This is a genomic window from Paludisphaera rhizosphaerae (assembly GCF_011065895.1).
Lineage (GTDB): Bacteria > Planctomycetota > Planctomycetia > Isosphaerales > Isosphaeraceae > Paludisphaera > Paludisphaera rhizosphaerae.
In genome coordinates, this window is the sequence record NZ_JAALCR010000013.1 from 57,672 (window position 1) to 173,014 (window position 115,343).

84 protein-coding genes and 1 pseudogene (2 of these 85 cut by a window edge) are annotated in these 115,343 nt (G+C 65.4%); 42 read left to right on the forward strand and 43 right to left on the reverse strand.

Features of this window, described 5'->3' with window-relative positions; translation table 11 throughout:
• The 5 genes from G5C50_RS17765 to G5C50_RS17785 form a co-directional block, all read left to right on the forward strand.
• Nucleotides 1-1,121, forward strand: partial view of an APC family permease gene (locus tag G5C50_RS17765; protein ID WP_165071530.1) — the 3' portion only. Its footprint begins 259 nt before the window's first position; 1,121 of the gene's 1,380 nt are visible here — the last part of the coding sequence; its start codon lies beyond the left edge, outside the window; its stop codon occupies nucleotides 1,119-1,121.
• A 20-nt stretch (nucleotides 1,122-1,141) separates the two neighbouring features.
• Nucleotides 1,142-3,067: a chloride channel protein gene (locus tag G5C50_RS17770; RefSeq protein WP_240907139.1), complete on the forward strand. Its 1,926-nt coding sequence runs from the start codon at nucleotides 1,142-1,144 to the stop codon at nucleotides 3,065-3,067.
• 91 nt (nucleotides 3,068-3,158) lie between these two features.
• On the forward strand, nucleotides 3,159-3,356 hold the full coding sequence (locus tag G5C50_RS17775) for a small basic protein (protein ID WP_165071531.1): 198 nt from the start codon (nucleotides 3,159-3,161) through the stop codon (nucleotides 3,354-3,356).
• A gap of 104 nt (nucleotides 3,357-3,460) precedes the next feature.
• Nucleotides 3,461-4,318: a ZIP family metal transporter gene (locus G5C50_RS17780; protein WP_240907140.1), complete on the forward strand. Its 858-nt coding sequence runs from the start codon at nucleotides 3,461-3,463 to the stop codon at nucleotides 4,316-4,318.
• Nucleotides 4,319-4,484: 166 nt separating this feature from the next.
• Nucleotides 4,485-6,404 (forward strand): redoxin domain-containing protein, encoded by a 1,920-nt coding sequence (locus G5C50_RS17785; RefSeq protein ID WP_165071533.1) that lies wholly within the window; start codon nucleotides 4,485-4,487, stop codon nucleotides 6,402-6,404.
• 54 nt (nucleotides 6,405-6,458) lie between these two features.
• On the opposite strand, the gene G5C50_RS17790 is transcribed toward G5C50_RS17785, so the two are convergent.
• Nucleotides 6,459-7,409 carry a 6-phosphogluconolactonase gene (locus G5C50_RS17790; protein ID WP_165071534.1) on the reverse strand — a complete coding sequence of 317 codons (951 nt, stop codon included), beginning with the start codon at nucleotides 7,407-7,409 and terminating at the stop codon, nucleotides 6,459-6,461.
• A 52-nt stretch (nucleotides 7,410-7,461) separates the two neighbouring features.
• Nucleotides 7,462-8,457 carry an NADPH:quinone reductase gene (locus tag G5C50_RS17795; RefSeq protein WP_165071535.1) on the reverse strand — a complete coding sequence of 332 codons (996 nt, stop codon included), beginning with the start codon at nucleotides 8,455-8,457 and terminating at the stop codon, nucleotides 7,462-7,464.
• Nucleotides 8,458-8,641: 184 nt separating this feature from the next.
• Here G5C50_RS17795 and G5C50_RS17800 point away from each other — a divergent pair, with 184 nt between their 5' ends.
• The 4 genes from G5C50_RS17800 to G5C50_RS17815 all read left to right on the forward strand — a co-directional run bounded on the left by G5C50_RS17800 (nucleotide 8,642) and on the right by G5C50_RS17815 (nucleotide 11,111).
• The gene (locus G5C50_RS17800) at nucleotides 8,642-9,466 is read left to right on the forward strand and encodes a hypothetical protein (protein ID WP_165071537.1); all 825 of its coding nucleotides are present in this window, start codon (nucleotides 8,642-8,644) and stop codon (nucleotides 9,464-9,466) included.
• 26 nt (nucleotides 9,467-9,492) lie between these two features.
• A complete protein-coding gene (locus G5C50_RS17805) occupies nucleotides 9,493-10,083 on the forward strand; it encodes an LOG family protein (protein WP_165071538.1) in 591 nt (196 codons plus the stop codon).
• An 84-nt stretch (nucleotides 10,084-10,167) separates the two neighbouring features.
• The gene (locus tag G5C50_RS17810) at nucleotides 10,168-10,452 is read left to right on the forward strand and encodes an autorepressor SdpR family transcription factor (RefSeq protein ID WP_165071539.1); all 285 of its coding nucleotides are present in this window, start codon (nucleotides 10,168-10,170) and stop codon (nucleotides 10,450-10,452) included.
• A complete protein-coding gene (locus G5C50_RS17815) occupies nucleotides 10,449-11,111 on the forward strand; it encodes an SdpI family protein (protein WP_165071541.1) in 663 nt (220 codons plus the stop codon). The genes G5C50_RS17810 and G5C50_RS17815 overlap by 4 nt, the downstream gene beginning before the upstream one ends.
• Nucleotides 11,112-11,118: 7 nt before the next feature.
• On the opposite strand, the gene G5C50_RS17820 is transcribed toward G5C50_RS17815, so the two are convergent.
• From G5C50_RS17820 to G5C50_RS17840, 5 genes are all read right to left on the reverse strand, one after another.
• Entirely contained in the window at nucleotides 11,119-13,275 is a 2,157-nt protein-coding gene (locus G5C50_RS17820) for an alpha/beta hydrolase (protein WP_240907141.1), read from the reverse strand.
• 342 nt (nucleotides 13,276-13,617) lie between these two features.
• Nucleotides 13,618-15,750, reverse strand: coding sequence for a prenyltransferase/squalene oxidase repeat-containing protein (locus G5C50_RS17825; protein WP_165071544.1), 2,133 nt, complete (start codon nucleotides 15,748-15,750; stop codon nucleotides 13,618-13,620).
• Nucleotides 15,747-17,120 carry an arylsulfatase gene (locus G5C50_RS17830; RefSeq protein ID WP_165071689.1) on the reverse strand — a complete coding sequence of 458 codons (1,374 nt, stop codon included), beginning with the start codon at nucleotides 17,118-17,120 and terminating at the stop codon, nucleotides 15,747-15,749. Before G5C50_RS17830 ends, G5C50_RS17825 begins: the two co-directional genes overlap by 4 nt.
• Before the next feature lie 99 nt (nucleotides 17,121-17,219).
• Nucleotides 17,220-18,086 (reverse strand): metallophosphoesterase family protein, encoded by an 867-nt coding sequence (locus G5C50_RS17835; RefSeq protein WP_165071545.1) that lies wholly within the window; start codon nucleotides 18,084-18,086, stop codon nucleotides 17,220-17,222.
• Nucleotides 18,087-18,158: 72 nt separating this feature from the next.
• On the reverse strand, nucleotides 18,159-20,084 hold the full coding sequence (locus G5C50_RS17840; protein WP_165071547.1) for an ABC-F family ATP-binding cassette domain-containing protein: 1,926 nt from the start codon (nucleotides 20,082-20,084) through the stop codon (nucleotides 18,159-18,161).
• Between the two features lie 782 nt (nucleotides 20,085-20,866).
• On the opposite strand from G5C50_RS17840, the pseudogene nuoB reads away from it, so the two are divergent.
• The 4 genes and pseudogenes from nuoB to G5C50_RS17855 all read left to right on the forward strand — a co-directional run.
• Nucleotides 20,867-22,096 (forward strand): annotated as a pseudogene (gene nuoB, locus G5C50_RS33265) (NADH-quinone oxidoreductase subunit NuoB); the annotation flags it as partial.
• 234 nt (nucleotides 22,097-22,330) lie between these two features.
• Nucleotides 22,331-23,422 (forward strand): NADH-quinone oxidoreductase subunit D, encoded by a 1,092-nt coding sequence (locus G5C50_RS33270; protein WP_407673561.1) that lies wholly within the window; start codon nucleotides 22,331-22,333, stop codon nucleotides 23,420-23,422.
• A 203-nt stretch (nucleotides 23,423-23,625) separates the two neighbouring features.
• Nucleotides 23,626-24,333, forward strand: coding sequence for a 4Fe-4S binding protein (locus tag G5C50_RS17850; RefSeq protein ID WP_165071550.1), 708 nt, complete (start codon nucleotides 23,626-23,628; stop codon nucleotides 24,331-24,333).
• Nucleotides 24,334-24,399: 66 nt separating this feature from the next.
• Nucleotides 24,400-26,562: a carbon starvation CstA family protein gene (locus tag G5C50_RS17855; protein WP_165071551.1), complete on the forward strand. Its 2,163-nt coding sequence runs from the start codon at nucleotides 24,400-24,402 to the stop codon at nucleotides 26,560-26,562.
• 51 nt (nucleotides 26,563-26,613) lie between these two features.
• Here G5C50_RS17855 and G5C50_RS17860 read toward each other — a convergent pair whose 3' ends face one another.
• Both G5C50_RS17860 and G5C50_RS17865 read right to left on the reverse strand, forming a co-directional pair.
• Complete coding sequence (locus G5C50_RS17860; RefSeq protein ID WP_165071552.1) at nucleotides 26,614-28,200, reverse strand: amino acid permease; 1,587 nt, start codon at nucleotides 28,198-28,200, stop codon at nucleotides 26,614-26,616.
• Nucleotides 28,201-28,372: 172 nt separating this feature from the next.
• Nucleotides 28,373-28,999, reverse strand: coding sequence for a 3-keto-disaccharide hydrolase (locus G5C50_RS17865; protein WP_165071554.1), 627 nt, complete (start codon nucleotides 28,997-28,999; stop codon nucleotides 28,373-28,375).
• 130 nt (nucleotides 29,000-29,129) lie between these two features.
• On the opposite strand from G5C50_RS17865, the gene G5C50_RS17870 reads away from it, so the two are divergent.
• Nucleotides 29,130-29,798, forward strand: coding sequence for a nitroreductase family protein (locus tag G5C50_RS17870; protein ID WP_165071555.1), 669 nt, complete (start codon nucleotides 29,130-29,132; stop codon nucleotides 29,796-29,798).
• 97 nt (nucleotides 29,799-29,895) lie between these two features.
• A complete protein-coding gene (locus G5C50_RS17875) occupies nucleotides 29,896-30,627 on the forward strand; it encodes a platelet-activating factor acetylhydrolase IB subunit (protein ID WP_165071556.1) in 732 nt (243 codons plus the stop codon).
• A 60-nt stretch (nucleotides 30,628-30,687) separates the two neighbouring features.
• Here the strand turns inward: G5C50_RS17875 and ispD are convergent, their stop codons facing one another.
• Nucleotides 30,688-31,479, reverse strand: a complete 792-nt coding sequence (gene ispD, locus G5C50_RS17880) for a 2-C-methyl-D-erythritol 4-phosphate cytidylyltransferase (RefSeq protein ID WP_165071558.1) — start codon at nucleotides 31,477-31,479, stop codon at nucleotides 30,688-30,690.
• A 241-nt stretch (nucleotides 31,480-31,720) separates the two neighbouring features.
• Between ispD and G5C50_RS17885 the strand changes: the two genes are divergently transcribed.
• The 9 genes from G5C50_RS17885 to G5C50_RS17925 all read left to right on the forward strand — a co-directional run bounded on the left by G5C50_RS17885 (nucleotide 31,721) and on the right by G5C50_RS17925 (nucleotide 45,416).
• The gene (locus tag G5C50_RS17885; protein WP_165071559.1) at nucleotides 31,721-32,542 is read left to right on the forward strand and encodes a restriction endonuclease; all 822 of its coding nucleotides are present in this window, start codon (nucleotides 31,721-31,723) and stop codon (nucleotides 32,540-32,542) included.
• A 260-nt stretch (nucleotides 32,543-32,802) separates the two neighbouring features.
• Complete coding sequence (locus G5C50_RS17890) at nucleotides 32,803-33,042, forward strand: hypothetical protein (RefSeq protein ID WP_165071561.1); 240 nt, start codon at nucleotides 32,803-32,805, stop codon at nucleotides 33,040-33,042.
• Between the two features lie 33 nt (nucleotides 33,043-33,075).
• Nucleotides 33,076-33,714, forward strand: a complete 639-nt coding sequence (locus G5C50_RS17895; protein WP_165071563.1) for a flavoprotein — start codon at nucleotides 33,076-33,078, stop codon at nucleotides 33,712-33,714.
• Nucleotides 33,715-33,918: 204 nt separating this feature from the next.
• Entirely contained in the window at nucleotides 33,919-34,872 is a 954-nt protein-coding gene (locus G5C50_RS17900) for a LysR family transcriptional regulator (protein WP_165071564.1), read from the forward strand.
• A gap of 242 nt (nucleotides 34,873-35,114) precedes the next feature.
• A complete protein-coding gene (gene gltB, locus G5C50_RS17905) occupies nucleotides 35,115-39,686 on the forward strand; it encodes a glutamate synthase large subunit (protein WP_165071566.1) in 4,572 nt (1,523 codons plus the stop codon).
• Nucleotides 39,679-41,151, forward strand: a complete 1,473-nt coding sequence (locus G5C50_RS17910) for a glutamate synthase subunit beta (RefSeq protein ID WP_165071568.1) — start codon at nucleotides 39,679-39,681, stop codon at nucleotides 41,149-41,151. The genes gltB and G5C50_RS17910 overlap by 8 nt, the downstream gene beginning before the upstream one ends.
• Nucleotides 41,152-41,439: 288 nt before the next feature.
• Nucleotides 41,440-43,116: an outer membrane beta-barrel protein gene (locus G5C50_RS17915; protein ID WP_240907142.1), complete on the forward strand. Its 1,677-nt coding sequence runs from the start codon at nucleotides 41,440-41,442 to the stop codon at nucleotides 43,114-43,116.
• 269 nt (nucleotides 43,117-43,385) lie between these two features.
• Nucleotides 43,386-44,783: an ammonium transporter gene (locus G5C50_RS17920; RefSeq protein WP_165071570.1), complete on the forward strand. Its 1,398-nt coding sequence runs from the start codon at nucleotides 43,386-43,388 to the stop codon at nucleotides 44,781-44,783.
• A gap of 93 nt (nucleotides 44,784-44,876) precedes the next feature.
• Nucleotides 44,877-45,416, forward strand: coding sequence for an Imm50 family immunity protein (locus G5C50_RS17925; RefSeq protein WP_165071571.1), 540 nt, complete (start codon nucleotides 44,877-44,879; stop codon nucleotides 45,414-45,416).
• Here the strand turns inward: G5C50_RS17925 and G5C50_RS17930 are convergent.
• The 3 genes from G5C50_RS17930 to G5C50_RS17940 all read right to left on the reverse strand — a co-directional run bounded on the left by G5C50_RS17930 (nucleotide 45,409) and on the right by G5C50_RS17940 (nucleotide 49,844).
• Complete coding sequence (locus tag G5C50_RS17930; protein WP_165071573.1) at nucleotides 45,409-47,595, reverse strand: glutamine synthetase III family protein; 2,187 nt, start codon at nucleotides 47,593-47,595, stop codon at nucleotides 45,409-45,411. The two genes, G5C50_RS17925 and G5C50_RS17930, sit on opposite strands and share 8 nt — an antisense overlap.
• A 619-nt stretch (nucleotides 47,596-48,214) precedes the next feature.
• Nucleotides 48,215-48,658 (reverse strand): hypothetical protein, encoded by a 444-nt coding sequence (locus tag G5C50_RS17935; protein WP_165071575.1) that lies wholly within the window; start codon nucleotides 48,656-48,658, stop codon nucleotides 48,215-48,217.
• Between the two features lie 136 nt (nucleotides 48,659-48,794).
• On the reverse strand, nucleotides 48,795-49,844 hold the full coding sequence (locus tag G5C50_RS17940; protein ID WP_165071576.1) for a 3'-5' exoribonuclease YhaM family protein: 1,050 nt from the start codon (nucleotides 49,842-49,844) through the stop codon (nucleotides 48,795-48,797).
• Between the two features lie 269 nt (nucleotides 49,845-50,113).
• Here G5C50_RS17940 and G5C50_RS17945 point away from each other — a divergent pair, with 269 nt between their 5' ends.
• Nucleotides 50,114-51,712: a phytoene desaturase family protein gene (locus G5C50_RS17945; RefSeq protein ID WP_165071578.1), complete on the forward strand. Its 1,599-nt coding sequence runs from the start codon at nucleotides 50,114-50,116 to the stop codon at nucleotides 51,710-51,712.
• Between the two features lie 17 nt (nucleotides 51,713-51,729).
• Here the strand turns inward: G5C50_RS17945 and G5C50_RS17950 are convergent, their stop codons facing one another.
• From G5C50_RS17950 to thrC, 5 genes are read right to left on the reverse strand one after another with little or no spacing between them, the layout of a single operon-like run.
• Complete coding sequence (locus G5C50_RS17950) at nucleotides 51,730-52,662, reverse strand: UDP-glucuronic acid decarboxylase family protein (protein ID WP_165071580.1); 933 nt, start codon at nucleotides 52,660-52,662, stop codon at nucleotides 51,730-51,732.
• Nucleotides 52,659-53,345 carry a cyclic-phosphate processing receiver domain-containing protein gene (locus G5C50_RS17955; RefSeq protein ID WP_165071581.1) on the reverse strand — a complete coding sequence of 229 codons (687 nt, stop codon included), beginning with the start codon at nucleotides 53,343-53,345 and terminating at the stop codon, nucleotides 52,659-52,661. The genes G5C50_RS17950 and G5C50_RS17955 overlap by 4 nt, the downstream gene beginning before the upstream one ends.
• Before the next feature lie 33 nt (nucleotides 53,346-53,378).
• Entirely contained in the window at nucleotides 53,379-53,756 is a 378-nt protein-coding gene (locus tag G5C50_RS17960) for a hypothetical protein (protein WP_165071583.1), read from the reverse strand.
• A 28-nt stretch (nucleotides 53,757-53,784) separates the two neighbouring features.
• Nucleotides 53,785-54,588: a 4-hydroxy-tetrahydrodipicolinate reductase gene (gene dapB, locus G5C50_RS17965; protein ID WP_165071585.1), complete on the reverse strand. Its 804-nt coding sequence runs from the start codon at nucleotides 54,586-54,588 to the stop codon at nucleotides 53,785-53,787.
• A 41-nt stretch (nucleotides 54,589-54,629) separates the two neighbouring features.
• Nucleotides 54,630-56,066, reverse strand: a complete 1,437-nt coding sequence (gene thrC / locus G5C50_RS17970) for a threonine synthase (protein WP_165071586.1) — start codon at nucleotides 56,064-56,066, stop codon at nucleotides 54,630-54,632.
• Nucleotides 56,067-56,371: 305 nt separating this feature from the next.
• Between thrC and G5C50_RS17975 the strand changes: the two genes are divergently transcribed.
• The gene (locus G5C50_RS17975) at nucleotides 56,372-56,719 is read left to right on the forward strand and encodes an ArsR/SmtB family transcription factor (RefSeq protein WP_165071588.1); all 348 of its coding nucleotides are present in this window, start codon (nucleotides 56,372-56,374) and stop codon (nucleotides 56,717-56,719) included.
• 54 nt (nucleotides 56,720-56,773) lie between these two features.
• On the opposite strand, the gene G5C50_RS17980 is transcribed toward G5C50_RS17975, so the two are convergent.
• Together G5C50_RS17980 and G5C50_RS17985 are read right to left on the reverse strand one after the other, a co-directional pair.
• Nucleotides 56,774-57,646 (reverse strand): sugar phosphate isomerase/epimerase family protein, encoded by an 873-nt coding sequence (locus tag G5C50_RS17980; protein WP_240907143.1) that lies wholly within the window; start codon nucleotides 57,644-57,646, stop codon nucleotides 56,774-56,776.
• 105 nt (nucleotides 57,647-57,751) lie between these two features.
• Nucleotides 57,752-58,720, reverse strand: coding sequence for a diguanylate cyclase (locus tag G5C50_RS17985; RefSeq protein WP_165071590.1), 969 nt, complete (start codon nucleotides 58,718-58,720; stop codon nucleotides 57,752-57,754).
• Between the two features lie 235 nt (nucleotides 58,721-58,955).
• On the opposite strand from G5C50_RS17985, the gene G5C50_RS17990 reads away from it, so the two are divergent.
• Together G5C50_RS17990 and G5C50_RS17995 are read left to right on the forward strand one after the other, a co-directional pair.
• Nucleotides 58,956-60,080 (forward strand): site-2 protease family protein, encoded by a 1,125-nt coding sequence (locus G5C50_RS17990; RefSeq protein ID WP_165071592.1) that lies wholly within the window; start codon nucleotides 58,956-58,958, stop codon nucleotides 60,078-60,080.
• A gap of 21 nt (nucleotides 60,081-60,101) precedes the next feature.
• Complete coding sequence (locus G5C50_RS17995) at nucleotides 60,102-60,482, forward strand: HNH endonuclease (protein WP_165071594.1); 381 nt, start codon at nucleotides 60,102-60,104, stop codon at nucleotides 60,480-60,482.
• Between the two features lie 18 nt (nucleotides 60,483-60,500).
• Here G5C50_RS17995 and G5C50_RS18000 read toward each other — a convergent pair whose 3' ends face one another.
• A complete protein-coding gene (locus G5C50_RS18000; RefSeq protein WP_165071596.1) occupies nucleotides 60,501-62,588 on the reverse strand; it encodes a S46 family peptidase in 2,088 nt (695 codons plus the stop codon).
• A gap of 941 nt (nucleotides 62,589-63,529) precedes the next feature.
• Between G5C50_RS18000 and G5C50_RS18005 the strand changes: the two genes are divergently transcribed.
• The 5 genes from G5C50_RS18005 (at nucleotide 63,530) to G5C50_RS18025 (ending at nucleotide 69,761) form a co-directional block, all read left to right on the forward strand.
• Complete coding sequence (locus tag G5C50_RS18005) at nucleotides 63,530-63,895, forward strand: cupin domain-containing protein (protein ID WP_165071598.1); 366 nt, start codon at nucleotides 63,530-63,532, stop codon at nucleotides 63,893-63,895.
• A 12-nt stretch (nucleotides 63,896-63,907) separates the two neighbouring features.
• A complete protein-coding gene (locus G5C50_RS18010; protein ID WP_240907144.1) occupies nucleotides 63,908-64,786 on the forward strand; it encodes an SDR family oxidoreductase in 879 nt (292 codons plus the stop codon).
• 130 nt (nucleotides 64,787-64,916) lie between these two features.
• Nucleotides 64,917-66,128, forward strand: a complete 1,212-nt coding sequence (locus G5C50_RS18015) for a lactate racemase domain-containing protein (protein ID WP_165071599.1) — start codon at nucleotides 64,917-64,919, stop codon at nucleotides 66,126-66,128.
• 96 nt (nucleotides 66,129-66,224) lie between these two features.
• On the forward strand, nucleotides 66,225-67,226 hold the full coding sequence (gene ygfZ, locus G5C50_RS18020; protein WP_165071601.1) for a CAF17-like 4Fe-4S cluster assembly/insertion protein YgfZ: 1,002 nt from the start codon (nucleotides 66,225-66,227) through the stop codon (nucleotides 67,224-67,226).
• A 105-nt stretch (nucleotides 67,227-67,331) separates the two neighbouring features.
• A complete protein-coding gene (locus tag G5C50_RS18025) occupies nucleotides 67,332-69,761 on the forward strand; it encodes a DUF3536 domain-containing protein (protein ID WP_165071602.1) in 2,430 nt (809 codons plus the stop codon).
• Nucleotides 69,762-69,854: 93 nt separating this feature from the next.
• Here G5C50_RS18025 and G5C50_RS18030 read toward each other — a convergent pair whose 3' ends face one another.
• Nucleotides 69,855-70,145 carry a hypothetical protein gene (locus G5C50_RS18030; RefSeq protein WP_165071603.1) on the reverse strand — a complete coding sequence of 97 codons (291 nt, stop codon included), beginning with the start codon at nucleotides 70,143-70,145 and terminating at the stop codon, nucleotides 69,855-69,857.
• A gap of 327 nt (nucleotides 70,146-70,472) precedes the next feature.
• Here G5C50_RS18030 and G5C50_RS18035 point away from each other — a divergent pair, with 327 nt between their 5' ends.
• Nucleotides 70,473-72,047 (forward strand): NAD(P)/FAD-dependent oxidoreductase, encoded by a 1,575-nt coding sequence (locus G5C50_RS18035; protein WP_407673562.1) that lies wholly within the window; start codon nucleotides 70,473-70,475, stop codon nucleotides 72,045-72,047.
• A 127-nt stretch (nucleotides 72,048-72,174) separates the two neighbouring features.
• Nucleotides 72,175-72,831, forward strand: a complete 657-nt coding sequence (locus G5C50_RS18040) for a 3-keto-disaccharide hydrolase (protein WP_165071605.1) — start codon at nucleotides 72,175-72,177, stop codon at nucleotides 72,829-72,831.
• On the opposite strand, the gene G5C50_RS18045 is transcribed toward G5C50_RS18040, so the two are convergent.
• From G5C50_RS18045 to miaB, 4 genes are read right to left on the reverse strand one after another with little or no spacing between them, the layout of a single operon-like run.
• On the reverse strand, nucleotides 72,832-73,650 hold the full coding sequence (locus G5C50_RS18045; RefSeq protein ID WP_165071606.1) for a hypothetical protein: 819 nt from the start codon (nucleotides 73,648-73,650) through the stop codon (nucleotides 72,832-72,834).
• Nucleotides 73,651-73,681: 31 nt separating this feature from the next.
• Nucleotides 73,682-76,822, reverse strand: a complete 3,141-nt coding sequence (gene glnE / locus G5C50_RS18050) for a bifunctional [glutamate--ammonia ligase]-adenylyl-L-tyrosine phosphorylase/[glutamate--ammonia-ligase] adenylyltransferase (RefSeq protein ID WP_165071607.1) — start codon at nucleotides 76,820-76,822, stop codon at nucleotides 73,682-73,684.
• Nucleotides 76,823-76,850: 28 nt separating this feature from the next.
• A complete protein-coding gene (locus G5C50_RS18055; protein ID WP_165071608.1) occupies nucleotides 76,851-77,576 on the reverse strand; it encodes an SMI1/KNR4 family protein in 726 nt (241 codons plus the stop codon).
• 11 nt (nucleotides 77,577-77,587) lie between these two features.
• Nucleotides 77,588-79,021: a tRNA (N6-isopentenyl adenosine(37)-C2)-methylthiotransferase MiaB gene (miaB, locus tag G5C50_RS18060; protein WP_165071609.1), complete on the reverse strand. Its 1,434-nt coding sequence runs from the start codon at nucleotides 79,019-79,021 to the stop codon at nucleotides 77,588-77,590.
• Nucleotides 79,022-79,294: 273 nt separating this feature from the next.
• On the opposite strand from miaB, the gene hpnR reads away from it, so the two are divergent.
• Complete coding sequence (hpnR, locus tag G5C50_RS18065; RefSeq protein ID WP_165071610.1) at nucleotides 79,295-80,845, forward strand: hopanoid C-3 methylase HpnR; 1,551 nt, start codon at nucleotides 79,295-79,297, stop codon at nucleotides 80,843-80,845.
• A gap of 13 nt (nucleotides 80,846-80,858) precedes the next feature.
• On the opposite strand, the gene G5C50_RS18070 is transcribed toward hpnR, so the two are convergent.
• The 10 genes from G5C50_RS18070 to G5C50_RS18115 all read right to left on the reverse strand — a co-directional run bounded on the left by G5C50_RS18070 (nucleotide 80,859) and on the right by G5C50_RS18115 (nucleotide 92,456).
• The gene (locus G5C50_RS18070) at nucleotides 80,859-81,524 is read right to left on the reverse strand and encodes a metallophosphoesterase family protein (RefSeq protein WP_165071611.1); all 666 of its coding nucleotides are present in this window, start codon (nucleotides 81,522-81,524) and stop codon (nucleotides 80,859-80,861) included.
• Between the two features lie 23 nt (nucleotides 81,525-81,547).
• Complete coding sequence (fmt, locus tag G5C50_RS18075; protein WP_165071612.1) at nucleotides 81,548-82,510, reverse strand: methionyl-tRNA formyltransferase; 963 nt, start codon at nucleotides 82,508-82,510, stop codon at nucleotides 81,548-81,550.
• 53 nt (nucleotides 82,511-82,563) lie between these two features.
• Nucleotides 82,564-83,196 carry a peptide deformylase gene (def, locus tag G5C50_RS18080; protein ID WP_165071614.1) on the reverse strand — a complete coding sequence of 211 codons (633 nt, stop codon included), beginning with the start codon at nucleotides 83,194-83,196 and terminating at the stop codon, nucleotides 82,564-82,566.
• A gap of 690 nt (nucleotides 83,197-83,886) precedes the next feature.
• Complete coding sequence (locus G5C50_RS18085) at nucleotides 83,887-86,190, reverse strand: DUF4340 domain-containing protein (protein ID WP_165071615.1); 2,304 nt, start codon at nucleotides 86,188-86,190, stop codon at nucleotides 83,887-83,889.
• Nucleotides 86,191-86,205: 15 nt separating this feature from the next.
• Nucleotides 86,206-88,038, reverse strand: coding sequence for a GldG family protein (locus tag G5C50_RS18090; RefSeq protein ID WP_165071616.1), 1,833 nt, complete (start codon nucleotides 88,036-88,038; stop codon nucleotides 86,206-86,208).
• A 28-nt stretch (nucleotides 88,039-88,066) separates the two neighbouring features.
• Nucleotides 88,067-88,834 carry an ABC transporter permease gene (locus tag G5C50_RS18095; RefSeq protein WP_165071618.1) on the reverse strand — a complete coding sequence of 256 codons (768 nt, stop codon included), beginning with the start codon at nucleotides 88,832-88,834 and terminating at the stop codon, nucleotides 88,067-88,069.
• A 5-nt stretch (nucleotides 88,835-88,839) separates the two neighbouring features.
• Nucleotides 88,840-89,790: an ABC transporter ATP-binding protein gene (locus tag G5C50_RS18100; RefSeq protein WP_165071619.1), complete on the reverse strand. Its 951-nt coding sequence runs from the start codon at nucleotides 89,788-89,790 to the stop codon at nucleotides 88,840-88,842.
• 20 nt (nucleotides 89,791-89,810) lie between these two features.
• Nucleotides 89,811-90,563 (reverse strand): polyprenol monophosphomannose synthase, encoded by a 753-nt coding sequence (locus G5C50_RS18105; RefSeq protein WP_165071620.1) that lies wholly within the window; start codon nucleotides 90,561-90,563, stop codon nucleotides 89,811-89,813.
• 187 nt (nucleotides 90,564-90,750) lie between these two features.
• Entirely contained in the window at nucleotides 90,751-91,773 is a 1,023-nt protein-coding gene (locus G5C50_RS18110; RefSeq protein WP_165071621.1) for an anti-sigma factor family protein, read from the reverse strand.
• A gap of 59 nt (nucleotides 91,774-91,832) precedes the next feature.
• Nucleotides 91,833-92,456, reverse strand: coding sequence for an RNA polymerase sigma factor (locus tag G5C50_RS18115; RefSeq protein WP_165071622.1), 624 nt, complete (start codon nucleotides 92,454-92,456; stop codon nucleotides 91,833-91,835).
• 575 nt (nucleotides 92,457-93,031) lie between these two features.
• Here G5C50_RS18115 and G5C50_RS18120 point away from each other — a divergent pair.
• Entirely contained in the window at nucleotides 93,032-98,056 is a 5,025-nt protein-coding gene (locus G5C50_RS18120) for an NPCBM/NEW2 domain-containing protein (protein ID WP_165071623.1), read from the forward strand.
• A gap of 70 nt (nucleotides 98,057-98,126) precedes the next feature.
• On the opposite strand, the gene G5C50_RS18125 is transcribed toward G5C50_RS18120, so the two are convergent.
• Complete coding sequence (locus G5C50_RS18125; RefSeq protein ID WP_165071624.1) at nucleotides 98,127-98,495, reverse strand: hypothetical protein; 369 nt, start codon at nucleotides 98,493-98,495, stop codon at nucleotides 98,127-98,129.
• A gap of 191 nt (nucleotides 98,496-98,686) precedes the next feature.
• Between G5C50_RS18125 and G5C50_RS18130 the strand changes: the two genes are divergently transcribed.
• The 4 genes from G5C50_RS18130 to G5C50_RS18145 all read left to right on the forward strand — a co-directional run bounded on the left by G5C50_RS18130 (nucleotide 98,687) and on the right by G5C50_RS18145 (nucleotide 105,870).
• The gene (locus tag G5C50_RS18130; protein ID WP_165071625.1) at nucleotides 98,687-101,776 is read left to right on the forward strand and encodes a HEAT repeat domain-containing protein; all 3,090 of its coding nucleotides are present in this window, start codon (nucleotides 98,687-98,689) and stop codon (nucleotides 101,774-101,776) included.
• Between the two features lie 169 nt (nucleotides 101,777-101,945).
• Nucleotides 101,946-102,860 carry a DMT family transporter gene (locus tag G5C50_RS18135; protein WP_255487505.1) on the forward strand — a complete coding sequence of 305 codons (915 nt, stop codon included), beginning with the start codon at nucleotides 101,946-101,948 and terminating at the stop codon, nucleotides 102,858-102,860.
• A gap of 40 nt (nucleotides 102,861-102,900) precedes the next feature.
• The gene (locus tag G5C50_RS18140) at nucleotides 102,901-103,731 is read left to right on the forward strand and encodes a SirB1 family protein (RefSeq protein ID WP_165071627.1); all 831 of its coding nucleotides are present in this window, start codon (nucleotides 102,901-102,903) and stop codon (nucleotides 103,729-103,731) included.
• A gap of 483 nt (nucleotides 103,732-104,214) precedes the next feature.
• Nucleotides 104,215-105,870, forward strand: a complete 1,656-nt coding sequence (locus G5C50_RS18145) for a redoxin family protein (RefSeq protein WP_165071628.1) — start codon at nucleotides 104,215-104,217, stop codon at nucleotides 105,868-105,870.
• 10 nt (nucleotides 105,871-105,880) lie between these two features.
• On the opposite strand, the gene G5C50_RS18150 is transcribed toward G5C50_RS18145, so the two are convergent.
• The 6 genes from G5C50_RS18150 to G5C50_RS18175 form a co-directional block, all read right to left on the reverse strand.
• Nucleotides 105,881-107,527 carry a formate--tetrahydrofolate ligase gene (locus G5C50_RS18150; protein WP_165071629.1) on the reverse strand — a complete coding sequence of 549 codons (1,647 nt, stop codon included), beginning with the start codon at nucleotides 107,525-107,527 and terminating at the stop codon, nucleotides 105,881-105,883.
• A gap of 96 nt (nucleotides 107,528-107,623) precedes the next feature.
• Nucleotides 107,624-108,835 (reverse strand): hypothetical protein, encoded by a 1,212-nt coding sequence (locus G5C50_RS18155; RefSeq protein WP_165071630.1) that lies wholly within the window; start codon nucleotides 108,833-108,835, stop codon nucleotides 107,624-107,626.
• Nucleotides 108,832-109,611, reverse strand: coding sequence for an ABC transporter ATP-binding protein (locus G5C50_RS18160; RefSeq protein ID WP_165071631.1), 780 nt, complete (start codon nucleotides 109,609-109,611; stop codon nucleotides 108,832-108,834). Before G5C50_RS18160 ends, G5C50_RS18155 begins: the two co-directional genes overlap by 4 nt.
• Before the next feature lie 68 nt (nucleotides 109,612-109,679).
• A complete protein-coding gene (locus G5C50_RS18165) occupies nucleotides 109,680-111,710 on the reverse strand; it encodes a S9 family peptidase (RefSeq protein ID WP_240907157.1) in 2,031 nt (676 codons plus the stop codon).
• Between the two features lie 28 nt (nucleotides 111,711-111,738).
• Nucleotides 111,739-113,322 carry a peptide MFS transporter gene (locus tag G5C50_RS18170; RefSeq protein WP_165071632.1) on the reverse strand — a complete coding sequence of 528 codons (1,584 nt, stop codon included), beginning with the start codon at nucleotides 113,320-113,322 and terminating at the stop codon, nucleotides 111,739-111,741.
• A gap of 121 nt (nucleotides 113,323-113,443) precedes the next feature.
• Entirely contained in the window at nucleotides 113,444-114,769 is a 1,326-nt protein-coding gene (locus tag G5C50_RS18175; RefSeq protein WP_165071633.1) for an esterase/lipase family protein, read from the reverse strand.
• Between the two features lie 166 nt (nucleotides 114,770-114,935).
• Between G5C50_RS18175 and G5C50_RS18180 the strand changes: the two genes are divergently transcribed.
• A protein-coding gene (locus G5C50_RS18180; RefSeq protein WP_165071634.1) for a hypothetical protein crosses the window boundary here: on the forward strand, nucleotides 114,936-115,343 show its 5' portion. 1,566 nt of this gene lie beyond the right edge of the window; only the first 408 of its 1,974 coding nucleotides appear in the window; it begins with the start codon at nucleotides 114,936-114,938; its stop codon lies beyond the right edge, outside the window.

A 115,343-nucleotide genomic window follows, 5' to 3' on the forward strand; every position in this document is an offset into this window, starting at 1 on the left:
CGTTGAAGTTCCTCTTCGTCTGGCAGTTCCTCTTCAGCGCCCCGCTGGAGGTCGCCAGTGGGGCTCTCGGCCTGGCGCAGTACGCCGCTTTCTTCTTTCCGTCGCTCCATGAGCCGGCCTGGAACTGGGGGGCGATCGTGCCGGGCGTGGACTCCGCCGTCCCCTGGTTCAACCTCCTTGGCGTGGCCGTGATGGGCCTGGTGACGTTCCTGGCGTATCGCAGGATCGAGGTCGCCGGTCGGCTCCTGGTCGTGCTCTGGATTGGGATGCTGATCACGGTCGGCTGGGTGATCGCGGTCGGGCTCTCGCACTTCGACGCCGGTTTGGCCTTCTCGTTCCCTGAACGCGCCTTCGACCTGACTCAGGCCAACGCCCTGGGCCTGGGCGCGGCTCTGGCCATCGCGATGTACGACTTCCTGGGCTACTACCAGATCTGCTACATGGGCGACGAGGTGGAGGAGCCGTCGCGGACCATCCCCCGCGCGATCCTGATCTCGGTGCTGGCGATCGCCGCGATCTACCTGACGATGAACATCAGCATTCTGGGCGTGCTCCCCTGGCAGGAGGCCATGGAATCGAAGCACGTCGCCAGCGACATGATGCAGCGGGTTTTGGGGTCGAAAGCGGCCGGCTTGCTGACGCTGATGATCATCTGGACGGCTTTGGCGTCGACGTTCGCCGCGACCCTGGGTTACAGTCGAGTACCGTACGCCTCCGCGAAGGCCGGGCATTTCCCCCGGTTCTTCGCCGCGACCCACCCGAAGGGGGATTTCCCCCATCGCTCGCTGATACTGCTGGGCGTCCTCGGGATGCTCGCCTGCCTGGCGGATCTCACGACCGTCATCACGGCGTTGTTGACCTCGCGGATCTTGATCCAGTTCGTCGGCCAGATCGTCACGGTTTTCTGGATTCGCAGCCGGCCTGAAATCATGGCTCGGCTGAGATTTCGGATGCCGCTGTTTCCGATCCCCGCCGCCGTGGCGTTCGTGGGCTGGATGTACGTCTTCGCAACCGCCGCGCCGGTCGTGAAGGCCTACGGGTTGTGGACCCTGGCGCTGGGGATCCTCGTCTTCCAGGCGTGGGATCGATTTCATCCCACCGAGTCCGAAGCAACGTCCTGAGCACAGGAGAAGGAACCCGCATGACGGAGCCCGCAGCAGCAGCAAGCCGTCCCTCCGCTTCCTCGACGTTGACCGCCGCGATGCGGAGGCTCGCAGCTCTCTGGGCGACTCCCGGCGTCGGAAGGGCGGGGATTTGCAGCCCGCTGGTCGGGGTGGTTGCGGGGCTGGGGGCGGTCGTCTTTCTGCTGTCGCTCCAGTTCATGTATCAGCACGTCCTGCTCGGCCTGATGCACTTCGCGCTTCCCCCGACGTTGGAAGGGGAGAAGCACGCCGTCGCCTATCCCTGGCCCTGGTGGATGGTGGTTCTGATCCCGACGCTCGGCGGCCTCTTCTCGGGGTGGCTGGTCTTCACGTTCGCCCCGGAGGCCGAAGGGCATGGGACCGACGCGATGATCCGTTCCTTCCACAAGGGAGGCGGGTGGATCCGGACCCGAGTCCCTTTCATCAAGACGGTCGCCTCGATCGTCACCATCGGAACGGGCGGCTCCGCCGGACAGGAAGGTCCGATCGCACAGATCGGTGCGGGATTCGGGTCGTACCTGGCCCGAGTGCTTCGGCTCCCGGCCTCGGAACGGCGAATCCTGATGCTCGCCGGGGCGGCCGGCGGCGTTGGGGCGATCTTTCGGGCGCCGCTGGGCGGGGCCCTCTTCGCTGGAGAGGTCCTGTACTCGTCGACGGCCTTTGAATCGGCGGCGTTGCTGCCGTGCCTGGCGAGCGCCATCGTGGCCTATTCCACGTTCGCCCTGTTCGTCACGCCGCACCCGGTCTTCGCCATGCCGGCTCTGACCTTCCAGGGGCTGACCGACTTGCCCCTGTACGTGGGGCTGACGTTCCTCTGCACGGCCGTGGGCTGGCTCTACACCCGGACTTTTTACGGAGCCCGCGACCACTTCTTCCACAAGCTGCCGATCCCGCGCAAGCTCAAGCCGGCCCTCGGCGGGGCCATGCTCGGGTTCCTGGCGCTGGCGTTTCCGCAGGTCATGGCCGGCGGCTACGGCTGGGTGCAATGGGGCGCGATCGGCGAACCGTCCGATCTCCTGTCCTCGGGCGAGTCCGCCTTCGTCCCCAACATGTCGGCGTGGCTGTTGCTGGCGGTGGCCCTGGCGAAAATCGTGGCCACAAGCTTCACGATTAGTTCGGGGGGAAGCGGCGGCGTGTTCGGGCCGTCGATGCTGATCGGCGGCATGCTCGGAGGCGCCTACGGTCAGGCGCTCCACGGGTTGGGTTTCGGCGAGGCGATTCCCCCCTCAGCCTTCGTGCTGGTTGGGATGGGCGGGTTCTTCGCGGGGGTTTCCAAGACGCCCCTCACTTCAATCGTCATGGTCAGCGAAATGACCGGCTCTTATAGCCTTTTGGTCCCGTTGATGCTGGCCTGCGGCCTGAACGTGGCCCTTTCGCGGCGCTGGACGATGTACGAGGAACAGGTCGCCACGCCGATCGACAGCCCGGCGCACCAGGGAGACTTCGTCGTCGACGTCCTCTCCAGCTTGAAGGTCGGAGCAGCCGGCGTGCGGACGGTGGGGATCGTACCCATCCCCGCGGCGCTCCCATTCGAACAACTCGTGCACAAGGTCGCCCGGTCGTCCGAGGGGCTCTTCCCCGTCGTCGACGCCAAGGGACGCCTGATCGGGGTCTTCACCCTTCGCGACCTTCGCCTGGCCCTCCTGGGGTCCGAATCCTGGGGGCCGCTCGTGATCGCCGACGACCTGGCCACACGGCCGGTGACGACCGTGACGGTCCACGACGACCTCCACACGGCGCTCCGGAGAATGACCGAGTTGAATACGGATGAGATCCCCGTCGTCGAACCGGACGATCCGACGAAGCTCGTGGGCTTGCTCTCCCGGCGCTCCCTGACGTCGTCCTACACGACGCTCATCGAGTCGCTCCGGGCCGGGTCGGCCCATTCCGGAGCGCCGACCGCCGACGGCCACCCTGCGGCTTGACTTGCAAGAATCTGGTGAAGCCGATAGAATCATTGGTTCAAAATCCCGGAAGCGATAGAACGGGACGGCAAACGCAGTTGGAGTCGATCGAATGTCTCTGGACAAGAGTCTCAAGAAGGCGAGCGGGCTGTCCCGTCAGCGAAACGTGTTGACCCGCCCTGAGCGTCTGGCGCTGCTGCAGGAAGACGATAAGTGGTCGCCCACCTACGGCGTCTACAACCTGCCCAAGACGAAGTCGCGGCGGCTGGCGCCCGGCCAGTCCGGGCCGAAGCGTCCCGGGACCAAGTGAGCGGAAGCTTCTTCCCGCTTTCATCGGTATCCTCGACGATCCCCGGCCTTCTGGTCGGGGATTTCGCTTGAATCGACGCCCTCTCCCCGAGGTTCCCGCCCGCGATGACTATGTTCGTCATCATCTCGCTCTACTGCGCGCTGGTGGTGGGCGTCAGCTTGCTCGGGGGAATGGCGCCTCTGGCCCTCGTGCTGACGCACACCCGGCTTCAGATCTATCTGAGCTTCTCAGCCGGCAGCATGCTGGGAGCGGCCTTCTTCCACATGCTTCCCGAGTCGGTCGAGATGGGCGGCGCGGGGACGGTCCGCTGGGCTTCGCTCGGGCTGCTCGTGCTCTTCCTGCTGGAGCGATTCTTCTCGTTTCACCAGCATGAGCCCGCGGAGCCGATCCCGCACGCTCAGCACGATCACGATCACGAGCACGTCCACGATCACAAGCACGATCATGGTCATCACAGCGACCCTGAACCGCTCGTCGCTCCGACCCTCTCCTGGGGTACGGCGACTTTCGGTCTGGCGGTTCATTCGCTGGTCGGCGGCGTGGCACTGGCGAGCGCCGTCGCGGCCGACTACAAGGAACAAGGGCGGATCGGCGGCATGGCCTGGGGGGTCTTTCTGGCCACGGTCCTTCACAAACCGGCCGATGCGATGACGGTCGTCTCCCTGATGATTCGCGCCGGCGTACCGGCTCGGTTGGCCCACCTGGTGAATCTCGGCTTCGCTCTGATGATCCCGATGGGCGCCGCTCTTTTCTTCCTGGGCGTCGACCGTTTGGACCCCGGCCACGCCGAGGCGCTGACCGCAGTCGCGCTCTCGTTTTCCGCCGGGACGTTCCTCTGCATTTCGCTCAGCGACCTGCTTCCCGAGCTTCAATTCCACTCTCATGACCGTCTGAAGCTCTCGATCGCGTTGCTCGCAGGCTTCTTTCTGATGGCGGGGACCTCGGGCTTCGAGGCTCCCTGACACTCCACCACGCGAGCGCGTTGATCACCCTGCGCGACTCCCTGCGCTTCGGATCACGGGCCGAAACGATCCATTTCGGTTTCGTCCTTGTCAGATTGGAGCCGTCGTCCGTACCCTGAAGTGGGGGAGTCGACGACGACCGCTGGCATACCAAGGAGTACCACCCGTGGACGCTCGATGGACACCGAGGCGAGGTCTCTTTCTGGCCTTTGCGCTCTCCGCGGTCACAGCTCTCGCGAGCGCGGCGGATGAACCTGTTCCTCCCGATGTTACGGCGAAACTGGGTCGGCTTCAGGGCCTCGACGGATCGTCCCTGGACCCAACGCCCGCTCCGTCGGGTGCGACCGTGCTGGTTTTCTATTCGACCGAATGCCCGATCGCCAATGCCGTATGGCCCACGCTCAACAAGCTTTGCGAAGACTACCCCACGCCCCGCGTGAAGTGGTTCGCCGTCTGCGTCGACCCGGACACGAGCCTGGACGAGTTGGCGACCCACGCCAAGGAATTCGGCCTAAAGGGTACTGTCGCCGTCGACCGAACCGGTCGCCAGGCCCGCCGACTCGGGGCGACCGTCACTCCCGAGGCGTTCGTCGTCGACGGCCGCGGCCGACTCCGCTACCAGGGGCGGATCGACGACCAGTTCGCCGCGCGTGGGATCCGCAATGCCTCTCCGGGCGAAGGGAATTTGCGACCCGCCTTGACCGCCGTCCTTTCCGGCGCCGAGGTTAAAACGCCGTCCAGCAAACCCGTGGGCTGCCCACTCCCCGAGGTCGCCACGCCGACCTACACGAAAGACGTCGCCGCGATCCTCCAGAACAACTGCCGGGAATGCCATCGCAAGGACCAACTCGGCCCGTTCGCCCTCGATACCTACGAGCAGGCCCGCAAGCGGGCCGATGATCTGGCCGACGTGGTCGCCGATCGCAGGATGCCCCCCTGGAAGGCTGCGCCAGGCGTTGGGCCGAAGTTCCAGCACGATCGCTCGCTGTCGCCCATCGAGGTCGAGACCATCGCCGCCTGGGCCGAGGCCGACGCTCCCGAAGGCGACCCGAAGGACCTCCCCGCCCCTCGAATCTTCCCGGAGGATTGGGCCATCGAAGGCGGTCCCGACCTCGTCCTCGATATCGGGACCGACTTCCCGATTCCGGCTTCGGGGCCGGACGTCTATCGCTGCTTCGTCATCAAGACGAACCTGCCGCAGGACGTCTACGTCAACGGCATCGAGTACAAGGCTGGCAACCCCCGCGTCGTCCATCACGTTTTGGGCTATGTGGACGTCTCCGGCGAGGCCCGCAAACTCGACGAGAAAGAGGAGGGGCCCGGTTACACCAATTTCTCAGGGCCGGGAGTCGAGGTGAACGGCGACCTCGGCGGCTGGGCCCCAGGCGCATTCCCGAGCATTCTGGCCGACGGCGTCGGCCGGTCCTTGCCGAAAGGGGCCGACGTCATCCTCCAGGTGCACTATCACCCAGACGGCAAGCCCGAGACCGACCGCACCCGCATCGCCCTCAAGTTCGCCCGCAAGCCCGTCCACCAGACGCTCCACTGGAACGGGGCCTTCGGTTGGAACCTGGATCTGCCCCCGGGAGAGTCCAACATCGAGGTTCGTGGCAAGTGGACGGTCCCTGTCGACGTCGAGGCCCGCGCCGTCGCACCGCACATGCACCTGCTGGGGAAGAACATGCACATGTTCGCCACATTCCCGGACGGTCGCACTCAGGATCTCATCCGGATCGACGATTGGGATTTCAACTGGCAGACCCAGTACTTCTTCGAGGAGCCGGTCGATCTTCCGAAGGGCTCGATCGTTCAGGTCGTCGCCCATTTCGACAACTCGTCGTCGAACCCCCGCAATCCCAACGCCGCCAAGCCCCAGCGCGTGAAGTGGGGCGAGGCGACCACCGACGAAATGTGCATCGGCTTCATCGCCGTCACGAAGAAGGGGCAGGACCTGACAAAGGCTGGCGAGAAGGACGACCTCACGGAGATCTTCAACAACCAGCGCAAGGAGCGCGAGGCCAAGATCCGTGAAGCCCGAGAGAAGGCCGCCGGCGAGAAGCGAAACCGCCCGAACGACGGTCAGTGAGATCGCCAACCAGGAACGAGCCGCGCAGACGCCCCGCGCGGCTCGTTCGCGTTCTCAGTTCATCTCGGGTTGGAGGGGCCCGGCGAGTTCCTCGTGGTAGAACAACCGGCCGGGAAGGGTCGGCATGAACGTGCTGGGGATCCAGGGATCGGGACCGTAGCGGAGCGTCATCCAGAGGCTCGCCCCCTGCCACTGCATGCCGCGGCCGAACACCCCCTCGGCGCCACCGATGATCCGGTCGGCCTGCAAGAAGAGGCCGGGGCCGATCGTGTTGGCGAAGGCCGGCACCAGGGTCGTCCGGCTCTTGAAGCTGGTGATGGCGTTTTGCTCGATCGTCAGGGGGTGCAGGCGGGCGCCGAGACGGTGTGTGGCCGCCTTCCACTCCTCGACCGAGCTGTATTCGCCGGCGAAGTGAGGCTCCCAAAAGGCGATGTGGCAGACGCGGCCGATCCCGAAGACGACGGTCAGCTCGGCCCCCTTCGCCTTCAGCTCGCCAATCCGATCAGCGTAGTGCGGCAGGCTGTCCGGGGTGGCGAACCAGCGTTGGTTGGTCGGCACGGTTTGGGCGCCGAGGGGTCCGTAGAAGGCCCCCTCCATGGCGTTCTGAAACGCCCCCGGGTCGTTCGAGGCGAGCGTCCTGCCGTCCTTGTCGCTCCACTCGTCCATGTTGAAGCCGAAAACGTGGTCGCAGGAGACCTTCCACTCCTTGAGGAAGTAGACGGCCCAGCGATACATCCCCATCGGCCCGACGGGAAGAATGAACGCGGCCGGCTTGCCACGGTCGCGCGAGTCGCGGATCGTGGCGGCGATCTCATGGCCCATCATCACGTCGAAGTCGGCCACGTCGCGGCAGGGGATCGGCTCGAATTTCGGGTTCCACCAGGGCTGGCGTTCGGTGATCGCCTTGGCGGGATGGGAGCAGCAGGCGTCGATCTTCGCCAGATCCCAGCCGGCGGGGAGGAAGCCCTCCATCATCGAGCCGGCGAACGTGGTGAGCAGATTCATGGGTGAACGGCCTCCGAGTGGGGGGGATCGGCGACGTCGCCGGGTGGGGGGATTAGTCGACCAGAATGACGACCTTGCCGGCGAGCGTCCCGGCCTTGCCTATCGTGTTCTGCTCCAGCAGACGCTCGGCGTCGGCCGCGGCTTCGAGCGGGAAGGCCCGACCGACGAGCGGCTTGAGCAGGCCTTCCTCGATCCAGCGAATCATGTCCGCCGTACATCGGCGCTGGACTTCGGCCGAGGAGTTGAAGACCGCGAACCCGAGCAGCGAGCAGTCCCGAGGATAGAACGAGCCCAGCGGGAGCGTCGGGGCGGCCGTTCGCCCGGCCATCAAGACCAGCCGACCACGCTTCCTCAGCAGCGGGATCGAGGTCGTCAGATCGGGCTCGCGCTGGGTTTCGAACCAGACGTCGATACCTTCTGGGGCGAAGGCGAGGAGGTTGGACGGTAGGTCGTCTGTCTTGTAGTTCATCACGAGGTCCGCGCCCAGGTTCTTGCAGACCTCAACCCGTTCCGGGCTGCCGGCGGACGTCGCCACGCGGGCTCCGGCGGCCTTGGCCATCTGGACGACCATCGAGCCCACGCCCCCCGCGCCGCCGGGGACGTAGACGGTCTCGCCTTCCTTCAATTCGGCCCGATGGAAAAGGCCGAGGTGAGCCGTGATACCGACCATCGCCATGGCGCAGGCGTCGGAGTCGGGGAGCAGGGCGGGGGTGGGGTTGAGCCACTCCTCGTCGATCGCGGCGAACTCCGAGGCGACGCCCTGACGCCCCAGGATGCCCTGATTCGACCCCCACACACGATCGCCGACGCGGAAGCAAGTCGCCCCCGGCCCGAGCCTCTCGACGACGCCCGCGAAATCGCAGGCGATCACGTAGGGAAAGCTCATCGGCATCGAGACCAGGCCCGAACGCAGGTAGAGGTCGAACGGGTTGAGTGCGACGGCCCGAATCCTCACCAGAGCTTGACCGGGGCCCGGCTCAGGGATCGGCAAGTCGCCGATCTTGATGACGTCGGGCGGTCCCGTCTCTTCAATGAAAGCAGCGCGCATGAGCCGTCGTCCTCGATCTCGAAGCAGCCCGCCGAGTGCGGGAGTCACCATGATACAGGCCGTCCTCCCCTGGGTGAATCCTGCGGCCCCGGCGGCTCCACTTGCGGCCGCCGGGGCCTCCGTTGGATGATGGCGGATCAATCCATCGAACCTCTCCGTCTCCCCGCGCGTCGAGGTCTGCGTGATGAGCGACACCACTGAAAAGCCCGAGTCGAACCCTGTTCCCGCTCCATTGCCGCCGGCCGTCGACGCCAAGCTCCGCGAACACGCTGAGGGGCTGGGCAACGAAGCGCTCGTCGAGGAAGCCGTCGACCGCCGTCTCGCTGAGATCGAGATGATCGGCGAGGAAGCCGCGGTCGGCTGGAAGCCCGAGGAGCACGAACCGCTCGCTCCCGAAGTCCGCTTCCTCCACGTTTCGCGGACGATTCACCAACTCGTCACCGACCGCAATCGATCGGTGGGTATCTTCCTGGCAGTCGCCTCGATCCTGGTCGCGGCCGCCACGGGCCTCCTGAACGTCAAGGCTGAGGTCGCGCCGATCGTCCCGCTGAGGGTCATCCAGTACTGGTGCCTGCCGGTCACCTTCGGCACGCTCGCCGTCCTGGCCGTCTTCATCAGCTTTCTACTCATCCGCGCCCGGATCGGCCTGATCTACGAGGTCGCCAAGCTGAATACCCTGCTGGGCCTGCCGGCGAAGCGGGTGGAACGCGTGAATCCGCTCTCGATCTTCTACATCATGCACCTGCTCGTCGTGGTCCTCGGTGGAGCCTCGGCGGGGCTGACCGCGGCGATGCTGGCTTACGGGGCGCTCACGGGCGACCCCGCGCCGGTACTTCCGCCGGGATCGCCCGAAGCGCTGAACCCCGGGGAAGGGGGCCCCGAGGTCGCCGTGCCGCTCGGAGTCGGGTTCGGGATCGCGATTCTCTACATCGCCGGGCTGCTGACCCTCTACTACACGACAATCCTTCGCAACACGACCGACGCCAAGATGAGCGCGGCCCGGTCGTAACCTGGAATCAAGGACACACCGAAATCATGCAGGACCGTCCCCGCATCTGCGTTTTCTGCGGCTCTTCCTATGGCAATTCCCCAGCTTTCCGCGAGGCCGCGCTGCAGGTGGCCGACTCGCTTGCCCGGCGCAAGCTGGGGCTCGTCTACGGGGGCGGCCGGGTCGGCCTGATGGGCGTCGTCGCCGACGCCGCGATGGCCGCCGGGACGGAGGTCGTCGGCGTCATCCCACTGGCGCTGGCGACTCATGAAATCGCCCACCACGGATTGACCGAGCTGCACGTCGTCCCCGGAATGCACGAGCGCAAGGCCTTGATGTCCGAGAAATCCGACGCCTTCCTCACACTGCCAGGCGGCATCGGCACCTATGAGGAGTTCTTCGAAATCCTCAGTTGGGCCGGTCTGGGCATCCACGCCAAGCCCATCGGCCTGCTCAACATCGAAGGCTACTTCGACCCGCTCCTCGCCCTGCTTGAGTTCGGCGCCGACGCAGGCTTCGTCCGTCGCCACTTCCTCGATTTCCTCCTGGTCTCCACTGATCCCGATACCCTCGTCTCCGACCTGCTCTCGTTCCAGCCGCCTTCCCTGCCGCGGAAGGTCACCCTCGAAGAGGCCTGAAACCACCCGCCGCCTCCCTCTTGATATTTAGACGGCGATCGAAATAATCGCCCGTAGGCGGCGAAGATACGGGCGGAGGGGCCGATGAACGAGGTCTTCAAGGCGTTGGCTGATCCGTCGCGAAGGCGGATCCTTCAACTTCTCTCGCGAGGGGAGATGACCGCGGGGGAGTTGGCGACGCACTTCGACGTGTCGAAGCCGTCGATGTCGCATCACTTCGCCGTTCTGAAGGACGCCGACCTGGTGACGACTCGTCGAGACGGCCAGCAGATCTACTACGCCTTGAACACAACGGTCGTCCAGGACGTGATGGCGCGGATCTGGGACCTGTTCGGCGGCGAACAGCCCGAAAAGGGGGAAGAGCTATGAATCGGGCCTACTGGATTATCGCGGCCGGACTGACCGCTTTCGCGTGGGGGCTCTCTGCCTGGTATTACCCGGGCCTGCCGGACTCGATCCCGACGCACTGGAATATCCACGGCCAGGTCGACGGCCACGGCACGAAGGCGACGGTCTTCCTGATGCCGGTGATCGCCACCGTGATGCTCGTCCTCTTTGCTTTTCTGCCGGCTCTCTCGCCCAAGTCGTTCGAGGTCGACTCGTTCCGTTCGACCTATCTCTACTTGTTGGCGGTGATCGTCGCGCTCTTCGTCTACCTCCAGGTCGTCATCCTGATGGCGACGTTCCAGGAGATCGGCGGCGGCCCACGGCGGATCGACCTTGGACGGGCCTTGATGGGAGGTCTCTTCGTCTTCTTCGGCCTGATGGGGAACGTGATGGGGAAGATTCGCAAGAACTTCTACATCGGAATCCGCGTCCCCTGGACGTTGGCTAGCGACCGCGTCTGGAACGATACGCATCGGCTGGCGGCCTGGCTGATGGTTGCGGGCGCGGTGGTCGGACTACTCCTCGTGGTCACAGGAGCGCCGATCGCCGCTGCGTTCGTGGTGCTTCTCGGCTCGACGCTCTTCCCGGTCGTCTATTCGTTCTTCCACTACAAGGCGTTGGAACGTCGCGGGGCGTTGTGAGCGAGGATCACTCTCCGGAATCGATCCAGCGAGCGAGATCGGCCGCCGAGGGAGCCTCTTCGTCGAAGCGGAGGGCCTGGGGAACGCCGGCCAGTCCGTAGGCCGAGGCCGGCCAGTCGCGGGCGAACGATCGACCTGGCCGGGCGATCCGCAAGGGCGAAGGCGCCGCCAACGCCGCGGCGGCGCGAAGGCCGCCGAATTGCTGGATGCCGGGCAGGTCGATCGCGGCCGGGAGCGGGCCGCGTTCATCGGCGTCGTCGCCGCCGTCGAGGTCGACGTATGTCCGCGAGACGCCGGGGAGCAGCGACCGCGCCAGCAATGCCTGCCGTCCCGAAAGGCCGGTCGCGATCAAGGCCAACTCGCGAACGTCCGGCTGCGATCCGGCCCAGGCCGCGACGGTCGCCAGATCCTGCATCTGGTCGGCCGCGACGGACGGGTTGTAAGTCGGGCCGTGGACGACCTCGGGACGATGAGAGATCGGCTTCGCGGGATCTATCGCTTCTCCAACGAACAAGGGGTCGAAGCCGACGACCGACCAGCCGCGATCCAGGAGGGCGCGAACGGTGGGCGAAAGCTCACCCGAGGCCGAAACGAGCCCCGCTTTCCCCTCATCGCTGGAGATCACGGCGAGCCGTCCGTTCGATCGCAGGGGAGTGATCCTGACGACGGGGACGGCGTCCCCCTTTCCGCGTCGGGAGAGTTGATGGTGGACGATCGCCATCCCTTCCCGGTTGACGCGGCGCACAACCTTGTCGGCGATGGCCTCGGGCGCGGGCGATTCCAGGCCGACTCGGGTTTTCAGAGCCGTCGCGAGGAACGGCTTCCCCGCCTGCCAGACGGCCGCTCCCCGTGTGGGTGCCAGCAATTCCAGGTCCTCACCGATCGTTTTGACCAGATAGTCTTCCAACTCGGCGGGGGTCTTGCGGGCGGGGGCCGGATGATCGGCGTCGAAAGTCTGGAGAGTTTCGGCCGTCTCGACGGTCTGCTCGCCTTCGCGGGTGTCGATCGATGGATCGAGGCCGAGGAGCCAGCGTCCCATGAAGGCGTAGACCGCGTTGCGGCTGGTCTGGTTGTAATTGTGGGGGAAGTCGAAGACCGTGGCTTCCAGTCGCTCAGGGCGGCCGATGAGCGAGTAGACGCCCTGGATGGCCGGAAAAGCGTGGGTCATCGTCTTGGCCGTCCAGTCGCCCGACGCGCCGACGAGGATCATCGGCCGGGGGGCGAAGAGAGCCCCGAACTCGACGTTGTCCGTACCGATCCGCAGCCCGGCGGCGTTCTCGCAGACGCAGCCTCCCTGGAACCAGTCGGAGATCATCACGACCGGCGCGGCGACCTTGATGCGTTCGTCGAGGGCCGACAGGATGAACGTCTGGGTGCCGCCTCCCGATTCGCCCGTGCAGCCGATCCGGGCCGGATCGACGTCCGGCAGCGTCGTGATCCAGTCGAGTGCCCGCGTGCTGTTCCACGTCTGGAGCGTGAACAGACTCAGGCCCCATCGCCGGAGGTGATCGTTCAGGAATTCATGCGGGAAGGGTTTCGAGTCGTTGTAGCCGACCATGTCGTACATGAAGACGACCGCGCCGAGCTTCGCCCAGCGAATGCAGCGCTGCTGGACGTCGGGCTGCATCCGGCCGACTTCCCAGTGGCCGTGCGGGCAGAGGATCGCGGGGAGTTTCGCGGTCGACGGCGACGTGGGCCGATAAAGGTTGCCGCTGAGGGTGAAGCCCGGCAGCGTCTCCAGAACGACCTTTTCGATGGTGTATCCGTCACGCTCGATCCGGCCGTAAACCTGAGGATTCAGCGGCGTCTTCGGCGGGGCCGGCCAGAGGCCGAGATTCACCTTCATCTTGTCGCGAAGGTGCGTCGCGCGGTCGCGCCAGGCGTCGGCGGTGGCCGGCGCGTGAAACTCGGCCCCTTCTTTGTTGGTTCGCGACTCGCCCCGGCGACGATCGAGTGAAGGGCCCGTCGAGTCGGTGGCTCCGCGCGCGACATCCAGTAAACGGTTAGGATCGCCGTTCGGGTCGGGATCGAGGACCAGGAGTGGAGGGGACGGCGGAGGCGGGGGCGTCTCGCCTTTTTTGAGTTTCGGCGTCTCGGCTAATTCACCGCTGATCACGATCTCAAGCGGGCCGGAGGCTTCGCCCAAGTTCGTCCAACGAGGCATCGAGTCTCCGGGGACGGGGACAGCGCTCAAGGTGACCGTATGGCCATTGAAAATGGCCATCCAGGATTGGTTAGCCGGAGACCAGATCCACAGCGTGCGTTTCTCTCGTCCTTCGTATTTCGCGGCAACGCCGGCCGGGTAGATCATGGCAGAACCTTCCGGCGGTGGGCTGGCGGCCCGAGCAACCGGGATCGAGCCGAGGACGGCCAACGCGAGGGCGAGACGCTTCATGGGGACGACTCCGCGCCGGGGATCACGGACCGCCGATCGGCGGCCAGGAGAGCCCCATGGTAGCCGACCCAACGGCGGACTCAAGCCGCCGGGGCGTTTCCGACGATCTGCTCAACGAGCAGGGACGTCGAACGTGATCGAGGAATCCACCAACTCTCCGGATCCGATCACGCGAGCCCGGGCCTCGGCCTTGTGGCGTCCGGGGGCGATGTCGGGCATGGAGAAGTAGTAAAATTGATCCAGCGGCCCCGCGCCGTTCGGAGGCTTTGGCAGCGATTCGGCCGGCTCGACGTCGCGGCCGTCGATGCGCAGGCGGTCCAGCACGGCGAGCGGCGTTCGCGGGCGGCCCTGGGTCGAGTTCGTCCAGGCGGTGCGAACGCGGACGACGACCCCTCGCTCGGGCTGCGGCGTCTCGAACGGATCGCCGGGGAAGACGGCGACGAGCGAGAGCATCGGGCGTCGGATCGACGGGTTCTCCCACCACCGCCAATCGGATTCATGGGCTCGGACGAATTCCAGCACGGCGGACGAGCCGGCCTGGATCCACGTCTGACCGCCGCTCGCCTCGTCGCGGCGGACGGCGGCGACGCGGTTCAGCCGCAGGGCTTCCAGCCAGGCCGCCCAGGTCGGCTCGCTGGCGAGGAAGAGGGTCCGGAATCCCGTCGTCATGTCGGCGAAGTACCAGGGCTGCGGGCCATGCGCGTCTTGAAGCGCCACGAAGGGCAGCCGGCCTCGGTAACGCTCCAGGAAGGGCTCGCTGTTGGTGAAGTCGGGATTGCCGAAGTGAAACGTGCTGATCGCCGCGTACCCGCCGCGTTCCAGCGAGTCATCCAGCACGAGCCGCACGAGCTCCTCGTTCTCGCCGAACTGCCAGACCAGCCGACCACCGGCCTTTTGCAGCGGCTCAAGTCGGCGCTCTCGGAAGGCGGCCCAGTCGGGCGACTCGCCCGAGGCGATCGGCGGCCCGAAGTCGACGCCCGCCGGGGCGATCACGTCGCTCATGTGGCTGTAGACGCCCAGGCCGGGCATCCGCAGCCAGGAGCCATACTCCTCGTTGGCGACGAAAAACCGCGTGGCCACTTTCCGACCATCAGCAATCGACTGCGCCCGCTCGACCCATCCCTTCGCGGCGTTCTTGGCTCCCCACAGATGGATTTTCAGAGACTCCGCCAGCGTCACCGCGTCGGCCGGGCTCCCCTGGCCATGCGCCTCGATCTGGATCGAGTAGACGTTCAAACCGCCGGGCAGATCGGACGATCGAGTACCAGGCGAACGGCGAGCGGTCGTCACCGCAGGCCGGCCCACCGCCTCCAGCGCATCCAACGCATAAAACGTCGCCTCGGGCCGGCTCGCCCAACCAGGGCGATCGCCCGCGCCGCCGTCTTCGTTGAACAGCGAGGCGATCCAGCGCACGCAGCCATCTCGGTCGGCCGGCTGAGAGCCAAGCAGAGTGAGCCCCCGCACGGCGGCCCAGGTGTAGGCCGCGTCGTCGACTCCGGCGAGAGTCGCGTTTGGAGCGTGCGTGAACCCACCGTTCGGGAGCTGGCACAACCGGAGCCACGCGATCGTCTCGGCGGCCCCTTCACCGCGAGCCTGGCCGAGAGCGTCGAGCGTCCGCAGCGCCCACCAGGTGTTCAGGACGTGCGCCGGACCGCCGTCGGAGGCAGGCGTGTTGTTGTAGCCGCCTTCCGGACGCCGACGAGCACGCAGGTATTCCAGAAAGACGGGCGCAACGTCATCCAGTGGCATTCCCAGCAGTCGTCGGCCCTCAAGCGCCACGGTTTCGTGGCGGAGGATCGGGTTGCTCGACCGCTCGTACTGCGGCAGATACCTCGACGGCGGTTTCCAACCGTCGACCACCTGGCGGAAATCGGCCGGGGCCTCGCCGAGCCAGATCAGGGCCTGGATCTGCTGGCCCTCAAATTCGTGGTGCTCCTGCTCCAGCTTCTTGAGCCGGTGCGGGTGGTGGTCGCGGACGTATCGGGCGAGGGTCGAGCGATCGGTCGGCAGGCGTTTCAGGAGGTGGAGACAACCAATCGCGGCGAAGGTCGGCGTCAGGTGCGACCGAGGCGCGAGGAGCGACGCCGCGTAGCCGCCGTCGGGACGGCGGAGCGTCTCCAGATACGCGGCGATCCGGTCGCCAACGGCATCATACGCTTCCTCGGCCCGGGCCTGGCCAAGCCATCCGGCGGTGAGCCCGGCCCCGGCGGTGCGGAAGAGGTCTCGGCGGCTGGGAAGGCTCATGGGGTCGCGGCCTTCTTCGCGGCGGCCTTCTTCTGGGCCGCCTGGCCGGGGACGCGGTCTCGGATCGGCCAGATTTCGGAGTCGGTCCGCGCTGTGGCCAGATAGTCCTCGAACTTGCGGACCACGTCCGGATGGGCGGCGGCGACGTCGGTTTTCTCTGAGGAATCGACCGACAGGTCGTACAACTCGATCGGCCCCTTCGAGCCGTGGCGGACGGCCTTCCAGTCGCCGATGCGGGCGCACTGGTCGAATCCCCGCTCGTGGAACTCGAAGTAGAGAGGAGGATGCTCGATCTTCCGGCCTTCGACGAAGGCCGGCAGAACCGAGACGCCGTCGAGGCCGCTCGGCGCGGGGACGCCGATCAGATCGGCGAAGGTCGGCAAAAGGTCCCAGAAGGTCCAGACCTGCTCGCTCACCGCGCCGGCTTTCACGTGCCCCGGCCACCGCAGGATCGCCGGCGTGCGGACGCCCCCCTCGTACATGTCTCGCTTGCGACCGCGCAACGCGCCGGAGTGCTGGAACAGTTGATCGTTATACGCCGCCCCGTTGTCGCTGACGAAGAAGACTAGGGTCCGATCGGCGATCTTCAGCTCGTCCAGCAAGACCATCAGGCGGCCGACGTCGGAGTCCATCCGGGTGATCATCGCAGCCAGACGCTTAAGGTCGTCCGGCCACGATTCGTTCGCGTAAGGGCCCAGGTCGGGGACCTGGAGCTTGGCGTGGGGGATCGTCAGAGAGAGGTCGAGGAAGAACGGCCTGTCGCGGTTGCGCCTGACGAAATCGAGGGCCTCGGCAGCCATCAGGTCATGGGAGTAGGCCTTGCCGTTGAGCATCACCTTCTGGTCGTTCTTCCAGAGGTATTCCGGGTAATACTCGTGAGCCTTGGCCTGGCAGTTGTAGCCGTAGAAGTCGTCAAACCCCATCTTGTCCGGCGTGCTGACCGAGCCCGGATAGCCCAGGCCCCACTTGCCGATCAGGCCGGTCGTGTAGCCGGCCCTCTTGAAGAGGTGGGCCATCGTGAACGTGTCGGCCGGCATGGGGACCTGGCCCTCGGGCTTGACCTCCTGATTGCCCCGAATCGGGGCGTGGCCAGTGTGCTTGCCGGTCATCAGGGCCGATCGCGACGGGGCGCAGACCGTCGAGCCGGCGTAGGCCTGAAGATACCTGGTCCCCTGCGCGGCGAGGGCGTCGATATTCGGCGTCTTGATCAGCTTCTGACCGTAGCAGCCGAGATCGCCGTAGCCGAGGTCGTCGGCCATGATGTAGAGCACGTTCGGCTTCGGGTCTTCGGCGAGGACCGACGGCGCCGGAACGCCCAGCAGGAACAGGACGAGGACGCTGCTCAGCCAGCAGAAAACGACGCGCGGCATGTTCACGACGGGGACCCTCGAAGCGCGGGGAGACGCTTGATCACACGAGGGGGAGCCTAGCACCCGCCACGGACGTTCTCAAGCGCGAACCCGCAGCCATCAGGACGAGGGGGCCTCCATCCCGAGGACCTTCACGGACGCGACGATCTCTTCGATGGTGATCGGCTTCCGCGCGGGGAAGAGGCAGTAGGTGGGGTAGGGGTCGGTGCCGTCGACGATCAAGGTGCGGCGGTTGGACTGGCGGAAGCCTTCATCGCAGGCCTGATGGCCGACGACGAAGAGGTCGGCGTCGACCATCTCGGCGAAGCGGTCGGCCGTCTCGTCGGACGTGTCGCGTCCCCAGGTCAGCGAGTAGACGGTCCCCCGGCGTTTGGTTGCTTCGGGAGGCCAGGAGTCGGCGTCGAGGATCGAGAGATCCAGGCCGTCCAGCCAGTCGCCGTCGGGGACGGTGTGGCAGATGAAGACGCGATTCGGCGTACGGACGGCGAGTGGCAGGTCGGCGAACAACTTCAGGTAGGTCTCGTAGACCTCCTCGGCCGCGTCGCCAAAGGAGAGTTGGATCCCCGCGCGAAACCGCTCATTGAGAGTCCGCCCGTCCTTGCCGATCGTCCGACCGGTCAGCTCCGAGAGTTCGTGGTTGCCCAGGATCAGATGCACGCGGTCGGGATACTGGCACTTGAGGGCGCAAACAAGATCCACCAGCCGGTGCGACAGGTCGGGCCGATCATCGTTGTGTTTGTTGATCTCGTGGACGAGCTCCTGAAGGACCAGATGCCGGCCCGGATGCTTGTCGAGCGCGGCCTCGCCCAGGAGCCATTTGAACGCCCGGAGGTTGCCGTGAAGGTCGCCAACGACCATCACCTCCTCCGCGAACGCGCGCACCACCGACCCGGCGCGGCCGGGCGTGCGCCTCATGAGGTCGGCGGCCTTGCGAACGGTGGCGATGACTTTTTTGGGGTCGGCCATGGGATCAAACGGTGATGGTCTACAGCCTCGTTCGGTTTCGCCAGCCTACCGGGCTGGCAGCTTGGGATCGACTCACCACTCGGATTCGACGGCGAACTCCCAGTGATGGAAGAGATCTTCCAGCTTCTGTTTTAACTCTAGGTGCCGATCCTGGACGCGTGCGGCGTTCGTCGGATCGCGCCAGGTGGCAGGTTGGCCTAGCTGGTCTTCAACCTCGGCGACCTCGGCTTCGAGCTGGGCGATTTCTTGCTCCAGCTCGGCGGCCGGGCGGTACTTGAACTTCTTCTTATTGACCTTGGCGGCGGTGGGCTGGGCCTTGGGAGCGACGGACTGGGGGGGAGGAGGCGGGGCCGCGGCGCGGGCCTTGGCTTTTTCGGCGGCCTCTTTTTCCTTCTGGGTGATCGCCTGGTAGGTCTCGTAATCGCCCTCGATAACCTTCACCCTGCCGCCGCCGGCCACGACGAGGATCCGGTCGGCCACGGCGTTGAGGAAGTAACGGTCGTGGCTGACGACCAGGACCGTCCCCTCGAACTCGCGGATCGAGCGCTCCAGCGCCTCGCACGACCAGATGTCCAGGTGGTTGGTGGGCTCGTCCATCACGAGCAGGTTCGCGCCGGTGGCGCAGAGGCGGGCTAGAGCGGCCTTGGCCTTCTCGCCGCCGGAGAGCATGCCAACCTTCCGGAACGCCTGGTCGCCGGTCAGGCCGAACCGGGCCAGCAGCGAGCGGACCTCGCCCTCGGCCCAGTCGGTGTCGTCCTCGGGCCACACGGCCCGGACGACGGTCGTCTCCTGGTTGAGCGACTGCAAGCCCTGGTCGTGGTAGCCGATCTGGACCTTGTGCCCCAGTTTGACCTCTCCGGAATCGGCCTTCTCATAGCCGATCAAGGTCTTCAGAAGCGTGGTCTTCCCCGCACCATTAGGGCCCAGGACCCCGATGCACTCGCCGCGATCGACGACCATGTTCAGATTCTCGAACAGCGGTTTGTCGAACGCTTTCGAGAGCTTGCGGGCCTCGATGACGATGTCGCCGGAGCGGTCGACCTCCTCGAAGCCCATCACCGGGCCGACGATGTCGCGCATCGTCTCGACCTTCTCGGCCTGGAGCTTCTCCAACTTCCGTTCGCGGTCGTGGGCCTGTTTGGCTCGCTGCCCCGCGCCGTATTTGCGGATGTAGGCGGCGAGCTTCTCGGCCTGCTCCTCGAAACGCTCGGCCTGACGGTCGAGGACCTTGGCCCGCTCCTCGCGCAGCCGCCAGTACTGGGAGTAATTGCCGGGGTAGACCTCCAGCGAACCGTCGTGCAGCTCCCAGATCTTGTTGACCGTCTTGTCCAGGAAGTAGCGGTCGTGGCTGACGATGATCATCGCCGTCGGCTGGCGGGAGAGGTAGTTCTCCAGCCACTCGGTCGTCTCGATGTCGAGGTGGTTGGACGGCTCGTCCAGCAGCATCAGGTCGGGGCTTTCCAGCAGCAGCTTCGCAAGCATCAGCCGCGACTGCTGGCCGCCGGAGAACGTTGAGGCCGGGCGCTGGTAGTCGGCCTCGGCAAAGCCCAAACCGGAGAGGATCTCCTCGACCCGATAGTCGACGTCGTAGGCGTCCTGGTGCAGGATCTGCTCATGGATCTGGTCGTAACGACGCCCGGCGCGTTCGCGGTCGTCCTCGTCGTCGGCCTCGGCCATCTCCTTCGCGGCCTCTTCCAACTCGGCCTGCAGGTCCAGCAGCGAGGCCAGCCCGGAGCGGGCGACGTCCATTAGCGTCTGGTCGGGGGCGAAGTTGGGCTGCTGGCGGAGCAGGCTGACGCGAACGCCCTGGCGGACGTAGACCGAGCCGTATTCGGGCTGCTCGGTGCGGTCGAGCAGCTTCATCAGCGTGGTTTTGCCCGCGCCGTTGGGTCCGACCAGCCCGATACGGTCGCCGGCGCGGACCTCGAAGGCGAGGTCGGTGAAGATCGGGTCGCCGGCGTACTGTCGGCCCAAACCCTGGGCGGAGATCAGGATCATGGCTTCGCGTGCGTGGGGAGATCGGGGGGCGGCGGGAACGGCCGGCTCCGGTCGGTCGCCGCCGAAACGATTCGGACCCGCGACACAACCCATCATACTGTACGCCGCTCCAACCCGGCCAGCCGGAACACGAGCCGTCGGACCAGCCCAGGATGCTCGCGCAGTCATGACCGATCTGGTCGTAAGGTATCCATCAGAGGACCCGTGTGAGACTCGGCTGACCTGCCGGGAGTTAGCGAGCTGTGATCGCACAAAATGGGCCGAACGAACCCACCCGAAAACCCGAGATTCGACGCTCAACCAACCAGCATACCTGGGTTTGCGTCGAACGGCTCCGGTCGTGCGCGGGTTCAATCGAAGCCGATTTCTCGCGAGCGACCGACCGAAGCCCGAACGGCTGCCGACGCCTGGTGGAGACCGGCGAGGCAGCCCCCGGGAAGTTGGGGGCGAGCCTCCGACGAAAATTGCCGAACAAACCCACTTGCGAGGCCCGTCTCAAACTCACAAAAATCGACCAGATCAGCCCTTGCGCCGAATTGGCTCCGTTGACGCTTCGAGCGATCGAACCCGAATTCGCCCCCCTGCGAAGCAGCCAACGAGAAGTCGGCCCCGGGAGGGGACAATCGAACGCCCCCTGGCGACCCGGCCGTTTTGGGTTTACGATGACGGTCGATCCGCGAGGCGCCTCCGTCCGGCCCGAATCGTTGGGATCGGTTACCCGTCGGCAATTGGTCGCGAACCTGCGAGGGCGACCCGCCCGGCCGCCTCGCCAAGATTCTGTCATGACGCACCCGCCCACCGCCCGCCCTGAGTGGTCGATTCCCCTCGATCCGGTCCTCCAGAAAGAGCTGGAGCAGTACGTCCTGGTCACGAACTGGGAAAAGCTGCTGGGGATGGTCGACGTCGTCTACAACTGGGGGAGGCGCTCCAGCCTCTGGCCCCTGGGCTTCGGTCTGGCCTGCTGCGCGATCGAGATGATCTGCACGGCCTCCAGCCGGTTCGACCTGGCCCGGTTCGGCGCCGAGGTCTTCCGGGGATCTCCGCGCCAGGCGGACCTGATGATCGTCTCCGGCACCGTCACCAAGACGATGATGCCCCAGATCGTCCGCCTCTACGACCAGATGCCCGAGCCCAAGTACGTCATCGCGATGGGGGCGTGCGCCTCGGGCGGGGGACCGTTCAAGGAGGGGTACAACGTCGTCTCCGGCGTGGACAAGTTCCTCCCCGTCGACGTCTACATTCCCGGCTGCCCGCCCACTCCTCAGGCCCTCATCAACGGGATCATCACGCTCCAGAAGAAGATCGACGGCGAGAAGATCGTCGAGGCCCCCTGGTATCGCGGCGACGTCGAGCGCGAGGTCCCCGTCCCGGCCCTCGGCCCCGACCTGATCGACCTGCGGACCGTCGAGATCGCCGCCGAACGGACTGCCCAGGGACTCATGGAGCGGCACGAGGAGGGCCTGCCCAAGCCCCTCAAGATCCCCGCGCCCAGGGCCGGCGATGAGCCGGCCGCCCCCGCCGCAGCCCCCGGCGGCAAGCCGGCGAAGAAGATCAAGCGAGCCCTCGTCCGGCCGAGCGCCGTCTGGCTGGGCGATGCTGGGCTCGCCGCGCTGGCCGACCGGATCAATGCGGCCGTCGGGCAGGGGCGCGTCGAAATCGTTCGGGCCGGGCTGTTGATCCCCGCCGATCGTCTGGTCGAGGTCGCCCGCTATCTCCGCGATCGGGATGCGATTCGGTTCGACTACCTGACCAGCCTTCAGAGCGTCCACTACGAGGACTGCATCGAGGTCAACTACCACCTGGAGAGCACGTCCCGCCCCGGTTCGATGGTCTTGCTCCGCGTCCGGACCTCCGAGATCGAAGGTGAAGGCGAGGTTCCTTCCCTCTACCACGTCTACCGTGGCGCTGACCTCCAGGAGCGCGAGGTCTTCGACATGATGGGCGTCCGCTTCTCGGGCCACCCTGAGTTGAAGCGGATCCTGATGTGGGAGGGTTTCGCCTACTACCCGCTCCGGAAGGACTACCTGGAGCCTTACTACGAGGGTCCCACGAAGGTCTTCCCCAGCCGGATCGAGGAAGGGCAGGGGCTCCACATTCGGTCCGAGGAGATCAATCCCTTCGGGACGAACCTCAAGATCCCCAGGGGCTTCAAGGACTGGGGCAGCCTCTCGGGAATGGACGATCCCAAGGGAATCGAGCCGCCGCAGGACGGAGTGGCCGTCGAGGCGCTCGATTCTGACCGGTTCATGGTCAGCATGGGGCCGCAGCACCCCAGCACCCACGGCGTCTTCCGGATGAACGTCCGCGTCGACGGCGAGACGATCGTCGGCCTGAAACCCGTGATGGGCTACCTGCACCGGAATCATGAGAAGATCGGCGAGCGCAACACGTTCCTCATGAACATGCCGTTCACCGATCGGCTCGATTACCTGACCAGCATGGGGAACAACTTCGGCTACGCCCTGGCCGTCGAGCAACTCATGGGCGACGAGGCGAAGCCCCCTGAGCGGGCCGAGTACATCCGGGTGATCATGGCCGAGCTGACGCGGATCGCCAGCCACATGTGGTCGATCGGCTTCCTGCTCAACGACCTGGGCGCGTTCTTCACCCCCGCCCTCTACGCCATCGAGGAGCGCGAGTTGATCCTCGACCTCTTCGAGTGGGCGTCGGGGAGTCGGATGATGTGCAACTACTTCCGCTTCGGAGGCGTCGCCGCCGACCTGCCGCCGGGCTGGCTCGACCGCTGCCGGGCGATCGTCGAGAATCGACTCGACAAGAAGATCGACGAGCTGGACGAATATCTCTCGGGCAACGAGATCCTCCTGGACCGCGCCCGGGGCGTGGGGGTTCTCTCAACCGAAGACGCCATCAACTTCTCGACGTCCGGGCCGGTGCTGCGGGGCTCGAACGTCCCCTACGACCTGCGCCGGGCCGCCCCGTACGGTATCTACGATCGGTTCGAGTTCGCCGTGGCGGTCGGCAACCACGGCGATGTCTACGACCGGTACTACGTCCGGCTGATGGAGATGCGCGAGAGCGTCCGAATCCTGAAGCAGGCCGTGCGCGGCATCCCCGAAGGGCCGATCCTGGCGGGCAAGAAAACCTATCAGATCAAGGTCCCGGCGGGCGAGGCTTACGGGCGGGTCGAGAACCCCAAGGGAGAACTCGGCTACTACCTCGTGTCGGACGGATCGGCGGCGGCTTATCGGTATCACGTCCGGAGCCCGAGCTTCATCAACCTGACGGCCCTGGAACGCATGTGCCTGGGTCGGACGATCGCGGACGTGGTCGGGATCCTGGGGAGCCTCGACATCGTGTTGGGCGAGGTCGACCGCTGAAAGCTGACAGGTGAGTTTTCGACGTCTTCCCCCCTGGAGGGGGAAGACAGACCGCGAAGCGGTCAGATGAGGGGGACGACCGGCGCGGGATGACTCCCGCGATCGCACCGAACGCGAGGTCGGTCATCCCCCTCATCCGGCCCTTCGGGCCACCTTCCCCCTCCAGGGGGGAAGGCTGATTCAGAGGGAAGGGGATGGGTTTCATGGCCATCGGGTCGGGCGTCATCCGCGGTCACTGGATCACGCTCAGGCGGTTCCTGCTCACGTTCGCGCGGGACGTCCGCGACGGCTTCGCGCTGAGGCGTCGCGGAGGCGGCCCGCAGCCGCTCGACTTCTTCAAGACCCCAACGCGGGGTGAAGAGCGCGTGGTCGTCCAGGACGCCACAATCGACGGCCTGTTCACCGTCGAATACCCGGACGAACGCCTCCCGGTCTTCGAGCGGTTCCGGATGCTCCCGGTCCTGATCTACGACGATGAGGACGGCAACGTCCGCTGCACGTCGTGCAACATCTGTGCGAAGGTCTGCCCGCCCCAGTGCATCTGGATGGTCCAGGCGAAGAGCCCCAAGGGAACGGTCGTCCCGCTCCCGGAGGACTTCTTCATCGATATGGACGTCTGCATGAACTGCGGCCTGTGCGCCGAGTACTGCCCGTTCGACGCCATCAAGATGGACCAGAACTTCGAGCTGGCCAACTCGGAGCGGCACCGAACGCACATTTACAGCCTGCAGGACTTGCTCGTCTCTAGCGCTTACTACGCCCAGACTCACCCCGAAGCCTGGTCCAGCCCCGAGGAAACCGCTGAGCGAGCGAAGGTGGCCAAGAAGAAGGGCCAGCGACTCCAGAAGGCTCTGGGTGCCGGAAGAGGCGTGGGGACTGAAAGTGCGCCGAAGACCTCAGCTCTGATATGATCGCATGGCTCAGCCGTGCGAGGCCTTGAGACGACAGCGATCGTGGCAGCCAGGGGAGACGGGTTCATGACGATGCACGCGATGCCGGTGATGATCGGTGTGCTGGCGATCCTTGCGATCGCGCTGCGGTTCTACAGCAAGTTCCTGGCGGTGAAGGTCGCGGCGCTGGACGACTCGCGGACGACTCCAGCGCATCGGTTCGAGGACGGCCAGAACTTCGAGCCGACGAATCGCTGGGTGCTCTTCGGCCACCACTTCGCGGCGATCTCCGGGGCCGGGCCGCTGATCGGGCCGGTGCTGGCGATCCAGTTCGGCTACCTGCCGGGGCTGATCTGGATCGTCGTCGGCGTCTGCCTGGCCGGGGCCGTGCAGGACATGATGGTGCTGGCCCTCTCAACCCAACGCGGGGGGCGCAGCCTGGCGAGCCTGGCCCGGACCGAGATCGGTCGTCCGGCGGGCGTCGCGGCGTCGATCGCCATCCTCTACATCATCATCATCGCCCTGGCCGGACTGGGGGTCGTCGTCGTGAAGGCCCTCGGCGGCGAGGAAGTCGCGATGAAGGCCGGAACCACGCTGGTCTATCCCGAGCGTGCGCGGGTCACCTCGAAGATGGAGGTGAACAGCCCCAGGGTCTACGACGTGCCGCCCGGTTCGACCTACCGCTTCGGCGCGGGTGAAGACCAGACGATGCTGTTCCAGGAGTCGTTCAAGCTCGCCGTGCCGAGCGACCAGTCCCTGAAAGCAGCCCCTGACGGCAAGGGCTTCCTCCTCCCCGAGAAGGCCGTGCGGCTGGTCCCGGGAAGCTCCTGGGGGACGTTCACTATCGCGATGACGATCCCCATCGCTCTGTTCGTCGGTTGGTACATGTACAAGCTGCGGCCGGGGAAGGTGGTCGAGGCCTCCCTCATCGGCGCGGTACTCGTCCTGCTGGTCACTGGTCTGGGAAGCCTGGTGCCGAACTCGCCGCTGGAGCCTTACTTCGCGCTCTCGCGGTTCTGGACGGTCGTCGCGGTGGCCGTCTATGGGTTCGTCGCGGCCGTGCTGCCGGTCTGGCTGCTGCTCTGCCCGCGCGACTATCTCTCCAGCTTCCTGAAGATCGGCACCATCTTCCTGCTGGTCGCCGGCGTGGTGGTCGCCAACCCCAAGCTCCACGCCCCGGCCGTCAGCCCGTTCTTCGCGAGCGGCGGCGGGCCTTACTTCAACGGTCCGATCTTCCCCTATCTCTTCATCTGCATCATGTGCGGAGCCGTGTCGGGATTCCACGCGCTGGTCGCCTCGGGCACGACCCCCAAGATGGTGAACCGCGAGGGGGACGTTCGGATGATCGGCTACGGGGCGATGTTGATGGAGGGCCTCGTCGGCGTGGTCGCCCTGATCGCCGCCGCGGCGCTGCCGAGCTCGATGTACTACGACATCAACATCGATCTGGGCAAACGCCCTGACTTCCTCACCGCCAATCCCGACTTCGCCCGCTTCTTGAAGGCCGGCGAGTTCGACATGGACGGCGGTCACGCGCCCGAGAGCGAGTTGGTGGCGATGGAACGCGACACGAAGGAGTCGCTCCACGGCCGAACGGGCGGAGCGGTGACGCTGGCGGTCGGCATGGCCCGGATCTTCACCGAAGCGATGCCCGGCCTCGGCTCGTTCAAGGCGTTCTGGTATCACTTCGCCATCATGTTCGAGGCGCTCTTCATCCTGACCACGATCGACGCCGGGACGCGCATCGCTCGGTTCCTCGTGCAGGAGATCCTCGGCCGGATCTGGAAGCCGCTGGGAGACCTGGAGTGGGTGCCGGCCTCGATGTTCGCCACCGGCCTGGTCGTCTTCTCGTGGGGCTACTTCATCGCGACGGGGTCGGTCGAGAGCATCTGGCCGATGTTCGGCCTCGCCAATCAACTGCTGGCGGTCATCGCGCTGGCCGTCGTGACGACGGGCCTGTTCAACGCCGGCCGGGGCCGCTACGCCTGGGCGACCATCGCCCCGATGGCGTTCGTCGTCTGCACGACGGCGACCGCCGCGTACTACGAAATCTCCGGCAAATTCTGGGGGATGATCAAGGCGGGGCAGGTCGCGAAGGGATGGCTCAACATCGGCCTCACGGCCATGATGATCGCCTGCGTGGCGGTCATCCTGGCGTCGGCGATTACTCGTTGGCTGTCGCCTCGCCCGGCCGCCCTTGAGGGCGAGGCCGGGGCCGAGGCAGCGGTCCTGCAAGCGGTTGAAGCTTGAGGCCCGGACGACCCCGCCGGCCGGAGAACGACCGGCGGGGATCGAGGAGACTCAGCCGACTTCGCCGGCGCCGACCAGTTCCTTAGGCTTCGCGTTGCCGAGGACGCTGTGGCTCTTGCCGTAGGCGAAGTAGATCACCAGGCCGATGACCATCCAGACGACCAGACGAATCCAGGTGTCCTTGGGCAGCGGGATCATCAGGCCCAAGGCCGTCAGGACGCCCATCGGGGCCGTGAACCAGATGGCCGGGGCCTTGAAGGGCCGCTCGACGTCCGGCTGGGTGATCCGAAGATAGAGCGTTCCCGCGGAGACGATGGCGAAGGCGAACAGGGTGCCGATGGACGTCAGTTCGCCGGCGACGCTGAGCGGAAGAACGGCCGCGGCGATCATGACCACGATTCCCGTGATGATCGTCGTGACGTAGGGGGTGTGGAAGCGAGGATGAACCTTGGCGACGATCGGCGGCAGCAGGCCGTCCTTCGACATGGCGTAGAAGATTCGAGGCTGGCTCATGAGCATGACCAGGATGACCGAGCTGAGGCCGGCGATGGCGCCGATCTTCACGTAGAACGAGAGCCACGGCATCTTCATAGCGTCGGTCGCCACGGCCACCGGGTCGGGAACGTGGAGCTGCTTGAAGTTGACGACGCCCGTGAGAACGATCGACCCGAGCACGTAGAGGGCCGTGCAGAGAATCAGCGAGCCGATGATGCCGATGGGCATGTCGCGCTGGGGGTTCTTGGCTTCCTGAGCCGTGGTCGAAACCGCGTCGAATCCGATGAAGGCGAAGAAGACGAGCCCCGCGGCCCGAATGATGCCGCCCCAACCGTAGCGGAAATCGGTCCAATCGCCCTCGGCCGGACGGATGAACGGGCCGTCCCAGTTGGCGCTGTTGACGAGGGGCAGTCCCAGGATGATGAGCAGGATCAGGATCGAGACCTTGATGAAGACGATGACGTTGTTGACGCGAGCCGATTCCTGGACGCCGACCACCAGCAGGGCCGTCACCAGGGCGACGATCAGCATGGCCGGGGCGTTGAAGAGGGCGGTGACCTGCGGGAAACCGCTGTAGTCGACCCCAGCCGTGACGAGGGCTTCCTTGACCGACTCGAGCATCGACCAGCCGTGGCGGAGGTGGAGTTGGGCCGCGATCGCGTCGGGTACCTCGATCATCGCCGTGCCGGGCGAGGAGAGAAAACGCGGAGAGATGTCGATTCCGCGGTCATGGAGAAAGCTGGCGACGTATCCCGACCAGTTGATGGCGACGGTCGTCGCGCCAACCATGTACTCAAGGATCAGGTCCCAGCCGATCAGCCAGGCGATGAACTCGCCCATTGTGGCGTAAGCGTAGGTGTAGGCCGAGCCGGCGACCGGGACGGTCGAGGCCATCTCGGCGTAGCAGAGACCGGCGAAAGTGCAGACCACGGCCCCGAAGACGAACGAAAGCGGGATGGCGGGGCCCGCGTACTTGGCGGACGCCTCACCGGTGAGGCCGAAGAAGCCCGCGCCGATGATGGCGCCGATGCCTAGCATGATCAGATTGACGCCCGAGAGGGTACGTTTCAGACCGCCCTCTTCACTCGCGGCCGCCTCGGCCTTCAGCGCCGAGATTGATTTACGGACCCACATATTCGCCATCGTATCCTCTCGCTCGTCCAGTGTGTTGCAGGGGGCAGTCGAAAGCGCCGCCGAAGGATCGGCGGGCGAGACGCGGTCCGTTGAGAAGGGAGGCCGGCCGGCGAGGAGAGAGGAGCCCGGGGCCCGTTGGACCGCGTCCCGCGAAGATCATACAAAAATCAAGGAGCCGTCGTCACGGCAGTTCCTGGACCTCGATCTTGCGGATCGAGACCTTGCTCCCCGGATCGTGCTGCTGGAAGGCGAAGTAGCCGCCGTCCTTCCAGGTGTTGGCGAAGTCCATGAACTGGTACAGCTCCTCGCCGTTCACCCTGATCGTGATGAACGCGCCGGGCTTGCCGCGCCAGACCTTGTCGACGCACTCGATCTCGTAGGTGAACCACGTGTCGGGCGGCACGAGCTTCTTGTAGACGTGGACGAAGCCGTAGAGCGAGCCGGTGCGGATCGGGTCGGTATGGGTGCTGTCGATCTGGGCCTCATAGCCGTCGACGAAGTTCCCCTTGTTCGTCGGCGAGCGGAAGTACAGCCCGGAGTTGCCGTGGTCGTTGATCTTGACCTCGGCGCGGTACTTGAAGTTCTTGTAGGTCTTCGGGCTGTAGAGCATCGACGCCTTGCCCGAGCCGCGGATCTCCCCGTCGACGACCTCCCACTTCGTCTCCGAGCCTCCGCCGCCGACCGTCCATCCGCTCAGCGTCTTGCCGTCGAAAAGGGAGACCCACTCCTGCGCCTGGGCAGCCGAGGCCGCTCCCATCGAGATCGCGAGAGCGGCGAGCGTTCCGAGAGGCCATCTACGCGAGTTCATCGTTGCGATTCTCCTGGTTGTCGACCCCACGCCTCGCGGCTACTGAAAACCTTCCACGGGGCCGAGTTGCAAGTCTATAACGGTGGAAAGAGGCGTGCCAGGGGCCGCCCCGCCATTGGAGCCCTCGAACATGCCCGAAGTCCTCGGACCGACTCCGCCGCGTCCCCTCACCGTCGAGGAGGCTGCGACTCGACGCCGCGCCACGCCGACGTTCGACTCGTCTCGAGGGCTTGACTCCGACCTGCTTGAGAAGATCCTGCGTCTGGCCACTCTTGCGCCGTCGTCGACGAACCTCCAGCCCTGGCGATTCCTCGTCGTCCGCGACCCGGCGAACCGCCGCCGGCTGCAAAGCTGCGCTCGGAATCAACCCAAAGTGGGGCAGGCGTCCGTCGTCGTGATCGTCCTGGGCTACCACCACCCCGATCGGACTCACCTGGAGCCAATGCTGGCACTGCAGGTCGAATCGGGAGCCTGCACCCCAGAACGAGCCGCCGAGATCCGAGGTCGAGCCGCATCGGGATTCCGCGACCTCACGGATCGAGCGCTCTGGGCGACGCGGTCGACGATGCTCGCCGCCGCCACGATGATGCTCGCGGCCGAATCTCTGGGCGTCGCGTCCGCTCCAATGGAAGGGTTCGACGAGGAAGCCGTCAAACGAGAGTTCGGCGTTCCCGAGGATCACTCCGTCTGCTGCCTGGTGGCGTTGGGGTACGCCGCCGTCGAGAAGCCCTTCCCGGGCCGTTTCGATCTCGACGAGGTTTGCTACGCGGAGCACTTCGGCCGACCCTGGACCGGTTGAGTCTGGATCGCGCTCATCGCGCGACTTAGGATGCTCTCGACACGCCCACGGCGCTCGATCGCGCCGTCTTCTCCTCCAACCCCGAGGTCCCTCCGATATGCTCCGGAAATCGTTCGGCTCCCTGCCGCTCGCCGCCGCCCTGGCAGTCTCCTCGCTGATCTTTTCGGCCGGCGAGGCGACCGCGCAGGCCATCCCCGCCGTCACCCCCGCCCCTCGCGACGAAAAGTGGATGAAGACGCACGAGGCGCTCCTGGAAAAGTCGAAGCAGGCCCGCGAGGAGAACGGCGCGACGCTCGTGTTCCTTGGCGATTCGATCACGGCGGGGTGGCGTCAGAACGAGGCCTGGCAGAAGTTCTACGCCCCGCGGAAGGCCCTTAACCTGGGCATCGGCGGCGATCGCACTCAGCACGTCCTGTGGCGGCTGGAAAACGGCGAGGTCGAAGGCCTGAAGCCCAAGGCCGTCGTGCTGATGATCGGCACGAACAACTCGGGCTCCGACCCGGTCGACGCCATCGCGGCTGGCGTGAAGGCGATCGTCGCCGATCTTCGCAGCCGTCTGCCGGAAACCGACGTGCTGCTGCTGGCGGTCTTCCCGCGCGGCGAGAAGCCCGAACTCCCCGTTCGTGACAAGCTGAAGCAGGTCAACGCCGAGATCGCCAAGCTCGACGGCGGCAAGGTCCACTACCTGGATATCGGCGAGACCTTCCTGGAGAAGGACGGCACGCTCTCCAAGGAGATCATGCCCGATTTCCTCCACCTCACGCCCAAGGGTTATGAGCGTTGGGCGGAAGCCATCGAGCCTTCCCTCAAGAAGATCCTGGGCGAGTGAACGGTCGGTCGACGAGGCGGGCTGTCAGCCGCGAACCTCGCGGCGCGGCCCGCCGTCGATTCAGAAGTTGAACAGGTCCGAGGCACGAAGCTTGGGCAAGTCTTCCCACCGACCTTCCTCGTCGGCGAAGGGATGCCCGCCTCGGCATGATCGAGCCTCGTCCTCCTGTTCGAGGACGGTCAAGATCGCGTCGGCCAGCCTGAGATCGTCTTTGGTCGTGATTTTGAGGTTGAACGGCGAGCCCGCGACGATCGCGACGGAACGTCCGATCGCCTCGACGAGCAGGGAATCATCGGTCGCGGCGACGGCCGGGTCGCGCTTTTCATAGGCCTCCGCCAGCCAATCCCGGCGAAAGACCTGCGGAGTCTGTGCAAGGTACAGCCGGTCGCGCGGGACCGTCCCGACGATGACGCCCTCCTCGACCCGCTTGATCGTCTCCGCGACAGGCGTCGCCAGCATCGCCGCTCCCGTCTTCAAGGCGACCTCGAAGACGGCGGAGACCTGGGCCGGCGTGATGCACGGGCGGGCCGCGTCGTGAATCGCGACGAAGTCGCACGACCCCTTCACGCGGTCGAGAGCGGCGGCCACGGTGTCGGCCCGCTCGGCTCCCCCGACGAGCACGTCGAGACCGAGGAAGGCCACGTTGTCCCGATAGCGGCGGTCGAACATCTCGCGGTCTTCTTCGGCGATCGCGACGATGACTTGCCCGACCTCGTCGTTGTTCAGGAACGGTTGCAGCGCGCGAAGCCAGACCGAACGCCCTCTCAATTCGGCGTAGATCTTCTTGGTCTTCGGGTCGCCGAACCGGGTTGAACGACCGGCGGCTGGTAGAATGACGGCGAAGCGTCCCATGGCTTCCTCCTCGACCCTCGCAACATGCGAAGACCGCGCCAACTGCGTCGTCGCAACATCGCGACGACGCCTGTGCTGAAGTTTCCCGCGTGTATCGAGACCCTCAACGGCCCTGATTCTGGCGGCGCGAGGGTTCTGCGTCAACGAGCCAGGCGCCCCGCGTCACTGGCGTTGGGGCGGCGATGTCGGACAAAATGTCACAATCGGATCGTTCGTCGCCGCTTTGAGGAGGCCGCCCATCATGGAGTGCTTTGGACCGGAGTGCGCCGCAAGACTGCTGGGATGGCTTCGCGCCCGGGCCGAGGAAGGCGTTCTCACCGTTCCTTCAGGCGCCGGAGCCGTGCAACAGGGGCTTCTGTGGAAGGCCGCCCCTTACCAGGAAGACGCTCCCGCGATCACCTCGGCCGCCGAGATGGCCGGGGCCGTCGAGCATCTTCAATACGCGGTCTTCCGCCGCTACCAGAACCAACTCACCCGAGCGGAACGTGGGCGGCTGGACAATTCGATCGAGAACGCCTTATTCAAGATCGACCGATACCTGACGCGCGTCGACGCGGCCGAGCGTGCGATTCATGAGGCGGAGGTCGCCAGGCTTCGCGAAGAGGTCCGCGACCACAAGGAGCGAGTCGAACGGCTTCGCCTTCAGGCGAGGCGAGCGGAGTTGAAGCTGGCCCAGCTCACGAACCTGTCGCCGGAGACCTTCGAGGAGTTCGTCGGCGAGTTGTTCGAGGCGATGGGGTTCGAGGTCTCCCAGGTCGGCGGCAGCGGCGACGAGGGAATCGACTTGCACATTCGTCGCGGCGAACTGATCGCGATCGTCCAGTGCAAGTATCACAAGCGGGGCGTCGTCGGCTCGCCTGAGCTTCAGAAATTTCTTGGCTCGGTGCATCACGCCCACGCACACAAGGGTTACTTCGTCACCACGAGCACGTTCTCTCTCGCTGCTGAGAAGTTCGCCGCAGAGAACCCAATCGAGCTGGTCGACGGGCCGCGAATCGTGGAGTTGGTCACTCAGGCACTGGGTCCGGGCGCGCGGAAAGAGCCGGAGCCGACGTGGTTCTGAAGCAACGACGTCGAGACGTCCGGTGTTTTCGATGGAAACGCTCGCCGAGTCGTCCTATGATTCGTCGTGGCGGTCGTACGTCGTGCCATGAGGAAAACGACTCTGGATATGTCGGTCTCGACCAAGCTCCGAATTCGTCGCGCTTCGGTCGAGAAGACCGCCGCCTGTCTGCTTGACCGAGGGTGAATCGCCGGGGTAGTGTCTGCATCAAGGACGTCTTGGACGACAACCCGGCCTCCCCGGCCAAGGAGGGTTCAACAATGACTCCGCGCACCCAGATCCCCAAACTGCGATCCCTGGAACTCCCCGCCGAGTTCGAGGATCTGACGGGCCACATCAATGGGGACGTTAAGGTGATCGTCTCAATCCTCGCCGAACGAGCCTCCGAGCGGCTGATGCTCTCAAAGCGTCAGACGCAGCAGTTGCAGAGTTCGCTCTGGAACCGCCTGGTCGAGGCCGTAAACAGCGAAATCAAACCCCTCTCCGCCGACCATCGCTGAGCATCGCAGGGTCGCATCGAGATCGAAACGTCTATGCCTCGCATTATCATCGGCGCCACGGGTTCGGTCGCCTCGGTGCGCGTCCCCGCGCTCTGTTCTGCGCTCGTTGAGCAGGGGCATGAAGTACGAGTCGTCGCCACGGAGCCGGCGCTCTACTTCTTTGGAGCCGACGAACTCCCCAGCGGCGTGAAACTCCACCGCGACGCCGACGAGTGGCCGGGCGACCAATATCGCCGCGGGGATGAGGTCCTTCACATCGAATTGCGTCGCTGGGCCGATCTCCTCGTGGTCGCTCCGCTCGACGCCAACACCCTCGGCAAGTTCGCGCTGGGGCTCTGCGACAACCTCCTCACCTGCTTGTTCCGGGCGTGGGACTTCGGTCGCCCCGTCGTTCTGGCCCCTGCCATGAACACGATGATGTGGGACAAGCCGGCCACCTCCCGGCACCTGGCGCAGCTCTGGTCCGACCAGACAGGACGCGACGCCCCGGCGGGATGGTCGCTCGAATCGGCCGAACTCCACTTCGCTCGGGAAGCACCAGCGCTGATCCTCGTCCCTCCTCAGTCCAAACGTCTCGCCTGCGGCGACATCGGCCTGGGAGCGATGGCCGAGGCTGGGCGGATCGCCGAGGTCGTCCGCGATTGGGCCGAACGTTCGACTCCGACCGATTGACTCGGAGATCCGCGTGGCAGGCTGATCCGCAACGCTTGCGCAAAGCGTAGCGACTTTTCCAGACTGATACGTACAAACAGCCCGGGCGTTGGCGCTTTTTCGTGAAAACCCCTTGACGCGGCCGCGCGCCGGAGCGTTAACTATTACGAATTCCGATATGGGTCGGCGCGCACTATCGAGAAAAATGCGGGCGGGCGAAGTCGCATGCAGTTCGAATCGCTCCAGATCTTCTGCGACGTCGTGCGTTGTGCGAGCTTTTCGCGAGGTGCGTCGGAGAACAAGATCTCGCAGTCGTCGGCGAGCCAGGCCGTTCACCAGCTGGAGACTCGGCTGGGAGTGCGCCTGATCGACCGATCGAAACGGCCTCTTGTTCTGACCGAAGAAGGGAAGATCTACTACGAGGGCTGCAAGGATCTCGTGGCGCGTTATCTCGACCTTGAGGATCGCGTCCGGACGTTGAACGACGATCGAAAAGCGACCGGCACCGTGGGGGTGGCGGCGATCTACTCGGTGGGCCTGCTTCACATGAGCCGCTACGTCAAGACCTTCGAGGAGCGCCATCCCGAAGCGAGCGTCCGGCTGGAGTACCTCCACCCGACTCAGGTTGTGGAGCGGGTGAGAGAAGGCGACGTCGAGCTGGGTTTGATCTCTTTTCCGCGGAAGTGGTCCGAGCTGGTGGTGATCCCCTGGCGCGAGGAGCCAATGGTCCTGGTGACCTCTCCCTCGCATCGGTTCGCCCACCGGGGGACGATCTCCGTCGGCGACCTGGATGGCGAGACGTTCGTCGGCTTCGATTCTGAGCTCTCGATCCGGAAAGCGATCGACCGCTTCCTCAGGCGTCACGACGTCGAGGTGGAGGTCGCGCTTGAGTTCGACAACATTGAGAACATCAAGCGGGCTGTTGAGATCTCTGCGGGCGTGGCCATCCTGCCCGAACCTTCGGTCGAAGAGGAAGTCCGAGCGGGCACGCTGGCGAGTCTTAGGATCGAAGGTCAGGACCCAAAGCACCGCTTGACACGTCCACTGGCGATCATCCACCGTCGCCATGACAAACTGGACGTCACGACGACCCGATTCCTGGAATTGCTCACGGGTTGCGAGCTGGAGGCGGTGGGCCCGCCGGCGACTCGTCGAGTTCCAGCCGCATCCTCCTCCTGACGGCTTTTGCGGCTCGTTCAGGTTTAGAACAGGCCGGAGCCCTCGCCTTCCTCCCGGCGCGGTCTCCCAGCGGCTCCGGCCCGAATCGCCTCGACGCCCCGAGAGGGGCTCTCGGACCCCCGACGGCGGCTCCGAGTCCAAGAAACACCCGGTCCCCGCCGACCCGATACGCCGGTCGGCCGACGCGACCGCCTCCCGATCGACCTTGTCCGATGAAAGCCAGTCCTGGAAGGACCAACGCGATGCGACACGGAATCCCCCCTCGTCAGGGTCTCTATGACCCGGCGAACGAACACGACGGCTGCGGCGTGGGCTTCCTCGTCGATATCAAAGGCCGTAAGTCCCACGCTATCGTCCGCGACGGCCTCAAGGCCCTGGTCAACCTGGACCACCGCGGCGCCTGCGGCTGCGAGAACAACACCGGCGACGGCGCCGGGATCCTGATCCAGATCCCCCACGAGTTCCTCAAGGCTCGTTGCGCCCCGCTCGGCATCGAACTGGGCGAGCCCGAGACCTACGGCGTCGGCGCCTTCTTCACCTCGCCCGACCCGGAACAGCAGGAATTCGGCCGCAAGCTGTTCGAGGAACTCGTCGCCGACGAAGGTCAGGTGTTCCTCGGCTGGCGACAACTCAAGACGGACAACTCGCCGCTCGGCGACGGCGCGAAGTCCGTCGAGCCCGCCGTCTTCCACGCGATGATCGGCCGCGGGCCGAACGTCAAGGACGCCGACGCCTTCGATCGCAAGCTCTACGTGATCCGCAACCGATTCGAATCGGGGATCATGGAGTCGGGCCTCAACGATCACAAGTTCTTCTACTTCCCCAGCCTGTCCTGCCGGACGGTCGTCTATAAGGGGATGCTCACGCCGGCGCAGGTGGAAGAGTACTACGCCGACGATCTCCGCGATCCGTTGCTCGTCAGCGCGATCTGCATGTTCCACTCTCGCTTCAGCACCAACACGTTCCCGAGCTGGGAGTTGGCTCACCCGTATCGGTTGATCTCGCACAACGGCGAAATCAACACGCTCCGCGGCAACATCAATTGGATGCGAGCCCGCGAGTCCCTCTTCGAGTCGAGCCTCTACGAGCCCGGCGATCTGGACCAGATCAAGCCGATCATCCGCGAGGGGCTCAGCGACACCGCGTGCCTCGATCACGCCCTGGAGTTGCTCGTCCGCTCCGGTTACGACCTGGCCCACGCGATGATGATGCTCATCCCGGAGGCCTGGGAAAATCACGAGTCGATGTCCCAGGTGAAGAAGGACTTCTACGCCTATCACTCCTGCCTGATGGAGCCCTGGGACGGGCCCGCGTCGGTCGTCTTCACCGATGGCAAGTGCGTCGGCGCCACGCTCGACCGTAACGGCCTGCGGCCCAGCCGATACGTCGTCACGACCGATGGCCGCGTCATCATGGCCTCCGAGGTCGGCGCCCTGGAGGTTCCCCCCGAGCAGGTCGAGTCGAAGGGCCGGCTGGAGCCGGGCCGGATGTTCCTCATCGACCTGGAGCAGGGGCGGATCGTCGGCGACGAGGAGTTGAAGAACAAGATCGCCTCCGCCAAGCCCTACGGCGAATGGCTCAAGGAGTACATGGTCCCGCTGGCCGACCTGCCGGCGGCCCCCATGGTCCCCGGCCCCGACCGGCGGACCCTCTCGCAGCGCCAGCAGGCGTTCGGCTACACCCTTGAAGACCTTAAGTACATCGTTGGGCCTATGGGCGAGAAGGGCGAAGAGGCGATCGGCTCGATGGGCAACGACGCCCCGCTGGCCGTCCTCTCCGACCGCGCCCAGCCTCTCTACAGCTACTTCAAGCAGCTCTTCGCCCAGGTGACCAACCCGCCGCTGGACGCGATCCGCGAGGAGTTGGTGACTTCGGTCTTCACCGGCGCCGGCGGCGAGAAGAACTTGCTGGAGCCGTCTCCCGATTCCTGCCGCCAGATCGCGCTCGATATGCCGATCGTCGACAACGACGAGATGGCCCGTCTGAAGCAGCTCGACGGCTGGCGCGGCTTCACCTCGGTCACGCTGCCGATGCTCTTCCGGGCGTCCGAAGGCGTCGCCGGCATGAAAGCGGCCCTCGAACAGCTTTTCGAGCAGGCCTGCGAGGCGATTCGAGGCGGCGCGAGCCTGATCATCCTGTCGGATAGGGGCGTCAATGAAGAGATGGCTCCGATTCCGTCGCTGCTGGCCTGCTCGGGGCTGCACCATCACCTCGTCCGCCAGGGCCTGCGATCCCGCGCCGGGCTCTTGATCGAATGCGGCGACGCCCGCGAGGTCCACCACTTCGCCCTGCTGCTGGGCTACGGCGCCGGCACGATCAACCCGTACGTCGCCTTCGAGACCCTCTATGACCTGATCCGCCAGAAGGTCCTCAAGGGGCTCGATTACGAGGAAGCGATCCACCGCTACCAGAAGGCGATCAAGAAGGGGGTCGTGAAGGTGATGTCCAAGATGGGCATCAGCACGATCCAGAGCTATCGCGGTGCGCAGATCTTCGAGGCGATCGGCCTCAATCAGGAGTTCGTCCGCGAATACTTCGACAAGACCGCATCGCGGATCGGCGGCGTGGGCCTGGAGGAGATCTCCCGCGAGACGCTGGAGCACCACACCCGCGCGTTCTCGCCGCGGGAGTTGTCCGCCGGAACCCTCGAAGAGGGCGGTCAGTACCAGTGGCGCCGCGACGGCGAGTTCCACCTGTTCAATCCCGAGACCGTCTTCCGGCTCCAGCACGCGACGCAGGCCGGCCGGTTCGACATCTTCCGTCAGTACACGAAGCTGATCGACGAGCAGAGCGAGCGGCTCAATACGCTTCGCGGCCTGTTCACCTTCCGACTCGATGATTGCACGCCGATCCCCATCGAGGAGGTCGAGCCCATCGAGTCGATCGTCAAGCGGTTCGCCACCGGCGCCATGAGCTACGGCTCGATCTCGGCCGAAGCGCATGAAACCCTGGCCATCGCCATGAACCGGCTCGGCGGCAAGTCGAACACCGGCGAAGGGGGCGAGGATCCCGAGCGGTTCAAGCCGCTCCCCAACGGCGACAGCAAGCGAAGCGCCATCAAGCAGGTGGCCTCCGGCCGATTCGGCGTGACGAGCGAGTATCTCGTCAACTCGGACGAGATCCAGATCAAGATGGCTCAGGGGGCCAAGCCCGGCGAAGGCGGCCAGCTTCCCGGCCACAAGGTCTGGCCGTGGATCGCCAAGGTTCGCTACTCCACGCCCGGTGTGGGCCTCATCAGCCCACCGCCGCACCACGACATCTACTCGATCGAAGACCTCGCCCAGCTGATCTACGACCTCAAGAACAGCAACCCGCGGGCGCGGATCAACGTCAAGCTGGTGGCGGAGGTGGGCGTGGGGACCGTCGCCGCGGGTGTGGCGAAGGCTCACAGCGACGTCGTCCTCATCAGCGGCCACGACGGCGGCACCGGCGCGAGCCCGCTGACCTCGATCAAGCACGCCGGCGCCCCCTGGGAACTGGGCCTGGCCGAGACGCAGCAGACTCTCGTCCTGAACAAGCTCCGCGACCGCATCGTCGTCCAGACCGACGGCCAGCTCAAGACCGGCCGCGACGTGGTGATCGCCGCGTTGCTCGGGGCCGAAGAGTATGGCTTCGCCACCGCCCCCCTCGTCGTGATGGGTTGCATCATGATGCGGGTCTGCCATCTCGACACCTGCCCGGTCGGCATCGCCACCCAGAACCCCAAGCTTCGCGAGAAGTTCCGGGGCAAGGCCGAGCACGTCGTCAACTTCTTCAAGTACATCGCCGAGGAAGTCCGCGAGCTGATGGCCCAGCTCGGCTTCCGGACCATCGACGAGATGATCGGCCGCAGCGACCTGCTTGACATGAAGCGGGCCCTCGACCACTACAAGGCCAAGGGGCTCGACTTCTCGAAGATCTTCTACCGCCCCGAAGTCGGCCCTGAGGTGCAGGTCCGCCGCACGAAAGAGCAGGATCACGGCATCCAAAGCTCGCTCGACGTCACCACGCTCGTGCCGGCCTGTGCACCGGCCCTGGAACGCGGCGAGCCTGTCTCGCTGGAGTTCCCGGTCATCAACGTCAACCGGACGGTCGGCACCATCCTCGGCAGCGAGGTCAGCCGAAAGTACGGCGGCGCCGGGCTCCCGGACGACACGATCAAGATCAAGTTCAACGGCTCCGCCGGCCAGAGCTTCGGCGCCTTCGTCCCCAAGGGCATGACCCTGACGATCGAGGGCGATTCCAACGACTACGTCGGCAAGGGGCTCTCCGGCGGCAAGATCATCGTCTATCCGCCCAAGACGGCGAAGTACGTCGCTGAGGAGAACGTGCTGATCGGCAACGTGGCCCTTTACGGGGCGACAGCGGGCCGAGCCTTCTTCCGAGGCCGCGCCGGCGAGCGGTTCTGCGTCCGCAACAGCGGTGCGCAGACGGTCGTCGAAGGGACCGGAGACCACGGCTGCGAATACATGACCGGCGGCGTCGTCCTCGTCATCGGTCGAACCGGGCGGAACTTCGCGGCGGGCATGAGCGGCGGCGTCGCCTTCCTCCTCGACGAGGCTGGCGACTTCGAGTCGCGCTGCAACCTCACGATGGTCGCCCTTGAGAAACCCGACTCGGAGGACGCGGAGCTGATCCGCGACCTCCTCATCCAGCACGCCGGCTACACCGGGAGCGCAGTCGCCGCCCGACTGCTCTCCGACTGGGAGCGGTCCGTCGAGATGTTCGTGAAGGTGATGCCGCTGGACTACCGCCGCGTGCTCGAAGAACGAAAGAAGGCCGCCGCCGAGCAGGTTGGAGAGGCCGAAGCCCAGATGGAGGTGACGCATGGGTAAGCCGAGCGGCTTTCTTGAAATCGCCCGCGAGACTCCCTCGCGACGCCCGGTCCAGGAACGTCTTGGCGACTACCTGGAGGTTTATCACCCTTTTCCGGATGACAAGCTCAAGGCGCAAGGGGCCCGCTGCATGGACTGCGGCATCCCCTTCTGCCACCAGGGCTGTCCGCTGGGGAACCTGATCCCGGACTGGAACGACCTGGTCTACCACGACCAGTGGCGAGCGGCGATCGATCGCCTGCACCAGACCAACAACTTCCCCGAGTTCACCGGACGGCTCTGCCCGGCCCCCTGTGAGGCCTCGTGCGTCCTGGGGATCAACAGCGACCCCGTGACGATCAAGCAGATCGAAGTCGGGATCATCGATCGCGCCTGGGACGAGGGCTGGGTCCAGCCGCAGCCTGCGAAGGTCAAGACGGGCAAGACGGTGGCGGTCGTCGGCTCCGGGCCGGCGGGGCTAGCCGCGGCTCAGCAACTCGCGCGGGCCGGTCATGACGTCACGGTCTTCGAGCGGGCCGACCGCATCGGCGGACTGCTTCGCTACGGGATCCCTGACTTCAAGATGGAGAAGCGGCACCTTGACCGCCGTCTTGAGCAGATGGAGGCCGAGGGCGTCGTCTTCAAGCCGAACGTAAACGTCGGCGCGGACGTCACGGGCGACTCCCTGCTGGCGGACTTCGACGCGATCTGCCTGTGCGGCGGAGCGACACAGCCGCGCGACCTGCCGATCGAGGGCCGTGAGCTCGACGGCGTCCTCTTCGCGATGGACTTCCTGACCCCTCAGAACAAGCGCGGGGCGGGCGACGAGATCGAGGAGAATCCATCGCTCACCGCGGCCGACAAGCACGTCATCATCATCGGCGGCGGCGACACCGGCGCGGACTGCCTCGGCACCTCGCATCGGCATGGTTGCAAGTCCGTCCACCAGTTCGAGATCGTTCCTCGTCCTCCCGAGGGTCGGGCGCCCGCCAACCCCTGGCCGCAGTGGTCGAACATCTTCCGCGTCTCTTCCGCCCACGAGGAGGGAGGGGTTCGGGAGTATCAGATCAGCACCAAGCGGTTCCACGGCGAAAACGGCCGGGTCACGGCTCTGGAGACCGTCCGGGTCGAGATGGTCGTCGAGAACGGCCGTCCGAAGTTCGTCGAGGTCCCCGGGAGCGAGATGACCTACCCGGCCGACCTCGTCCTGCTCGCCATGGGCTTCGTCGGCCCTGAACGAGGCAGCCTGCTGGAACAGCTCGGCGTCGAGCTCGACCGGATGGGGAACGTCAAGAGCGACGAATTCCGTCGGACGAACGTGTCCAAGGTCTTCGCGGCCGGCGACATGACCCGCGGACAGAGCCTGATCGTCTGGGCCATCGCTGAAGGCCGGCACGCCGCGGCGACCATCGACGAATTCCTTATGGGAGCCACGGAGCTGCCTCGCCCGCTGGAGCACGGCAACGTGATGCGTCCGTTCGCCTGACTCTCCCGATTTTGATTCAAGAATCGATGACCCCGGGTCGACGGCAGCTCGCCGTCGGCCCGGGGTCGCTTTATTAACCGCTCACGAAGAGCGTTTGGAACGACTGATCCTGGCGCATCGGATGTGAGGATAACGCTCTGAGGAAGCTTTAATCCAAAGGAATCAGTAATCCATTGATTCGATTGGACCGATGTTTTCTGCGAGACGACATGAACGACTCGTTCGTTCCAGGGTCAAGGACGACCCCTGATCGCGATGAATATCCAGGCAAGACAGGATGTCGATCCCATGATAATACGTTTTCCGCGAAACGTTCGGGGCTGGGCGTGCGGCCTGGCTGCTTTCGTCATACTTCAGCCGGTCGGGGCCCTGGCGCAGGAAGAAGCAGGGGTTGTTCCTGCGGATGCCGCCAAGACCAGCCGGGTGCGTCGATTCTTCGACCCATCCTCGTGGGGACGGAATAACGCCCCGACCGCCGGCCGCTATCTTAGGGCCCAGGACGCGCCGGTCTCCGCCTCGGCTGAGGGCGTACGTCCCAGTCCGAGCGATCCCTATCTCCAGCGCGTGATGCAGGAATCGACGCCTCCGATCGGCGTCCCGAGTGTTCCCTCTCCTGCGCCTCCGGTCGGCGATCCGTTTGGGGCGGGCACCTCGCCCGGGACGCCGGATCTCGCGGTTCCGGCTGCCGACCGTAACATCGGCGGCGGAGCACCGACCGAAGAGACCGCCGCCGTCGACGCCGCCGAGGATGAGGCCGACAAGGCCGATGAGCCGAAGCACCTGCAGGACTTGCTGGGCTTCGAGGAATCGCCCATCAAGATCTACGGCTGGCTCCAGAACAGCTACACCGGCAACACGAACGGCCGGGGGACGCTGGGCGAGAACTTTGGCGTGAATCCCAACCACAAGGCCAACTGGTGGATGGGAAACCAATATTACATCGTGGTCGAAAAGGTCGTGGAGCAGGATGACACGATCAACTTCGGCTTCCGCATGGACAACATGTTCGGCCACGACTGGCAGTTCAACTACGAGCAAGGTTTCCTGAACGGCTCGTTCCCGTTGAACCACATGGGGTACGACATTCCCCAGCTCTATGGCGAGGTTCACCTCCCGTTCCTGACCGAGGGGGGCATCGACGTCAAGGCCGGCAAGTGGTACACGATCGCCGGTTACGAACAGGTGCCCGCGATCGCCCGCCCGCTGCTCTCTGTGCCTTACATGTTCAACTACGGCCAACCGTTCACCCATGTCGGCGCCCTGACCACCTGGCACGTCACCGACAAGTTCAATCTCTATAACGGCGCCATCAACGGTTGGGACCGGTTCGTCAACGAGCGTTATGCGTGGGGCTACATTGGCGGCTTCTCCTGGACGAGCCAGGACGACAAGACGACCTTGGCCTTTACTGCCGTCTGGGGGCCCAACCAGTACCCATCTTTCCTGCCCAACGGTCAGCAGATCTACCCCACTGGGTATGTCAACATCCCGACCCTCACCGGACTACGCAATCCGGGCTACTGGCGGAACGACCGAACCCTGTTCACGACCGTCGGCACGCACAAGTGGTCTGACAAGCTCACCCAGGTCATGGAAACCGACCAGGGCTGGGAGCGGGCCATCCCCGGTCTTGGCTCCGGCGGCGCCAACGGGGCGCCTCGCGACGGCACCTGGTTCAGCTTCGGCAACTGGTTCCTGTACGAGTTCCATCAGAAGCTGACCGGCGTGTGGCGGTCGGAAGTCTTCTGGGATCCCCAGGGCGCTCGCACGCAGCAGATCGTCGACGGCCAGTACGTCGGCGACCGCTTCTATGAGATGACCCTCGGCATGATCTACAAGCCGGTCCCGAACCTCTGGATCCGGCCCGAGGCCCGCTACGACTGGTCTCAGTATCACGCAGCCTTTACGGACGGGACCCGCAAGAGCCAGCTGACCCTGGCCGTCGACGCCATCATCCTGTGGTGATCGTGGTCCAATCCGCGCCTCTCCCTTCCACGCCGAGGCTCTCCCCCTCGGCGTGAATTTTTGCGCTGGCACATCGGTTGCTCTACGGCCTCTTCGACTCCCGCGTCGTGCATGAAAAACCCCGTCGAAAAGCTCGCACCCTTATGTGCCTAAATCTCGACGGCGCCGTAGCTTCCGACGATGCGGAACGCGACGACTCGGCGACGTGCATCCTCGACCCGCCATCGATGAGTCCTCACTCTCTGCCTCCCTTGTAGAAGGACCTGCCCATGAAACGTGCAGTGGCACCGTTTGCGTTACTCGTAGCCCTCGCGGCTCTTGCCCTGGTGCCGTTCGACACTGGCGTTGATCTGCCGGCCGGTGACGAGGTGAACGCCGGCAATGTCGCCTGGATGCTGACCGCCTCGGCTCTCGTCCTCCTCATGACGCCGGGTCTCTCGTTCTTCTACGGTGGAATGGTCTGTAGCAAGAACGTCGTGTCGACGATGCTCCAGAGCGTGATCGCTCTGGGCGTAATCAGCCTGCTGTGGGTGTTCGTCGGCTTCAGCCTGGCCTTCGGCAACGACCTTGGCGGGTTCGGGATCATCGGCGATCCGCGGACGTTCTTCATGTTCGACCACAACGTCGCCAGCTCGGTCACGCTGGGCGAGGGGGCGGACGTGATGAAGATGGGGATCCCGCTCCTCCTCTTCTCGATGTTCCAGTTGAAGTTCGCGATCATCACGCCCGCGCTCATCACCGGCTCGTTCGCTGAGCGGGTGCGGTTCTCGGCCTACCTGCTGTTCATCGTGCTTTTCAGCCTGGTGATCTACTCGCCGCTGGCCCACATGACCTGGCACCCCCAGGGCCTCTTCTTCAAGTGGGGCGTCAAGGACTTCGCCGGCGGCACGGTCGTCCACATGTCGGCGGGCTTCGCGGCCCTGGCCGGAGCGATGATCCTCGGTCGTCGTCACAGCCACCGGAACAACATCCCGCATGAGCCGGCCAACATCCCCTACGTGATGCTCGGCACCGGCATGCTGTGGTTCGGCTGGTTCGGCTTCAACGCGGGCTCGGCGCTCGCCGCCGACGGCATCGCCACCCTCGCCTTCGCGACGACCAACACGGCCTCGGCCATGGCGATGCTGGGCTGGATGTTCTTTGATTGGGCCCGCGGCAAGAAGCCCTCGGCGATGGGGGCGTGCATCGGCGCCGTCGTCGGCCTGGTCGCCATCACGCCGGCCGCCGGCTTCGTCTCGGTTCGTCACAGCCTGGTGATCGGTCTGGTCGCCGGCATCGTCTCGAACCTGGCCGTCTCCATGAAGACCCGCTCGACGCTCGACGACACCCTAGACGTCTTCCCCTGCCACGGCGTCGGCGGCATCGTGGGCATGATCCTGACGGGCGTCTTCGCCAAGGACGTCGGACTGTGGTTCGGTCAGACCCAGACGTTCATGTACCACATGATCGCCCTGGTGATCGTGGCCGTCTTCGCCTTCGTCGGTTCGTTGATCCTCTACAAGATCACCGACCTGATCATCCCGCTCCGCGTTCCCGACGACCAGGAGCACGAAGGTCTGGACACCAGCCAGCACGGCGAAGCCGCCTGGCGGCTCAACGGCCTGCTCAGCGGCCACGGCCACGGGGCCGTGTCGGTCGACGAGGTCCTCGTCACCACCACCGACTGACCTCCAGCCCACGACTGCTCCGATAGAATCGACGGGGCCTCGCCAGCTTGATGCTGCGAGGCCCCGTCTCCGTTTCGAAGGCCGAGGAATCCGATGGACGCCCACTCGCAAATCGTCAACGCCTCAGCCGTCACCGAGGTATACGGACGCTGGCCCAGCTTTCACGACGCCGAGGTGCATTGGATGAGGCTGGAGCGGGTGGGAGCGACTGCGGACGATCCAGGTCCGACTCTTGAAGCCCTGGTCCACGCCTTCGAGATGACTACGGAGGTTGGGCCGGACGGTCGTTACGTGCTCCGCAACCACATCCTCGTGCATTTCCGTTTCCAGGAGGTCGTGGATCTGGAACTGTCCGACTGGGGCATCCAGAACGTCCTATTCGGCCTCGCGATCAGGGACATCGCCGACCGTCAGCTGGAACGATCTCGGTTTGAGGTCGAGTTCACAAGTTCCTTTGGCGTTTGTGCACTGTTCCTGTGCCGACGCGTCGAGGTGATGTCGGCCACTCCTTGTTCCGCGGAGGGCGTTCGACGGAGCGGCGACTGGGAAAAACAAAGGGGCCCCGACCAGCTTGGAGTTGGTTGGGGCCCCTTTGAAAACAACGATCAATCGCTAGCCGTCGTGATCACTTGATGAACAGCATTTCCTGGTAGGTCGGCAGCGGCCAGAGGTCGCTGGAGACCATGGTTTCCAGCTTGTCGCCGGCGGCGCGGACGGCGTTCATGGCAGGGATGACGATCTCGCGCGAGTGCTTGGCGTGCGCCAGCGTGTCGCCTTCGACGTGGTCTTCCATGATGCCGGAGAGTTTGTCGGAGGCGCCCTGGAGTTCGTCGATCGTCTTGACGAGCTCGTCGAGCAGCGCCGTCTGGTTCTTGGGGACCGAGACGCCGGCGGCCTTGAGCTTGGCGATCGAGTCGGCGATTTCGCCCTGATAGCGAAGGGCGGCCGGCAGGATCATCCGCTCGGCGATCTGGAGCGTCAACTGCGACTCGATGGTGATCGTCTTGCGGTAGTTTTCGAGGAAGATCTCGAACCGCGAGTGCAGCTCACGCTCGGAGAAGACGCTGTACTTGCCGAACAGCTCGACGGACTTCTTCGAGACGAAGTCGGGGAGGCTGTCGACGGTCGAGCGGCGGTTGGGCAGACCCCGCTTTTCGGCCTCGGCGTGCCAGGCGTCGCTGTAGTTGTCGCCGTTGAAGATGATGTGGCGCGATTCCTTGATCACCTTCTGGAGCAAGGTCTGGATCTCCGTGTTGAGATCCTTGCCCGACGCGACGGCCTGCTCAAGCTCCGTGGCCAGGTAGTCCAGGCTCTCGGCGACGATCGTGTTGAGGACGACGATCGGGCCGGCGATCGACTGGGCCGAGCCAGCGGCGCGGAACTCGAACTTGTTGCCGGTGAAGGCGAACGGGCTGGTCCGGTTGCGGTCGCCCGGATCGCGGGGAAGGACCGGAAGGACGGAGACGCCGACCTTCAGTTCGCCGCCGGCCTTCGCCGTCTTCGCGCCACCCTTTTCAATCTGGTCGACGATGTCCTCGAGCATGTCGCCGAGGAAGATCGAGATGATCGCCGGAGGAGCCTCGTTGGCGCCGAGCCGATGGTCGTTGCCGGCGTGAGCAACGGCTACGCGGAGCAGGTCGCCGTGCTTGGAGACGGCGCGGATGACGCCTCCCAGGAAGACCAGGAACTGGGCGTTTGCGTAAGGCGTGGCGCCGGGGCTCAGCAGGTTGTTCCCCTGGTCGTCCGACATGGACCAGTTGACGTGCTTGCCCGAGCCGTTGACGCCGGCGAACGGCTTCTCATGCAGCAGGGCCTGGAGGCCGTAGCGATCGGCGACTCGCTTGAGCGTCTCCATGACCAGCATGTTGTGGTCGGTGGCGACGTTGGCGCTCTCGAAGATCGGCGCGATCTCGTACTGGGCCGGCGAGACCTCGTTGTGGCGGGTCTTGACCGGGACGCCGAGCTTGTACAGCTCGTTCTCGGTCTCCAGCATGCAAGCCAGGACCCGCTCCGGGATCGACCCGAAGTAGTGGTCCTCCATCTCCTGACCCTTCGGCGGCTTGGCGCCGAAGACGGTGCGGCCGGCGTTGATGAGGTCGGGACGGGCGTAGTAGAAGTTCTTATCGATCAGGAAGTATTCCTGTTCGGGGCCGGCCGTCGTCCCAACGCGGTTCGCCGTCGAGCCGAAAAGCTTGAGAACCCGAACGGCCTGGGTCGAGAGAGCCTCGACCGAGCGGAGCAGGGGGGTCTTCTTGTCGAGGGCCTCGCCGGTCCACGAACAGAAGGCGGTCGGAATGCAGAGCGTGGTGCCGTTGGGGTTGTCGAGGATGAAGGCCGGGCTGGTGGGGTCCCACGCGGTGTAGCCGCGGGCTTCGAAGGTGGACCGGATGCCGCCCGAGGGGAAGCTGGAGGCGTCAGGTTCGCCGCGAACGAGTTCCTTGCCGCTGAACTCGGCGATGGCGGTGCCGGCCTCGGTCGGGGCCAGGAACGAGTCGTGCTTCTCGGCCGTGAGGCCTGTCATCGGCTGGAACCAGTGGGTGTAGTGGGTGGCCCCACGCTCCATGGCCCATTCCTTCATCGCCGTGGCCACGACGTCGGCGACCGACGGATCGAGCGGAGCGCCCTTCTTCACGGTGTTCCGGAGCGTCCGGTAGACGTTTTCAGGCAGGCGGGCCCGCATGACGTCGTCGGAGAAAACGTTCATCCCGAAGAGTTGGGTGACCGGCGTAACGGACTTGGGGGCCCGGCGGCCCAGGTTGGTCCAGGATGTGATCGCTTCTACCGCGGCTTCACGTGCGCTGTCGTGAGACATCGAAAGGCTCCATCGATCCAGTTGAAATGAGGCCACCGGCGCGCCGTTCAATCTTGACGGGGCGGCGTCGACGGAGGAGGAGCGACTTGATCGCCCGATCCGGCGGCCGCGGTCTCGATTCGAAGGGGACGCGGAGTCTGGGAACGCCGATCGATCCGGATGACCCTACTGCTGTTGGTGGGGATGCGCCGGGCTCAGACGACGTCGTCCAGTGGAGACCGGGACGACATCGTCGGCGTCCGACGGATGACCCGCCGCACAGGCAAGGCCGGCGATTGGGAGGTGGGCCGCGCGGGGCGTCGAAGAAAGCCGGGGGAGAGGGAACCGGTTCACTTCGCAGGATTACGCCCGCAGTCGACCGCGCCGCCGTATCGCCTCAGCGCGGGAGAGTCGCCGATCCTGGGATTGCCAAGGCTTTGGCCCCCTTTGGGGGACCGGCTTTCGAGATCCCATTCTCGCAGGGGGCGATTATACCGACGTCCGTCTCCGCCTTGCCAGACCTTCATGGACTTCGCATCTGGAGACCAGACGCGATCTTCCGGTCGGACCGAATGAGTCGGAACCGGGGACCGCGCCGCCTCGGTCGACCAGGCCGGCGCGGCTGGACGGGTTGCTCGTTTTACTTCTTGTCAAGTTTGGCGATGTACTTCTTCGGGTCCTTCGCCACGGCGTCCTCGCACCCCTTGCAGCAGAGGTAGATCGTGCGTCCTTCGGCGGTGATTTTCACCGGAACGTCCATGGCTCCCAGGTTCTCGTCGCTGACGGGGCAGACGGCCTGCTTAAGTGCGGCCTGCGCGTCGTCGGCCGTCAATTTCTTAATGTTGGCGACCTCATCGGCCGTGAGGCTGGTCGCCGACGTCTTGGGACCTTCGAGACCGGGTGCGGCCTCAGCCGGAGCCGGAGCCGAAGGGGCCGGGGCCGCGTCCGTGGAGGGCGCCGGCGCGGCCGCGGGGGGCGTGCCGGAGTCCGTCGCGGGCGTCGAAGGAGCGCTTTCCTGGGCGCCGCAACCGACGAGCAAGGCCAGAGCCAGGGCGGGCGCGCCGAGTCGCAGAATCCGATCCATGGGGACATCCTCTTGGTCTGTGTTCACTTCCGGATCGAAGTCGCCTCGATGGCGACCGACGCCCGCAATTGTATCGACGATGTGGCAAGGCCGCCACCGCGCGACCAGAGCGTCCGACGAACCTCGCGGGGACCACTCAGTCCGAGCAATCCTCGTCCGCATCGGCATTCTCAAGCGGGATGCCCTTGTACAACCGGCGATTGTCCAGGGCGAAGACCCGGTCGGTGAACTCGTCCTCGGTCTTCGAGAGCAGCCGCTGCCGAGCAGCGACGTTCATCTTGGCGTCCAGGTCGTCGATGTACGAGACCAGCAGCGCCTCGATCGTCGAGGGGACGACCGGTGCGCCGAACTCGCGTTTGCCGTGGTGCGAAAGGATCGCGTGCTCCAGGCAGAGCAGGGTCTCCTCGGGGAACCCCTCGATCTCCCTCGCCACATCGCGGACGAGATCGCGGCCCATCAGGATATGACCCAGGAGAGTCCCTTCCTTGGTGTAACGGGCCTCGACGGGATGGTACGAGAGTTCCCGCAGCTTTCCGATGTCGTGGAGGATGATCGCGGCCATAACCACGCCCTTGTCGAACGGCGGGTTGAGCGTGTTGTAGTAGCTCGCGTAGTGCTCGACCAGCATCTCGCCGACTCGGCTCATGCTCCAAACGTGTTCAAGAAGCCCGCCCGTATAGTTGTGGTGCATCGACTGCGCCGCGGGCATCTTCTTGAAGAGGTCGGCGTTCGCGTCCAGGATTCGGATCACCAACTCGCGGAGATGCGGTTGCTGGATGAACTTGTGAATCCGGCGGTAGATCGAATCCAGAAGGTTCTGAGGATCGTACTGGCTGCTTTCGACGAGGTCGAAAAAGTTGAAGCCGTCGGCGGCGTCCTCTTCGACGGTCGGCCGAACGTGAAGCAGGTCGATCTGCATGCCGAAGCGGATGTTGAAGCTGGAACGGACGTGAATCCGGTACGCCAGCCCCTCAACCCATGAGCCGGCCTCGGGAAAGTATTTGTGGTCCTGCCAGATCGGAGCCTCGCACGAGGCTACCTTGTCGCGGAACAGGCATTTGATGAACGGCTGGTTCGACTTGGTGACCCCGCGCGTCACCTTGACGAGAGCAGCGAAGCACACCGCCTCCTGACCATCCACCAGATCGGAAAGCCTCGTGATGACGGTGGAGGTCGATGGCGACATGGCGATTCCGTCCCCTCATCGGGCGATGGCCCCGGCGATCCTACGGCGGACCCGGCGCGAGCCTCCCGGACGTGGCACGAGTCAAGTTTACACCAGTCCGCGCCTCGCGGCGGCGCATTTCGACTCGGCGGCCAGACGGATTGCAATGGGTGAAGCGATCGCAAGCCGATTCCCGTCGATGTATCCTGGAGGAGACATCGCATCGATCAGAGGTCGCCGACTCATCGCCAAGGGCGAGACGAGCGAGGGAAGGCGGAGGAAGGAAACCTATGTCGACCACGCCGGGAGGCTGCCGTCCAGCTCTGGAAACCCTTGGCAAGATGGAGTTTGTGTCGCCCGTCAGCGATCTTGCGCGTCGCCGTTGGGACGTCGTCGTCGTCGGCGCCGGCCACAATGGACTGACCGCCGCGGCCTATCTCGCGAAGGCCGGCAAGTCGGTCCTCGTGCTGGAGTCGCGCGATCGCGTGGGCGGGGCTTGCACCATTGAGGAGGTCTGGCCGGGGTTCCGGCTCTCCCCCTGCGCCTACCTGGTCGGACTCCTCCACCCAAAGGTCATCGAGGAGTTGAAGCTGCCTCAGTATGGCTTTCGCTGGACGCCCGCGACGGCCGGGATGTTCGTCCCTTTCGAGGACGGATCAAGCATTCAACTCTGGGACGATGACGCTCGCTGCGAGGCCGAGATCCGACGACTTGCGCCGGTGGACGTCGAAGGCTGGCGCGACTTCTGTTCGGTCAAGACTCGACTCCGCGATCTCCTCCGGCCCGAGGGAGACGGCGACCTCTGGATCGGCAAGGCGCCGACCATCGAGCAACTCGACGAACGCCTCGGCGGCGATCATGAGGCCCGCCACTTCCTCTTCGAATGGTCGATGGTCGAGTGCGTGGAGAACTATTTCCAGGACGAGCGAATGCAGATGGCCTACCTCGGGCAGGGGGTTATCGGCACCAACGCCAGTCCCCACGATCGGGGGACGGCCTCGATCCACTTCCACCACCAGTCAGGTCGGCTGGGGGGCGTTCCCGGACAGTGGGGGTACGTCCATGGCGGAATGGGGATGGTCTCATTCCTCCTCTGCGACATCGCCCGCGATCTCGGAGCGGTCGTCGCCACTGGCGTCCCGGTCTCGCGGATCATCCCGGGCGAAGGCGTCGAGTTGGAGGGAGGAGAGAAGATCAGGGCCGACGTGGTCGTATCGAACGCTGACCCGCGGGCGACCCTCCGAATGCTAGGCGACGCGGTCGACGCCTCCTGGAAAGCGAAGGTCGAATCGGTCCCTCAGATCGGCTGCACCCTGAAGATGAATGTGGCCTTGAAGCGGCTTCCCAGCTTCAAGGCTCGACCCGGAACGCACCGGGATCACCATCTCGGCCAGATCAACACGCCGTTGACGAAGGCCGAGTGGGACCAGGGTTATCGTGCAGCGCGTCGAGGCGAATTGCCCAGCCGGCTCTGGACCGAGTTGTACTTCCACACGGCTCACGACCCGAGCATCGCTCCCGAAGGCGTTCACTCGATGAGCGTCTTCGCTCAGTACGTTCCGCACACCTTCACCGAAGGCGATTGGAACTCACGACGCGAGGAAGTGAAGGAACTCGCCCTGGCCTCGATCGGCCGATTCTGCGAGGACCTGTCAGCAGATATCCTCGACGTCCAGGCGCTTGGGCCGCCGGACGTCGAGGCGAAGGTTGGCCTCACGGGAGGCCATATCTTTCAGGGCGAGTGCTTGCCGGCCTATATGTGGGAGCGTCGGCTTTCGCCCAGGACGCCGATGCCGGGCGTCTTTCTCTGCGGGGCGGCGACGCACCCGGGAGGGAGCGTCATCGCCGTGAACGGCCGCAACGCGGCGATGGAGATCCTCGGCGCCTGAGCCCAGCCGGACTGTCGTCAGACGACCGAGCGGAAGTATTCCAGGGTCGTCTTGAGGCCGTCGGCGCGGTCGACCTTCGGATTCCAGCCGAGGAGCTTTTGCGCCTTGGTGATGTCGGGCCGCCGGCGCTTGGGATCGTCCTGGGGCAGGGGCTCGTGGATCACCTGGCTCTTGGTGTCTCCAACCAACTCGATGATTTCTTTGGCCAGTTGCGCCACGGTGATCTCAGCGGGGTTGCCGATGTTCACCGGAAGGGCGTAGTCGGAGTGAAGCAGACGGTAGATTCCGTCCACCAGATCGGTGACGAAGCAGAAGCTGCGGGTCTGGTCGCCGTCGCCGTAGAGCGTGATCGGTTCGCCGCGGAGAGCCTGCTTCATGAAGTTCGGCAGCACTCGGCCGTCGTTGAGCCGCATCCGAGGGCCGTACGTGTTGAAGATTCGGACGATGTGAGTCTTCACACCGTGGTAGCGGTGATAGGCCATCGTGATGGCCTCCGCGAACCGCTTGGCTTCGTCGTAGCAGCCGCGGGGGCCGATCGGATTCACGTTGCCCCAGTATTCCTCAACCTGGGGATGGACGTCTGGATCGCCGTAGACCTCGGATGTGCTCGCCAGGAGGAACCGGCTGTCCTTGGCCTTGGCGAGCCCCAGCGCGTTGTGCGTCCCGAGGGCGCCGACCTTGAGCGTGGGGATGGGGTGGGCGAGATAGTCGGCCGGGCTGGCGGGGCTCGCGAAGTGGAGCACGTTGTCGACAGGGCCGTCGATCTCGATCGGCTCGGAAACGTTGTGCTCGATGAAGCGGAATTTGGCGTTGGTCTTCAGATGGTCGATGTTCCTGAGCGAGCCCGTCAGGAGGTTGTCGACGCAGAGGACCTCGTCGCCTTCGGCGAGGAAGCGTTCGCAGAGATGCGACCCGACAAACCCTGCGCCGCCCGTGATGACCGTTCTCAAGGCTGATTCTCCGATGGCTCCGCCGTTCCCAGGCCGTTTTCGGACGCCTCTCGGGCGGCCGATAGGCCCTTATCATAGCGGGTCGCGGGAGCCTTCGTCACCCGAGATCGCCGTTTAGGTCCCAGGCCGGTCAGGCGCGTCCAGAGTGAGACCAGCCGTCGCCAGGCGATCCGCCGATGGTTCGGGGGCGGCGGGGGCTCGAACGAGAGGAAATCGACCAGGTCGAACCCGAACGGCCGGAACTCCGCCGTGTAGCCGTTCTGAAGCAGGCATTCCACCATCAGGGACGCCGCGCTGAAATTGTAGCTGTGAATGAAGAAGCGGGCATTCCGGAGGTTGCCCCGATCCTCCGCGCAGAGCCACCGGACGACGGCCATGCCGCAATCGTCGCGATTGACGTCCACGTACTTCTCGCCGCCGAGGTCGTGGTCGAGATGGATCTCGTCCCAGCTCTCGGCCAGTCGAGAGATGCAGTCTTGCGCCGTCAGCACCCAGACCGCCTGAGGGCAGCGCTTCAGAAAAACCTCAGCACGGCGACGATCGTCGTCGAGAAAGAGGACCCGGCGATAGAGCGAGGGGGAGTCGGGAAAAGATTCGGGCGCAGCGGCGACGGCCGGCGAGGAATCGGGAACGGGCGGGCTGGCGACGGTCTTATCGTCGGAGGCGCTGAGGCTTTCAATCATGGGAGCGACCTCCCAGCCGAACGCCGGCCGAGTTCAGATCCCAGGGCCGACATGGGATCGGCCGTCTTCTCGAACCGCCGCTAGTGGGTAATTCAGGATCGAATCGCCTTGGCCTGACAGTTCGCGAAGCCGTCGATAGCCTGCCGACACTCGAGCTTCTTCCTCGGCGACGTAAGCCGGATCAAGCCCGGCCTTCGCAAACGGTCCATCCAATACGACGGGATCGAAGCCATCGTCGACGATGAATTGGGCCTGTGACGGATTGCAACGAATATGCCGTTCGGGTGATGAGTGCAAAACGTCGGCTTCGACCTCTCCGAGAACGTATCGCAAGTAGAGGTCGGAGTCGAGCAGCCCTTCAACTTCCCGGCCGCACACCGTGCAAAGATATCCCTGATCACAACGGGCCATACCGATTCGACCCCTGAACCGATCCTGACTAACAACCCGATTCTAACACATCCCGCATGGCGTATGAACCCGGGGATTTCCCGGCGAGGAAAACGGCGGCGTCGATCGCTCCACGGACGAAGCCGTCCCGATTCAAGGCCCGATGCGTCAGTTCGAGGGTATCACCCCCGAGCGCGAAGAGGACGGTGTGCTCACCTGGGCAATCGCCGGCGCGGACCGCGTGCATGCCGATCTCGCCGCGAGTCCGCTCGCCGACCTGGCCCTCACGGCCATGGACTAATCGATCAGCTCCCGACGCCGCCATGACAAGCTCCGCCAGGCGAATCGCCGTTCCGCTGGGGGAGTCCTTCTTGAGCTTGTGGTGGCGTTCGACGATCTCGACGTCCGCCGCCGGCCCCATGGCCGATGCGGCTTCGCTGACGAGCTTCATCAAGAGATTCACAGCTCGACTCATGTTCGGCGAGGCGAGCACGGGAACGGCTGCAGCGGCTTGTTCGAGCGCCTGCTGCTGGGCAGCCTCCAGCCCCGTGGTGCCCACCACCAACGGCAACTTCTCGCGCCGGCAGTAGTCTGCAATCAGAGGCACCGCCGAAGGATGAGAGAAGTCGATGACGACGTCGGGTCGATTGGCTGGACCGAGATCCTCGAGGGCCCTCACCGGAACGCCCAGCGGGCGAATCCCGGCCGCGACGCCAGCGTCTTCGCCGATCCTGGATCGGTCGATGGCTGCGACGAGTTCGACGCGGGGATCCTCGGAAATGAGCTGGATCAGGCGAAGCCCCATCCGGCCCATCGCCCCGTGCAGTCCAATGCGAATTCTGGCCGCGCTCATGAGCCGGCATTCCTTTCCTGGAGACGATCGGACCTGGGCGATCAGGACTTGGACGCGCCCGAGTCGGAATAGAGGGCGATCGTTCGAATGATGTCGTCGATGTCGTTGGGTACGACGACGGGGCGATTGGCGTAGCCGGCTCGTTTGACCCCGCGGCTCCCCAGAACCTTCTCAAAGTTCTCCTGATCGGCGCCATGATAGGCAACCGTCGCCGTCGGGTCCTTGAGTTGGTGGCCGGTCAGGATGCAGACGACGCGATCGGAGGGAGCGATGATTCCCTCCTCGCGAAGGCGACGCGCGCCCGCGACGCTCGCCGCGCTGGCGGGTTCACAGCCCAATCCGCCGGCCCCGACCCACGCCTTCGCGTCCATGATCTCCTGGTCAGAGACTTCACGGACGACCCCGTCGCAGAAATCGAGGGCGCGGAGGCATTTCTTGAAGTTGACCGGGCGATTGATCTCAATGGCCGAGGCGATCGTCGAGGCCTTGACCCCTGCGGCGTCGAGTTCGTCGTAATAGGCGTCCACTTTCGCCGAATCCGGCAGCCCGCTTCGCCAGCGGATCTCCCGTGATCCATAAAGCTCGTGCAGGGTGCGAGCGCCGTGGGCGTTGATGACGGCCAGGCGAGGGACTCGATCGATCAATCCGAGGTGCTTCAGCTCGATGAACGCTTTGCCGAACGCGCTGGAGTTGCCGAGATTCCCCCCGGGGACCACGATCCAGTCGGGAACCTCCCAACCCATCGCTTCGAGAACTCGGAACATGATGGTCTTCTGACCTTCCAGTCGGAAGGGGTTGACCGAGTTCATGAGGTAGATGCCCAGACGGTCGGCGACCTCGCGGACGCGCCGCATGGCATCGTCGAAATCGCCGACGATCTGCACCGTCAAGGCGCCGTGATCGAGCGCCTGGGCCAGCTTTCCGTAAGCGATCTTCCCAGACCCGACAAAAATAATGGCCTTAAATCCGAGATCCGTCGCTGAACAATAGACGGCCAGCGCGGCGGAGGTGTTCCCCGTGCTGGCGCAGGCGACTCGACGGGCCCCGATCATTCGGGCGTGGCTGAAGGCCGCCGTCATGCCGTTGTCCTTGAAGCTCCCGGAGGGGTTCATTCCCTCGTACTGGAGCATCAAGCGGCCCGGCTCAAGACCCACGGCACGGCCGACCTTGTCGGCCCTTTGAAGCAACGTCCGTCCTTCCCCGATCGTTACGACCTGCTCCGCCGGTGCGAACGGAAGCAGTTCGCGAAAACGCCAGACGCCCGAAAAGCAGAGGGGATCGAGCTGTTTCGACCACTTGGCCTCGAAATCCTTCAGGCTGCGGGGGACTGGCAGGCGGTCCCAATCGTAGACGACGTCGATCAAGTCGCCGCACTGGGGGCACGCGAAATGGGCCTCGTCGACGGCGAAGGTCGCCGCGCACGACGGGTTGAGGCACTGCTGAAAGACAGCCTCATTCGCGATTCGGGGAGTCTCCATCGTAGCGGTCGGGAGCCCGGCCATCGTCTCGAACTCTCTGCGGAGGGGGGGCGAAGCGGCGTTCCAGACCGTCCGCGGTGGACGGAGAGGGTCGGCCGCACGCCCGCGGACCCCCAACGTCAATCTAGTCCAATCGCCCTTTCGGGGCAAGCGGCCCGCACTTCGCATCGAAGTTCGGAACGGGGTTGACTGAATCCAAGAATGTGTCTATTTTCTAATACCATTAGGTCTATTCGCCTTGATCGTGCGACGTCCTCCCGGACGTGTTCACAAAAAATGATCAGCCTAGCCAGGAGAGAATTGCGATGGCCGCAACTTCTACTCGCACCAGTTCGTCGTCACGGTCGACGAAGACCGCAGCCGCTGCGGCCGCCCGCCAACTCGCCGAAATCCGTCGCGTCGCCGATCTGTTGAAGCAGGTCTCCGACCCCACCCGACTTCAAGTGCTCCTGCTTCTTAACGAGAAGGAGCGCAACGTAACCGAGCTCTGCGCCGACCTCGGTACGCAGAGTCAGCCCGCCGTCAGCCATCACCTGGCGCTCCTTCGCCATGGACGACTGATCGAACCCCGCCGCGCGGGGAAGCATAATTACTACGCCCTAACCGAAGCCGGGCGTGAACTGGCCAAGGTCGTCGACGGCATCGTCGGCTGAACGAGTCATCGGCCGACGCGGTCTAGCAATTGACCGCGTCGGCCGCGCCGTTCGTCAACGGGCCAGACATTCCCGCAACAGCGCGATGCCGTGCGCAACATCGCGGAGACGGCCCTGTTGATCACCCACTTCGCGTTCGACGACCAAGGGCCCCTGGTAGCCGACCGACTTCAAGGCGTCGAGAAAAGCCGGGATTCCGACCTCACCCTCTCCCAGAGGGACCTCCTCGCCCCAGGTTCCCTTGACCTTGGGTCGGCGGGCGTCCTTGACGTGGACTGACCGGATATCGGGGCCGAGGATCTTCACAGCCTCGATCGGATCCCCCATATCGTACAGCAGCATGTTGGCAGGGTCGAAGTTGATCTTGATGCTGGGCGACTTCAAATCGTCGAGCGTTCGCCGTAGCAGTTGGGCGGTTTCCTGGCCAGTCTCGAAGGCGAGGATGACGCCCTTTCGCCGGGCTGCGTCTCCAGCCTTCGCCAGGGTGTCGAGCATCTCCGACCGAGCCGGATCATCGATCTCGGGGAGAAAGCCGGCGTGGAGCATGAGGTCGGTCAGCCCTAGCGCGAGCGTCCGATCCAGCGCCCAGTCGAGGCGTTCGAGCCGCTCGGCGCGGGTCTCCGGGTCGCCGAAGCCGCCGGTCTTCAGAATTGTCTGAGGAGTGGTGTAGTCCTCTCCCGGAAAGCCGAGCATCGCGCCCGTCATCCGAAAACCCGCAGCCCGGGCCACGGACGGGAGGTCGTCCCCCTCGTCCCAGCTGGCGTGGTGGGGGTCGCCGCAGGCGATCTGAACGACGTCGACGCCGAGTTGGTCGAGGAAGCCTTTCAACTCGGGGACGTTCTTAACCTGAAGACTCCAACTGCAAACCCCGAGTGCGAAGGGTTCCATGGAGGAGCGAGGGGAAGGGGCGGCGGAATTCGTGGGCACGTTGCGGGCACCTCTCAGAGTCGCGGGACGCGGTCGCAGACGCCTCGGCAGGAGGCGCAGAACCGATGATAGCCCACGACGTGCTGGGAATCGAGGGGCCCCGCCTCACACAGCCAGCGCCTCACAGGACTCGGTCCGCCGTTCCCCCTCGGCCAGAAGTTGCGAGGCGTCCACGACTCGGTTGCGTCCCGCCCGCTTGGCCTCGTAGAGGGCTAGATCGGCCGTCGAAATCAGGGCGTTGATCGTCCGCGGACGCCCGATCAGGCTGCAGGAAACGCCGAAACTGGCGGTGATTCTCAACTCGCGACGGCCGGCGCGAATAATGCGATCGGCGAGGAACATTCGGATCTGCTCGGCCCGCTCGAGCGCCTGTTCCTTTGAGGACGTCGGCAACGCGACCAGGAATTCCTCGCCGCCGTAGCGGGCCACGAGGTCTTCCGACCGCGTTGAATCGCGGAGCGTCTTAGCGACTTCCCTCAGTGCGGCGTCGCCTGCGTCGTGCCCGTGGGTGTCGTTGATCCGCTTGAAGTGGTCGACGTCGATCATGAGGACCGCCGTCCCCAGCCCCCTGATAAAGTTCCGCTCGCAGAGCGGGCCGATCTGCTCCAACAGATAGGCGCGGTTGTACAGGCCGGTGAGGTTGTCTCGAACCGTCCGCTCATACATCTCGCGCTGAAACCGCTCGTCGCAGGGGTCCAGAGTGACGAACTTCAGAACGACGGTCCCTCCCAGTTGGATTCGAGCGCCATCCTCGATCTGGATCGGCTTGCGAGGAGGAATCCGCTTGTTGTCGACGAACGTGCCGTTGCTGCTTCCCAGGTCGGTGATCCAGGTCTGCCCTTCATCGTCCTGGGTAACGACCGCATGGCGACGGGAAACGGTGGGGTCGTGGAATTGGTGGGTGCTCTCCGTCCCGCGTCCCAACCGGGTTTCGGCCCCCTCGATCCGCAGGAGCGCTCCCGTGGTTCCGCCGTGGACGATGATCAGATACATGGGCGAGGTCGGGAAGACGTGCGTCTCCTCCTCATCCCTGACTGGGGAGGCGCAGATGTGAGTCGTCGCCTTCAGGTCCATGACCGCCTCGTTTCCCGCTGGATGGAGAGGTCGTCGCGGTGCGATGCGGTTTTAGCCGCGACGTCCCGGCTCGCAGTCTCGTCTCGCTCGGCATGATCCCTGGGCTTGCGCCCCTATCGCTAAACTAGGTCGCCTCTCAGGCTTGTCAAATCGCTTGTGGAAATCTCCTCTGCGACGACCATCCGTCTACAATTGAAGGGTCCGCGAGAGGTTGCGACGAAAGGGAGGGCTGCTGATGTCGTGGTCTTGGAAGCTGGGCCGGGTGGCGGGAATTCCAATCTATGTCCACTGGACGTTCGCCATCCTGATCGTCTGGCTGGTCGCGGCCGGGGCCATGGAGGGGGGTGGTCTGGCGGCGGGCCTTCTTCAAGGAGGGTTTGTACTGGCTGTGTTCGCCTGCGTGGTTCTCCACGAGTTGGGACATGCGTTGACGGCCCGACGCTTCGGCGTGCCGACCTCGGACATCACTCTGCTGCCGATCGGAGGCGTGGCTCGGCTCCAGCGTATCCCGGAGAAGCCCGCTCAGGAGTTGCTCGTGGCTCTGGCGGGGCCGGCGGTGAACCTGATCATCATCCTGGCCCTCTGGTTTGTATTCCAGGTGCGATTGCCGAGTTCCACGGCTGATTCCGACGCGATTCTACACTCCGGGTTCTGGTCGAAACTCCTGCTCGTGAACGTGTTCCTGGCGGGCTTCAACATGCTGCCGGCGTTTCCAATGGACGGCGGCCGAGTCCTCCGCGCCCTGCTGGCGATGAAATTGCCGTATACCCGCGCGACCCGTGTCGCGGCGTCGGTGGGCCAGTTGATGGCGATCGCCTTTGGACTGTTCGGGCTGAGCAACGGAGCGCCGATGCTTCTGTTCATCGCCCTGTTCGTCTGGATCGGCGCAGAGGCCGAAGCCGTGCAGGTCGCGGAAAAGGCGGCCTTGAAGGGGGTTACGGTTCACGAGGCGATGCTCACCGATTTCCATACGCTTCACGGCGACGACACGCTGGGAAGGGCCGCCGAGGTCTTGCTCGCTGGGTCCCAGCACGACTTCCCGCTGGAACCGGAGGGGGACGAGCCGATGGTCCTGACTCGGGCGAACCTGATGGCCGGGCTGGCGGCGAAGGGAGCCGACGCCCTGGTGCGCGAGTTCGCCTCGGGAGCCCCTCCGGCCGTGGCGGCCGACAGCCCGCTCGTCGCCGCCGTCGCCTTGCTCCGCGAGCGCGGAGCCCCCTGCGCCCAGGTCATCCAGGATGGGCAGGTGGTCGGGCTGCTGACCCTGGAGAACGTCGGCGAGTTGTTGATGGTCCGTGAGGCGCTCGGTCAAACGGGCGACGGCTCGATCTCGACACGCGAGGGGGAGAACGTCTACTGAGGCGTGGTGAGGGCTTGATTCATGACCACCGCGGAGAAGCTCGACCTCGCCGCACGCACCGACGTCACCTTCGAGCGAAGGGGAGGCGACTGGGTCGGCAAGTGTCTGATCTGCAACGGGCCGATCGCCTTCGACGCCGCGACGGGGGAGGGAGCGACTCTGGAGCACATCCGCGCCCGCAGCCGAGGGGGCGGCGACGACGCGACCAACCTTGCCGCCGTCCACGGCCGTTGCAACTGGGAGAAGGGGCGTCGCTGGGATCCCAAGAAACGGCGATCCAACGACGAGTACGAATCGTTCGTCGCCCGCCTCCTCATCAAGCGGGCTGAACGCTGGAGACCGCTGGCCGACCCAGCGAAGGAAGCTGGGCCGGCCGCTTCGGCGCCTCGACGACGGAGTTGAACGGTCTCGTTTCACGTTTCAGCGGCCTGTCAGTTCCTTGACCAGATCGTCGGCCTGGTAGACGGATCGGAGGGCCTCGACGATCCCTCTCGAGTCGACCGACACTGCGCGGGCGACGACGTCTTCATAGCCGAAGTCAAGGACGAGCGACTGGATGTTGCCGTCGAAGATCAGCCCGACGACCTCGTTGTCCTTGTTGACCACCGGGCTCCCCGAATTGCCACCGATGATGTCGGCCGTCGAGACGAAGTTGAACGGGGTCGCGAGGTCGAGTCGACCAGTGGCCTTGGCCTCGTGCCAGGACTTCGGCAGAACGTAAGGCGGCTGTGAATCGTGGGCCTTCTCATGGTCGAAGGCCCCGCCGATCGTCGTGAACGGCGGAATCGCCTTGCCGTCGACGGTGTATCCCTTCACGGCTCCGAAGGCCAGACGAAGGGTGAAGGTCGCGTCGGGATAGATCGCGTCTCCCAGCTCTGCGAACAGGGCTTTCGCGATGAGGGCGTAGTTGGCCGCTTCGACTCCCTCCACCTGATCCTCGCGGACTTTCCGGAGGGATCGAGCGTCGGCGTCGACCTCGCGGGCGAGGCGGATCATCGGGTCGTCGCTGGCCTCAACGGTGGCTTTCCCGCCTTCCACAAGCTTGCGACGGACCGCGACGTCGCCGAGCTTGGTCCCGCCGACGACCGCTGCCGCAACCTGTTCAGGAGTGCGGCCGGCGAGGATGCGGTTAATGACCGGTCCGTCCGGCGCCGCCTTCTTCCAGTAGGCCAACCCAAAGGCGAACTTCGCTCGTTCGAACTCGGGGTAGATCGGAGCCGTGGAGAACAGTTCGAGCTCCAACGATTCGAGGGCCGAGTCGCGATACTCCTTCAACCGCTCCGAATTCGGCTTGGACTTCTCCTCAGTCAGTCGAACGATGTCGCGAGCGATCTGGAAAAGCGTCGAATCGAGCCCGCGTCCACGCTCCAGGAACATGTGAGGCTTGGCGATCTTCAAACTCACGTCCTGAGCTTCGGCGATCTTATCCCAGGCCGCGCCGTAGGCGGATTTCTTGGCCGGGTCGGCCTCGATCCGTGAGCGAAGGTCACGTTCAGCCTGGCGTTTCCGGTCCATAAAGGCGGGGCTCTTAAGACCGTCGAGCCCTCCCGTTCGGGCCTTTCGGCTGTTCTGGATCGAGAACAACTCCTCCTTCGACTGGCGGAAAGCCTCGTCGCTCTGCTTGCCGTAGTTCAGGAGGAAGGCCTCCTTCGCGTGGAGCCAGTCCAGCAAGAACGGGAAAGCGGAGTCCCGGAGATACTCGACGCTCGCCAGAGTGTTGAGGCGGTCGGTACGCCCTGGGTGGCCGGCGACGAAGACCAACTCGCCGTCCTTCGACCCGTGAGGGCTCCACTTCAGGTAATCCTTGATCTGGGCCGGCTTGTCGTTCTCGTAAGCCCGAAAGAAGCAGGCGTCCAGGCAGTAGCGGGGATACTCGAAGTTGTCCGGGTCGCCGCCGAAGAAGGCGATGTCGAACTCGGGGGCGAAAACCAGGCGGACGTCGGTGTACTTCTTATAGGTGTAAAGGTGATACTGCCCCCCCTGATAGAGGGTGACGACGTCGCTCCGCAGCCCGGTCTTCTCGGTCGACTCCTTCTCGATGTCGGCCGAAACCTTGCGACGGGCCGTCGCCGCTGCGGCGTCGTCCATCCCCGGCGCAACGCCCGCGTTGACCTTCGCCGTGACGTCCTCGATGCCGACCAGGACGTTCAGCTCCAGGTCAGGGGCCTTCACTTCCCCGGCCCGGGTCTTGGCGTGAAAGCCAAGCTTGTAGTAGTCCTTCTCGGAGGTGCTCAACTTGGCGAGCGTGTCGGCTCCGACGTGGTGGTTGGTCATGATGAGGCCGTCGGCCGAGACGAACGAACCGGATCCCCCATTGTTGAACCGGACGGCCGCCGAGCGTAGGTGCTCTGCCCAGCCGGGAGGCGGGACGAAGCCGTATCGAGCCTTTAGCGTCTCCAGGGGGAGGTTGTTGAAAACCCACATCCCCTCGTCGCCGCGCGCCGTGGTCATGGACATGATGATACAGACACCTGTGAACGCCGCGATCGAAAAGCGTCGGTTGAACATCGGCCGAAACTCCTGGACTCGAACGGTCGGCCCGCGGCCGATGCTGCATCATCCAAGCCTCGCGACGAGGCTGTCAAGCCGCCCTTCACTTGGAAGACTCCTCTTCATCCAGCCTCTCCACGCCGGTTGAGGCCGGTCGGCTTTGATCATCGTCCCACACCGCCGGCTCCCATCGTCGCTAACTTGCTTTCAGGGAAGGTTTTACTCTCAAAACACCCGCTCGCGACAATGGCTTCGTTTGATCGTTTTCGCGGGACGGTACTCCATCTCTCCTCGCTCAAATCACCGATTCCGCGCTGACGCGTCCGTCCGAGGTGCGATGGTCCCTGCCTCATCCTCTCGCCCCTCCAGTGCCATGGCTTCGCTTGGGTTTGTTTGCGTGCCTCCCGGGCGCCGTGACGACAACGCAAGTTTCTCTCCGGATAAGACTTGAGGAGATCCAAAGGCTCTCGGCGATGGCTTCGTTCGATCACTTCGCATCGCCCTCGTCGTGAACTCCGCGGCAATTCGACCAGGCCGAGCCGGTGTCCGGCCGATCGCCGCCCGTGAGCGATCCTGGACCGTCTATGTTAAACGTGGTCCCCAGCGGCGGGGTTCTGAAAGGAAAACCGGCCGTCGAGGTCTGATTCAACCGCTGCAATTGACATCGCCCGACTTTGGAGAGGGCAGAGGGGCCGCCGTAACGGCCCGATGAAGGGGGATTCGGCCTTGCTTTGAGAGCCCGCCGCTGAACGCGCGTCTGGCGGCGGTCGTTCTCCTCATCTTAATCTCAATCACCGCGCGATCTGGCTTCCCCCGCGAGGGGGGGGGATGACCGTCCCTTCCCACGACTCGGCCCAGATCCAGGGGCACACCTCGCCGTGGGCCGCTTGACGCTTGAGGGGGGCGTCTGTAGCATTCCGACGGATGTCAGCCTCAGACCGTCGGATCGAGAGTCGACCATGCCCACCTTGATCGCATCTCCCAGCCGGGTCGCGGCTGCAGGGACGAAACCGAAGCTGATCGACGAGTACGTCGGCCATGTCAACAGCGGTGAGTCGGCTCTGAGCGTCGCCCATATGAGAAGCCCCGGCGGCTGGGTCGAACCGGGCCAGACGCCGACGTTCGACGAATTCACCGTCGTCCTCCGCGGGCTGCTCCGGGTGGAGCACCGCGACGGCGTCATGGACGTCCGCGCCGGGCAGGCTGTGAAGGTGGCCGCCGGAGAGTGGGTGCGTTACAGCACGCCCGAAGAGGACGGCGCCGAGTACATCGCCGTCTGCCTCCCCGCCTTCACCCTCGACGCCGCCCGCCGCGACCCCGAGTGAGACGCCGACGATATGTCGAACGCGCCCGCGACGCCCTCGATGAAGGACAAGGTCTGCCTGGTCACCGGCGCGACGGCTGGCATCGGCCTCGTCACCGCCCTTGAACTGGCCCGAGCCGGCGCCGACGTCCTCCTCGTCGGCCGGACCCCGCAGTCGGCCGGCGAGGCGGCCCGGAAGATCCGCGAAGCGGTCGCCGACCCGGACGTCGAACCGCTCGCCGCCGACCTTTCGTCGCAGACCGCCATCCGTCGACTCGCCGCGGACGTCCGCCGCCGAACGGGCCGGCTGGACGTGCTCGTGAACAACGCTGGGGGGATCTTCCTGGATCGCTCCGAGACCGTCGACGGCGTCGAGACGACCTTTGCCGTCAACCACCTGGCTCCCTTTCTGCTGACGAATTTGCTTCTTCCGCTCCTCCGCGCGGCGCCCTCCGCCCGGATCGTCAACGTCGCCTCGGGAGCGCATCGCGGGGTGTCGATGCCGTTCGACGATCTGGAAGGTCGAAACCATTACAGCGGCTGGCGAGCCTACCAACGCTCGAAACTCGCCAACATCCTGTTCACTCGCGAGTTGGCGCGCCGACTGACGGGGGAGCCGATCACCGTCAACGCGCTTCATCCGGGGTACGTGAACACGCAGATCTTCCGAGACGCCACCTGGAAGGGGAGCGTCATGCGCGTCTTCGCCAACCTGTTCGCGCTGACGCCGGAGCAGGGGGCGGCGACTACGATTTATCTTGCGACCTCCCCCGAGATCGCCGGAGTCACCGGAGAGTACTTCGCCCGGTGCAAGCCCGCCCGGTCCTCACGAGCCTCGCAAGACGACGAGGCGGCTCGTCGGCTCTGGGAGATGAGCGCCACGATGACCCGCCCAGGAGACGCGGACTCTTGAGGGCTCGCCCCAGCCTCGCTTGACCCCCTTCCGTCGCCCCTCCTATCATTCGAGGTATTGCGGACCGCCCGCGACGGCGGTCCGCGTCGTGCGACGATTGTTCGAGGATGAGGAAAGAAAGCGAGCCTGCGTGTCGCGATACGTGATCGAATACGGAAAGGAACGCCTCGAACTCGACCTTCCCGAAGGAAGCGAGGCCGCCGTCTTCACGCCTCCCGAGGGGATGGCCGAACCCGAGGCCGAAGCCGCCCTCCGCGAGGCCCTGGAGCAGCCGAGGAACTATCCGCCTCTCCGGAGGAACGTCGTCCCCGGAGATCGGGTCGCGATCGCTCTCGACGCGGATCTGCCGGAGCCAAAGCGCGTCCTGGACGTGGTGACGGAGGTTCTGGAAGGGGCCGGCGTGGATCCTGAGGCGATCACGATCGTCGAGGCCGCGCGAAATACCGGCGAGCTGCTTTCGGGGCAGCGGGGCGAAGTCGCGGAGGTTCATGATCCGACGTCTCGCGACCGCCTGGCCTACCTGTCGACCACCAAGAGCGGCGCTCGGGTTTATCTCAATCGCACGCTCACGGACGCCGACGTCGTGATTCCGGTCGGCCTGCTGCGGCAGGATCCGCTGACGGGCCCGCACGGTCCCTGGAGCGTCCTTTTCCCGGGGCTGAGCGACGCTGAAACGCGTGAAGCGCGCCGACGCTCGCTGGCTCTCGACCCCCGAGGGGCCCACTTCCTCGAAGCCGACGCGGAGGCGTTCGAGGTCGGCTGGCTGCTTGGGTCGCAATTCCAGGTCGGGATCGTTCCGGGTTCTCGCGGTCCGGCGGGGTTCGTGGCCGGCCTTGCCGAGGACGTTCGCGACGCCGGGCTGGCCGTCCTCGACAAGACATGGACCTTCCGACCCGACACACGCGCCGAGCTCGTGGTGGTCGGGGTCGGCGGAAACGACGGGCCGGCCGGCCTGCACGATCTGATTGCCGCGCTGGCGACGGCGAACAGACTGGTGCAACGAGGAGGCCGGATCGTGGCGCTTTCGCAGGTCGAAGGCGCGTTCGGCCCCGCGCTCCAACGACTCATCGCCGCCGGCGATCGAAACGACTCCCGCGCTGTGCTTCGCGGACATGAGGACGCCCCCGATTTCCTCCAGGCGCAAATGCTCGCCCACATCCTGGACTGGGCCGACGTCTACGTCGCCAGCCGTCTGGACGCCGACGCTCTCGAAGAGCTCTCGATGGTCCCCCTCGACCGCCCCGAGGACGCTCGAAGGCTCGCCTCCAGGGCTTCGTCCTGCCTGGTCGTCGGCCGCGCTGATCGAGTTCGCGCCATGGTTCGAGACGACCAGTCCGAGTGAGCCGGGAGAGACGTGAGACCGGAATCGAGCTATAATCGAGCGTCGGGGACCCACTTCCCAGGCGTACCCACCGATTCCGCGAGACCGACGATTTCGATGACTGTGGATCTCAACCAGTACCGAGCGGCCGATGCGACGATCGCATGGATCGATCGCTCGGACCGCGCGCGGCTGGACGTATCGGGGCCGGACGCCGCCAAGTTCCTCAACAACCTGACGACCAACGACATCAAGCGACTCCCCGCCGACCGCGGGTGCGAGGCGTTCATCACGAGCCCCCAGGGGAAGACTCTCGCTTACGTCTCGATCATCGTTCGCCCCGGCTCCATTCTCGTCCGCGCCGACGCCGGCGGCCTTGAGAAGGCCCTGCCGCATCTCCAGAAGTACGGAATCTTCGACGACGTCGCGATCGACGACGTCTCCGACGCAACCCTGGAATATCACATCGTCGGCCCCGATGCGGCGGCGTGGCTGGAGTCCAGGGGGGCTAGCCTCCCCGGTCCCGAGGACTTGAGCGCGGTCGCCACTCATCTTGAGGGCGTCGGCGTCCTCTGCGTCCGCGAATCGCCCACCGGCCGGCCAGGCTTCACGCTGGTCGCGAAGACCGACGAAGGGCGGCCGCTCGGCGAGATGCTGCGTTCCGCGGGTCTCACGGAATTGAACTCCGACACGTTCGAGACGCTCCGCATCGAGGCGGGCACGCCGGTGTTCGGTCGCGAGGTCGACGAGAAGAATCTGCCGCAGGAGATCGACCGCGACTCTCGCACGATCAGCTTTGTGAAAGGCTGCTACCTGGGGCAGGAGACCGTGGCCCGGCTCGACGCCCTCGGTCATGTCAACAAGATCCTCCGAGGTCTCCGCTTCCATCCCGGTGAACCGATACCCTCGCCGGGGACGCCATTGGCGGCCGATGGGAAGACCGTCGGCTCCGTAGCTTCCTCGGCATACTCGCCCGGGTGGGAAGCAGGCGTCGGGCTGGCGATCGTCCGCGTCGCTCAGGCCGCCGCGGGATCGGCTCTAACCTGGACTCGCAACGACGACGGCGCGACCTTCAAGGCGGAGGTCGCCGAACTGCCGTTGATCCCCTCTCGCCGCTGATCGTTCGGCCGACGCTCTCCCCGACGGCCCCTTGAAGCATCGCTCACCAGGGCCGCATCGTCGACGCCCGGCGTCGCGCGTCCGCAACGGGAAACGAGCCGATCGATGCCGCGACCGAAGTATCTCTGTATTCACGGCCACTTCTACCAGCCTCCCCGCGAGAACCCCTGGCTCGGCGTCGTCGAGATCCAGGATTCCGCTGCGCCGCACCACGACTGGAACGAGCGCATCACCCACGAATGCTACGCGCCGAACGCCCGCGCCCGGCTGCTCGACGACCGGGGCCGGATTATCAATATCCTCAATAATTACGCGTGGATCAGTTTTAACTTCGGCCCCACGCTCCTCCACTGGATGGCCGGCGCAGAGCCCGAAGTCCTCGCCAAGATCGTGGAGGCCGACCGACTCAGCCGGGAACGGCGCGGCGGCCACGGCAACGCCCTGGCGCAGGCGTTCAATCACATGATCCTGCCGCTGGCGACGCCCCGCGATCAGCAGACGCAGGTTCTGTGGGGGATCGAGGACTTCCGCCATCGTTTCGGCCGCGATCCCGAAGGGATGTGGCTCGCCGAGACGGCCGTCGACGTGGCCTCGCTGGAAGCGATGGCCGAGGCCGGCCTGAAATTCACCGTGCTCGCGCCACGGCAGGCTCGGCGCTGGCGGCGGATCGGGGATAAGACCTGGTCGGAACAGGGAGGCGTCGATCCCTCGCGAGCCTACGTCCAGCGGCTCCCGTCGGGGCGATCGATCGCGCTGTTTTTCTACGACGGGATCGTTTCCCAGCAGGTCGCCTTTGAACGACTCCTCGACCGCGGGGAGAAATTTCTGGACCGGCTCTACGGCGGCTTCGACGAGAGGCGAGAGCACGCCCAGCTCATGCACATCGCCACCGACGGCGAGTCTTACGGGCACCACCACGCACACGGCGACATGGCGCTGGCCTTCGTGCTCGATCGATTGTCGAAAGATCCCGACGTCCGCCTGACCAACTACGGCGAGTTCCTGGAGCTTCACCCGCCCGAGTGGGAGGCCGAGATCCATGAGAACAGCTCGTGGAGTTGCGTCCACGGCGTCGAGCGTTGGCGGTCCGACTGCGGCTGCAAGTCGCGCGGGGACTGGCATCAGAAGTGGCGAGAGCCGCTCCGCGAGGCGCTTGACGGCCTGAAGAGTCATCTCGACCATCTGTTCAGCACCCGCGGCCGAGTCTCGTTTCCCGACCCCTGGGCGGCTCGCGACGCCTACATCAGCGTCATTCTCAACCGCTACGATCCCAAGACGATCCAGGCCTTCCTGGACGAATTCGCCCATCCCGATCTCGACGCCCAGCAGACGACGGACGCCCTTCGGCTGCTGGAGATTCAGCTCGATTCGATGCTGATGTACACGTCGTGCGGCTGGTTTTTCGACGAGATCAGCGGCCTGGAAACGACCCAGTGCCTCCAGTACGCCGCGCGGGCGATCGCGATGGCGGGGCATTTCGGCCGATCGCTGGAGGGCGAGTTCGTCGAGGCTCTCTCAAAGGCGCCGAGCAATCTCGCGACCTACGTCGACGGTCGAGGAGTCTGGGAAAGCTGCGTCCGCCCGGCCGTGGTCGATCTGGACCGGGTTCTCGCTCACAACGCCATCAGTCTTATCTACCAGAACACCGACCATCATCAGAGCGACGACGACCAGGCCTATGAAGTCCAGGCGTCCGACGTCACGATCCGAGGGAGAGGGCCCGGCCATCTCGCGATCGGTCGACTCCTGGGTCGGTCGAAACGAACCTGGCGAACCGCCGAGAGCCACTTCGTGGTCGTCCATTTCGGCGGCCTCGACTTCCATACGGTCCTGAGCCGCGACGTCTCTCCTGCGAACTTCGAAGCTTTCAAGGCGGACCTGCTGGCGTCATACCGCTCGGGTTCGCTGGCCGACGTCGTCGCGTTGGTGTCGCGGGATTTCCCAGGGGTGGAGCACCGCCTCGACGACCTCTTCCGCGACGAGCAGCGACGGATCATCGCGATCGTGCTCGCTGACCGGTTCGAGGACTACCGGCGCAGCTTCACCCGGCTCTCCAACCTGGACGAAGTCGTCCTCAATCGTCTCGGCGAATTGAATCACCCGATCCCCACGCCGCTCCGGGCGGCGGCGACCACCTTCCTGGACGCGAACCTCGAGGAGCAGATCGGGGCGCTGGTCGACGGCGACGAACGACGATTGCATGAGATCGAAAACCTGTACGACCGCGGACGGGCGTGGAATTATCGCCCCAACGCCGACGTGCTGGGCAAGGCGCTCGCCGGCGGCTTGGAGCAAGCCATGCGCGACTTGAAGGAGGGCGGACTGGCTGCCGCCGTCAGCCGCGCCGACCGGATGCTGGACGCCGCGGCCGTCCTGGGGATTCGACCGGAACTCTGGGAAGCTCAGAACATCTTCCTCGACGCCTATGTCGACCTGAGCGCGGCCGGAGAGGTCGACGAGACGCTCGACCACACGTTCCAGCGGCTGGCCATCCGCATGAACGTCTCGCCGAGGCTCCTGGGCTGGCGCCCCTGACCAAGCGAGCTTCTGAGCGCAAGGAGGCGGCCGACGCCCGGGTCATCCCGGGCGTCGGCCGTGGAGTGGCGTGCGGCTTTGTCGGCCGTGGGCTCAGACGCCCAGGCCGGCGAGGGCGGGACGACGGTCGGAGACCTCGAGGAGGCCGTCGGCGAGAATCTCAGCGACCTGTACGTGGATCATCGGGCCCGGGACGAGACCCGGCTGCTCGATCGAGACGATCCCAAAGGGAGAGTGAGGGCACCGGTCGGTCCGGTCGACCACGAGGTCCGCAACCCGGCCCTGGACGGTCCGGCTGGCGGTGGCGACCCGCACGAGAGGACGGCTAGTCCCCTGTCGACGGCGGATCTCCTCAAGGACGGTCTCGAACTGTTCGGCAGTCATTTTAGGGGGTTCCTGGGGGAGTCTCGCCCGTCGGAGTCGGTCCCCCCCGTCCGTAAGAGGGAGGCTCGCGGCGGGCGTCGATCGTAGATCCCCTGCCGGGCGCGGCGGATGGACCCGACGATCGGCCTGGACATTTTGAGGATCGCCTTGCACCGGTCAAGTCCGACCGGTCGCAGGGATTTGATCGGCGTTGACCCCGCCCGGCATTTATGCCAAAACTCGGCCGGCCCGTCGCCGATAAGTTGGGAGTCGAGGGCGTGGAGGATCCGCGCCCATCGCCGCCGCAACTGCGACGGCCCCGCACAGGATCAGGAGCCGCTCATGGGCATGGACGCACCGCAATCGCCGACCACGCGCGCCGGGGCCGTCCCCCATCGCTGGACGCGCGTCGAGGACCCCGGCTCTGAGGCGGTGATCGATGCCTTTGAAACCGTCATCGCCGGAGGCGGCCCTGCCGGCCTCACCGGCGCCTACGAACTGGCCAAGCACGGCCGCTCCTGCGCCGTGCTCGAAGCCGATCCCAGGCTCGTTGGCGGCATCAGTCGGACCGACGAATACAAAGGGTACCGCTTCGACATCGGCGGCCACCGGTTCTTTTCCAAGAGCCGGGAGGTCAACGAACTCTGGCGCGAGATCCTCGGCGATCAGTTCGTCAAACGACCTCGGCTCAGCCGTATCTTCTATGACCGCAAGTTCTTCCATTATCCCCTCAAGCCCTTCGACGCCCTGTCGAAGTTGGGGATGATCCGGTCGGCGCGGATCCTCGCGAGCTACCTTCACGCCCGGCTCAGGCCGATTCGACCGGAGCGAAGTTACGAAGACTGGGTCGTCAATCGCTTCGGACGAGTCCTCTTCGAAACCTTCTTCAAGTCGTACACCGAAAAAGTCTGGGGGATGCCGACCAACGCCATCTCGGCCGACTGGGCGGCCCAACGGATCAAGGGGCTGAGTCTGGTCGAAGCTGTCCTCAGCGCCTTCAAGTGGGGAAGCCGCCCCGGCCAGGGAGAGGTCGTGAAGACCCTGATCGAGGAGTTTCACTACCCCCGTCTCGGCCCCGGCCAGATGTGGGAGACGGCTCGCGACAGGATTCGCGAGATGGGGGGCGGGGTCCACATGGATCGCCGCGTCGTCCGAATCGACCACGACGGGACCTCGGTCCAGGCGGTCGTCGCCAAGGACGCCGCCGGCCGCATGTACCGCTACGCCGGCCGCCACTTTCTCTCGACGCTCCCGATCCGCGAGTTGATTCGGTCGATGAACCCGGCCGCGCCGGATGAAGTCCGAAAAGCCGCCGAATCGCTGAGCTATCGCGACTTCCTCTCGGTCGTCCTGATCGTCGACCGCGCCGAAACGTTCCCGGACACCTGGATCTACGTCCACGAACCGAACGTCCAGGTCGGGCGGATTCAGAACTTCAAGAACTGGTCGCCGGATCTCGTCCCCGACCAATCGAAGACGAGCCTGGGACTGGAATACTTCTGCTTCGAGGGGGACGACCTCTGGACCTCCTCCGACGAGGATCTGCTGGCCCTCGGCCGCCGCGAACTCGACGCGATGGGTTTGATCCCCGCCGATCAGGTCATCGACGGCTGCGTCGTGCGGATGCCGAAGGCGTACCCGGTCTATGACGACGCCTATCAAAAGCATCTGGCCGTGATCCGCGACTGGCTGTCGAAGCTCGGCAACCTGGAGTTGGCCGGGCGAAACGGCATGCACAAATACAACAATCAGGATCACTCGATGATGACCGCGCTCCTGGCGGCGCGGAACATTCTCGGCCACGGGTCGTACGACACCTGGAAGGTCAACACGGACGCCGAGTACCACGAAGAGGGCCCCTCGGACGACGTCCAGACACCGGGCGTCGGCCGCGCAATCCCTCGTCGGATCGAGGCGGCCTGAACCGGGCGGGAAACTGCTGAACCGCTCGCACGTCATCCACCCGCGTGCTACGATCGTCGTCGATCCGCCCGATCCCCTTGTCGGCCGGGCGCCGACGGTCGAACCTCCTGTCGCGGGGTGATAGACGATGTTGCACTCGCTGGTCGCCTTGGGGCTTCTCGCGTTCGCCGCCGACGATGCGGCGATCTCCCTCTTCGACGGCAAGAGCCTCGACGGCTGGGTCGCCGAAGGAGCGTCGGATTATCAGGTCGACGGGGCGAAGAAACCGGTGTGGGTCGTCGAGGACGGGCTCCTCGTCTGCCACGGCAAGGGCTTCGGCTTTCTCCGCTACAAGGAGCGGGAATTCGACGACTTCACCTTCCACGTCGAGTTCAAGATGGAGAAGGGCTGCAACAGCGGCCTCGGCGTCCGGACGCAGGCGTTCGACCCCAAGAAGTCGTCCGCGACCCGGCCCTCCTACTATTCGTATGAGATCCAACTGATCGACGACGCCGGCAAGCCCGCGAACAAGCACAGCACGGGCTCGCTCTATCGATACGTCGAGCCCAAGGAAAACGCGATGAAGCCCGCCGGCGAGTGGAACACGATTGAGGTCACCTGCGAAGGGCCTCGCATCCGAGTCACGCTCAACGGCAAGCTGATTCAGGACGTGGACCAGAGTCAGATTGAGGAGATCGCCAAGAAGCCCCTCCACGGCTACGTCTGCCTCCAGAACCACGGCGGGACGATCGCCTTCCGCGCGGTCGAGGTCCGACAGTTGAAGCCTGCCGCCAAGGCCGGCTGATCATGGACGAGCCGAGAACGGATCCGGCAGCCGCTTCCACAACTCGCCGATGCGCCGGAGGTGCCGCATATGGTCCTCCGGCCCCTCGCCGCTGAAGCCCAGCACGATGAGCCGCCCCTTCGTCGCCGTGCGAATTTGCCGCCAGCCGTCGGTCCAGTCGACGTCCGCCTGTTCAGGCGATGCTCCGACCGCCTTCAGCAAGAAGTCGGCCGTCTCGGTGGTGCTGGCGTAACCGGGCGGGATCTGGGACGAGTGACTCACGAGCATCGTCTTACGACCCTGAGCCGCCTCACGCGCGAACCGCTCAAAGCCGCTCATCAGGTTGGGATCGACGCTCTTCTGAGCCGGGTCGCCCTCATAGCCGCAGTAGATCGAATCCGCCATGACGATGGCGTCGATCCGCTCGAACGAGGCAGGCGTTTTGAGGATCTCTCGGACGCCTCCGAAACCCGCGCTGAAGCTGCTGACGAGGACCTTCCCCACTTCCCACTTCACGCTGGGGTCGCCGGGAGCGGCCTTAACCGCCTGATCGAGCAGCCGAGGGAACAGGTCGGGATCTGAGAAGGGCTTCGAGTAGGCCGAGGAAAGCCCGCTTCGGTTGAACGAGACAAGCACGGCGTTCCAGCCCACGGCCACAAGAGCAGGCTCCGTGACGGTCGGCGTCCCGTGGAGATGCAGGACGATATTCACCTTGCCGTCGCTCGGCTTGAACGAGGCCGGTACGAACAGCTTGGCATCGTCCGGCAGGTCGACGCGACGGCCTTCGGGAGGGGCGGCGGCGAGGAGGACGAGTGCGGAGAGGGCATGGATCAAAGGCATGCGAAAGGCTCCTGGATCGCGGCGAGGCCTGTCACGAGGCGTCATCGTCTCGCGACGGGATGATCTGCTGGAAGATGGCCCGAGCGCGGGTGGTGTAGCGGGCGGAGTCGAGAAGGAAGGTAGAAACGGCGTCAGTCGGGTCGGGCTCGTCGTACTTGAGCCTTCGGGCGAGGCGGGTGAGATCCTCGGGATCCTCGGGAAGCTCCGCCCCGGCTCGGTCGTGAATCAGGCGGAGGCGGGCGTCGACGCTGAAGAGGAAGTTGTAGATGTCGCGGAGTTCGTCGTGGAGCGTCGGCGTCAGGGCGCCCACGGCGGCCAGTGCGTCGAGAGCCTCCCAGGTGTTGGGACGGAGGACTTCCGGGTGCTCCGCCGCGTGGATGAGCATCAGGTACTGAACGACGAATTCCACGTCGGCCAGGCCGCCCACCCCGCGCTTGAGATCCTTACGCCCGCGCGAGTCTTCCAGCCGTCGCCGCATGTCGGCGACCTCGCGGCCGACGGCCGCGGCGTCGATCGGTCGGGCGAGGATCGCGCGGATGGCGTCGTCGACGTACCGGCCGAACCCGCCGGTCGCGAAGACCACCCGACCGCGCGTGAGCGCCAGCTTCTCCCAGGATTGGGCGGAGGTCGCGAAGTAATCCTTGAACGACTCCAGCGTGTTGACTAGCGGCCCCGCCGCCCCATGGGGTCGGAGACGCGTGTCGACCTGATAGAGCACGCCCGAGCCGGCGCCGCCCAACGCCTTGAGCATCCGCTGGGCGACGTCGGCCACGAACTGCTGGTTGGTCGTCGATTCGGGACCGCCGGTCGTCGCACCGTCGCTCTCGTGAAGGAACACCAGGTCGAGGTCGCTGTGATAGTTGAGCGCTCGGCCGCCGAGCTTCCCCAGAGCGAGGATCGCCCAGCGGTCGCGACGGCCGTCGGCGGCTCGGGTGGGCCGTCCGTACCGGACCGACCGCTGAGCCCACTGATTCCGCGCGACCTGTCCGATGATCGCCTCGGCCACGTCGGCCAACTCACGCGCGACCTCGCGGATGGGTTCGCGAGCCAGAACGTCGCGGGTGCCGATGCGGACCCATTCCTTGTTGCGGAAACTCCAAAGGATCGGCGCGATGTCTTCCACCGATCCCCGCGTCAACTCGGCCAGTTCCGCCTTGATCGCCGCGCCGGGGAGCGGACGGTCGACGACGAGCGAATCCATCAAGTCGTCGATCATCCCGGGGTTGTTGGTCAGGATCCGTGAGACGAGCTGGCTGGTGGCGCACAACTCGACGTAAAGGCGAAGGCTCGGCGGGTTGAAGTTGAACAACTCCCAGAGGATGGCCTTCGCCCCCAGCGACGCCGAAACGCGTTCCAGGTTCGCCAACGTCAGGTCTGGGTCGGCGGTTTTGCCCACCGCCTGGAGTAGTCGAGGAGCGATCGACGCCAGGAAGTGTCGACAGCGGGCCTGTGACAGGAACGGGATGTCTTCGCGGGCCAGGGCCATCAGGTTGGAGTAGGCCGCGACGCGGTCGCGGAACGGGTAGCGAGAGAGGGCCTCGGAGATATGCTCCTCGGTCGGGTGCGGATCCAAAACCAGGTCGACGATCGGGTCGGCCTCGCCGCCGTCGCTCTCGTCGAGGAACGCTTCGTGGAGAATGTGGTTGAGGATCCGTCGGTTCAACTCGGTCTTGCTGCGGTAATCAGCCAGGAATCGCTCCGCCGGCCCGACGCGGTTCTCCGTGGGTCCGTATGGGACGTAACCCATTCGGATGGCCAGCGTCCGCAGCTCCTCCATCTGACGCGGCATTTCGTGGGTCTGGCGGTCGAAGAGCATCTGGAGGCGGTGCTCAACCTGACGGAGAAAGCGATAGGTGTCGTCCATGACGCTCCGCTCCTCGGCCGTCAACGACCCCACTTGCTCCAGTCGGTCGATGGCCTCGAGCGTGTTCGTGCTCCGGACGATGGGATACTCGCCGCCGTGCAGAAGCTGAAGGAACTGGACGACGAATTCGACGTCGCGGATGCCGCCGTGGCCCGTCTTGACCTCGAATTCAGCCCGGCCGGCGGAGACCGTGCGTTGCTCGATCCGACGCTTGAGCGACTTGATCTCCGAGATTTCCGATGCGCTGAGGTATCGCCGATAGACGAACGGCGTGACGGCTGCGATGAAGCTCCGGCCAAGCTCGGCGTCGCCCGCGACGGTCCGACACTTGATGAGCGCCTGCCGCTCCCAGGTACGGCCTCGGCTGACGTAATAGTTCATCGTCGCGTCGAGCGAACGAGCCAGCACCCCCTGGTCCCCCTCAGGGCGGAGTCGCATGTCGACGCGATAGGCGATGCCCAGGGTCGTGTGATCGGAGAGCAGTTGGACGATCTCCGAGCTCATGCGGGCGAAGAATTCGGCGTTGGTGACCGATCGGGCTCCCGTCGTGACGCCGTCCTGATCGTAGAGGAAGATCAGATCGATGTCCGAGCTGTAATTCAACTCCACGCCGCCCAGTTTCCCGAGGCCGAGAACCGCGAACTGGGCGGGCCTCCCGTCTCCTCGCGTGGGAGTACCGTAGCGACGCTCGACGGAGGCTCGCGCCAGGCGAGTGGCCGCCTCGACGCAGGCGTCGGCGAGGTGGGAGAGGTCGGTGGTGGTCACCTCCAGCGGGAAACCTCGGACGACGTCGTTGTAGCCGATCCGAAGGGTCTCGCGGAGTCGGAACCGACGCAAGATGAGGCGAGGGTCCTCGCCGGCGGCCTCGTCCGTGAGCGACGTCCAGAGGTCTGCGATCAGCGTCGCGCGGTCCCGACGGTCTGCGCCGGCCTGGAGCCAGTCAATCAACTCGGGACGACGAATCAGCAGGTCGCTGAGATGCTGGCTCGTGCTGAAGACCTGAAGAAGGGTCTCCGTCGTCCGAGGCCGCGATGCGAGGCGGGCGAGCCCTGCCTGGGGATCGGGGAGTGCGGCCACGTACCGCTCGAAGTTCGTCAGGGCCATGCCTGGGTCGGAACTTCGGGGCAGATAGGTGTCGAACTGGCCGGCGACCTGAGCGAGGAGCGGCAAGGGCTCAGGCCCGGCGTGGCGGGCGAGGTCTTCCAGGTCGCGAAGGCCACGGTCGAGGTCACGAACTCCCAGACCCTGGAGCCATTTCCGCGACCGCTCGGGGAATTCCAACTGTCGCACGAACCAATCGAGATTCACGACGACGCCCCCGGGTTGCGACGGTCCCTCAGGAGGACGTCAGGTTGGGCGGGACGTGCTGCAGGTGCCGGATGATCGCCTCGACGTCGTCCTGGGTCAAGCCGGTCCGGGCGGCGATCTCGCGTTCATCGACGCCCGCGCCGACGAGCGGGCCGACCTCGGCGGCGAAAGGGCGGAGCGGGGGAGGGAGGTCGGGCTGAGGGGTGTACTTGCGATGGGCCTCCCAGGGGGGGCCGTAATCGGCGAAGCCGGGATCGAGCCAGTATTCCCGACCCCCGTGGGCCAGCACTTCCAGGAACCATTCCTCGAAGCTCGTCGCGATGATCCTGGGCTTGGTCCCGGCTTCCTCGTCGCCGGACACGAAGATGGGACAGCCCCCGCCGGGCCATCGGTAGGCCAGGTCGATGCAGACGGTCTCGACGTTCGGGTTGCCCAGCTCGAACCAGCTTTCGGGCTGGATGTGCAGGTCGTCCATTCGGCCGAAGAGGATCATCGGGCCGATGGCCGAGATCGGATGGATCAGCGGCCCCTCTCGGTGAAGGCCGTCGGACAGGAGCAGCCAGGATCGAAGGCCCGACGGCAGTTGGAAACCGTGCCGGTTCTCCCATCCCGCGACGGCCTCCGGAGAGGCCCCGGGATGAACGGAATCGGGGCCGAAGCCTGCGGCGAGCACAGCGGGGTCAGGCCGATGCGCTGAGGGAACGCCCCCCCAGGACAGCCAGCGGTCGACTAGCTCGACGAGGCGGTTCGGCATCCCCGCCCCTTTCATGCCGTGGTCGTCGCCGATGCGTCGGCGACTCGTCCGAAGAGCGTCACGGCGCTCGCGTTCTCGATCGTCACGCGGACCATTCGGCCGGTGAGATCCTCTGATCCGGGGAAGACCACGATCCGGTCGCAGGCCGTGCGCCCGGTCATCTGATCCGGGCCGTCCCAACCTTCCTTGCGGGTCGTCGAACGGCTCGGCCCTTCGACGAGAACCGTCGCATCCTGACCGATGAAGGTTCGGTTGTCTTCCAGGCTGATCGCCGTCTGGAGGTCCAGCAGAATGTGGTTCCGCCGCTTCTTCACTTCCTCGGGAACGTCGTCAGCGAAGAGCCCGTCGGCCTTGGTGCCGGTTCGGGGGCTGTACTTGAAGATGAAGCTGTTCTTGAACCGCGAGCGTTCGAGCAGGCCCACGGTTTTCTCAAACGACTCGTCGGTCTCGCCGCAGAAGCCGACGATGAAGTCGCTGGAGACCGACGCGCCGGGGATCGTGGCCCGAAGTCGAGCGAGCATGTCCTCGTAGAAGGCCGCGGTATACATCCTCTTCATTCGCTTGAGGATCATGTCGCAGCCGCTCTGGGCGGGGACGTGGATGTATCGCGAGACCTTGGGGAGGTCGCGGACGGCCTGCAGGAGGTCGTCGGTCATGTCGTTGGGGAAGTTCGTGATGAACTTGATCCGCTCGACGCCCTCGATGTCGTGCAGTCGGGCGAGCAGGTCGGACAGCCGGGTGGTGCGGCCGTCGCCTTCCTTGTGCTTGTAGCTGTTGACCGTCTGGCCGATGAGGGTGATCTCCTTCACCCCCTGCATGGCGAGCAGGCGAGCCTCGGCGACGATCGCCGACGGGGGCCGGCTCTGCTCGGGGCCTCGGACGGACGGGACGATGCAGTAGGTGCAGAACTTGTCGCAGCCCATCATGACCCGCAGGTACGCCTGGAACGGGCTGGGACGGACGGCGGGCTCGCGATCGGCGTCGTAGCTGTCGAAGCTGGACGTCACGTGCTCGCGGCTGCCGGCGGTTCTCGCCAGGCTGACGGCGAGTTGAGGCGCGGCGTCGGCCTTGGCCTTGGCCAGCAGTTCGGGGACCCGACCGAGTTGTCCGGGCCCGACGACCACATCGACGTGGGGGGCTCGGCGGAGGATCTGGGTCTGGTCCTTCTGCGCCATGCAGCCGAGAACGCCGACGGCCAGCTCGGGCTTCTTCCGCTTGAGATGCTTGATTCGCCCCAGCGCGCTGTAGATCTTGTCCTCAGCGTGCTGGCGGACGGAGCAGGTGTTGTACAGGATGGCGTCGGCCTGCTCGATGTCGTCGGTCAGCTCATAGCCGTCGTCGCGGAGGCGGGCGACGACCAACTCGCTGTCGAGCACGTTCATCTGGCAGCCGACGGTCTCAATGTACAGTTTCTTGGTCGGTGGCGAGGTCGGCTGGTCGGCCATCGCTCGGGAACTCCCAGGCGGAGGGTCGGCGCGGAGGCGGCGAGCATGTTCAAGGGGTTGGGACGCCGTCCCCCTTGGTTGGGGAAGCGCCTACATCCGATCAATCTTAACAGGCCGTCGAAAATATGGGAACGGCTCTCAACGAACCGCTCGGCCGATCGTGGGAATCGGCCCAGGGAGACCTCGGCGCGGCTGGCGGAAGGTTGGAAGGGCGGATATAAACCCTTTGTCAAGAGTTCACGATTCCTCATCGGGAAGTCGCACGGATCGCTCATGAGAATCCTGGCCGTCCATCCTAGCTCGCTGATGTACACGAAGGTCTTCCTCAGGCTGGAGCCCCTGGGGGTTGAGACGATCGCGGGCGAGTTGAGGAGGGCTGGGCACGACGTGCGCCTGATCGATCTTCAGGTCGAGGACCACGCCGCCTATTTCAGCGAGGTCGACGCCTGGCGCCCCGACGTCGTCGCCTTCTCTCTGAACTACCTGGCTAACGTCCCCGAGGTCGTCGATCTGGCCAAGGCGACTCGCGAACGCTTGCCGGACGCGTTCATCTTCGTCGGCGGCCACAGCGCCTCGTTCGTGGCGGAAGACGTCCTGACCCACGCCGAGGGAGCGATCGACTGCGTGCTGAAGGGGGAGGGGGAGGCGTCGGTCGCCCGGCTCATCGAGGCGGCGGCGGACCGCGACCCGACGGCGCTCCTTGACGTCCCCGGCGTCGTCACGCCGGTGGGTGCGGGCCCAGCTCCTTCCTTCGTCAAGAACCTCGACGACCACCTGCCCGCCCGCGACCTGCTCCGCAAGCGACGGAACTACTTCATCGGCGTCCTCGACCCCTGCGCCTCGATCGAGTTCAGTCGAGGATGCCCCTGGGACTGCTCGTTCTGCTCGGCCTGGACGTTCTACGGGCGGAGCTACCGGGTGAAATCGGCCGAGGCGTCGGCCGACGAGTTGGCGTCGATCCGCGAGCCGGGCGTCTTCATCGTCGACGACGTCGCCTTCATCCAGGCCGAGCAGGGCATGGCGATCGGCGAGGCGATCGCACGTCGGGGGATTCAGAAGCAGTATTACCTGGAAACCCGAGGCGACGTCCTGCTGCGTAACAAGGACGTCTTCCGCTTCTGGAAGACGCTCGGGCTTCAGTACATGTTCCTCGGCGTCGAGGCGATCGACGAGGAGGGCCTGAAACGGTTCCGCAAGCGGGTGACGCTCTCCAAGAACTTCGAGGCTTTGGAGTTCGCGCGGTCGCTGGGGATCATGGTGGCGATCAACATCATCGCCGACCCGTCCTGGGATCGCGACCGCTTCGAGGTCATCCGTCAGTGGTGCCTGGAGATCCCGGAGATCGTCAACATCAGCGTGAACACCCCCTATCCGGGGACCGAAAGCTGGGTGACGGAGTCGCGGAAGCTCACGACCCGCGACTACCGGCTGTTCGACATCCAGCACGCCGTCCTTCCGACGACTCTCCCCCTCAACGAGTTCTATGCGGAGCTGGTCAAGACGCAGCAGGTGCTCAACCGGAAGCACCTGGGATGGAAGGCCCTCTGGGCGCTCGGCGGGATCCTGGCGAGCAACCTCAGGCGCGGGCAGACGAACACGCTGAAGATGCTCTGGCGGTTCAACAGCGTGTTCAATCCGAAGCTCCAGTTGGCCGACCATGCAGCTTCCGCCCGTTATTTGATGGCCCCGCCGGTTCATCGCCAGGTCGTCGACCCTCACTCGCTCTACATCCACCCTTCACCGGGCCGGCGCGGGAGGGCGATCGACGGGGCGACCGAAGCCTTCGTCGAGCGTACTCGGATGGGGGGCGGGTCGTCCGACTGATCGAGTGCCGTCCTCAGCGCGGGTTGCGACGGGCTCGGAGGCGACCGCCTCGGTCCGCCTGCCAGGCGTGTCCCGTGTGGACGTCCAGCGCCGTCAGCCAGCCGCCGCCGTGGCAGTAGGTGTCGATGCAGACGATGTGGCCCAGGTTGAGGATCTTCCCGTTCTTCTGCGAGGTGTGGCCGGCGACGACCGTCTTGCCCGAATAGTGCGGCCGCGGCACACCGTTACGCAGGGAATACCAGCGCAGGAGGGATTCGGGCTGGCGGTCCATCGGCCGAGCCGGGTCGTAGGCGGCGTGGACGAAGATGTGGGAGTCGGTCTCGAAGTAGGAGACGCAGGCGTCGAGGAACGCGAGGTTCTCGGGCCGGAGTTTGCGGAGTTCTCGACCCCAGTCGCGAGCCGGCCGTCGGCCGTCGGGAGCCGTCGCCGCGGCGGCGGGGAGACCGGTTCGCGCCTGGAGCAGCATCTCGTCGTGGTTCCCCAGGATCGACACGAGCCGGCAGCGTCTCTTGAGGTCGGCCAGCGAATCGAGCACCCCGCGCGAGTTCGGGCCGCGATTCACATAATCGCCCAGGGTGACGATCAGATCGTCCCGGGTCGGACGGATCTCGTCGATCAAGGCGTTCAGGGCTTTCGAGCAGCCGTGGACGTCACCGACGGCGATCGTTCGTGCGGGCATTTGGCGTGAGTGGCTCCCTCGGATCAGTCGCCCATCTTGTCGCCGGGTTGGACGGCGTGGCCTCGGAGGAATTCTACGGCGGGCATGGGTTTCTTGCCCGGGGTCTGCACGATCAGGAGCCGAACGGCCCCTTCACCGGCCGCCACGTCGATCCCGTCCTTCGTCGCGGCCAGCACGGCGCCGGGCTCTCCCTGACCCTCGACGACGGCCGTTTTGTGGACGATCAAGCGGATCGGCCCCTTCGGCGTCCAGGGGAGGGCCGTCCAGGTCGTGGAGGCCGACGGCCAGGGCTGCATCGCCCGGACCAGGTCGTGGATTCGTCGGGCGGGGGCCTTCCAGTCGATGACGCCGTCCTCCTTGCGGAGCTTCGGCGCCTTCGTGACCAGCGACGGATCTTGCGGCAGCGTCTCGGCTCGGCCCTGGGCGACGGCCTCGATCGTCTTGACGAGGAGTGGTGCGCCGAGGTTCGCCAGGCGTTCTTCCAACTCGCCAGCCGTCTCGTCGGGGTCGATCGTCGTTCGTGCGAAGGCGATCATACCGCCGGCGTCCACGCGAGGAGTCATCCGGATCACCGTCACCCCGGTCTCGGAATCGCCGGCCTGGATCGCCCGAGCGACCGGCGCTGCGCCTCGATAGGCTGGCAGAATCGAACCGTGCAGGTTGAGGGCTCCGATCCTGGGGACGCCCAGAAGCTCGGCGGAGAGGATCTGACCATACGCCGCCGTGATGAGAAAGTCGGGCTCGAGGGAACGGATATGCTCGACGGCCTCGGCCTCGTTCACCTTTTCGGGCTGGTAGACCGGAACTCCTCGTTTTTGGGCCTCCACCTTGATGGCGCTTGGGATCAACTCCTGGCGGCGGCCCTGGGGACGGTCGGGTTGAGTGACCAGAGCGAGGACGGGGAAGCCCGCGTCAAGAAGCGCGATGAAGCTGGGGAGGGCGAAGTCCCCCGTTCCCAGCATGATGATCTTCCCCGACTCGGTCATGTCGATCCTCCCGCCCTATCGATCAATCCGGTGTGCTCGTGGTCGCGAATCGGTCAGACGTCCGCCGGCGCGGGCGTTGGAGCGGGAGCCGGTCCATCGACGGCGGCGAGCGTTGGGGCCGCCATCGTCTTGAGCCCCTCAATGATCTTCTCGTCCGAAGCGTAGATCCCCTCGGCCTGGGCCTTCTTGTACTCGGCCTCGAACTCGCGAATCTTCCCCTTGATCCCGTGACGCGTCAGCGGACCGAGATAGTCGATGAACAGCTTGCCGTCGAGATGATCGGTCTCATGCTGGATCGCTCGGCCGAGGAGATCGTCGGCCTCAAGATCGATGTCGCGACCATCGAGCCCGAACGCCTGGATGCGAATCCTTTTAGGGCGACGGACCTTGGAGTAGACGCTGGGGATGCTGAGGCAGCCTTCCTCCTCATCCGACCATGAGTGCCGTTTGACGATCTCGGGATTGATGAAGACCAGTTCCTCGTCCTTCTGCTCCGGGTCGGCGGTAATGTTCAGGACGAAGAATCGGAAGGGGAGGCCTACCTGGTTGGCCGCCAGCCCGATTCCCCGAGCTTCGTACATGAGAGTGAACATCTCCCGGACGGCGGCCCGCAACTCGTCGTCGATTCGCTCCACGGGTCGCGAAGCGTAGCGGAGAACCGGGTGGGGATACTTCACGATGTGCATTCGAAACGAACTCCGACGCGGGCGTTTGAACCAGATCCTGCGATCATCTTCAAGTATACGAAAATCCGTCTCCCTCGGTCGCCGTCGATCCCGAATTCGACGGGTGCGAACAGGGCAGGGTTTCCGCCACCATGGCCCATGGGCGTCGAACCAGGTCGATCAGATCCGACTCGTGTCGTGTTCTCCTTCAACGGAGACCTGATCGGCAGAACCGCTTCACTCAAGGGCGGCTTCGATTTCGGCTTCGTTCGCGTCCGAGTTCGACGACGCCGCTGATCGCAAGCCCATGATGCCAAATCCGTTGCAGCGCGAGCGCTTATGGGTTCGTTCGCGCCTCTCATGAGACGACGCACGGCTTGATCGTGGCTGCCTCGGCCAGAGCGACTGATCGCTCCCGTCCCATCGCTCAGCCAGGCCGATTGGCTTTGACTTCGGGTTCGTTCGCGCCTGTCCTGCGCCCTGAGTTTGCATGGAAACCCTGGCCGTGAAATCCTTTGCGCCGGTCACAGCCGTGGCTTCGTTCGGGGACGGATGAGCCGCCTGGCTGGCTTCCCCGCGATCCAACCGAGCTGTCAAAGACCCCTCGCGTAGCAACTCTTGCGATCTAGAGTTTACACACGCTTGCCTATGCAGATTCGCCGGCCTCATGGATTCGGACCGAGGATCGGTCCGGTTCTTCCACCGGGGCGCTCAAGGCGAGGGCATCGGGGCGAACGGCATGTCGGGGATCGGAGGGAGGCCTCCCTCGGCTCCCAGGATCATCGCCTCCCAGACGGGGCCGACGAGCAGGAAGGCTGGGCCCGCTCTCCCGTCGCTGGTCGCGGCGCAGACCCAGTTGTCGAGGAACTTCGACCCGATCCGCAGCTTGACGGGGGGCGTCGAGCCTTCCAACTCGGCCGTGATCGTCAGGCGAGGTCGATCGAGCCCTGCGCCGGGAGGGTAAGCGCCCTCGTACTGGAGATAGCGTTGAGTGCGAAGATCCGAGAGTCCGGCGACCAGGCTGTCGAACCGCGAAAGGTCGACGCCCTGCGTCGGGGTGCCGGCTTCCGGGCTCCAGGCGACGGTTCCGGCGCCGGCTCGCATCCGCCTTGTATAGGCCAGAGTCCTCGTCTCGGTTTCCAGCACGAGCCGCCGGACCGACTGAGGCCGGAATGACAGGACTCGGGTATCGTGGAACTCAGCCGTGAAGGGGATCAGACTCTCCGCGTTGATCGAAAAGTCGACGGGGAAATCCGAGAGCGAGCCGTAGTACTTCGTGGAATCCCCTTTGACGGGCGAGCCGATTTTCAGGGTGTGGGTTGTGGTCTGGCCGTTCGCGGCCGACGTTGCCCAGCGAACTTCCATGGCCGGCTTCCGCAGACCATAACGGTCCTCGTCGCCCGCGTCGGGCGTCGGCAGGTATTCCGACACCTGAAGATCCGCCAGTCGCGCCAGAGCCGCCGTGACCGCCTGCATGTCGGCGCCGGCCGCAACGGGTTCGGTCATTCGCCATGCGTTGGGCGTATCGCGCGCCGGGGAAGGCGAGAGATCGGTCGTTCGACCAGGCCGGACGATCGTCAATCGCACCACGTTCGAGGGCTGAACGGCGGGGAGGTTGCGGTCTCGGAAGGCGAACGCGTTTGAGGGGAGGGCGGACAGAAAGACGTCCGGAAGCGCCAGGATTGCCTTATCGCCGTCGACCTGGCCGAAGACGACCTTTCGCAGGATGTCGTGCCGACCCAGCGCGAGTGAGAAGGAGGGCTTATCCGTCGCTTTCCCGTCCGATGCGACCGTCCAGATTTTCAGCCGTCGCAAAGGGGGATCGAGCTTGGGGTCGGGGACCGCTCCGGGCTCGAAAAACTCGGAGCTTTGAAGATCCGCGACGGCCTTCAACAGCGCTTCGACACGTTCCCGGTCGGCGCGAGCCTCCGTCGGAGCGGAGGCAGACCAGCCCTGACGATCCCGCTCCAGTCGGAATGGGCCGCCGGGGCTCTCGATCTCGATCCGACGAACGGCCGCGGGTGCAACCTGGGCCACGAATCGGTTCCGCATGGCCTTCAGATCAGCCGGCAGTTTCGCCACGAAAGCCGAATCGACGGAAAGCACGTCGTCGCGACCGCCGATCCGGAGATAGACGCGGTCCTTTTGTTGGGGGACCGTCGCTCCAACCATCAAGACGAGGGGGGGAACTCCGGCAGCGAAGGGCTTCAACTCGATCGTCGCGGCTGGCGGATCGAGGCCGTAGTCGACGAAATCGTGGACGTGGTCGGCGACGAATCCTCCCGCCTTGGGATCGACCTGGAGCGTGCTCAGCGAAGCGACCACCCGCTCGACGGCTGACGCGTCGGCAGGGAAATCGACGGGCGTCGTGATCCGCCAGGTCCCTCCGTCACGCCGCTCGGCCGTCACGTCGAGGTCCGGGCGACGCACGCTCACGGCGGCGAATGGCGCAGTCCAGGACGGGACGACGGCCGTTTCACGCCACTCGACGAGCGGCCTGTCGACGATCGCCAACACTCGACGCGGCACGACCATGATCTCTGCGTTCCCGCCGGCGCGAACGAATCGCTCCTCGTGCGAGGGCCGGCCGAGTTCGAGGGTCGCGGCGGGGGCCTGTGAAGGGTCCGTCCATACCCGCACGACCGCTTCCGGAGGGGCCAGGCCGTATTCGGTCTCGGCGCCGTCCACTCGACCGGCTTCGGGGGACTTGCGGAGCCCGCGCAGGGTCGCCGCCAGGGCGTCAACTTCCTCGGGGGTTGCATCGACGTCGAGAGGCTCGGTCAGCCGCCAGCCTCGCGCGCCTCGACGGTCGAAGACGAGTCGTTCACCCCCGTGTGCGATCTCGATGCGGCGAACGTCGCCGGGGCGGACGTCGAGCAACTCGGGAAGGACTCGGTCGCGACGACGGTCCCGCTCGGCCTCCGTCAGCAGGCCGGAGCGCTCCAGGCCCCACAGGCCGACCAGGGTCGCGAAGAACAGGCCGAGCAGGACGTAGGTCGATCGTTCTCTTCTCATGGCTCCCTGCTCGTCTCAGTCGCGACGAATGGCGTAGACGAAAGCGCCGAGGGCGACGATCGCGGCCGCGGCGACGACCGTGGGCGCCATGATGAGCCGCCAACGAAGCCCAGGATCGGCGGTCAGCGTCAGGGCCTCGTGAAGCTGCGCCGGAACCCCGACGGAGTCCTCGCGCCCGCGCAGCCAACTGGTTGCGTTCATCAGGAAATCGAGGTTGGTCGCCTCGATCGAGTCGACCGCGTCGTCCCCCGCGGCGCGGCTGGAGATCAGCACGAGCCGAGGCTTGAACGCCCGAGGGTCCGAAGCCGACGTTCGCTCGGAGACGGCGGCGGCGACGATGATCGGTCCTGCGGTTTCCTTGGGATCGCGCGTCACTTTGGGATCGCTGGGCGTGGATTCGATCCAGGAACCGGGCGCGCTGCGGACGACCGGCGTGGGGAGCATGATGGGGTTCGCAGCCGACGGGTCCTCGGCTGACGCTCCCTTCGTCCCCACGAGATGGATCGGCGAAGCGTCGATGATCAGCATGGCTCGATCGCCGCTCAGGCCGGTGTTCACGGGATGAACGAGGCTGCTTTCCAGCGGGCAAAAGATGGAGGCGATCCGGCCGTTCAGGTTCAGTCGCGGGTCGACGACCACCCCCGGACCGATCTCCAGATTGAACGACTTCAAGAAGCCTTCCAGCCCGGTCGTTTCCCCCCCGAGGCAGAGGAGGACGGGCTTGCCGCGATCGACGTAAGCCCGGAGTTGGGATGCCTCCTGCTCCTTGAACGCCTCCTTGGGGCCGGCGACGATCAAGAGTTCCACGTCGTCGGGAACCGCTCCTTCCAGCAAGTTCACCACGACCGGCTCACAGCCGGCGGCGTGTAGTCTCGACCGCCAGCGCGCGACGCCCGTGCCGTCGACGGTCAGACGCTGCGAGGTCGGTTCGCCGTGCCCCGTCGTGAAGCCGACTCGAGAGGTCTTGTTCTCCCGAAGGCGGATCAAGGCCGAGGTGACCAGGTCTTCGCCCTTGAAGGCCGACTCGAATCGGCCCGAGCCCGCCCCGCGAGGGTCTGGCAGGCGCTCGAACATCTCATTATTGCCGACCGCGATGAAACGAGAGTCCTCGCCCGTCCCGTACTCGATCAGGACGCCGCCCCCCTGCATGACGGCCAACTCGGGAGCCCGTCGAGCCAGTTCGTCGAGGCGGCCGAGTTCGACGTGCCGGTCGAGCCGCTCCACCTGGATCAGGTCTGGACGTGCAGCGCGGTAGAGGTCCACCAACTCTGACACCCGGTCGAGTTGCCGCATCGCCAGGGCGCTGCGGCCGTGGACCAGATGGAAGAGGACGGGCTTGTCCAGGGAATCGACCTGGTTGCGGCTCAGCGAGGAAAGCGAATACGTATGTTCGCGCGTGACGTCGATGACGTGACCGCCGTACCGGAAGGCCGCCACGTTGACCACGATCAGAATCCCAGCCAGGAGTGACGCGTTCAGCCCCGCTCGCGAAAACGCGACCGTCCGCCGCAGGGCCGGGCTGGAATGGCGATAGCGGTCGTTGACCGCGATCAGCGTGAGGACCAGGCCGAAGCCAAGCGCGAAAGCGGGGAGCGACCAGAGAAGGCTCCGAGAAACCGCCAGCCACGCGCCTGTCGCGATCAGAAAGAGACCCGCCGCGATCCCGGCGATGACGCGATCGCGGTAAGACGAGGGGGGCGCCTCCAGGTCGTCTTCGCCCCCCGTCGGCGATCCCGGAGGCGAAAAACGCAGAATCCAGTAAAGGACGAGAAGTCCGATCGCGGCGGCGACGACCGCCCAGAGTTCGGCTCGACCCAGGAGCGACCAGACTTGGGAAGACGTCGTCACGAGGCGGCTCCCGACGAAACGGATCGAATCAGCATCCCCGCCGCGCGGCGAGCAGACTCGTCGTCGCATACAGCACGAAGGTGCAGACCGAGAGATGCAGGGCGACCGTCCGCAGGTCGATCCGCCCCAACGCGAAGTCGTGGATCTGATTCAAAATCGCAACGTGCCTGGCCACGTCCGCCCAGCCGTTCCAGCGCCGTTCGGCGAGGAAAAAGAGGAGCAGAAGCGACGTCACCACCAGGACGAAGAGGGTCACGAACGTCCAAACCGCGGCCACAAGCTGGTTACGCGTCAACGAACTGAAGAACAGCCCGATCGCGATGAACATCATCCCCATACTCGTCAGGCCGACGCCCAGACTGAGGAGCGGACCGACGTCGAACTGATACTTCCCCTGGTAGTACAGAAACGGAAGATACAGCGCGAACGGGAGCAGCAGAACGAGATACATCGCCACCCCGGCAAGCCACTTCGAGACGACGATCTCCCCCTCGGTGATCGGCAGCGTGGCCAGCGTCTCGATCGTCCCCGACCGAGTCTCCTCGGCGAGCAGACGCATCGTCAAAAGGGGGACCGCCGCCAGAATGGCGAACCAGAAGGGCGTGCTCCCGGAGATGTAGGTCGTCATCGGATCGCGCAGATTCGAGAACTCGACCTGCGGACGCGCGAGTGATTCAACAAGCTCCCAGAAGTTCAAAAAAGCAACGACCTGAAATCCGAGGAGGACCAAATAGGCGGTCGGGCTCAGGAAGTACGCGGCCAGTTCACGGGCGAAGAGGGTGGGGACGTGGCGCATGAAACTCAGCCGGCCTCCCTATCCGAAACCGCGAAACTCGTTCGAGTGACCGCCTCGACGAACCGTTCTTCCAGGGAGCGGCGGCGAGCCTCCAGAGCTCGGAGCGGCCAACCGCTAGCGACGAGCTTCGCGGCGATCATTTCACGAGGGTCGTCGCCTGGCTTCGGAGAGAGGTCCAGGGTGACGATCCCGTCGGAGTCGCTTTCGATCCGGACGGACGCGACGCCGGGAACGGTCGCGAGCGCCTTGCGGATCAGGTCGGCGGGTCCTCGGGCTTCCACCCGCAGAGCGTCTCCGCCCCTTAGCTCGGAAAGTCGTCCGTCCAGGGCGATCCGCCCCCTGGCGATGATGACGACCCGATCGCAGACCGCCTCGACCTCGGACATGATGTGCGTCGAGAGCAGGACGGTATGACGTTCGGCCAACTCGCGAATCAGGGCCCGGACCTCGCGGACCTGGATCGGGTCCATCCCGGCGGTGGGTTCGTCGAGGATCAACACCGGCGGAGAATGCACGATCGCGTCGGCCAGGCCCACTCGTTGGCGGAAGCCTCGGGAAAGCTTGCCGATCGGGCGACGCTCCACCTCGCCGAGCCCGCAGCGGGCGATCGCCGAGGAGACCGCCCGTCGCCGCTCGGATCGAGGCACGTCCTTCAGCTTGGCGCGGAAGGTCAGGAGTTCTCGGACCCGCATCTCGGGGTAGAGCGGGACGTTCTCCGGCAGATAGCCGATGGAACGCCTGACCGCCAGCGGCTCGTCAAGGACGTCATGACCACCGACCGCGGCTCGACCGCTGGTCGGAGCGAGGAAGGTGGTCAGGATCCGCATCGTCGTCGTCTTGCCGGCACCGTTCGGCCCCAGAAGGCCGGCGATTTCCCCGCGTCCCAGGGCGAACGAGACCTGATCTAGCGCCCGGAGGGCGCCGTAGCTCTTCGAAAGCCGCTGAACCTCGATCATCGGCCGCCTCGCCCCTTCGCTCAGACTCGTCCGGCCAGCCGGCCCAACCCCAGGCGGAAGATGATCCAGAGTGCCATGGCGGCTTCCCGCGAGTTGATCTTGGAGATCCCCGCCCGGCGATTCTCAAACAGGATCGGCGTCTCGCCGAACTTGCAGCCGACCTGCTTGCACCAGAAGAGGATCTCCTCCATGAAGGAGTAGCCTCGCGACCGGATCTTCTTCAGATCCATCTGGGCCAGTTTGGAGACGCGGTAGCAACGGTACGAGCCGCTGTTGTCACGCGTCCGCAGGCCGAGGAACGTACGGGCGTACATGTTGATGCCCGTGCTCATGAACTTCCGCTTGAGGTTGAACTCCCCTTCGACGCCCCCACCGGGGATGTATCGGGACCCGATCATCACGTCGTTGTTCGCCATCCCCGCCAGCAGCGAGGGGATGAAGCGAGGGGGGTGGCTGAAGTCGGCGTCCATGTTCAGCAGGAAGTCGAAGTCGTTCTTGATCGCGAATTCGAACGCCCCGAGGATCGCCGTACCCAGGCCGAGCTTCCCCCTGCGGTGGATGACGTGGATGTTCTTGAGCCGCTCCGCGAGGTGGTCGGCGATCTCGCCGGTGCCATCGGGGGAGTTGTCGTCCGTGACGAGGATGGCCGCATCGGGCGCATAGAACCGGATCGAGTCGATCAGCGGCTCGAGGTTTTCGGCTTCGTTGTACGTCGCCAGAGAGACGAGGACGCGAGGCGGTCCTCCCGGCCGGGCTTCAATGTTGTTGCTCACGACGCTTGGATCTCCGAACCCCAAAAGGCCTCCATTCCTTGGCGCCCCTACTGGGCCGAATGCTCAGTATGCCCGATCACGGCCTATCGCGAAAGATCGATGCGCCGTGTTCTCCAAGAGCGACGTCGACGACCGGAATCCAAGCAGCGGTGGAAGTTGCGGCCGGCGGCGTAAATTCTCGGCTGGGTCAACGCTCAGCTCCACGGACAAGCCAGACCAGGACGATCGACGGCCGATCTTCGGACCGGGGCGCGACTTCGGCGGAGGCGGCGGGAGTTGAAGGAGAAGCCCCCTCCGTCCGTCCGCTGCCGCTTTGAGAAATCGCGGAGTGGTCGACGACCGCGGCGCTCTGAAGAGCCATCCGATTCTGCGGGAAGAGCACTTCACCCGCGGGATCGCCCTTGAGGGCGGTCACCTGGCTCATGCTCGCAAGTCTTGTCAGGTTCAGGTGATCGGCCTCAACCTCGTCGATCCGGCCGGTGAAAGCGCCGGACAACCGCCGCCGAAGGGTGGCCAACTCAGAAGGGTCGAGTTCGGCGGCGAAGACGGCCCCGGGTTGACCGGGAGCCTCCTCAGATGCAGGGACGTCGAGCCTGAAGAAGTTGCGATGAGACGAGATCTCCAGAAGCGCGGCGGTTTCGTTGGCGTCGATTGCATCGTCCAGGACCGAGACGAGGAAAACGCGATGCGTCCCCGGCCGGCTCAGAATTTCCAACGCCGCGACCGCTCGATCCTCGACGACGGATTTCGGGGCGGCCGGAGCGGCGAGCGTCGCCGGCGGTCCCACTGGCCCGGGATCGACGGCCGTCTCGGCGGTGACGATCGTCGCCACAGGCTGCGAATCCACGGATGAATGCGTCAGTACGGGAGGCGGATTGACGTGGGTGTGGCGTGAGCGAGACGCCGTCGCCAATCCGAAGGCGATCGCCATCAACCCGGCGGCCGTCGCCGTCACGATCCAGGTCGTGCGAGTCGGCGCTGCGATCAAACGACGCCGGGGAGCGGCGATCCTCCCCAGAACGGCTCGCGAAACGTCGGGGCCCGCGGGGCGGGGCAGGGCCGCGACGATATCGCGGACCACGGCGAGCGACCGAACTTCCTCGGCCAGGGACGCGTCGGCCGACAGGGCGTGCTCGACCGAAGCCCGCGCTTCAGGGGGAAGTTCGTCGTCGAGATAGGCCGACGCCAGAGATTCGAGTTCGTCGCTCATGGTCGCCTTCGGTGTCGCCGGTGTTTTGCGGAAAATCCGCCCACTCTTGGAGTTACGAGTCACGACAAGGCCCGCTCGACGTCGGGAAAGATTGGTGGGGACGCCTCCTCTTCCACGAGGGGGAGAAGGCGCCTTCGGAGTTGATGGCGAGCCCGGTGCAGCCGACTCCTGACCGTTCCCACCGGGATCCCCAGCAGCTCCGCGATCTCCTCGTAACGCCGCCCTTCAAAGTCTTTGAGAATTACCACCGCTCGATGATCGGGATCCAGGGCTCCAAGCGCCGCCTCGACGACCGCTTCACGCTCGGCGCGTTCCAGGGAGTAGGAAGGGACGCTCGCGGGCGACTCGTCGGCTGGTTCGAATGGCGTTTGCTCGGAACGGGCGGCCGGGAAGCGAAGCAGCCTGCGCAGCCGTCGCTTCCGCAGCCGGCTCATCGCCAGGTTCAAGGCGATGCGGTAGATCCAGGTATAGAAAGAACTCCCCCCCTGATACTGGTCGAGCTTTTCATAACCGCGAACGAAAGCGTCCTGAAGCACGTCCTGGGCGTCCTCGGGCGAGCCGAGCAGCCGGACCACCATGGGGTAGAGCCGGTCCTGACAGCGTTCGACCAGCTCGCCATAGGCCTCAGGGCGGCCGGCGCGACAGGCTTGCACCAGACTCATGTCGTCCAGATCTTGAGCCATTTGCATCCTTAGACGCTGCGCCCGCGGTTTTGGTTCCAATCTCGCTCCGGCCGATCAGTTCCCCCTCGTCCTCCAATTATCCGCTCCGTCGCCCGCTTCGGGAATCCCAGGGCGCTCGACGCGCGTCCTCAATCGGGTCGGAGGGACGGGGAGGGGGACCGAAACGATCCATATCCACCCCTTTCGTCGTCTGAGGCGCGCCCTCGCCGAAGTCGGCGGAGCGGGGCGAGGTTGTTTACAACCGCACATCAACCGACATGTAGCATTCATTATGATTTAAGGGTTTCGGAGACTGCGAGAAGTCGTTCATGTAAGCACGGATCGACAAAACGCAGTGCTTTCTTGTTAATCACTCCGGCTTTGCTAGACTGTCCCCGCCAACCTGTCATCAAATGCAACTTCAATTGTGTCTACATGCATGAAGCGGGTCCCGAGTCGACCGCGACGGTCTTTGTGCGCGCTCACTGAGCGGCAGTGACCCTCGACGGCAGAGGGGCTTCACGCGCTTCGAGATCCCCCTCGAAGCTCTCTACGACGAACCGCACCCTGCTCCAGCTCCAAGTGGAGGATATGGAATGAGACGACTGCGAAAGCTCGGCCGCCGGCCGAGCTTCGAGGCGCTGCAGCGCCGTGAACTGTTGAGCGGCGCTGGAGTTAACTTATATACATATTATGAAGGGACTAACGACCCGCTCTTCACGGACGTCCGACGGCTGATGACGTCCTGGACGTCGCCCTCGAACAGCCCCCTCTCGCTGACGTCGACCGGATATCCCCTCGCCACCGCGACCTCGAATGCGAATCTGGCCTACTACCCGGACGGCGTCTACCAGGTCAGTTACAAGGGGACGGCGGTCGTCGACTTCTCGGGCATCGGCGTCCTGGCCGCTCCGATGACGAAGGGCGCCGACGGAGTGACCCGCGGACTCCTGAACGTCGCGTTTGCGAACGCTCCGGGCGCCGAGCGAAAGCTCACGATGACCGTCGAGACGACCAGCACGACGGATCCGATGAGCGATCTGCATATCTGGATGCCCGGCGTGGCGACCGACGGCAGCAAGCTCTATACCGACCAATTTCTGCAAAGTCTGAAGCCGTTCGACTACGTACGCTTCATGGACTGGAACTGGACGAATAATTCGACGGTGACGTCCTGGTCTCAGCGGTCGGTCGTCGACTCGTTCGGAGCCGGCAACATCTCCTTCGAGGCGATGATCGAGCTGTGCAACGAGTCGGGCGACAGCATGTGGGTCACGATCCCTGCGCTGGCGAACGACGACTACGTCAGGAACCTTGCCGCCCTGATCCACCAGAAACTCGACCCAAACCTTAAAGTTTACATCGAGTACAGCAACGAGACCTGGAACGGGTCGTTCACTCAGTACAACCAGACCCTGGCGATGGCCAACTCCGACTACAGGGTCTCCGCAACGAACGACATGGACAAGGTCGCTCAGGAATCCGCCCTGCAGCTGAAACGCATTTCGGACATTTTTCATACGGAGTATGGGAGCTCGTTCACGAGCGTCATCCCGGTCTTCTCCGGATGGACGATTTACCCCGGCTATCTGAGCCAGGGACTCGACACGGTCGCCCGTTGGTACGGCAATCCGACTCAGTACATCAAGTCGACCGCCATCGCTCCCTACGCGACGGCCCTGGGAGGTTCAACCTCCGCGGACGTCCCGAAGCTGATCTCGGACCTCGATACGGCGATCGCCAATAACGCTTCCAGCATTGCGGCCACCGCCGCCGTCGCCGCTTCTTATGGTCTGCCGCTCGACATGTACGAAGGGGGCGTCCACGTTCTGTACGCGACGGCCCCGGCGTTGGAAGCCGTCCTGACCGATCCCCTGATGTACGACGTGATGCGCCGCTACATGGACAGTTGGGCGGCCAACGGCGGCCGAAGTGCGACGTTCTATACGCTGGACGATCCGACCTGGGGGCTGAAGCCTAACACGACCTGGGCCGACAGCCAGCGTTACGACGGAGTGCTGGCCTCAATTCTCCCAGCCGGCGACGCCAACCTCGACGGCGTGGTGAATTTCGCCGACTTCCAGATCGTATCGGCGAACATGGGCCGGGATCAGCTCTGGTGGACGCAGGGCGATTTCAACCATGACGGGAAGGTCGACGCGACCGATCTGGCCGCCCTTCTCGCGAATTTCGACATGAGCTCGCTGACGGCCGACCAGGCCGCGCAGATGGCCGTCGCACTCAAGCCGTCCTCGGTTTCCACGACGACGCCGGTCGCATTCCAGGTCTTCGCCGAGAAGTACGTTGCGTCGCTGATGAGTTCGTCGGCTTCGGGCTCCTCCAATTACGTCGCCAACGGCGTCTACAACGGCGGATTCGGAACGGGGCTCCTGCAACTCGCGGGCGTCTCGTACCCGAACGGCATCGGCGTTTCCAGTAGCTCGACCATCGTCCTGCCGCTGGGTGGAACGTACACGAGCTTCTCGGCCGTGATCGGCGTGGATGATCGTGCGGGCTCGGGGACCGGTCAGGCGACTTTCAAGCTGATCGGCGACGGCAAGGTGCTTTACACCTCGCCGGTGATGAAGGCTGGGACCGCGCTGCCGATCAACGTCGACGTCAAGGGGGTCTCCAGCCTGTCGCTGGTGGTGACGTCCCCCGACGGGTCGAACGTCTCGATTCCGGCCGACTGGGCGCAGGCGCGGTTGGTCGACGCGCGCTCGACGAGCGTCAGCGCTCCGACCTTGACCTGGACGGTCACCAAGAACGGATCGAGCTTCGCTTCGTCTTCCGGGCAGTCGTTCGTCCTCTCGCCCTCCGGCGCGGGCACCTACGTCGTGTCCGTCAAGGCCGTCGACTCGACTGGCGCCAGTTCGACTCGGAGCGTGACGATCACCGTCGGCACGCCAACCCAGCAGGCGACCGCGTCGTACAGCGGATCGGACGTGAGAAGCGGCGTCTGGAAGAACCGCATCGGCATGGAGGCGTCGGCCGTCGCCGGCGACTCGGGAGCCTACGCCTCCAGCTCGACGTACATCTCGGTTTCTGGGGCGACCACCCAGGTTTACGACCGCGCCTCGTCCGATCCGCGCGCCCTCGACAAGCTTCAGAGCGCGCTGACGACCATCTCCCCCTGGAGCGGGTACTCCATCGCGTCCGCCTGGCTCGGCTCCTCGTTCACGATCGACGTCAACCTGGCCGACGGCAAGGCTCACGAGGTCACGCTCTACGCCCTCGACTGGGATTCGTCGGCTCGGGCCGAGAGGATCGACGTGGTCGACGCGGCGACGGGCCAGGTGCTCGACTCTCGGTCGATCTCGTCGTTCAACTCCGGTGTTTATCTCACCTGGACTGTCTCCGGTCACGTTCAGTTCCGAGTCGTCCAGACCGGCGGAGCCAGCGCGGCGATCAGCGGCGTGTTCGTCGACCCGCTCTCCAGCGGTTCCGCGACAACCGGCTACTACACCGGAACGGACACGAAGACGCAGGGAAGTTGGCAGGCCGTCTACGGCGGGCAGGGCTACATCATGGCCAACGCCCCCAGCTCAGTGCCGTCGTACGCCACGGTCAAGCTGTCGGGGCAGGGAACCTACCTCTACAGTTCCTCGACCAGCGACGTCCGCGCGCTCCAGACCCCGGACGGTTCGACCCGCCAGTCCTCGGTCTGGTGGAGCCTGGGGACGTTCACGGTCGACGTGAATCTGACCGACGGCAAGGCTCACGAGATCACGCTCTACCTGGCCGACTACGATCGAAAATCGCGCTCCGAGGTTGTCACGATCATCGACGCCGACACCGGCCTCGTGCTCGACAGGCGGTTTATGTCGTCGTTCGGAGACGGGATCTACCTCTCCGCGAAGGTCAGCGGCCACGTGATTTTCAGCGTGGGCCTGGCTGGAGGCGATAACGCCGTCCTCAGCGGCGTCTTCTTCGATTCGGCCGGCGACTCTTCCAGCGGCGGCGACACCGGCGGCGGCGACACCGGCTCCGGCAGCGGCGTATCGACGAGCGGCGTCTACGACGCGACCGACGCCACGACCCAGGGCGCATGGAAAGGCGCGTACGGCGCCCAGGGCTACGTCGCGGCCGGCTCCTCCAGCTCGCTCCCGGCTTACGCAACCGTCCGGGTGACCGGGGCGCAGACCTACAATTACAGCACCTCCACCAACGACGTTCGCGCCCTCCAGACCTCCGACGGGTCAACCCGTCAGTCCTCGGTCTGGTACGGAAATACGTTCACCGTGGATGTGAATCTGACCGACGGCCTATCCCACAAGGTCTCGCTCTACCTGGCGGACTATAGCCGGGAGTCGCGCACTGAACTGATTACTCTCATTAACGCCGACACCGGCGTCGTGCTCGACACGCGGACGATCGGATCGTTCGGCGACGGCAAGTACCTCACCTGGACCATCAGCGGCCACGTGGCGTTCAAGTTCGCCATGGTCGGCGGCCCCAACGCGGTACTCAGCGGCGTCTTCATCGATTCGGCCGACGCCTCGACCGGCGGCGGTAGCGGCGGCGGCACCGGCTCCGGCGGCGGTGATACGGGCTCCGGCGGCAACACTTCCACGACGGGCGTCTATGTCGCCACCGACTCGACAACCCAGGGCGCCTGGAAAGGCGCTTACGGCAACCAGGGCTATGTCGAGGCTGGTTCGTCCAGTTCGCTCCCCTCCTATGCAACCGTCACGGTTACGGGGGCGCAGAGCTATACCTACAGCACCTCCACCAACGACGTTCGCGCCCTCCAGACCTCCGACGGGTCAACCCGTCAGTCCTCGGTCTGGTGGACTCTGCGATCGTTCACGGTCGACGTGAATCTGACCGACGGCCTGACCCACAAGGTCTCGCTCTACCTGGCGGACTACAGCCGCGAGTCGCGTTCGGAGCTCATTTCGCTCATCGACGCCGACACCGGCGCCGTGCTGGACTCGCGGTTGTTCAGCTCGTTCGGCGACGGTATGTACGCCACCTGGGAGGTGAGCGGCCACGTCACGTTCAAGGTGGATGTGGTCGGCGGCCCCAACGCGGTGCTCAGCGGCGTCTTCATCGATTCGGCCGACGCCTCGACCGGCGGCGGCGGGAGCACCAACAACGGCGGCGGCACCGGTACCGGCGGCAGCACGTCCACGACCGGCGCTTACGTCGCGACTGACTCGAAAACCCAGGGGAGCTGGAAGGGCGTCTATGGCTCCAAGGGCTATATCGAAGCCGGTTCGTCCAGCTCGCTGCCGTCGTACGCGAACCTCTCGATGACGGGGGCTCAGACCTACACCTACAGCTCCTCCACCAATGACGTTCGCGCCCTGCAGACCCCCGACGGATCAACCCGTCAGTCCTCGGTCTGGTGGTCGGGTCGAACCTTCTCGATGGACCTGAACCTGACCGACGGCCAGACGCACCAGGTTTCGCTCTACCTGGCGGACTACGATCAGAAGTCGCGAGTCGAGCAGATCACGCTGATCAATGCCGACACGGGCGCCGTGCTGGACACTCGAACGATCAGTTCGTTCGGCAACGGCGTTTACGTCACCTGGTCGGTCAGCGGCCATGTGACGTTCAAGGTGGATATGATCGGCGGCGACAACGCCGTCGTCAGCGGTCTGTTCATCGACTAAGCACTCACTCCCCCGCGTCGGTCGATTCCGGCGCGGGGGAGCTGCTTTGCAACAATCCAAACCCGGAGAGTCAAGCCGTAACGGCGTCCCACCGGCGCTGAAGCCAGGCGAACGATCGTTCGGCGGCTTCCAGACGTTCGAGATCCTCGTGATAAAGGCCGCCGGCCTCGCGGGGCATCCGATAGGAGGCGTCGACGAACTGATCGCGAGCGCCCTGCATCTGCACGACCAGCTTCTCGTACTCGCCGCGGCGTGCATGGTTGCTCAACAGCGAGAGTTTCCTTTTCACCGCCCCCAACCGCTCGTCGAGCGACTTGAGCCTCCCCGCCAGAGCGGGCATCTCACCGAAATGCGTTCGCGATGGATAGCTCGGGCTCTTGAGCGGATTACGCGCCAGGGCGGCTTGAGAGGTCGAGCGAACGGCGGGGTTGGCAGACACAGTCGAAGCTCCTCGTCGGAAATCACGCCCCGTGGAGTGCGTCGCTCGCGACGCCTCGACGGGGTTTCTTCTTTCGATTGAGGGGAATCGGGAAAGGCGGTAACATCCCGCCGCGACCCGGCGCGACCATTTTGATCGAAGGGGGCGGAGCCCGCCAGATCGTTCGCCGGCGCTCACGGAGGGAGTTCGCGATGCGAAGCCCGATCAGCCTCCTCGTCCTGTTCCTGCTGAGTACCTCCGAGGCCGCATCCATCGGGGCTGAGCTGCAGCCTCCCGCCGTGGCCGAAGGCTGGTCCGTCCAACTGGCCGGCGCCCTCCCCAAGGGCTTCTTTCCGACGGCGATGACGCTGGGACGGAAAGGCGAGCTACTGGTCGGAGGCCGGTCTGGCGAGGTCCTGCGCGTCGTGGACGGTCGGGCGACGACCTTCGCCGATGGCCTGGGTCCGGTCGACGGCCTGGAGCGAGTGGGCGACGCTCTGCTCGTGCTGCACCCGCCGTTCTTGGCCGCGATCCGAGACGACGACGGCGACGGTCGATCCGAGAGTCGCGAGAACCTCGTAACAGGACTCGGCGAACCAGCGGCTCCACAGAGCCCCAAAAATCGCGGCAGCGGTACGATCCGACTCGGGATGGACGGCTTCCTCTATTTTGCGATCGGCGATCCGGGGCTTGCCGAGGCGCGGGGGAGGGGTGGGCGCGTGCTTCGCATGCGGGGCGGCGGAGTGATCCGCGTCCGTCCCAACGGCTCGGACCTGGAGGTCGTTTCGCAAGATGCGGCCGTCCCCACGGGCCTGGTCGTCTCGTCGCTCAACGACCTCTTCTCGTTTTCCTCGGCGACCGACCCCAGGTGGGGGCTGCGTCTGATCCACCACATCCCAGACGGTCGCTACGGCTATCCGCTCAACTACGTCTCGGCCGAGTTTCGCTCACTTCCCGCGACGGCCAGACTCGGGCAAGGCTCGGCTAGCGACGCCGTTTTCCTCGACGAATCGACGGGAGCCTTAGAACTATTGCTCCAATGTGATCCGGAAGGGGGCGCGGTTTACGGACAGCAGGTTCGCAAATCCGGTGGAACCTTCGTGATCGAGAACCGCATCCCCGTCGTCCAACGGGGGACGCTCGTCGACTTCCGCCCCTCGGCCGTCGCGACGTCGGGCGGCACGCTCTGGCTCATCGATTCCGGTCCAGCAGCCCAGGCCGGAGCCAGATTGTTCCGCGTTTCTCGCGGCTCGACCACGACTCCCGCCGCCAGGCCGACCCCGACGACGATGCAGGAACGGATCGCGAGGCTGGATGATCCCTCGCGCCTGATCCGGTGCGAAGCCCAGGACCAACTCACAGCGATGGGCTCCGCGGCTGTCGAGCCGCTCGTCGATCGTCTCTCTCGATCCGAACCCCTTTGCGGCCGCGTTCACGCCCTTTGGGCACTGGATGCGATCGGCACCCCACCGGCAAGAGCGGCGATCCGCGCTCGGTTGGGGGACGACGTCGCAGCCGTCCGGATTCAGTCGGTCCGTAGCGTAGGGATCCGCCGTGAGTCTCTGGCGTCGAAGGACGTCCAAAGGCTCCTCACCGATCGCGACGCAGCGGTTCGTCGTGAGGCGGCGATCGCGCTGGGACGCCTCGGCGACCGAACCTCGTTGCCGACTCTGCTCTCCACACTGGACGACTCCGACCGTTTCGCCGCCTGGTCCATCCGGCGGGCGATCCTCAGCCTGGGTTGCGACGACCGCGAAGCTCTCGTCCAGGCCCTTTTGGATCCGCGTCGTCGCGAGGCCGCTCTCCTGATGGCCGACGAATCGTGGCAGGTCCCGATGGTTGAAGCGCTCGTCGCGGCTCTGGGGAAAACGCCCGACCCGCTCGTCCGTGGGCGCATCCTCTCTTGTCTCGCGACGCAGTATCGTCGCTACCCCGATGGTTCGGCAAAAGAGCAGGGGGGCACGCCGAAGAAGACCGAAGCATGGGACCCGCAGGGGATGGCCGCCGTCCTTCAGGGACTGGAAGCAGGGCTCAAGGACGCCGACGCCTCAGTTAGACGCCAGGCCGTGTTTGGGCTGGAGGGCGTCGGCCAGGCCGCCGGGCCGATGCTGCGGGATGCTCTCGGTCGAGAGGAGGACGTGGACGATCAGGCCGCCCTCGTCGAGGCTCTCGGGGCCCTGAACGACGCGACCTCGACCCGGCTGCTTCTGCCGATCGTCGTCGACCCCAAGCGAGCGGAGTCTGTCCGATCCGCGGCGCTCGATTCGCTGAATCGCCTTCGAGGTCGGGACGTCATCCGGGCGCGGCTGACCCTTCTCTATGAGGAGGGCGCCCCGGAGACCCTGGTGGCGAAGGCCCTCCCGGCTCTGGCTCGCGACGGCTTCTTGCCCCCGAACGATCTGGCCGGGTTTCTCAGACACGCCTCGCCGCTCGTCCGTGCGGCAGCGGTGGTCAGCCTGAATCCCTCGCGACCATTGCCCCCGGACGTGAAGGACGTCGTCCTCGCGCGGCTCGACGATCAGGACCCCGACGTCCGTCGCGCTGCGTTCCTGGCCGCCGGCCCCCTCAAACTCAACGAGGCCGTTCCGCGATTGGTCGAGAAGGCCAGGACCGCCCAGGACGGCGACCACACGGCGGTTCTCGCCGCGCTCTGTTCGCTTCCCGATCCACGAGCCTTACCCCTCTACCTGACGGGCCTCGACGATCCCGACCCGTCGCTGCGACGTGGTTCACTGGGGGCGTTGCTGGCGATTCGCGATCGCGTCGAACCGGAATTGCGCCGGATCATCGCGGAGGAAGGCCGCTCGCCCTCCGTGATCCTGGCCTTACGGCGCGTCATCAACCGGTTCGAGACTGTCAAAGGCTGGAAGGTCCTCGGCCCTTTCGCCGGCCTTCCCAACAACTGGTCGGCGCGTGACGGCTCGATTGATCCCGCGGCGACCTTCACGAATCTCCAGGCTCAGCCGACTCAGTGGAAACCGGCCGTGGAATCGGGCGACGGAATCGTCGATCTCTCCCCCCTTCGATCGACCGACTCCCCGGTCGTGGCGACCGCCCACGCCGCGATCACGACGACCAGCGCATCCCAGGCGGTCATCGTCATCGAGGCCGATGGTCCGATGGAGGTCTCCCTCAACGGGCGGCGCATCAATCCGCCGACGGACGAAGCTCAGGCGCCCAACTACTTCGCCGTCAACCTTTTAGAGGGCGTCAACCACCTGACGGCCGTCAGCCGTCCCGGGCCGTCCTCCTGGCGGTTCGCGGTGTCGATTTCACAGACGGAGCCCGCGGCAAACCGGTGAACATCCGTAATTCATCGTCGCGGAAACGGAGATACTTGCTAGACTGGGTTCGATTAGGAAACGCCGCGACCGACCCGCCTGAAGACCGGAACCGGCGAGCCTCCGTCGGGCCGGTACCATCTGGACATCGATGAAACCTCCCTCGAATAGCCTGCTGCCCGCGGCCTGGATGATTTCGGCCGCCTTCTGTTTCGCCACGATGGGTGCGATGGCCCACGCTGTCGGGCCTCACTGCGACTGGCTGCTGGTCGCCTTCATCCGCATCTTCTGCACGTTCGTCTTTTCCGTGATGCTGGCCGTCGCGGGAGGGGCGAAGTTAGTCCTCTGGAAACCTCGGACGCTCTGGTGGCGGAGCATCTCAGGGACGATCAGCGTCGCCTGCACGTTCTATGCACTCACGCATCTCCCCGTCGCCGACGTCCTGACGCTGACCAACACCTACCCGCTCTGGATCGTGCTGACGGGTTTTCTCCACGGTCGTCGCGGCGGCATGGCGACCGACCTGGCCTGCGTGCTCTGCGGAGTGCTGGGAGTCGTCTTGATCCAGCAACCGCACGGGGCGGGGAAGGGGGATATGGGAGCGGTCGGCATCGCCCTGCTGGCGTCGGTCACGACGGCGATCGCGATGCTCGGGCTTCACCGGCTCAAGGATGTCGACGCCCGAGCGGTCGTCGCCCACTTCTCGGGCCTGGCCAGCGTCTCCCTGGCGCTCTGGCTGTTGTTCGTCCATCCGATGACCGCCGAGGGATACTCGGTGGGCCTCGTCCCCGGGCTACTCTTGCTCGGCGTGGGAGTGTTCGGGACCTTCGGCCAGGTGCTGCTGACCAAGGCTTATGCGTCCGGACCGCCCGCGAAGATCGCCGTGCTGAGTTTAACTCAGGTGGTCTTCGGCCTGGGGTACGACGTCTTGCTCCAGGGGCGGCAGTTGACGTTGCCGAGTCTGCTGGGATTCGTCATGGTGCTGGGGCCGACCGCCTGGGTGACGTCCCGCGCCGCGAGGCGAGCCCGCAGTGCTCCCGAAGCGCCTCGGCCGAAGCCGGCGGTGGCCGAAATCGTGGCGCCCAAACAGCGCGCGGTGGGTTGAGTCGGAATCGAATCGGCTGAGAACGGCAGGGGAATGGGCCATGCGATCACCGGAATCAACGAGCCCCGAGTTCGATCGGGTGCTGACCGGAGCGACGGAGCCAGACCTGGCCCGTGTCGCCCTGGAGATCGCGCGAGACTTTCAACCCGACCTCGACGTCGAAGCCAGTCTGGCTCGCATCGAGGCCCTGGCCGCGCGTATCCGCGTCCGTTGCCGTGAGGGCGTGCCCCCGCGCCGGGTGCTCGGCCAGATCAACTGGGTGCTGTACGTGGAGGAAGGGTTTCTCGGCAACACCGACGACTACTTCGACCCTCGAAACAGCTTTCTGAACGAGGTCGTCGATCGCAAGACCGGGATTCCGATCACCCTCTGCATTCTCTACCGGGCGATCGCCGGTTTGTTGGGGGTCTCCCTCTCGCCCGTGAACTCCCCCGCCCATTTCCTGTTGCGGCTCGACGACGGCGAGACGACGTTCATCGACCCGTTCCATTCCGGCGACCTGCTGGAGCGAGAAGCCTGTGAAAACCGGCTCGCCCAGTTGATCGGCCGACCGTTGTCGCAGCCGGAGTCGCGTCTCGCGGCCTGCTCGCCGGCGACGGTGGTGACGAGGATGCTCCGGAACCTCAAGGCGGTCTTCGTCGGCCAGGAGGATTTCGCCTCGGCCTACATCGTTCAGAGGCGGCTGGCCCGAGTGGCCGACGACCCGCTGGAGCGGCGCGACCTGGGGATGCTCTGCCTTCAACTCGACCGCCCCGGCGAGGCCATCGACCCGCTGGCCGCCTACCTCAAGTCCCGTCCCAAGGCCGACGACGCCGAGACCGTCACCGCCCTTCTTTCCCGCGCTCGAGCGGTCGTCGCTCAGTGGAACTAGAGCGGCGACCGCTTGAATTGCACACGGCGGAGGAGAAAGGGGACCGGCTCCCGGCGCGAGCGCCTCGGCCCTTGGGATCGAACGGCGGCCGGGTGCCAGTCCCCTTTCTCCGGGCATCCCCGAGGCCGCTTCGGAGCCAAGGGGGACAGGCACCTCCGCTGCGCTGCGGAGCCAGTCCCCGTTGACTCCTCCGCTCCTGGTGCAACCCGATCGTTCGTCGCCTAGGATCGATCAGTCCTGGTCCGCGGCGTCTTTGCCCTCGACGAAAACCCGAGAAAACCTAAAGTCTCGGGTCGCGGACGGCCGAATCCAAGGGATGAAACCAACGGCGGCCGCCGGACGGCGAGCGCGCCGGGATTTGCACCCATTGAGTGACGGCGACGGGGCGCAACGGCCTCCCGAACGATCCAGGATGATCGCCCCGGGCGTGCGACGGCCGCCCGAGTCGCCACGCCGATCCGCCCAGGAGGAGGGCCTTTAACCATGCGCTTCCGCCCCGGAACCCTCGGCCTGCTCGTCGTGGGTGCGGGCCTCGCCGGCTGCACGCAAACCGGCGGCCTGCGCGCCGTAACCCCCTCCGACGTGAAGACCACCGCCAGCGTGGGAGACAAGCCGCTGCCGTCCGTCGCCGGACTGCCGGACGATGAACGCCGCTCCGCCGGTGGTCTCCCCGAGTCGTCGCAATCCTCCGGCGCTCGGATCTCTGGCCGCGTGTACGACGACCAGGGCGAACCCGTCCGCAACGCCGTCGTGCGGTTGGCCATGACCGGCGCGGCCGGTGGACGCGCCGTTCATGCGACGACCGATCGATCCGGCGGCTTCACCCTCCGGGGCGTTCGACCTGGCTCGAACTACACGGTCATCGCCGAATATCAGGGCGAGCAGGGGATCATGACCGGCCGCGCCGACGCCGAAGCGCCGGACACCAGCGTCCGGATCAGCCTCCACCCACGCGACGCCGCGGTCGGCTCGGAAACGAAGGACGCGGTCGCCGCGTCCGATCGTTCGCGGGTCAAGGCCGTCGCCAGGGCCGAGGAGCCGGATGAAACGAATCCCGACGACCTCCTCGAACCCGAAGCGCCGCGGAGAAGTTCCACTCGTCCGGCGCCCGTGAAGCCGCGACTCGAGGTGACCGAGGACGCGGACGAGGAGGTGGAGGAAGCGGGCCCCGGATGGTCCCAGCGCGGAACGGCTCCCAAGACTCGCGCTTCGGCTCGCCCCGTCGAGGAAGAACCCGTCGAGTACGAGGAGGAGGGAGAAAACCCCCTCCCGCCGGCCCGAGAGATCAGCAGGGTCTCGGCCCGCATGGAAGATCCCTTCCCCGCCGAAGAGGACGAGCCCGGCGCCCTGCCGGACGGACTGGTGAATCAGTCCAACCACGAACGACCCGATGATCCGAAGCCGGGCCGAAAAGGTCCTCGCGCAGCAGCTCCGCCGGTCGAACGGGCCCGGCCGACGTGGGCGGACGTGATCTCTGAGAGCGGCCGCGTCCCGGTCGACGCGAATCTCGCCCAGACGTCCACAGCCGTCGCGACGACGGCCACCGTCGCCGCCAAAACCGTCGCCGTAAAGCCCACGCCGGACCCGAAGGCCAAGGCCGCCGCTCCGAGTCGGTCGACGCCTTACTGCGATTACGACGCCGACGAGCAGAAGATGATCGACTTCGCCAAGTTCGACGTCGACGGCAAGCTCGTCTCCATCCGCGACTTCGACGCGGATCTGATCCTGCTCGACTTCTGGGGATCGTGGTGCGGGCCCTGTCGAACTTCGATCCCCCACCTGAAGGAAATCCAAAGCCGCCTGGGGGGCAAGAAGCTCCAGGTGGTAAGCGTCGCCTTTGAGCAGATCAAACCCGAGAAGCGAGCTGCAAGGCTCAAGGAACTTCGCCAGGAGTTGGGTATCAACTACCCAATTCTCGTCGCGGGATTCCAGGACGACGACGTCGTCCGGAACACGCTTCAGGTCTGGTTCTTCCCGACGATGATCCTGATCGACCGCGAGGGTCGGATCGTGCATCGCGAGCAGGGAGCCACGGCGGTGACCCTCGCCAAGATGGATCGGGCGATCACCGAATACATGGAGCGCGGCTCGAAACCTCAGTACGCCCAGCGCGAGCCCAAGGGAAGGGCGTCGCGCTAGGCCTTCGGCCTCAGGAGAGGCCGATGATCTCGCCGTTCTCGTCCACGTCGATCCGTTCACCGGCGGGACGGATCGGCAGTCCGGGCATCCGCATGATCTCGCCGGTCAGCGCCACGAGGAAGCCGGCGCCGGCCGCGATCTCGACGTCGCGCACCTGGAGAGTGAAGCCCTGCGGACGGCCGCGCAGCTTGGGATCGTCGGAGAGCGAATCCTGGGTCTTGGCCATGCAGATGGGAAGCTGGCCATAGCCGTGCTGCTCGGCCTTTCGGAACTTCTGCTCGGCCGTTTGCTGGATGTTCACACCCGCCGCGCCGTACATCACTCGAGCGATCTGCTCGATCTTGCGCTCGGGCGACCAGTCCAGGTCGTAGAGCGGCTTGTAGGGAGTCTCTGGCTTCGAGGCCGCGGCGACGACCTTCTCGGCCAGGTCGACAGCGCCCTCACCGCCGGCTCCGAAGACGTTCGCGGCGGAGCAGGGGATCCCGCGCCCCTTGCAGAAGGCCTCGACCACGCCGATCTCCTCGGCTGTGTCGGTCCCGAAGCGATTGATCGCCACGACGATCGGCTTGCCGAAATGCTCGGCCGCGTCGAGGTGCGCCGCGAGATTGCAGAGCCCGCGTTCGACGGCTGCGGCATCGGGCTTCGTGATCTCGGGAAGCGGAACCCCGCCGTGCATCTTGAGAGCGCGGATGGTCGCCACCAGCACGATAACCGCCGGATTCAAACCGGCCGAGCGGCACTTCAGGTCGAGGAACTTCTCGCCCCCGAGGTCGAAGGCGAAACCGGCCTCGGTGACCGCGTAGTCGGCCGTCGCCAGGGCCATGCGAGTGGCGAGGACCGAGTTGCAGCCGTGGGCGATGTTCGCGAACGGGCCGCCGTGGATGAAGGCCGGCGCAGATTCGGTCGTCTGCACCAGGTTCGGCTGGATCGCTTCCTTCAGGATCCCCGTCATTGCGCCGGTCACGCCCAGCGACTTGGCCAGCACGGGAGATCCGTCCTTGGCGTAGCCTACGAGGATCCGGTCGATCCGCGAGCGCAGGTCGGCGAGCGAATCCGACAGGCAGAGGATCGCCATGACTTCGCTGGCCGCGGTGATGTCGAAACCGCTCTCGCGCGGGACGCCCTGCGAGCGTCCTCCGAGGCCGATGACGATTTTCCGCAGGGAGCGGTCGTTCATGTCGAGCGCCCGCTTCCAGAGGACGCGGGTGGGGTCGAGGTCGAAATCGCGGAAGTAGAGGCGATTGTCGATGGCCGCGGCCAGCAGGTTGTGCGCGGCGGTGATCGCGTGGAAGTCGCCGGTGAACTGGAGGTTGATCTTGTTCGAAGGCTCGACCTTGCTCAGGCCGCCGCCCGTCGCGCCCCCTTTACGGCCGAACACAGGACCCATCGACGGTTGCCGAAGTGCGATCGCGACGCGTTCGCCGATGCGCCGCATCCCCTGCGCAAGGCCGATGGAGGTGGTCGTCTTCCCCTCGCCGGCGGGCGTCGGCGTGATCGCCGAGACGAGGATCAGCTTGCCCGGCTTGCGGCCCGACTTGAGCACATCGAGATGGACCTTGGCCTTGTCGCGGCCGTAGGGCTCCAGGTGATCGTCGGAGATGTCCAGGTCGCGGGCGACTTCGCTGATCGGGCGCAGGGCGCTCGGAGATGCGGGCATCGGGTCTCGTCCTTCGGGGAGCTGTATCGGGGGAGCCTCAAAAATCTTGACAGAACAGGGCCTCTGCCGGCAAGCCGCGAGGAGGTGGAATCGTCGTCAGTCCTCGACGCCCGGCCTCGGCGGGCCGGGAATCATCCGATGCCGCCCCACGAGCCGCCAGCGTCGCAGCCCGGGAGGAGTCGCCAGGGCGACGAAGAGCATCGAACTCAACGCGACCGGCCCGGCGATCCTCCAGGGCACGCCCTGCCTGACGCAGACCGCGTAAACAACCCCCGGAACGGCCAGGATCAAGAACGGACCGACGAACACGACGTCGTACCCCGGCACGATCCATCGGCCTGTGAAAAGGCGTCCCACAAGGCTGAGCGGAGGAGCATATCCATTCGTGTACAGAGAGAGCCGGATCGCGAGAGCGGGGAGCAGGATGAATCCCATCGCCGAGAGAAGAAAGACCGCGTATCGGTTGTCATTGGTGAGAAGCGGGCCCACGCACGAGATCCACCATCCGACGAGCAGGGACCAGAGCAGATAGTCGAGATTCCCACCGACGAGCTTGTGCCAGGGCATCTGCTCCATGGGCGTGGCGAGCCCGGCGGCGCGCAAGGGCGGCTCCGGTGCAGGTCGCGGCGAGTGCGGCGCCCGGTCGGGCTCGCGGAGCAGCCGGTCATAGGGCCACCCGCAAGAGGCTCGGTCGGGATCGAACGTCCCTCGCTGCGACGCGGCCCCCGGCTCGCCCTCAGCCGTCCACGGAAAGGAACGCAGCGAGATGCGCAGGCCGTCGTAGACGATCAGGTAAACGATTACACCCGTCGCCGCACAGGCCCAGGGATGAGGCCAGAGCCGGACCATCAGGCCCAGCCCGAAGAGCGCCATGAAGGCTGGAACGTGGTCGGCCGCTCGGTAGATCGAGAGGGTCAGAAACAGGCCGTGAAAGAACAGGAACACCGCGAGAAGCCGTACCGACTCATGCTCAGGGAGCAGACCGTCCGAAAGGATCAGCGCGCCGAGCACGACGGCGTCGGGCCAGTCCAGCTCGATCGGTCCCAGGGGGAGAGGTTTGTCGACGGTCCAGGGCGTCGTCGCCAGCCAGGCGCGGTAGCCCGGCCGAAAGTAGGGATGAAAGTTGCACGCCCGGAAGACCCCGAACAAGGCGGCGGCAGAGTACAGGGCCCCAAGGCTTATCCGGTGGACGCGCGGGTCGACGACGGCCAACCCCAGAATGCGGATCAGGGTCTCCGAGATCGCGAAGGCCAGCAGCAGGGTGCCGAAGATCGACCACGGGACGCTCAACCGAAGTCGGCCGATCATCGCGGGAAGTCCTGGAAATACTCCGCGAGCTTCCGCGTCGTCTCCGGGAAGATCAGTCGCTCCAGAACGTCGCCCAGCGAGCCGCGGCACGAGGTCAGCCGCTGCAGGTCGTCGAGCGAGCCCTGCGCCAGGATCCGGCCTTCCTGGATGATGACGATGCGGGTGGCGATCTCCTCGACCAGTTCCGGCACAGGACTGGTCATCACGATCGTCAGGTTCTTCCGCCGAGCGTGGTGCTGAAAGAGCTTCTTGAGAGTCAGCAGACCCGCCGGATCGAGGCCCCCGGAGAAGGGCTCGTCGAGCAGCAGGATGGGGGCCTCGGTGATGAGGGCCGAGCAGAGGCTGACTTTTTTCTTCTGCCCGGTCGAATACCCGGAGATCGGGCTTTCCCCCTTCTCCTTGAGGTCGAACAGGTCAAGGAGCTGGTCTGCGTGCTCCATGACGCGCTCCGGAGCCACGTCGTAAAGTCGGCCGACGGCCAGCAGGTATTCGCGTCCGGTCAGTTGCTCGGGCATCCAAAGGCTGTCGGGGAGATAGACGCATCGGCGTCGGATCGCCATCTCCTCCTCGGGATCTCCTTTCCGGAGCATCCCGTCGATATAGACCTCTCCCCGCTGCGGCGACAGGACTCCGGCCATCACGCCCAGCAGGGTCGACTTTCCCATGCCGTTCGGGCCGAGGATCACCGCCAGCTCCCCACGCTCGATTCGAAGGCTGACCGACCGGATGACGGGTCGAACGCCGTAGTGCTGCGTGACGTCGCGCAGTTCGATCACGCGAGGCTCCGGTCGAGGCGAGGGCGAGAAGAGCAGGGGAGCGGCAGCCTCGCCGCTCCCCACGCAGATCACTTCTTCAGATACTTCGCGAGCCAGTCGTGGACCTCACGCCACCAGACGATCCGGTTCGCGGGCTTGGCGATCCAGTGGCCCTCATCCGGGAACCAGACGTAGCGGCTCGGCACGCCCACGCGCTGGAGGCACGTGAACATGCCCAGTCCCTGGGCGTCCGGGACGCGGAAGTCGAGCGCGCCGTGAATCACGAGCGTCGGCGTTTTGAACTTGTCGGCGAAGAGGCTGGGCGAGCGATCCAGGTAGTGCTGGAGCTTCTGCCAGGGCGGGCCGCCGTACTCCCAGTCGGGGAACCAGAGTTCCTCGGTCGAGCCGTACATGCTGACGAGGTCGAAGACCCCCGCGTGGCTGATGAGGGCCTTGAAGCGGTCGGTGTGGCCGCAGATCCAGTTGACCATGAACCCGCCGTAAGAGCCGCCGGCCGCCGCGACCTTGTCCTTGTCGAGGAACGAGTAAGTCGTCAGCGCGAAGTCGAGGCCCTTCATCAGGTCGTCGTATACCTTGCCCGTCCAGTCGAGGCTGATCTGGTCGGTGAACTTCTGGCCGAAGCCCGTCGAGCCGCGGGGGTTGATCGCCACCAGGGCGTACCCCGGCGCGGCGAACAGCGGGTAGTTCCAGCGGTTGTGCCACTCGTCGTGCCAGGCGCCCTGAGGCCCGCCGTGGATCAGAAAAAGGACCGGGTACTTCTTGTTCGGGTCGAATCCGGGGGGCTTCATCAGCCAGCCCTGGACCTCGTCGCCGTCCGACCCCTTGAAGGTGAACGACTCCATCGGCGAGAGTTCGAGCTGCGAGAGCAGGGGGGCGTTGTGCGAGGTGAGAGCCTTCGCATCCTCGCCGGACTTCTTGAAGTAGACCTCGGCGGGCTTGTCGGCCGAGTGGTGGACGTAGGCGATCGACCCGCCGTTCGGCCCGACGGACGCCCCGGCGTTCACGCCGCCTTGCGCGAGCCTTTCGACCTTGGTTCGGGCGTCTGCGACGGGGAGGACCACGATGGGGACCGTGCCGTGATCGTCGATCGACGCGACGAGATCGTCGTTCGTCCTCCAGGCGAAGCCCTGGACGGGGCGATCGAGAAACGAGCTGACGTCCTTCGTCTCGCCCGTCGCCATGTCCCGCACGCGCAGGACCCAGAGGTCGGACTCGAACCCCGGCCGAGCCTGACTGATGTACGCCAGCCGCTTGCCGTCGGGCGAGAAGAGCGGCGAGGCGTCGGCCGCGGGATTGCCGACGGTCAGGTTTTTGGGCTCGCCGCCGGCGGCCGGGACGAGCCAGATGTCGCTGTTGGTCGACCAGGCTGGGTTCTTGAGCGGTTCGGCGGTGAAGGCCAGCGACTGACCGTCGGCCGACCAGGCGTAGTCGTTGGAGCCGCCGAACGGGGCGGGGGGGACGTTGGCGTCGAAGGCGGGGGTCAGGTCCTTCGCCTCGCCGGTCTTGACGTCGGCGACGAACAGGTGGCTCCGTTTGCCTTCGTCCCAGTCTTTCCAGTGTCGCACCATCAGGCTGTCATAAGTGCGAACCTTGCTCTTGGACTCCTCTTTCTCCTTGTCCTTCGCGGCCGTCTCCTCCGGCGACTTCCCAGGGTAGACGGCGGCCGCGATGGCAATCTTGTCTCCCTTGGGGGACCAGATCGGGCCGTCGACGTCGATGGGGAGCTTGGTGAGCTGGCGAGCCTCGCCGCCATCCATCGGCAGCAGCCAAATTTGCGCAGCTCCGCTACGACTCGACACGAAGGCGATGGACTTCCCGTCCGGGCTCCATCGCGGGTGGTTGTTGGCGCCGGGCGAGGTCGTCAGCTTCTTCGGCTCGCCGCCGGCCGTTGGGACGAGCCAGAGACTGCTGTTCGACTTGCCCGAGTCCTTGTCGATTTCGGAGACGACGTAGACGATCGACGCGCCGTCCGGCGAAACCTGCGGGTCGCCGACCGATTTCACGGCCAGCAGATCGTCGATCGTCATCGGCCGTCCGGCCGCCTCAGCCGTTCCCGCGAGCGTCATGACCGCGACGGCCCCCATGATCCAGCGATTCACGTTGCGATTCCTCCCGTCCACGACTTGTTCAAACCCGCCCGTGCGACATCTTCACCAGCACCGGCGTCAACGCCAGCAGGAGCAGGCCGGGGACCAGAGCCATCACGCCCAGGAACAGCCAGAGGTTGAAGTTGTACGGCTCAACCAACTCCTCCATGATGCCGGCCAGAAAATTGGCCGCCGCCGTGCAGAGGAACCAGAAGGCCATCATCAGGGAGGCGATCCGCGGGTGCGACAGCTTGTTCACCAGCGAGAGCCCGATCGGAGAGATGAACAACTCGGCGACCGTGAAGATCAGGTAGACCCCAACCAGCCAGAACGGTGAGACCGAGCCGGCTTCAGAGTTCTTCTGAGCGAAGTACATCACACAAAAGCCGAGACTCAGCAGCACCAGCCCGAGCCCCTGCTTGGCGACCGAAGGAAGCGGGAATTTTCGCTCAGCCAGCCGGGTCCAGAGGACCGCGAACACCGGCGCGAGCGCGATGATGAACACCGGATTGATCGACTGGAACAACGACGCCGGGATCTCATAGCCGAAAACATGCCGATCCGTCTTCTCATCGGCGAACAGGTTGAGCGTGCCGCCGGACTGTTCGAAGCCCATCCAGAAGAGGATCGAGAACAGGCTGATGACCACGATCACGCCGATCCGCTGCCAGTCGACGGCCGTGAACGGCTCGTGCAGTTGAACCATCTCGGCCTCGGCCTTGGGCTCAGTGGCCCAGATGAAGGCGACGAGGGCGGCGACCAGCAGTCCCCCCTTGTACAGAAAGCTGAGCGCGTGCGAGCCTTCGATAAACCCCGGCGACCAGAGGAAACGAATCGACGGCCAGGCTGTGATCGCTCCGTAAACGAGTGCGGCCACGATGCCGGAGATCACGCCGATCTCCACCCAATCGCGGGATTGGAGCGTCGAGCCGGGGACGGGCTCGCGGCCGGGGGGCAAACCCGCACCCTGGAGCAGCCGCTGCGTGAAAACGAACGTCAAGAGGCCCAGGATCATGCCGATCCCCGCGCTCATGAAGCCGTTCCCCCAGCCTGTTCGCTCGCCGAGCGTGCCGGCTACCAGCGGAGCGAGGAAGGCGCCCAGATTGATGCCCATGTAGAAGAGCGTGTACGCGCCGTCGCGGCGAGCGTCCCCCTGGGGATAGAGCGACCCGACCATGACCGAGATGTTCGGCTTGAAGAAGCCGTTCCCCACGATCATCAGCCCCAATCCCAGATGCAGCAGCGACGGCTGCGAAAGGGCGAACTGGCCCAGGGCCATCAGGATGCCGCCGATGAAGACCGCCTTGCGTTGGCCGAGATAGAGGTCCGCCAATCGGCCGCCGATCAACGGGGTGAGATAGACCAGCCCCGTGTAGACGGCGTAGAGGGCCAGGGCGTCTCCCCGGTTGTAGCCCATGGCCTTGGTCAGATACAGGACCAGCAGCGCCCGCATGCCGTAATAGCTGAACCGTTCCCACATCTCGGTGGTGAACAGGGCGTAAAGGCCCGGGGGGTGAGACTCAGGCGTCGGGGCGGCTGTGAACGCGACGGCTCCCGGCGGGAGCGACTCGCCCTGTGCAGCGGAGGTGGAAGTGGCGACCTCGGGGTCCCCGAATTGAGACATGGGCTGATCCTCGGCGCGGAGGTGATACGGAAGGCCGGGCGCGACGCGGCCGCTTCTCTCCCTGGGCCTGACCAGATTAATCAAAGCCGGGGCGGAACCCAAGACGGTCGCCAGGTTCCGCTTAGTCTCGTGGGGCGGGCCGTTCGGGGTTGGCGGCCGGACGGGCGGCGTGATCCTCTTTCAGCCAGCTAAGGATCCAGGGCATCGTGACGACAGGCCCCGGGTCGGAGAAGAGGATCGGGGCGCGAATCAACTCGGCATGGTTGGCGGCCACCAGGACCGGATCGGGGGCACCTTTGAGCCGGGTCGCTTCCACGGTTACGGCGCCGTCCCCTGTGCCGTCGGTCAATTCGTCCAGAATCGGCAGGACCTCCGTGCTCGCGAGTTGCGTGAGGAAACCGAAGGGCCCAGAGTTTCGACCCATGAGGTCGAGTTGATCCTCGATCTGTTTCCGTCCATCGATCGTCAGCAAGCCGATGTTCCCCGCGATGATGTGGTAGGGGACGGCCTCATTGCGGGGACGACGATTGAGGCGGGTCAGGAACGGACTCCCCGGCAGCATGTCGTCGGCCGCACCTTCGGATCCATCGGCCAACTGAGAAAGCGCGCGAGTGGTCTTCCGGCCGCGGACCGCCGTGAACCGACCGATCATCTGGAGGACCGGCTGGAGCCTGGCGATGTGCGCTCCGCCGTTCACCGGGGCGATCAGGATCAGCGAGTCGACGTCGCCCGCCTCCTTCCCTGGCCCTTCAATATAAGCGCGCGCGACCAGGCACCCCATCGAATGGCCGAGCAACGACCACGACCGTCGCTCGCCGACCCGTTCCCGGAAGGCGACCCAGTCGGACCGGAATTGCTCGCAGGAGTCGTCGAGACGCTGGTTGAACGGATAGTCGAACGTGACGACCCCGTAGCCGGCCTCTTCCAGCAGCGGGATCATGAATGCGAATCCGCCCGACGACGAGTTCAACCCGTGGACCAGGCAGACCGTCGGCCGGGACGGATCATTGGGACGATACGACGGCCGAGCCTGAAGAACGTGTCTCGCCCGACTGGAAGCGGCTTCCTCGGTCTTCGCCGAAAGCTCCTCCAATCGACCGCGCCATGATACGGCGGACGCTCCGCGACCGAGCCCGTCGGGGACCTGGAAAACGACGGTGCCTTCCTCAAACTCGACTTCGACGTCCTTGCCCAGACTGTCCGAGAGCAACGATCGCCCCAGCGAGCCCGACAGCCCGCGCACGGGGAGCGTCAGGTCGGCGTCCGGCGGCTTGATTTGCACGCCCGTCGCATCGGCGAGGGACGCGACGATCCTGGAGACGGCCACTCGTCCCTGAGCGTCGATCGGCACTTCGACGCGGCGGTCGGCTGCGCCCATCATGGCGAGCAGAATCCAGGCCCAGGGAAGGACCCAGACGGCGGCGATTCGTGGTTCACTGCGTTTCATGTTCCAAGGAGTCCTCAGGGAGCGGCCGTCGACGACGACTTCCTCATTCTCCAGCATGACGGTCCGCATCAGCCTGCACAAGTCGACACGTTCGTTGCCCCTCGGGCTACCGCCCCGTATAAGAGTGGGACCTCTCGGCTCGACACACCCTCGTCGGAGCACGCCCTTGCGAATCAGGACACCGCTCGCCGCCCTTATCGGGGTCATGCTGACGACGCCTGTCAGCATCGCGCAGGCTCAAACGTACCCTCAGCTCATCGCGACTCAATACGCGAAGGGGACGCCGCTTCCGGAGGGAGCCGCCCCCCCCGCGCCGACCTTCGGCGAGGTCGATCGGTCCAAGCTTCCCGAGGGAGCGAAGGTTCTCGCCGCGGCCCGGGCGGCCGACGGCGCTCTTTGGGTCGCCACCGACGCCGGCCCGTTCCGGTCGACGCTGACCGGCTTCCAACGGCTGGATATTGGCCCTCGCAATCCCGAACCCGGGCAACCTACCATCAACTGGAACACGAGGGTCCGGACGTTGACGGCGGATCCGCTGGGCCAGATCTGGGTGGGGACGGATCGAGGCGTTCTC

Bases quoted from the DNA above. Each gene is read 5' to 3' on its own strand.
- G5C50_RS17770 (WP_240907139.1), top strand. From the start codon at position 1,142: ATGACGGAGCCCGCAGCAGCAGCAAGCCGTCCCTCCGCTTCCTCGACG.
- G5C50_RS17775 (WP_165071531.1), top strand. From the start codon at position 3,159: ATGTCTCTGGACAAGAGTCTCAAGAAGGCGAGCGGGCTGTCCCGTCAG.
- G5C50_RS17780 (WP_240907140.1), top strand. From the start codon at position 3,461: ATGACTATGTTCGTCATCATCTCGCTCTACTGCGCGCTGGTGGTGGGC.
- G5C50_RS17790 (WP_165071534.1), bottom strand. From the start codon at position 7,409: ATGAATCTGCTCACCACGTTCGCCGGCTCGATGATGGAGGGCTTCCTC.
- G5C50_RS17795 (WP_165071535.1), bottom strand. From the start codon at position 8,457: ATGCGCGCTGCTTTCATTGAAGAGACGGGACCGCCCGACGTCATCAAG.
- G5C50_RS17800 (WP_165071537.1), top strand. From the start codon at position 8,642: ATGAGCGACACCACTGAAAAGCCCGAGTCGAACCCTGTTCCCGCTCCA.
- G5C50_RS17805 (WP_165071538.1), top strand. From the start codon at position 9,493: ATGCAGGACCGTCCCCGCATCTGCGTTTTCTGCGGCTCTTCCTATGGC.
- G5C50_RS17810 (WP_165071539.1), top strand. From the start codon at position 10,168: ATGAACGAGGTCTTCAAGGCGTTGGCTGATCCGTCGCGAAGGCGGATC.
- G5C50_RS17815 (WP_165071541.1), top strand. From the start codon at position 10,449: ATGAATCGGGCCTACTGGATTATCGCGGCCGGACTGACCGCTTTCGCG.
- G5C50_RS17820 (WP_240907141.1), bottom strand. From the start codon at position 13,275: ATGCCTCGTTGGACGAACTTGGGCGAAGCCTCCGGCCCGCTTGAGATC.
- G5C50_RS17825 (WP_165071544.1), bottom strand. From the start codon at position 15,750: ATGAGCCTTCCCAGCCGCCGAGACCTCTTCCGCACCGCCGGGGCCGGG.
- G5C50_RS17830 (WP_165071689.1), bottom strand. From the start codon at position 17,120: ATGCCGCGCGTCGTTTTCTGCTGGCTGAGCAGCGTCCTCGTCCTGTTC.
- G5C50_RS17835 (WP_165071545.1), bottom strand. From the start codon at position 18,086: ATGGCCGACCCCAAAAAAGTCATCGCCACCGTTCGCAAGGCCGCCGAC.
- G5C50_RS17840 (WP_165071547.1), bottom strand. From the start codon at position 20,084: ATGATCCTGATCTCCGCCCAGGGTTTGGGCCGACAGTACGCCGGCGAC.
- G5C50_RS33270 (WP_407673561.1), top strand. From the start codon at position 22,331: ATGGTCAGCATGGGGCCGCAGCACCCCAGCACCCACGGCGTCTTCCGG.
- G5C50_RS17850 (WP_165071550.1), top strand. From the start codon at position 23,626: ATGGCCATCGGGTCGGGCGTCATCCGCGGTCACTGGATCACGCTCAGG.
- G5C50_RS17855 (WP_165071551.1), top strand. From the start codon at position 24,400: ATGACGATGCACGCGATGCCGGTGATGATCGGTGTGCTGGCGATCCTT.
- G5C50_RS17860 (WP_165071552.1), bottom strand. From the start codon at position 28,200: ATGGCGAATATGTGGGTCCGTAAATCAATCTCGGCGCTGAAGGCCGAG.
- G5C50_RS17865 (WP_165071554.1), bottom strand. From the start codon at position 28,999: ATGAACTCGCGTAGATGGCCTCTCGGAACGCTCGCCGCTCTCGCGATC.
- G5C50_RS17870 (WP_165071555.1), top strand. From the start codon at position 29,130: ATGCCCGAAGTCCTCGGACCGACTCCGCCGCGTCCCCTCACCGTCGAG.
- G5C50_RS17875 (WP_165071556.1), top strand. From the start codon at position 29,896: ATGCTCCGGAAATCGTTCGGCTCCCTGCCGCTCGCCGCCGCCCTGGCA.
- ispD (WP_165071558.1), bottom strand. From the start codon at position 31,479: ATGGGACGCTTCGCCGTCATTCTACCAGCCGCCGGTCGTTCAACCCGG.
- G5C50_RS17885 (WP_165071559.1), top strand. From the start codon at position 31,721: ATGGAGTGCTTTGGACCGGAGTGCGCCGCAAGACTGCTGGGATGGCTT.
- G5C50_RS17890 (WP_165071561.1), top strand. From the start codon at position 32,803: ATGACTCCGCGCACCCAGATCCCCAAACTGCGATCCCTGGAACTCCCC.
- G5C50_RS17895 (WP_165071563.1), top strand. From the start codon at position 33,076: ATGCCTCGCATTATCATCGGCGCCACGGGTTCGGTCGCCTCGGTGCGC.
- G5C50_RS17900 (WP_165071564.1), top strand. From the start codon at position 33,919: ATGCAGTTCGAATCGCTCCAGATCTTCTGCGACGTCGTGCGTTGTGCG.
- gltB (WP_165071566.1), top strand. From the start codon at position 35,115: ATGCGACACGGAATCCCCCCTCGTCAGGGTCTCTATGACCCGGCGAAC.
- G5C50_RS17910 (WP_165071568.1), top strand. From the start codon at position 39,679: ATGGGTAAGCCGAGCGGCTTTCTTGAAATCGCCCGCGAGACTCCCTCG.
- G5C50_RS17915 (WP_240907142.1), top strand. From the start codon at position 41,440: ATGATAATACGTTTTCCGCGAAACGTTCGGGGCTGGGCGTGCGGCCTG.
- G5C50_RS17920 (WP_165071570.1), top strand. From the start codon at position 43,386: ATGAAACGTGCAGTGGCACCGTTTGCGTTACTCGTAGCCCTCGCGGCT.
- G5C50_RS17925 (WP_165071571.1), top strand. From the start codon at position 44,877: ATGGACGCCCACTCGCAAATCGTCAACGCCTCAGCCGTCACCGAGGTA.
- G5C50_RS17930 (WP_165071573.1), bottom strand. From the start codon at position 47,595: ATGTCTCACGACAGCGCACGTGAAGCCGCGGTAGAAGCGATCACATCC.
- G5C50_RS17935 (WP_165071575.1), bottom strand. From the start codon at position 48,658: ATGGATCGGATTCTGCGACTCGGCGCGCCCGCCCTGGCTCTGGCCTTG.
- G5C50_RS17940 (WP_165071576.1), bottom strand. From the start codon at position 49,844: ATGTCGCCATCGACCTCCACCGTCATCACGAGGCTTTCCGATCTGGTG.
- G5C50_RS17945 (WP_165071578.1), top strand. From the start codon at position 50,114: ATGTCGACCACGCCGGGAGGCTGCCGTCCAGCTCTGGAAACCCTTGGC.
- G5C50_RS17955 (WP_165071581.1), bottom strand. From the start codon at position 53,345: ATGATTGAAAGCCTCAGCGCCTCCGACGATAAGACCGTCGCCAGCCCG.
- G5C50_RS17960 (WP_165071583.1), bottom strand. From the start codon at position 53,756: ATGGCCCGTTGTGATCAGGGATATCTTTGCACGGTGTGCGGCCGGGAA.
- dapB (WP_165071585.1), bottom strand. From the start codon at position 54,588: ATGAGCGCGGCCAGAATTCGCATTGGACTGCACGGGGCGATGGGCCGG.
- thrC (WP_165071586.1), bottom strand. From the start codon at position 56,066: ATGGAGACTCCCCGAATCGCGAATGAGGCTGTCTTTCAGCAGTGCCTC.
- G5C50_RS17975 (WP_165071588.1), top strand. From the start codon at position 56,372: ATGGCCGCAACTTCTACTCGCACCAGTTCGTCGTCACGGTCGACGAAG.
- G5C50_RS17985 (WP_165071590.1), bottom strand. From the start codon at position 58,720: ATGGACCTGAAGGCGACGACTCACATCTGCGCCTCCCCAGTCAGGGAT.
- G5C50_RS17990 (WP_165071592.1), top strand. From the start codon at position 58,956: ATGTCGTGGTCTTGGAAGCTGGGCCGGGTGGCGGGAATTCCAATCTAT.
- G5C50_RS17995 (WP_165071594.1), top strand. From the start codon at position 60,102: ATGACCACCGCGGAGAAGCTCGACCTCGCCGCACGCACCGACGTCACC.
- G5C50_RS18000 (WP_165071596.1), bottom strand. From the start codon at position 62,588: ATGTTCAACCGACGCTTTTCGATCGCGGCGTTCACAGGTGTCTGTATC.
- G5C50_RS18005 (WP_165071598.1), top strand. From the start codon at position 63,530: ATGCCCACCTTGATCGCATCTCCCAGCCGGGTCGCGGCTGCAGGGACG.
- G5C50_RS18010 (WP_240907144.1), top strand. From the start codon at position 63,908: ATGTCGAACGCGCCCGCGACGCCCTCGATGAAGGACAAGGTCTGCCTG.
- ygfZ (WP_165071601.1), top strand. From the start codon at position 66,225: ATGACTGTGGATCTCAACCAGTACCGAGCGGCCGATGCGACGATCGCA.
- G5C50_RS18025 (WP_165071602.1), top strand. From the start codon at position 67,332: ATGCCGCGACCGAAGTATCTCTGTATTCACGGCCACTTCTACCAGCCT.
- G5C50_RS18030 (WP_165071603.1), bottom strand. From the start codon at position 70,145: ATGACTGCCGAACAGTTCGAGACCGTCCTTGAGGAGATCCGCCGTCGA.
- G5C50_RS18035 (WP_407673562.1), top strand. From the start codon at position 70,473: ATGGACGCACCGCAATCGCCGACCACGCGCGCCGGGGCCGTCCCCCAT.
- G5C50_RS18040 (WP_165071605.1), top strand. From the start codon at position 72,175: ATGTTGCACTCGCTGGTCGCCTTGGGGCTTCTCGCGTTCGCCGCCGAC.
- G5C50_RS18045 (WP_165071606.1), bottom strand. From the start codon at position 73,650: ATGCCTTTGATCCATGCCCTCTCCGCACTCGTCCTCCTCGCCGCCGCC.
- G5C50_RS18055 (WP_165071608.1), bottom strand. From the start codon at position 77,576: ATGCCGAACCGCCTCGTCGAGCTAGTCGACCGCTGGCTGTCCTGGGGG.
- miaB (WP_165071609.1), bottom strand. From the start codon at position 79,021: ATGGCCGACCAGCCGACCTCGCCACCGACCAAGAAACTGTACATTGAG.
- hpnR (WP_165071610.1), top strand. From the start codon at position 79,295: ATGAGAATCCTGGCCGTCCATCCTAGCTCGCTGATGTACACGAAGGTC.
- G5C50_RS18070 (WP_165071611.1), bottom strand. From the start codon at position 81,524: ATGCCCGCACGAACGATCGCCGTCGGTGACGTCCACGGCTGCTCGAAA.
- fmt (WP_165071612.1), bottom strand. From the start codon at position 82,510: ATGACCGAGTCGGGGAAGATCATCATGCTGGGAACGGGGGACTTCGCC.
- def (WP_165071614.1), bottom strand. From the start codon at position 83,196: ATGCACATCGTGAAGTATCCCCACCCGGTTCTCCGCTACGCTTCGCGA.
- G5C50_RS18085 (WP_165071615.1), bottom strand. From the start codon at position 86,190: ATGAGAAGAGAACGATCGACCTACGTCCTGCTCGGCCTGTTCTTCGCG.
- G5C50_RS18095 (WP_165071618.1), bottom strand. From the start codon at position 88,834: ATGCGCCACGTCCCCACCCTCTTCGCCCGTGAACTGGCCGCGTACTTC.
- G5C50_RS18100 (WP_165071619.1), bottom strand. From the start codon at position 89,790: ATGATCGAGGTTCAGCGGCTTTCGAAGAGCTACGGCGCCCTCCGGGCG.
- G5C50_RS18110 (WP_165071621.1), bottom strand. From the start codon at position 91,773: ATGAGCGACGAACTCGAATCTCTGGCGTCGGCCTATCTCGACGACGAA.
- G5C50_RS18115 (WP_165071622.1), bottom strand. From the start codon at position 92,456: ATGGCTCAAGATCTGGACGACATGAGTCTGGTGCAAGCCTGTCGCGCC.
- G5C50_RS18120 (WP_165071623.1), top strand. From the start codon at position 93,032: ATGAGACGACTGCGAAAGCTCGGCCGCCGGCCGAGCTTCGAGGCGCTG.
- G5C50_RS18130 (WP_165071625.1), top strand. From the start codon at position 98,687: ATGCGAAGCCCGATCAGCCTCCTCGTCCTGTTCCTGCTGAGTACCTCC.
- G5C50_RS18135 (WP_255487505.1), top strand. From the start codon at position 101,946: ATGATTTCGGCCGCCTTCTGTTTCGCCACGATGGGTGCGATGGCCCAC.
- G5C50_RS18140 (WP_165071627.1), top strand. From the start codon at position 102,901: ATGCGATCACCGGAATCAACGAGCCCCGAGTTCGATCGGGTGCTGACC.
- G5C50_RS18145 (WP_165071628.1), top strand. From the start codon at position 104,215: ATGCGCTTCCGCCCCGGAACCCTCGGCCTGCTCGTCGTGGGTGCGGGC.
- G5C50_RS18150 (WP_165071629.1), bottom strand. From the start codon at position 107,527: ATGCCCGCATCTCCGAGCGCCCTGCGCCCGATCAGCGAAGTCGCCCGC.
- G5C50_RS18155 (WP_165071630.1), bottom strand. From the start codon at position 108,835: ATGATCGGCCGACTTCGGTTGAGCGTCCCGTGGTCGATCTTCGGCACC.
- G5C50_RS18170 (WP_165071632.1), bottom strand. From the start codon at position 113,322: ATGTCTCAATTCGGGGACCCCGAGGTCGCCACTTCCACCTCCGCTGCA.
- G5C50_RS18175 (WP_165071633.1), bottom strand. From the start codon at position 114,769: ATGAAACGCAGTGAACCACGAATCGCCGCCGTCTGGGTCCTTCCCTGG.